The 91,442-nt window shown below is 45.0% G+C and carries 87 protein-coding genes and 1 riboswitch (1 of these 88 cut by a window edge); of the genes, 30 read left to right on the top strand and 57 right to left on the bottom strand.

Annotated features, from left to right (window positions below; translation table 11 throughout):
- From WH96_RS21770 to WH96_RS11300, 3 genes are all read left to right on the top strand, one after another.
- A partial coding sequence (locus WH96_RS21770; protein WP_281175850.1) for an RHS repeat-associated core domain-containing protein occupies positions 1–933 on the top strand: 933 nt, incomplete at its 5' end.
- Positions 934–960: 27 nt separating this feature from the next.
- Positions 961–1,458, top strand: a complete 498-nt coding sequence (locus WH96_RS11305; RefSeq protein WP_047764212.1) for a hypothetical protein — start codon at positions 961–963, stop codon at positions 1,456–1,458.
- Positions 1,459–1,558: 100 nt separating this feature from the next.
- Positions 1,559–2,110, top strand: a complete 552-nt coding sequence (locus tag WH96_RS11300) for a GspE/PulE/PilB domain-containing protein (RefSeq protein WP_047764211.1) — start codon at positions 1,559–1,561, stop codon at positions 2,108–2,110.
- A 23-nt stretch (positions 2,111–2,133) separates the two neighbouring features.
- Here the strand turns inward: WH96_RS11300 and WH96_RS11295 are convergent, their stop codons facing one another.
- Positions 2,134–2,676, bottom strand: coding sequence for a hypothetical protein (locus WH96_RS11295; protein WP_156176781.1), 543 nt, complete (start codon positions 2,674–2,676; stop codon positions 2,134–2,136).
- Between the two features lie 326 nt (positions 2,677–3,002).
- On the opposite strand from WH96_RS11295, the gene WH96_RS11290 reads away from it, so the two are divergent.
- Together WH96_RS11290 and WH96_RS11285 are read left to right on the top strand one after the other, a co-directional pair.
- On the top strand, positions 3,003–3,851 hold the full coding sequence (locus WH96_RS11290; RefSeq protein WP_053005851.1) for a prepilin peptidase: 849 nt from the start codon (positions 3,003–3,005) through the stop codon (positions 3,849–3,851).
- A gap of 330 nt (positions 3,852–4,181) precedes the next feature.
- The gene (locus WH96_RS11285) at positions 4,182–4,529 is read left to right on the top strand and encodes a hypothetical protein (RefSeq protein ID WP_047764209.1); all 348 of its coding nucleotides are present in this window, start codon (positions 4,182–4,184) and stop codon (positions 4,527–4,529) included.
- A gap of 52 nt (positions 4,530–4,581) precedes the next feature.
- Here WH96_RS11285 and WH96_RS11280 read toward each other — a convergent pair whose 3' ends face one another.
- From WH96_RS11280 to WH96_RS11255, 4 genes are all read right to left on the bottom strand, one after another.
- Positions 4,582–4,779 carry a hypothetical protein gene (locus WH96_RS11280; protein WP_047764208.1) on the bottom strand — a complete coding sequence of 66 codons (198 nt, stop codon included), beginning with the start codon at positions 4,777–4,779 and terminating at the stop codon, positions 4,582–4,584.
- 68 nt (positions 4,780–4,847) lie between these two features.
- Positions 4,848–5,297 (bottom strand): P-loop NTPase family protein, encoded by a 450-nt coding sequence (locus tag WH96_RS11275; RefSeq protein WP_047764207.1) that lies wholly within the window; start codon positions 5,295–5,297, stop codon positions 4,848–4,850.
- Positions 5,298–5,322: 25 nt separating this feature from the next.
- On the bottom strand, positions 5,323–6,276 hold the full coding sequence (locus tag WH96_RS11270; RefSeq protein ID WP_082130437.1) for a replication protein RepA: 954 nt from the start codon (positions 6,274–6,276) through the stop codon (positions 5,323–5,325).
- Between the two features lie 380 nt (positions 6,277–6,656).
- Positions 6,657–7,742 (bottom strand): hypothetical protein, encoded by a 1,086-nt coding sequence (locus WH96_RS11255; RefSeq protein ID WP_047764203.1) that lies wholly within the window; start codon positions 7,740–7,742, stop codon positions 6,657–6,659.
- A gap of 772 nt (positions 7,743–8,514) precedes the next feature.
- Between WH96_RS11255 and WH96_RS21365 the strand changes: the two genes are divergently transcribed.
- Genes WH96_RS21365 through WH96_RS11230 form a run of 4 tightly spaced genes read left to right on the top strand, consistent with a single transcriptional unit; the run spans position 8,515 to position 15,205 of the window.
- Positions 8,515–10,803: an EAL domain-containing protein gene (locus tag WH96_RS21365; protein WP_053005850.1), complete on the top strand. Its 2,289-nt coding sequence runs from the start codon at positions 8,515–8,517 to the stop codon at positions 10,801–10,803.
- A 60-nt stretch (positions 10,804–10,863) separates the two neighbouring features.
- A complete protein-coding gene (locus WH96_RS11240) occupies positions 10,864–13,167 on the top strand; it encodes a PAS domain S-box protein (RefSeq protein WP_082130436.1) in 2,304 nt (767 codons plus the stop codon).
- The gene (locus WH96_RS11235) at positions 13,167–13,622 is read left to right on the top strand and encodes a response regulator (protein WP_047764201.1); all 456 of its coding nucleotides are present in this window, start codon (positions 13,167–13,169) and stop codon (positions 13,620–13,622) included. The genes WH96_RS11240 and WH96_RS11235 overlap by 1 nt, the downstream gene beginning before the upstream one ends.
- A 2-nt stretch (positions 13,623–13,624) precedes the next feature.
- The gene (locus tag WH96_RS11230; protein ID WP_053005849.1) at positions 13,625–15,205 is read left to right on the top strand and encodes a response regulator; all 1,581 of its coding nucleotides are present in this window, start codon (positions 13,625–13,627) and stop codon (positions 15,203–15,205) included.
- Between the two features lie 61 nt (positions 15,206–15,266).
- Here the strand turns inward: WH96_RS11230 and WH96_RS11225 are convergent, their stop codons facing one another.
- Complete coding sequence (locus tag WH96_RS11225; protein WP_047764200.1) at positions 15,267–16,529, bottom strand: MFS transporter; 1,263 nt, start codon at positions 16,527–16,529, stop codon at positions 15,267–15,269.
- 129 nt (positions 16,530–16,658) lie between these two features.
- Here WH96_RS11225 and WH96_RS11220 point away from each other — a divergent pair, with 129 nt between their 5' ends.
- From WH96_RS11220 to WH96_RS11205, 4 genes are all read left to right on the top strand, one after another.
- Positions 16,659–17,060: a helix-turn-helix domain-containing protein gene (locus WH96_RS11220; protein WP_047764199.1), complete on the top strand. Its 402-nt coding sequence runs from the start codon at positions 16,659–16,661 to the stop codon at positions 17,058–17,060.
- A gap of 158 nt (positions 17,061–17,218) precedes the next feature.
- A complete protein-coding gene (locus tag WH96_RS11215; RefSeq protein WP_047764198.1) occupies positions 17,219–17,437 on the top strand; it encodes a hypothetical protein in 219 nt (72 codons plus the stop codon).
- 469 nt (positions 17,438–17,906) lie between these two features.
- Positions 17,907–18,677, top strand: a complete 771-nt coding sequence (locus WH96_RS11210) for an isocitrate lyase/PEP mutase family protein (protein ID WP_047764197.1) — start codon at positions 17,907–17,909, stop codon at positions 18,675–18,677.
- Between the two features lie 182 nt (positions 18,678–18,859).
- Positions 18,860–19,549, top strand: a complete 690-nt coding sequence (locus WH96_RS11205; RefSeq protein WP_047764196.1) for an adenylate/guanylate cyclase domain-containing protein — start codon at positions 18,860–18,862, stop codon at positions 19,547–19,549.
- Here WH96_RS11205 and WH96_RS21360 read toward each other — a convergent pair.
- Positions 19,546–20,727 (bottom strand): JmjC domain-containing protein, encoded by a 1,182-nt coding sequence (locus tag WH96_RS21360; RefSeq protein ID WP_053005848.1) that lies wholly within the window; start codon positions 20,725–20,727, stop codon positions 19,546–19,548. The two genes, WH96_RS11205 and WH96_RS21360, sit on opposite strands and share 4 nt — an antisense overlap.
- A 225-nt stretch (positions 20,728–20,952) precedes the next feature.
- Between WH96_RS21360 and WH96_RS21355 the strand changes: the two genes are divergently transcribed.
- A complete protein-coding gene (locus WH96_RS21355) occupies positions 20,953–21,819 on the top strand; it encodes an AraC family transcriptional regulator (protein WP_053005847.1) in 867 nt (288 codons plus the stop codon).
- Here the strand turns inward: WH96_RS21355 and WH96_RS11190 are convergent.
- The gene (locus tag WH96_RS11190) at positions 21,808–22,734 is read right to left on the bottom strand and encodes a hydrogen peroxide-inducible genes activator (RefSeq protein WP_047764195.1); all 927 of its coding nucleotides are present in this window, start codon (positions 22,732–22,734) and stop codon (positions 21,808–21,810) included. The two genes, WH96_RS21355 and WH96_RS11190, sit on opposite strands and share 12 nt — an antisense overlap.
- A gap of 127 nt (positions 22,735–22,861) precedes the next feature.
- On the opposite strand from WH96_RS11190, the gene nhaA reads away from it, so the two are divergent.
- The 6 genes from nhaA (at position 22,862) to WH96_RS11160 (ending at position 29,515) form a co-directional block, all read left to right on the top strand.
- A complete protein-coding gene (gene nhaA / locus WH96_RS11185; protein WP_047764194.1) occupies positions 22,862–24,052 on the top strand; it encodes a Na+/H+ antiporter NhaA in 1,191 nt (396 codons plus the stop codon).
- A 145-nt stretch (positions 24,053–24,197) separates the two neighbouring features.
- A riboswitch (TPP riboswitch) is annotated at positions 24,198–24,306 on the top strand.
- A gap of 113 nt (positions 24,307–24,419) precedes the next feature.
- Positions 24,420–25,442, top strand: a complete 1,023-nt coding sequence (gene thiB / locus WH96_RS11180; RefSeq protein ID WP_082130435.1) for a thiamine ABC transporter substrate binding subunit — start codon at positions 24,420–24,422, stop codon at positions 25,440–25,442.
- Positions 25,443–25,492: 50 nt separating this feature from the next.
- Entirely contained in the window at positions 25,493–27,175 is a 1,683-nt protein-coding gene (gene thiP / locus WH96_RS11175) for a thiamine/thiamine pyrophosphate ABC transporter permease (protein WP_047764193.1), read from the top strand.
- Positions 27,168–27,845: a thiamine ABC transporter ATP-binding protein gene (gene thiQ / locus WH96_RS11170; RefSeq protein ID WP_047764192.1), complete on the top strand. Its 678-nt coding sequence runs from the start codon at positions 27,168–27,170 to the stop codon at positions 27,843–27,845. The genes thiP and thiQ overlap by 8 nt, the downstream gene beginning before the upstream one ends.
- A 152-nt stretch (positions 27,846–27,997) precedes the next feature.
- Entirely contained in the window at positions 27,998–28,786 is a 789-nt protein-coding gene (locus tag WH96_RS11165; RefSeq protein ID WP_047764191.1) for a transporter substrate-binding domain-containing protein, read from the top strand.
- Positions 28,787–28,867: 81 nt separating this feature from the next.
- Entirely contained in the window at positions 28,868–29,515 is a 648-nt protein-coding gene (locus WH96_RS11160) for a glutathione S-transferase family protein (RefSeq protein ID WP_047764190.1), read from the top strand.
- A gap of 358 nt (positions 29,516–29,873) precedes the next feature.
- Here the strand turns inward: WH96_RS11160 and WH96_RS11155 are convergent, their stop codons facing one another.
- Complete coding sequence (locus WH96_RS11155) at positions 29,874–30,860, bottom strand: 2-hydroxyacid dehydrogenase (RefSeq protein ID WP_047764189.1); 987 nt, start codon at positions 30,858–30,860, stop codon at positions 29,874–29,876.
- Positions 30,861–31,111: 251 nt separating this feature from the next.
- On the opposite strand from WH96_RS11155, the gene WH96_RS11150 reads away from it, so the two are divergent.
- On the top strand, positions 31,112–31,687 hold the full coding sequence (locus WH96_RS11150) for an SH3 domain-containing protein (RefSeq protein ID WP_245629478.1): 576 nt from the start codon (positions 31,112–31,114) through the stop codon (positions 31,685–31,687).
- A gap of 149 nt (positions 31,688–31,836) precedes the next feature.
- Here WH96_RS11150 and irrA read toward each other — a convergent pair whose 3' ends face one another.
- Complete coding sequence (gene irrA, locus WH96_RS11145) at positions 31,837–32,274, bottom strand: iron response transcriptional regulator IrrA (RefSeq protein ID WP_047764188.1); 438 nt, start codon at positions 32,272–32,274, stop codon at positions 31,837–31,839.
- Between the two features lie 393 nt (positions 32,275–32,667).
- Between irrA and fabA the strand changes: the two genes are divergently transcribed.
- From fabA to WH96_RS11120, 5 genes are all read left to right on the top strand, one after another.
- A complete protein-coding gene (gene fabA, locus WH96_RS11140) occupies positions 32,668–33,180 on the top strand; it encodes a 3-hydroxyacyl-[acyl-carrier-protein] dehydratase FabA (RefSeq protein WP_047764300.1) in 513 nt (170 codons plus the stop codon).
- A gap of 66 nt (positions 33,181–33,246) precedes the next feature.
- Positions 33,247–34,470: a beta-ketoacyl-ACP synthase I gene (gene fabB / locus WH96_RS11135; RefSeq protein ID WP_047764187.1), complete on the top strand. Its 1,224-nt coding sequence runs from the start codon at positions 33,247–33,249 to the stop codon at positions 34,468–34,470.
- Between the two features lie 96 nt (positions 34,471–34,566).
- A complete protein-coding gene (locus WH96_RS11130; protein WP_204248183.1) occupies positions 34,567–35,343 on the top strand; it encodes an enoyl-ACP reductase FabI in 777 nt (258 codons plus the stop codon).
- A gap of 86 nt (positions 35,344–35,429) precedes the next feature.
- On the top strand, positions 35,430–35,846 hold the full coding sequence (locus WH96_RS11125; RefSeq protein WP_047764185.1) for a YqaA family protein: 417 nt from the start codon (positions 35,430–35,432) through the stop codon (positions 35,844–35,846).
- 136 nt (positions 35,847–35,982) lie between these two features.
- Positions 35,983–36,582 (top strand): LysE family translocator, encoded by a 600-nt coding sequence (locus WH96_RS11120; RefSeq protein WP_047764184.1) that lies wholly within the window; start codon positions 35,983–35,985, stop codon positions 36,580–36,582.
- Positions 36,583–36,725: 143 nt separating this feature from the next.
- Here the strand turns inward: WH96_RS11120 and WH96_RS11115 are convergent, their stop codons facing one another.
- The 5 genes from WH96_RS11115 to gstA form a co-directional block, all read right to left on the bottom strand.
- Positions 36,726–37,124: a GFA family protein gene (locus tag WH96_RS11115; RefSeq protein WP_053005858.1), complete on the bottom strand. Its 399-nt coding sequence runs from the start codon at positions 37,122–37,124 to the stop codon at positions 36,726–36,728.
- Between the two features lie 26 nt (positions 37,125–37,150).
- Entirely contained in the window at positions 37,151–37,768 is a 618-nt protein-coding gene (locus WH96_RS11110) for a pyridoxamine 5'-phosphate oxidase family protein (RefSeq protein ID WP_047764182.1), read from the bottom strand.
- A 226-nt stretch (positions 37,769–37,994) separates the two neighbouring features.
- Positions 37,995–38,216, bottom strand: a complete 222-nt coding sequence (locus WH96_RS11105; protein WP_047764181.1) for a tautomerase family protein — start codon at positions 38,214–38,216, stop codon at positions 37,995–37,997.
- Positions 38,217–38,618: a nuclear transport factor 2 family protein gene (locus WH96_RS11100; protein ID WP_047764180.1), complete on the bottom strand. Its 402-nt coding sequence runs from the start codon at positions 38,616–38,618 to the stop codon at positions 38,217–38,219. It abuts the gene before it with no gap.
- On the bottom strand, positions 38,618–39,229 hold the full coding sequence (gene gstA, locus WH96_RS11095) for a glutathione transferase GstA (protein ID WP_047764179.1): 612 nt from the start codon (positions 39,227–39,229) through the stop codon (positions 38,618–38,620). The genes WH96_RS11100 and gstA overlap by 1 nt, the downstream gene beginning before the upstream one ends.
- Positions 39,230–39,364: 135 nt before the next feature.
- On the opposite strand from gstA, the gene WH96_RS11090 reads away from it, so the two are divergent.
- Complete coding sequence (locus WH96_RS11090; RefSeq protein ID WP_047764178.1) at positions 39,365–40,240, top strand: LysR family transcriptional regulator; 876 nt, start codon at positions 39,365–39,367, stop codon at positions 40,238–40,240.
- 41 nt (positions 40,241–40,281) lie between these two features.
- Here the strand turns inward: WH96_RS11090 and WH96_RS11085 are convergent, their stop codons facing one another.
- The 23 genes from WH96_RS11085 to tsaB all read right to left on the bottom strand — a co-directional run bounded on the left by WH96_RS11085 (position 40,282) and on the right by tsaB (position 63,636).
- Positions 40,282–41,034: a glycerophosphodiester phosphodiesterase family protein gene (locus WH96_RS11085; RefSeq protein WP_047764177.1), complete on the bottom strand. Its 753-nt coding sequence runs from the start codon at positions 41,032–41,034 to the stop codon at positions 40,282–40,284.
- Positions 41,035–41,200: 166 nt separating this feature from the next.
- Positions 41,201–43,318: a polyribonucleotide nucleotidyltransferase gene (pnp, locus tag WH96_RS11080; protein ID WP_047764176.1), complete on the bottom strand. Its 2,118-nt coding sequence runs from the start codon at positions 43,316–43,318 to the stop codon at positions 41,201–41,203.
- Positions 43,319–43,594: 276 nt separating this feature from the next.
- Positions 43,595–43,864, bottom strand: coding sequence for a 30S ribosomal protein S15 (gene rpsO / locus WH96_RS11075; protein WP_047764175.1), 270 nt, complete (start codon positions 43,862–43,864; stop codon positions 43,595–43,597).
- Between the two features lie 36 nt (positions 43,865–43,900).
- Positions 43,901–44,830, bottom strand: coding sequence for a tRNA pseudouridine(55) synthase TruB (gene truB / locus WH96_RS11070; RefSeq protein ID WP_047764174.1), 930 nt, complete (start codon positions 44,828–44,830; stop codon positions 43,901–43,903).
- Complete coding sequence (gene rbfA / locus WH96_RS11065; RefSeq protein WP_047764173.1) at positions 44,830–45,282, bottom strand: 30S ribosome-binding factor RbfA; 453 nt, start codon at positions 45,280–45,282, stop codon at positions 44,830–44,832. The genes truB and rbfA overlap by 1 nt, the downstream gene beginning before the upstream one ends.
- Before the next feature lie 28 nt (positions 45,283–45,310).
- Complete coding sequence (gene infB, locus WH96_RS11060; protein ID WP_047764172.1) at positions 45,311–47,989, bottom strand: translation initiation factor IF-2; 2,679 nt, start codon at positions 47,987–47,989, stop codon at positions 45,311–45,313.
- Positions 47,986–48,666: an RNA-binding protein gene (locus WH96_RS11055; protein ID WP_053005845.1), complete on the bottom strand. Its 681-nt coding sequence runs from the start codon at positions 48,664–48,666 to the stop codon at positions 47,986–47,988. The genes infB and WH96_RS11055 overlap by 4 nt, the downstream gene beginning before the upstream one ends.
- A 23-nt stretch (positions 48,667–48,689) precedes the next feature.
- Positions 48,690–50,234 carry a transcription termination factor NusA gene (nusA, locus tag WH96_RS11050; RefSeq protein WP_047764171.1) on the bottom strand — a complete coding sequence of 515 codons (1,545 nt, stop codon included), beginning with the start codon at positions 50,232–50,234 and terminating at the stop codon, positions 48,690–48,692.
- A gap of 124 nt (positions 50,235–50,358) precedes the next feature.
- Entirely contained in the window at positions 50,359–50,904 is a 546-nt protein-coding gene (gene rimP / locus WH96_RS11045) for a ribosome maturation factor RimP (protein ID WP_245629477.1), read from the bottom strand.
- Positions 50,905–51,158: 254 nt separating this feature from the next.
- Positions 51,159–51,866, bottom strand: a complete 708-nt coding sequence (trmB, locus tag WH96_RS11040) for a tRNA (guanosine(46)-N7)-methyltransferase TrmB (protein WP_047764170.1) — start codon at positions 51,864–51,866, stop codon at positions 51,159–51,161.
- A gap of 28 nt (positions 51,867–51,894) precedes the next feature.
- Positions 51,895–53,067, bottom strand: coding sequence for a methionine adenosyltransferase (metK, locus tag WH96_RS11035; RefSeq protein ID WP_047764169.1), 1,173 nt, complete (start codon positions 53,065–53,067; stop codon positions 51,895–51,897).
- Between the two features lie 222 nt (positions 53,068–53,289).
- Positions 53,290–53,772 (bottom strand): helix-turn-helix domain-containing protein, encoded by a 483-nt coding sequence (locus WH96_RS11030; RefSeq protein WP_047764168.1) that lies wholly within the window; start codon positions 53,770–53,772, stop codon positions 53,290–53,292.
- 104 nt (positions 53,773–53,876) lie between these two features.
- Positions 53,877–55,487 (bottom strand): apolipoprotein N-acyltransferase, encoded by a 1,611-nt coding sequence (gene lnt / locus WH96_RS11025; RefSeq protein ID WP_047764167.1) that lies wholly within the window; start codon positions 55,485–55,487, stop codon positions 53,877–53,879.
- 5 nt (positions 55,488–55,492) lie between these two features.
- Entirely contained in the window at positions 55,493–56,434 is a 942-nt protein-coding gene (locus tag WH96_RS11020) for a hemolysin family protein (protein ID WP_047764166.1), read from the bottom strand.
- Positions 56,427–57,053, bottom strand: a complete 627-nt coding sequence (gene ybeY / locus WH96_RS11015) for an rRNA maturation RNase YbeY (RefSeq protein WP_053005844.1) — start codon at positions 57,051–57,053, stop codon at positions 56,427–56,429. Before ybeY ends, WH96_RS11020 begins: the two co-directional genes overlap by 8 nt.
- Positions 57,054–57,091: 38 nt before the next feature.
- Positions 57,092–58,048 (bottom strand): PhoH family protein, encoded by a 957-nt coding sequence (locus WH96_RS11010; RefSeq protein ID WP_047764296.1) that lies wholly within the window; start codon positions 58,046–58,048, stop codon positions 57,092–57,094.
- A gap of 83 nt (positions 58,049–58,131) precedes the next feature.
- Positions 58,132–59,538, bottom strand: a complete 1,407-nt coding sequence (gene miaB / locus WH96_RS11005; protein ID WP_218045036.1) for a tRNA (N6-isopentenyl adenosine(37)-C2)-methylthiotransferase MiaB — start codon at positions 59,536–59,538, stop codon at positions 58,132–58,134.
- 72 nt (positions 59,539–59,610) lie between these two features.
- Positions 59,611–60,447, bottom strand: coding sequence for a lysophospholipid acyltransferase family protein (locus WH96_RS11000; RefSeq protein WP_047764165.1), 837 nt, complete (start codon positions 60,445–60,447; stop codon positions 59,611–59,613).
- A 1-nt stretch (position 60,448) separates the two neighbouring features.
- Positions 60,449–61,267, bottom strand: coding sequence for a GNAT family N-acetyltransferase (locus WH96_RS10995; protein ID WP_047764164.1), 819 nt, complete (start codon positions 61,265–61,267; stop codon positions 60,449–60,451).
- 70 nt (positions 61,268–61,337) lie between these two features.
- Positions 61,338–61,760 carry a Fur family transcriptional regulator gene (locus WH96_RS10990; RefSeq protein ID WP_047764163.1) on the bottom strand — a complete coding sequence of 141 codons (423 nt, stop codon included), beginning with the start codon at positions 61,758–61,760 and terminating at the stop codon, positions 61,338–61,340.
- Positions 61,761–61,887: 127 nt separating this feature from the next.
- Positions 61,888–62,301, bottom strand: coding sequence for a MucR family transcriptional regulator (locus WH96_RS10985; RefSeq protein ID WP_047764162.1), 414 nt, complete (start codon positions 62,299–62,301; stop codon positions 61,888–61,890).
- A 166-nt stretch (positions 62,302–62,467) separates the two neighbouring features.
- Positions 62,468–62,926, bottom strand: coding sequence for a ribosomal protein S18-alanine N-acetyltransferase (gene rimI, locus WH96_RS21350; protein WP_053005843.1), 459 nt, complete (start codon positions 62,924–62,926; stop codon positions 62,468–62,470).
- An 8-nt stretch (positions 62,927–62,934) separates the two neighbouring features.
- Complete coding sequence (gene tsaB / locus WH96_RS10975; protein ID WP_047764161.1) at positions 62,935–63,636, bottom strand: tRNA (adenosine(37)-N6)-threonylcarbamoyltransferase complex dimerization subunit type 1 TsaB; 702 nt, start codon at positions 63,634–63,636, stop codon at positions 62,935–62,937.
- Between the two features lie 195 nt (positions 63,637–63,831).
- Here tsaB and WH96_RS10970 point away from each other — a divergent pair, with 195 nt between their 5' ends.
- Complete coding sequence (locus WH96_RS10970) at positions 63,832–64,914, top strand: polysaccharide deacetylase family protein (RefSeq protein ID WP_047764160.1); 1,083 nt, start codon at positions 63,832–63,834, stop codon at positions 64,912–64,914.
- Positions 64,915–65,056: 142 nt separating this feature from the next.
- On the opposite strand, the gene WH96_RS10965 is transcribed toward WH96_RS10970, so the two are convergent.
- The 14 genes from WH96_RS10965 to WH96_RS10900 all read right to left on the bottom strand — a co-directional run bounded on the left by WH96_RS10965 (position 65,057) and on the right by WH96_RS10900 (position 79,724).
- Positions 65,057–65,620, bottom strand: coding sequence for a NifU family protein (locus WH96_RS10965; RefSeq protein WP_047764293.1), 564 nt, complete (start codon positions 65,618–65,620; stop codon positions 65,057–65,059).
- Between the two features lie 104 nt (positions 65,621–65,724).
- Positions 65,725–66,261: a universal stress protein gene (locus tag WH96_RS10960; RefSeq protein WP_082130433.1), complete on the bottom strand. Its 537-nt coding sequence runs from the start codon at positions 66,259–66,261 to the stop codon at positions 65,725–65,727.
- Between the two features lie 3 nt (positions 66,262–66,264).
- The gene (locus tag WH96_RS10955; protein ID WP_053005842.1) at positions 66,265–67,062 is read right to left on the bottom strand and encodes a TIGR02186 family protein; all 798 of its coding nucleotides are present in this window, start codon (positions 67,060–67,062) and stop codon (positions 66,265–66,267) included.
- Positions 67,059–67,976 carry a sulfite exporter TauE/SafE family protein gene (locus WH96_RS10950; RefSeq protein WP_047764159.1) on the bottom strand — a complete coding sequence of 306 codons (918 nt, stop codon included), beginning with the start codon at positions 67,974–67,976 and terminating at the stop codon, positions 67,059–67,061. Before WH96_RS10950 ends, WH96_RS10955 begins: the two co-directional genes overlap by 4 nt.
- 344 nt (positions 67,977–68,320) lie before the next feature.
- Positions 68,321–69,349: a tryptophan--tRNA ligase gene (trpS, locus tag WH96_RS10945; protein WP_047764158.1), complete on the bottom strand. Its 1,029-nt coding sequence runs from the start codon at positions 69,347–69,349 to the stop codon at positions 68,321–68,323.
- 107 nt (positions 69,350–69,456) lie between these two features.
- Positions 69,457–71,199, bottom strand: coding sequence for an amidohydrolase (locus tag WH96_RS10940; RefSeq protein WP_156176780.1), 1,743 nt, complete (start codon positions 71,197–71,199; stop codon positions 69,457–69,459).
- Between the two features lie 127 nt (positions 71,200–71,326).
- On the bottom strand, positions 71,327–73,036 hold the full coding sequence (locus tag WH96_RS10935) for an ABC transporter substrate-binding protein (protein WP_047764156.1): 1,710 nt from the start codon (positions 73,034–73,036) through the stop codon (positions 71,327–71,329).
- A 71-nt stretch (positions 73,037–73,107) separates the two neighbouring features.
- The gene (locus WH96_RS10930) at positions 73,108–73,386 is read right to left on the bottom strand and encodes a DUF2160 domain-containing protein (protein WP_156176779.1); all 279 of its coding nucleotides are present in this window, start codon (positions 73,384–73,386) and stop codon (positions 73,108–73,110) included.
- 15 nt (positions 73,387–73,401) lie between these two features.
- Complete coding sequence (locus WH96_RS10925; protein ID WP_047764155.1) at positions 73,402–74,199, bottom strand: carbohydrate ABC transporter permease; 798 nt, start codon at positions 74,197–74,199, stop codon at positions 73,402–73,404.
- A gap of 3 nt (positions 74,200–74,202) precedes the next feature.
- Positions 74,203–75,072, bottom strand: coding sequence for a carbohydrate ABC transporter permease (locus tag WH96_RS10920; RefSeq protein WP_047764154.1), 870 nt, complete (start codon positions 75,070–75,072; stop codon positions 74,203–74,205).
- A gap of 2 nt (positions 75,073–75,074) precedes the next feature.
- Complete coding sequence (locus tag WH96_RS10915) at positions 75,075–76,154, bottom strand: ABC transporter ATP-binding protein (RefSeq protein ID WP_047764153.1); 1,080 nt, start codon at positions 76,152–76,154, stop codon at positions 75,075–75,077.
- A complete protein-coding gene (locus WH96_RS10910) occupies positions 76,154–77,245 on the bottom strand; it encodes an ABC transporter ATP-binding protein (protein ID WP_047764152.1) in 1,092 nt (363 codons plus the stop codon). The genes WH96_RS10915 and WH96_RS10910 overlap by 1 nt, the downstream gene beginning before the upstream one ends.
- A 52-nt stretch (positions 77,246–77,297) precedes the next feature.
- A complete protein-coding gene (gene glpD, locus WH96_RS10905) occupies positions 77,298–78,815 on the bottom strand; it encodes a glycerol-3-phosphate dehydrogenase (protein WP_047764151.1) in 1,518 nt (505 codons plus the stop codon).
- A gap of 138 nt (positions 78,816–78,953) precedes the next feature.
- The gene (locus WH96_RS10900; protein ID WP_047764150.1) at positions 78,954–79,724 is read right to left on the bottom strand and encodes a DeoR/GlpR family DNA-binding transcription regulator; all 771 of its coding nucleotides are present in this window, start codon (positions 79,722–79,724) and stop codon (positions 78,954–78,956) included.
- A 240-nt stretch (positions 79,725–79,964) separates the two neighbouring features.
- Here WH96_RS10900 and WH96_RS10895 point away from each other — a divergent pair, with 240 nt between their 5' ends.
- Entirely contained in the window at positions 79,965–80,561 is a 597-nt protein-coding gene (locus WH96_RS10895; RefSeq protein WP_047764149.1) for a 2-hydroxychromene-2-carboxylate isomerase, read from the top strand.
- Between the two features lie 94 nt (positions 80,562–80,655).
- On the opposite strand, the gene murJ is transcribed toward WH96_RS10895, so the two are convergent.
- The 5 genes from murJ to WH96_RS21345 form a co-directional block, all read right to left on the bottom strand.
- Positions 80,656–82,284 carry a murein biosynthesis integral membrane protein MurJ gene (gene murJ, locus WH96_RS10890; protein WP_047764148.1) on the bottom strand — a complete coding sequence of 543 codons (1,629 nt, stop codon included), beginning with the start codon at positions 82,282–82,284 and terminating at the stop codon, positions 80,656–80,658.
- A 185-nt stretch (positions 82,285–82,469) separates the two neighbouring features.
- Entirely contained in the window at positions 82,470–83,021 is a 552-nt protein-coding gene (locus tag WH96_RS10885) for a PAS domain-containing protein (RefSeq protein ID WP_162200146.1), read from the bottom strand.
- A 58-nt stretch (positions 83,022–83,079) separates the two neighbouring features.
- Positions 83,080–85,848 (bottom strand): [protein-PII] uridylyltransferase, encoded by a 2,769-nt coding sequence (locus tag WH96_RS10880; protein WP_047764146.1) that lies wholly within the window; start codon positions 85,846–85,848, stop codon positions 83,080–83,082.
- A gap of 49 nt (positions 85,849–85,897) precedes the next feature.
- A complete protein-coding gene (mutS, locus tag WH96_RS10875; RefSeq protein WP_047764289.1) occupies positions 85,898–88,543 on the bottom strand; it encodes a DNA mismatch repair protein MutS in 2,646 nt (881 codons plus the stop codon).
- A gap of 283 nt (positions 88,544–88,826) precedes the next feature.
- On the bottom strand, positions 88,827–90,257 hold the full coding sequence (locus tag WH96_RS21345; RefSeq protein WP_053005841.1) for a sensor histidine kinase: 1,431 nt from the start codon (positions 90,255–90,257) through the stop codon (positions 88,827–88,829).
- A 522-nt stretch (positions 90,258–90,779) separates the two neighbouring features.
- Here WH96_RS21345 and WH96_RS10860 point away from each other — a divergent pair.
- Positions 90,780–91,442, top strand: the 5' portion of a protein-coding gene (locus WH96_RS10860; protein WP_047764144.1) for an NADP-dependent malic enzyme. Its footprint extends 1,629 nt past the window's final position; 663 of the gene's 2,292 nt are visible here — the first part of the coding sequence; the start codon lies at positions 90,780–90,782; its stop codon lies beyond the right edge, outside the window.

Here is a 91,442-nt window from a genome sequence, read left to right as displayed (position 1 = left end):
GAACTCGGAAGGTTTTTATCAGCGGATCCGACAATACCTTATCCATTATCTACGCAGAGTTTTAATCGTTATTCCTACGTCCGAAATAATCCACTTTCCTATACCGATCCATCAGGTTTTTCTGATGGTGATGGGCAAGAAGATACTTCTAATCCTCGTTCTGACCCTCCAAAACCAGGACGCAATCCCAGAGGTGATCCTGGTTTTGGAGGGGACCCTGATAATGATAACGATCCGCCCGGGGATAATCTTGGTAATCCTGGTGGTAACCCCGATAGCAATGATGATCGGCCTTCTCCGTCGCCAAATCCTAGAGAAGATTTTGGGTATCGAGACCGCTTTGGAGGAGGTTTCGATAGTCAGAGGAATAGTCGTGATGGCGGAGAAGGCCAAAATCTTCAAGATGGATATTTAGTTTACCAAGGCGAACCGGACTTGCCTTTAGGCAATGTATATCTTTTAGAATCTATAATCATACCTGTTTCTAGGCCAGTCATGTGGGCAGGTAGAGCTCTGAAACCTATAGCAAAGCCTGTTTTAGATGGCTTCAGTAAAGGAGTGCAAGCTGCTCAACCTTTGGTGAAGCAAGGTTTGGATAAATTTGGATCTTTGGTTGTTAATTTAACTGATCAAGCCAGTAAACGCCTCATTGATCGTACTTTTACTGTCCGTTCTCTTCCAGAGCCACTTGGCCTTTATACTAAACGTGTCCTAAAAAGGCAACTTGATGACCCCAGATATCATGGCTTTCCATATTCATTCGACAATTTGATTCTAAAAACAACACCAATAATGAAGCCCAAAGGATATCGATTGTATCAATATCCAGGCTACGCATTGGGTGACAATAAACTCAATAAAGGAGTATATGAATTAGGAGTTAGAATTGACGGGGTGATAAATCATAGGGTATTCAGACCCAATGGTAGTTAATACATCCCAAAGTTGAGAAGTAAACGAATGGACGCGACTATATTAAAAAATAAGCCAATGTCAGGAGAATACAGAGAACATTTCTTTAATTCTCCAAAAGGAGAAACAACCACTGTTCTTTTCGAAGATAATAATTATGAAGAATATTGTGGAATCTTTTCAGGAGGAGATATACAGGAATCAAAGGTAGTAGTTAATGAAGGAATCGCATTCGTACTAGCTAAAGGAAAAGGTTATATATTTGATGTCAATAAAAGAGCAATAATATACCACACAGAACATAGCTATCTTACTGATGTTCTTTCTGGAAATACGCCCAATGTCTTTGTAGCTAGTACATTTACAGAACTTATAGTATATCAAAATGAAGAATCTTGGATTAGCAAAAGAATATCTTCAGACGGAATAAATTTAAGAGAAGTAGCCAATAATATTTTATACGGTCAAGTTTTTAATTTCTTTGATTGGGTACCATTTACCCTGAACCTTGAAACCTATGAATATGATTGTGAATGGGAGTTTTAAATGAAAATACCAGTAATTCAAACAACTTGAATTATTAGCCTTTATAAATTGTTTCATATCTCATTATAATCCGATTAGCTTCACGGGGAGTAGATTTTTTGTGTCGTCTTTACCGATTTCAGATATCGCTGCTTTTGAGAATGCCTTGGGTGACCAGTTGGTTGCTGCGGGTAAGCTGGATCTCGCCAGTTTACAGCGGGCAAAGACGGTACAACTTGAGACCGGAGAGTGTCTGAACACGCTGGTTTCAAAATTGGGCCTTGTGGCTGAGCGCGATCTGGCGGAGGTTCTGGCTCATTTGTTGGATTGCCCGCTGGTGGGAAAAGAGGACTTCCTCACCGAGGCACTCTATCCCGAACGTTTTAACCCCAGTTTCCTCAAAGGCGCGGGGGCGCTTATTCTCGGTGAAGATGCCGACAGTATCTTTGTTGCCCTTTGTGATCCGACACAGGATTTTGTGATCAATGCCCTGCAGCTTGCGACGGGAAAAGCTGCCAGGGTTTCCATTACCGTTCCGACGGAATTGGAAGCAGCAATTGATCGCCTGTTTGTGGCCCCGACTGATCCCGACTTGGATTGTGGGGTTATTACGAGGCCATTTGACAAATTGAACAGGAACGTCCCCCCGTCAATTAATTTCATGAGACATTAAAAGAGCGAGATCAACACCAAGTTCTATTTCTCTGGCACTTCTTCCCCAAGTATCTGAAACGGCTTTTGCCTTGGGCCGGTGAGTCTGACCTTTATTGTTTTGCGTCTCATATTGCTTTCATCAATATTTTCAACCGAAAGTTCTATGCGTGCGATGGCACGCTGGGATAGTTTGAGGCCGTTTCCGATACTCAGGCGTTCGATGCGAAGATCTTTTGTCGCCTGCCAGATATTGCTCTCTGGTTCGGACAGTCTTTTGTTGAACTGTTTACTGGTATCAGCGGGAGGAGTATTTTCAGTTTCATCAGGGCGAAGCGCCTGATCACTAATGATTGCTATGATCTCGAACTGTTGTTCCCGCCATTGATAGCGAGAGCCATCCGCCCGCCAGAAACCCGACGCTTTATCCTGCATCAGACCGTCAATCACGCGAAGCAAGGCACTATCAACCATGGCGTCAATCTTCGCTGTTTCGCCCATATTACGAACGACCTTGACATCGGTGCTGGCCAGGGTGCCAAAACGCGCCGCAACAAGACCCAGAAGAACCAGACCAAACAATACCATCAACAGCGCGTACCCGCGTTGCTGATTGCGGTTGGCCTTGGAACTTTTTGCGTGACGCAAAAATTGAAGGTGTAAAAATCGATTGGGCATAGGCGGCAGATTTTGTGTGGTCAAAAGGCAAGACGGATAAGGTTAGTTGTAGAAGCTCTGTTCATGAAGTAAAGAATTATTCCGTTTACGTTGCATCAGGTTATGCGACGGGCGCGGAACATTCTGTACGCAAAGACACAGGAACCTGCCAATGGTTGTATCAATCTTTATTATCCCGGACTGTTTTAGAGGGCTTGGTTCAGTAATGACATATTCACGTGTTGTGATGAGGGAGTGTGCAGATTTTGCAACCTGACTTTGAAGCCGGTTCTTTGATTTTTTTGCTGATTGCCAGTCCTTTTGTCGGAAGCTTCCTTGCCCTGGTTGCCGAGCGTTTACCTCTGGATAAATCGGTCTTCTTTGGACGGTCTTATTGTAAAAGTTGTGAGCGCGCTTTGGGGCCAGCGGATATGGTTCCCTTGATCTCTGCGTTAGTGCTGAAGTGGCGATGCCGAACCTGCGGCGCGGCATTTGGCAAGCGGGACAGTCTTGTTGAATTATTATGTTTGGGGATCGCAATCTGGTGCGTTCTCGTTTTACCCGTGCCTGTTGTTTTTGTTGGTTTCATACTGGGATCTGTTCTGCTGGTGCTATCCGCGATAGATATAGAGCATATGTATCTACCGGATGTTCTGCTTTACCCCCTGACTCTAGGCGGTCTTGGCTTTGTCTGGTGGTGGCAGCCTGAAGCGTTCATTCATCACATCATCGGTGCGGTTATTGGTGGTTTAAGTTTTTTCCTTATTAGATGGAGTTATACCCGGCTTCGTGGATGCGAAGGGCTGGGGCTTGGCGATGTCAAATTTGCCTGTGCTATTGGCGCCTGGGTTGGCTGGATGGGGCTTGCCAGTGTGATCCTGATCGCAGCTGTTTCTGCACTTCTGTTTTACTTGATCCGTAAGAGGTTCAAGAAGAGATCGCCCCTCCTTATCGATAAAATCGAATTATCATCAGAGGAACAGGCAGGAAAAGAGTCCAATCTGGAAACCAGCAAAGAACTTGATAGCAGCCTCCTGCCCTTTGGCCCCTTCCTCGCTCTCGGCCTCTGGATCACCTGGCTCTATGGCCCGATTATCGTGGGGTAAATAGTGAACGGTGAAATAGGAAAGCTCTGCAAAAAAGTAAAGCTATCAATTTAAGGGAAGTTGCTTTCAACATATCATCTATACGCACATCCAAGAAAAATCGTTGAGCAAGAAATGCGAATAAAAACTCTGTCCAAGGGTAGCATGGAGGAAAGTGGTCCCACTTTCCATGTCCTGCCCCCGTATAAAAATGTGAAAATCGTTTATTTTCATTTATCGTTTTCCCGACAACTCCCATGAAAAATTATACGTACTTTGATGTCGATTTTCCTTCTAACCTAATGGATTCAAAGATAAAATCTTAAGATCTATTTGAAGAGGGGATTTATAATGTCACGATGGGGTCTAGCGAATATAGAAGTCCTTGCCAGCAAGCCGTACATTACGGATGAGCTAAGACGTGGCGTTCCCATGCAACAGCTTTACGACGATCTTTATACTAGGAAGTGGATAACCGTTAGCTATAACAGCTTTCGTTTAAGGGCACGTGCTATCAAACAAGAGATTACCGCAATAGCAAATGAAAGTACTCCAAATGCTCCTTCTGCCAGACACCAACCAAAACTGACAAAGTCTCAATCAAAAATAGAAACGGAAAGTAAGCCAATCCCTTCAAGTAGAAAGTTTGTACTAAGCTCAGTTAGTGATTTGACAGAATTCACTCGGGAAAAAGATTGAGCTCAAAAGCCACGCCTTTGAGCCCAACATAAAATCAATAAGTAATACAGCTTTACAGGTTCACTTGATCAAGCTTTGTATTCAAATCACGCCAAGCCATATTTAGCCTGCTCTTGGTTAGAATATAGTAATCCGATGTGGTGATAGCTTCTTGGTAGGTTAGGTAATCACACAGCATTCGATTGATATCATAGGCCATCGGGCCATCTTTCTCTGGTCCCAAAGGAATGATGCCATCTATGTGATCCATATAATGAGCATAAAACTTTGTATCTTCGAACTTTTGCCCATCAATTCGTACCTCTCCGAAATACTTGTTTAGCCAAACAATCGTCCGACTGTCAGGAAAAGCGATTTGTAACTATTAAGCGTCTCAACACAAGACGGCCCGCCAATTATTATTGAATGTAGCAAGATCCTTTTTCCAAAGGACTGCGCCTCATCCAGAAAGCCTTTCGCTTTTAATGCCTGGCATATGCTTAAATAAGATGTACTCCCACAATCCACGATAACTTCAGCGTCATCATCCATCTGTAAAATCTGCTTAAAGAGGTTATCGATAGATTTAGGATTAGAAGAATCCTCACAATAAATATCAAACCATTTCGTGTTGAAAGCTTCATATCGTCGTAAGTTCCCTCCGCAAGGCTCTGTACTCACGCAAAGAACCCTTTTATTTCTGGCAATATAATGTTGAGCCAAAATAGACGCAGCATAGGAGGTACCAACACCCCCTTTGCCATTTAGGAAAAAATGAGTTGTCCCCATAATTATTCTCCAACTACAGGTTATTTTAAATATAGGTGATATAGGTTTGCGCGACCAAATGACCGTGAAAATGATGTAATAACGCGACCATTTGACCGTAAAAGCGCGACTTAACGTCTGTGGATAGTTTCGTGTTATAGGGAATTGGTGGAGGACTATGTTTCAAGATAATCCCACGGCTCTTCCCTTTGGCATCAAGGCTCTCACTCACCCTTGCATTGGGGTAAATCAGCTTCACGGTAGAGAGGGTTATCATGAATTTCCGGCGAAAATCCCTTAGCCGAGCATATCCACGTCCAAATTGCTTCCATAACAAAGGCCAATAGACTGTGTATGGTTTCTTAAGCCGGTGCAGACGCTGTGTCAGCCAAAGATAAATATCCATGGCCAAGGCGGAATGAGACACGGCCGTTATGGCCTTGAGATCTATCGGAATAGCCTGATTTTGCAGTGTGGCCCAGAACTCACGGGAAAGCACAAACTCTTTCGGCCAAAGTACCCGCGTTCTTGCCAGTGATAACCACATCAGATCAAAATCAGAAACAATATGGCCCTGGCTTTGCCGCCCGTTTGAGGCCATACGAATAGTTGCGGTTCCCAAAGCGGATAGTTGATATTTGAACTCGGAAACATCTTGGCCATTTGGCTCTCTACTCAATACTTTTTTCAAAAAGGCTGTCATAGACCGATTGGGTTTTATGACAGGGGATTGTTGCCTGATAGCCTCTGTACTCAAATGGATTAATGCCAATCTTGCTCGGCTACCACAAGGTAAAGGCATCTCTCGCCACTGCTCAGCTTTGGTATCAAAGGTCCTTCCGGCCTCGATCTGTAGGGCTGTACTTCCATTGGTAGTTTCCCAAACACGCGTCTCTTCAGGCACCCGGCGTGTAGGCAAAAAGTTTTGGCACAGAGTAGTATGTAAAAAGCCAATATTTTCACTTGGACCAGCCTGTAAATCATTGGCGGCTTGAGCCACTCTGCGTAGCCGAGGATCAAGAAGCTCTTCGGCACGGTCTTACCCTCAAGAAAGATCCTGACATTCCTACTCCTCATTGTCGTTTGCTCCCCCAGAAGCCTTCCGACAACGTCCTCTTTTTCGCGGGCGACCTCGTTTGCCTTTCCCAGGATCAATTACTTGATCTTCCAGCCAAGCCTCAATATCGTCCACACGATAAACCGCGCTCTTCCCAATAATGGCATAAGCAGGCCCCGCTCCCCGACAAGCGAGCTGCGCAAGAGTAGTAAATTTTACGGGATACTGGTTAGGGACTTCACTTCTAGTAAGAAATTTTTTCATATAACTCTCCAAATCTCGTTAGTTGAGTTGATATGAACTGACTTGAATTGATATGGAAGTTACTTAGCTGAGAAAAATAGGTACATAAACTTAAGTAACCATTTGATATCAAATATATTTGAAAGAAATTGCTTTTTATAAAATTGATACATTCTATTCTTCCTCTCCCTACTATTAGGCAGCCTCCTAGCTTGAGTTAGAGTTATCATTATCTTCCTTTTAAACCATTCTAGTGAGCCAAACCGAGCATTCCCGATACAATATATGGTTGTCTTCGCCCCTCCTTCCCACTTCTTTACAGGCACCTTTTTCTCAATAATTTCCCGAATTATCTTTCTCTCGCTCTCAAGACTTGGCTTGAGCATAAGTGGTTGCGTTTCATCTATCTTTGAATAGAAATTTGCATAAAGAGCAGCATTGAGTTGCTCTAAATAGCTATAAAATATCGTCCTATTTTCCATTGGTTTAATTCCAGCACCCAACCAATGAAGATCTACTTGTTCAATAATTTTTCTCAGCCCAAAGTTTTTTGGTCTTCCGTAACGGAGTCCGGGATCTGATGGGATCGCGTCTAATACCGCATTTGCAAAATCAATAGCTTCTAATTGTGTGAAGTTTTGATCACTCTCAAAATCCCCCCAAAGAGAATTCAGAACCCTCTTAGGACGCAAATAAGACAAAAGCCAACAATTCCAACTATAAAAATCTTCAGAAACGTTCCACAAATCTGAATATTTATAATTAAGAACTTCAGCAGTTTTGGATATTAATTGAGGATGTTTTTCAGAAATTTTTAAAAAGATGTAAACATCATCCGTGAATTCTTTTAAGAAAGGAGGCTCATTATATGTTTTTGCAAAACCAATAATGTAGAAAATTTCAAGCACTAAACTTCTATTTAATATATCATTTTGTAATTTTGAATATATTTTGTTTTTTTGAATTTCCTCAATCAAAGATTGAATAGAAGAGATTATTTCTTCCATTTCTTTTGTGCGAGGTAGGCTTCCATGATGGAAGCTTAATATTGACGCACTATAGGGGCGAATTTTCTTGAGCAACTTTTCCCCTGGCGATATGAGGACTTGTTTCCTTTTTTTGCAGCTCTTTTTAACTATTTTATTTTCTCTATAGGAATTATTCATTTGGGACAATTCTGGGACAGTGAATTTAGATTCGAGTGAATTCAACTAAATTTCACAAAACAGGATTACATTGAATATCAATAAGTTATATATATTCAATACTATTATCAATAGGTTAATAAAGCCCTCCGAAGGCGAAGGTCACAGGTTCGAATCCTGTCGGGTGCGCCAATTCTCAGACAAAATGATTTCTTAAGCCTTGAAACAATTATCCTGTTGCCATCCCAAGAACTTTGGGTGCGGGCATCATGAAGGGTTCTCAGATGGAAATGCTCTTCCGCTGGAATTCAACAGATGTTCAATTTGTGTGGGATCGTTTACATGCCTTCGTTCAAAGGATCAGGTTCAACTGCCTCAATCTTGGCTATCGCGTTGTAACCAAACCTGCCACCACCTCCGCGGGGTTCATAATAAAGAACCTAATTATTTTCAAAACACTTCGCACGTTACAAATAGCGTTTGGGGAACTGATATTTTTCTTCCGTAAAATCAACGTATTTTAATCCTGCACGACGGATAAAAACGCCCTTTGCCATGACTAACACTTATTGATTGAATAAATTACCAAACATCACTTTGGGTTGAGATAATCAACACTGTAATTAATATTCCCATACAATAATTTCACAGTTCAAAACGCGAAAAATACTGCACAACCCATGATTGTTCATTTCTTATTCATAAATTCACGTAATAATTGATTGTCGGAATTTATTTAAGCTTGAGGGTGGTTTTTACGAGTATATCAGACATTTCCCCAAGGGACATCAAGATGGAGCAGACACCACAGGATTCAAAAACAAAAATCCTAATTGTTGATGATAACGAAGGTGATAGACTGCTTATAGAAGCATTACTATCACATTCCACTAATCAATTTGATTTTCAATGGACTAGATCCGTTGCCGAAGCAAAGATAGCATTAGAAGGTAATACTGTCATTCAGGCTGCGCTGGTTGATTACAACCTTAATGATGGAAAAGGGATCGAGCTTTTACAGCATCAATCCAATCAAAACGACCAATGCCCCTGTATCGTTATGACGGGGCTGGAAAGCACAGAAATCGATCTTGCAGCCATGGAAGCAGGGGCTGCTGATTTTCTTCCCAAGAATGAAATGACCGGCGTGTTGCTGGAACGCACCATCCGCTATGCCATTGAGCAGGATCAGATACGCCAAGTGCTCCGGCAAAAAAATACCGAATTGAAACGTGCCCAAATGCGGCTGGAAGCACAAAACCTAAGCATTGCGAAGCTTGCAGAGCATTTAACAGAAACTGCTCTTGAAAAAATTGACAAACTCCACGAACATACGTCTCTGTCCTGTAGCGATTTACACGATCTGCAAAAAGAAGATCGACTGGCCATTTGGCAAGTGTCACTGACTGGCCAAACCCTCTTTATGAATAATGCCATGACCAAGTGGTTTTATCCCTTCGCCGGCGGTGCAATTTCAGGCAGAAACTTTTCAACTCTCAGTGACTTTAACAACATCTCATTTGCTTCCTTTTCTCAATATTTTATCAAGGAAGACAGAGATCTGGTCATGCAAGAACTGGCCAAATGGCAACTGGGGCAAGTGACAAGTTTCGAAGCAACACTCAGGCTGAAAGACAAAAGCTCAACAAAACTGATTTCCCAAGACAGGCATGTAATTGTTTCTGCAGCAACAACGGCCTCTCAGGAAAATATGGAAGAAACCCTCTTGGTAACCATGGTCGATATTACGAAGCGGCGTGTTATCGAACGAAGTATGCAGGAGTTGTTACACAGGGACGATTTAACAGGTCTCTATAATCGCCTTGCCTTTAACGAGTTTTTGCCGACAGCCATCGCCAATGCTGATCGGAATGATTACATGGTGGGTGTGCTCTATCTGGATATTAATGATTTTAAAAAAATAAATGATACCTATGGTCATCAGGTTGGGGATCAGATCTTACAACAAACAGCAGAAAAACTAGAATTTCACACTCGGACCTCTGATATAACGGCACGTTTGAGCGGAGATGAATTTGGCATTATTTTAAATAATCTTCATAGTGAAAATGATGCGGCTCAGGTCGCGCTTAATATTCTTGAAGGGTTTGAAAATACTTTTATCATTGATCAACAGACCATTCTTGTTGATATCAGTTTAGGTATTTCACTCTATCCTCTTAATGGAAAAGAAGCCGAGATCTTAATTCGTAATGCTGACTTGGCACTCTATCGAGCCAAGAAAATATCTGGATCGAGCTATGGTTTTTTTGATCCCGAGATGCTTAAAAAGATTTCTAATCGTCGGGATGTTGAACATAGTCTTCGTGCGGCTACGCTTTCTTTTGTACAATTTGAAACCCACTATCAACCGCAAGTTTGCGCCCCTGACGGGCGATGTTACGGTGTAGAAGCACTCTTACGATGGAATCATCCTGAACGTGGTCTTTTATTGCCGAAAGACTTCCTTGAAGTCGCAGAGCAAACAGGTCTTATTCTACCCATTGGCAACTGGATTTTTGATCAGGGCTGTAAACAATTGAGGAAGTGGCAGCTTGCCAAACACCCAATTACATCCCTTGCTATCAACCTGTCAGCGATACAACTTTTTCAGGAAGATATCATCGATAGTGTCAAGAGGACGGTTGCGCAAACCGGTTGCGATCCGGAAGGGCTTGTTCTGGAGTTGACTGAAAATATTGTGCTGAAAGATTTGATGACAGCACAAAAGGTTATTAATGAATTGCGAGAATTGGGTATTAAAATAGCACTGGACGATTTTGGAACCGGGCATTCATCGCTTTCATTACTAAAAGAACTCTCTGTCGATATTCTGAAAATTGATCGCTCATTTGTGAAGGATATTCATACTAATACCCGAAATAGAATTATTGTTAAAAATATAACGCAAATGGCCAAAGAACTGGGTGTTTCAGTAACCGCCGAAGGTGTTGAGAAGGCAGAAGAACATTCTGCAATTCTGGAATGCGGATGTGATCATATTCAGGGATATCTTTTCGGGAAGCCGCTTGATCTGTCTTCTCTGGAGAATTGGGTTCATCAATATGCGGCTAGCGCTTAAAGAGAAAGTTGTTTATGGTAGTTTAATTATCCCCCTTAAATTGTAAGATTAAAGAGAAATATGATCAAATCAAATGTGGGACAAGGATATAATCATGAAACATTTTTCACCTGGATAATTTCCGGCTTTCTTGGAATTTCAAGCTTTTTGTATGATTGGTATACACCACTGGGTATTGCAGGTGGTTTGATTTATATAATCTTTGTGTTGAGCGGTATTCAACTTAAATCCAGTAGAATAATTTTCCTGTTTGCGGGTATTTCCACAGGGTTGATAATTTTTGGGTATTTTTTCATTACTTCGAGCTCTGTAGAGAGCCAGCTTATCATTATTTTAAACCGCGTTATGTCTATTCTGGTTTTGTGGGTTGTGGCTTTTCTTGCGCATTTGATGCAACGTTCTTTGTATCAAGCCAAGGTCGCAGAAAACCAGTCAAGAGCTGTTATTGATAACGCTGTTGACAGTATGATCCTGATTGACGGGAAAGGCCTGATACAGGAATTTAATCCAGCATCAGTCAAATTGTTTGGTTATGAGGTCTCCGAAGTCATTGGCAAAAATGTAAAAATGCTGATGCCGGAGAGCTATGCCAAAGAACACGATCAATATCTTGAAAACTACCAAACAACAGGCAAAGCCAAAATAATTGGAACGGGGCGTCAGGTTACTGGTAAACGTAAAGACGGCAGCAAATTTCCGATGGATTTAAGCGTTGGTAAAATGGAAACAGAGGGTGGTAATCATTTTATCGGCGTTGTGCGCGATATCAGCGAGCGGGTCGAGATGGAAAAAGCCCGAAGTCAAATGATTGGCGAATTAACTCAAAGCAACCTAGCCGCAAAAATTGCAGAAGCAAGAACGAAAGCAGTTATTGATAACGCCGTTGACAGTATGATCTTGATTGATGGGAAAGGCCTGATACAGGAATTTAATCCAGCATCAGTCAAACTGTTTGGTTATGAGGTGTCTGAAGTCATTAACAAAAATGTAAAAATGCTGATGCCAGACAACTATGCTAGAGAACACGACCAGTATCTCGAAAATTATCAGACAACCGGAACAGCAAAAATCATTGGAATTGGTCGCCAAGTCATAGGTAAACGTAAAGACGACAGTGAATTCCCAATGGAGTTGAGTGTCGGTAAAGTGGAAACTGAAAGCGGAATTCATTTTATCGGAATTGTGCGTGATATCAGCGAGCGTGTAGAATCTGAAAAAATTCGTGACAAAATGATTGCAGAACTCAGCAATAGCCATTTGGCAACAAAGAATGCCGAGACACGCTCGAAAGCAATTATTAATAACGCCGTTGATAGTATGATCCTGATTGACTCGAAAGGCTTAATACAGGAATTCAATCCAGCATCAGTCAAACTGTTCGGTTATGAGGTATCTGAAGTCATTGGCAAAAATGTAAAAATGCTGATGCCGGACAGCTACGCGAGAGAACACGACCAGTATCTGCACGATTATAAGACAACCGGAAAAGCAAAAATCATTGGAATTGGCCGTCAAGTCATAGGTAGGCGTAAAGACGGCAGTGAATTTCCAATGGACTTGAGTGTCGGTAAAGTGGAAGGCGATAATGATAATCTTTTTGTCGGAATTGTGCGTGATATTACACAACGTGTAGAGTTAGAGAGAGTTCGAGACAAAAACATCCGTGACCTAACCAAAAGCAATCAGGCTTTGGATGATTTTGCCTATATTGCCTCTCATGATTTGAAAGAACCCTTAAGAGGTTTGGCAAATAATGCCATGTTCTTTGCCGAAGATTATAGCGATAGTCTGGATGAAGGTGGCACTAAACGCATTGATCGGATGTGCACGCTGACAAAGCGTATGGAAAAGCTGATTGACAATCTGTTGTATTTTTCAAGGCTTGGTCGACAGGATCTTGCTATTCAATCCACTAATATCAACGATGTTGTTCACGAAATTACAGCAATGATTGATACTTTGATTGAAGAAGAGCATGTGACAATTAACGTTCTCAAGCCTCTGCCTAATATCGTTTGTGATAAGCACAGAGTTTCTGAAGTTTTCAGAAATTTGATAACAAATGCGATTAAATACAATGATAAAGATACGAAAACAGTTGAATTGGATTTTTATAAGGTCAAGGATGGACGTCATGATGTTTTTTCGATCAGCGATAATGGTATCGGTATTGCCGAAGAATTTCATCAGGACATTTTCAAAATCTTTAAGCGGCTTAATATCGAAGACGACAATGTTCGTGGTACCGGTGTTGGCTTGACTTTTGTTCAAAAAATCATTGAACGGCATGGGGGCGAAATCTGGCTGGAATCAATACCAAATGCCGGAACGACCTTTTATTTCACATTAAACGGGGAAGTATAATGGTTAATGAAAAAATTGGACTGGAAACCATTTTAATTGTCGAAGACAACATTGACGATTACGAAGCAACGCGGCGGAGTTTTAAGAAATCGCGATTGGAAAACCCTGTTCAGTGGTGTCAGAATGGACAAGATGCAATTCATTACCTTACGAAAACAGGGCCTTATGAAAATGACGATAGTGTAGTAACGCCCTGTCTGATACTATTGGATTTGAATATGCCGGGACTGGATGGCCGGAAAGTTCTAAAGCAAATGAAATCGGATAAAAAGACACTTGATATTCCGGTAATTGTTTTGACCACATCATCTGATGAAATTGATGTGAATAAGTGTTACGAGCTTGGTGCCGCGACCTACATACAAAAGCCCGTCGGCTTTGATGGATTATTAAAGGCGGCTGAACAGATTAAAGATTACTGGTTTGGCTTGGCCTTGTTACCCCAGAGGAGATAAGTGTGGTAAGTGTGGTAGAAACAACGACAGTATTGGTTATTGATGACAGCATGGATGATCGGGAGCTTTGCTTACGATCATTAAAGCGAATTACTGATACGAACTACCGCACGGTTGAATCTTCGGATGGGGATGAAGGTATTGAATTTATAAATCAATTTCCGCCGGATTGTGTCCTTCTTGACTATTCAATGCCAAAAAGAAATGGCCTTGAAATTCTAAAAATTATTCATGATAAACATCCGCACCTACCTGTTATTATGTTAACGGGTCAGGGGGATGAAATCGTCGCTGTTGAGGTCATGAAAAATGGAGCTCAGGATTACCTAACCAAAGATACAATCAACGCAGAAGTTCTTAATCGGGTAATCAAACATGCGATCGAACGCGCTTCTCTGGCCAAAGAAGTTGCCCTGCAACGTGATTCCCTGACGACTTTTAGCCATGCGCTTGCGCACGATTTGAAAGAACCTGTTCGAATGATCCGTTCATTCCTTCAGCTTATTGATACAACGCAAGATTTAACCAGTCAAAATCAGGAGTATTTCTCGCACGTTATTACAGCGACAAACAATATGGATCACCTGATCGATATGGTGCGCTGTTATACAAAATTGGATGCACCTGATGATTATTACGAAAAAGAGCCAATTTCTCTGGCCAATGTTATCAAACGTGCACAAAGCAACCTTAAGCGCATTCTCAAGGATGATACAATTACCATTGTGAACGAAGAGAATCTTTCAGTAAATGGTAACGAAACACAATTAATGCAATTGTTTCAAAACCTGCTGATGAATGCCATCGTTCATAATGATAAAAAAAGCCCAAAAATTACAATTTCGATAAAAGAAGAATTTGAGTTTGCTACCGTTTTTGTAACCGATAATGGTCCTGGAATTCCACTAGAATATGCCGAACGTATTTTTGAACCGTTTGCACGGTTTAGTGAAGAAAAAAAAGGAACAGGTCTCGGTCTTGCTATTTGTAAAAAGACCATAGAACGCCACGGTGGGCTATTGTGGTACGAGCAATCTGACAAGGGCGGTAGTGTATTCAAATTCACATTGCAAATGAACGGCCGTTCAAAAGATAAAACGTTGGTAAATAAACATAATAAACTTATATCAACTGAAAAAAATCTGGATGAAACTGCACTGGCAAACGTCCTGCTTGTTGAAGATGATGATCTTGATATCAGGTTAACGCAGGCACTTCTCTTTGAGCGCGATGGCCTTAGCTGTCAACTCCATTTGGCCAGAAATGGAGCAGAAGCTCTAACGTTTTTAAAGTCATCAGAAAACCCCGCGATTGATCTCATTCTTCTTGATATCAACATGCCAATTATGGATGGCTTTGAGTTTTTACAGAACCTACGCAAAGATGAGCAAATCAAATCATTGCCGATTATTATGTGCACAACATCAAATGATGATCGTGATATTCGTAAGGCAAAAAGTTTTGATGTGCTGGATTATCTCAACAAGCCCATTACACTGGATAAAATGCGTCCTTGTCTAAACAGTTATACCAAACTTGATCTGGAAGAAAAAGACGGCCAAACACATCTGTGGCGGCATTAACATCTGTTGATTTTATCTGGCCGTAATCTTTCAATCAGTATATGCCTTCGATCAATAAAGACTAAATCTCTTTCATGCGTAGTTTCAAAACTTCCACCCCCCGTTTCAGGGCAGCCATAAGCGCGACAGTTCCCAGCAATAGTGCTGCCCCCTGATAAGTTATGTTATAGCCGAACGACGTAATCGACGGGATGCTCAGGAAAGGAGAACAGAACTGGCCGAGAAAAACGGCGGTTGTCAGAACACCGCCCGCCATGCCACGTCGGCTTGAGGGGGCAATTTGCAAGGCAATACCTACAAAGTTTGGAACCGCAAGCGCAAAACCAATGCCCACGGCAACAGAACCAGCAAAGATCGCAATGACATCTGTGCCAAGAGGAAGAATGGCAAAACCCAATGCCATAAAGCCATACCCCAACGCGTAAGTTCCGGCGTAGTTTAGCACCCGTTTGATCCGGCTATAGAATAACGCGGCGCAGCCTCCGGCGAGGGATAAAGCCCCAAGTGCCGCCCCGGTCATCACGGCACTGTCATATCCCAAACTATCGAGGAAAAAGGGTAGTTGCGTTGGCATCAGGAAAAAGATCATGTTGGTCATTAACTGCAGCACCGCCAAGGCGGCTATCCACCCCTTCCATGATAGATGTCCATCAGCTTCGCTTGCCTCTGTTTTTATAACGGATTCAATAACTCTATTTTTTGCTGTGTTTTTGATGGTTTCTTTAGCGGGCGTGCCAGATGTCTCACGGATAACCATCCACATAAAGGGGAGGTAAAGAACAGCCAGTCCATAGATCACAAAGGGCAAGCGCGGCGAACTAACGGCAAACCAGCCCGCGAGCGTCAAAAATACAAAGCCTCCAAAATTTCGCGCAGAGATCTGCAACCCTGTCAAAGCACTTCGTTTCTCGCCTGTAAAATAATCCCCGATCAAGGCTGTTTGTGACGTCATAATCATCGCCACAGCAATGCCCAGTGCCAAACGACTGGTAAAGATCATTTCGAGATTGGGTAGATAAAAACCAGCACTGCCCGTAATCACAAACAAAACAACACCAAATAACAACATCACACGCCTGCCATAACGGTCCACAAAATAACCAGCAAGCGGGGCAAAAATTACAACTGTCAACGAAGGTGCCGGCACCAACAACCTGATTAAAAAATCTGCGTTGGTCTGCCCCATAAAGGCACGTTCTAACCCAGCCAGTGCAGGGCTGATCGTCGCATTTGCCATCACCATAAGGGTGGCAGCCATCATCAAGGCAATGGCTCTACCATCCTGCCAAACGGGGCCATCTTTCGTCTTGAGAGACTGTGTCATAGGTTCTTTCCTCTTGTATGAATCGTCTGTTGAGAGCATCATAAAAATTCAAGTTAACTTGAGGTCAAGTCAGAAAATTTGAGTCCAAAATCCAACCTCAAAATTCACCATTCCTGATCAGAGAAAAGTATGCGTGTTTTAGATATTTCCGAAGTTGTCGAGCAAACAGGTTTACGCCCTTCGACCTTGCGATATTACGAAGAAATCGGGTTAATAAAATCCATTGGCAGACACGGGCTTCGACGACAGTTTGCCCCACAAACGTTGATGCAAATATCTTTAATTACACTTGGAAAATCAGCAGGTTTCACACTTGATGAAATCGCAGGTATGTTTGGCGAAGATGGGCAACCCGATCTGCCGAGAGAAGACTTACAGGCACGCGCTGATGACTTGGACAAACAGATCCATGATCTCACGATTCTCAGTAAAGCTCTGCGTCATGTTGCCAACTGTTCCGCGCCATCTCACATGGAATGCCCTAAATTTCAAAAGCTATTGCGCGTGGTGAAGCGACATAAACGAGGCTAACATTCCAAAAGAAAAAGCCTTCCCGGTGCAATATTCGTGATATATATGCCTTCGTTTAAGCGACCCAGCTCAATTGGATCTCCTAAAGTTTAGTTTACAAACAAGCAAGAAAATGCTCTTCAATATAGTATAAAACATATAACAGAGAAGATGGTGCAATGGGATCAGGATCAACACGACCAAACACTGCTGATGACAAGATGATCGCTGCTATCGGGCGCGGTGATAACAGTGAGTTTAGAGATCGAAGCCCAGGTAAAAATATCGACACCAAGCTCATCAAAGAAAAAGAAGCCCGAGAGAAGAAAATTCAAGACAAAACCGATCGGCTCAGAGCGTTGAGATTGGCTGCTGAAAAAGAAGCGAAGTCAAAATAACGAGTCCTAAAAAGAGTTCCTTTTAAAGGTACCTCAGTAAAATTCAAATTTCTACTGGAGTATCTTCAAAAGGTTTATGGAAAGACAAACTGTTCTTTCCATATGGATGTTGGTGAGTGTCCATAGAATAGAAAAACACAGGACTAAAATATCGCTAACTGTTAAAGCTGGCAGTAAAAGCGATTTCCATAATAGACACATTACTATCATTCATTAGACGTTTACCCGTTGCACGTGACAGATTTCAACGATCTGTTACGAAGAAGCGCCGAAGCGTTTCTTAAAGAGGCGTTTTAGTTGACGCAATCCTATACCCTGTCTTCAATAAGCTTCAAAGTACTTTGCAATAAGAGAAAATATGATCAGGTCCGATTTCGACCAGCTTTACTAAAAAGATAAAGCTATAGCTTGGGGAGAAATCCAACAGACCTTATATTTTTAAAGCATATTTTTTACAGGAGTTCTTCCCATGTCTTCGCTTCAAGAAAAAGCTACAACCTTTCGCAATCTGCACAAAAAAGGGGACCCACTGGTTCTCTATAATATCTGGGATCCCGGAACGGCCAAAGTCGCCGCGAGCGCTGGTGCCCCGGCCATTGCCACAGGCAGTTGGTCAGTTGCAGAGGCCTTTGGCTTTCCTGATGGTGAAAAGCTTCCCCGTGATCTGGCCATGGAAAACATTAATCGTATTAGTAAAAGCGTTGACGTTCCTGTCTCGCTCGACCTCGAAGCCGGCTATGGCACAACACCTGAACAGGTTGCACAATCTATAACACTCGCCGGACAAAACGGTGCCGTCGGGGTTAACTTTGAAGACCAAATGATTGATGGCGATGGACTTTATAGTATCGAAGATCAGGCTGCACGAGTTGCGGCAGGCAGAAAAGCTTCGGACGCGCTGGATGTGCCTCTTTTCATTAATGCACGGACAGATATCTTTCTGAAAGCAACCCCATCGGATGATAAAAAGAAACTCTTGGAAGAAGCCATCGCACGCGGCCAGGCCTATGCCGACGCTGGCGCAGACGGCTTTTTTGTTCCAGCCCTGACAGATGCCGTCCTTATCAAAGAACTCTGTGAAAAATGCTCCCTACCCGTAAATATCATGATGATGCCTGGTTGCCCATCAGTCAGTGAACTGGCTGATCTCGGGGTTGCTCGCATCAGCCACGGCCCCGGTCCCTTCAGGGCGGCGATGGCGATGATCGAAAAGGATTGCTCTACTCTTTATGATAAGTAAATTCTAAACCACAGTATTTAACGGAAAGGGCAGGCTTACGACCCTGTCCTTTCTTTTTTTGATCAGAATTTTGTGACCACAGGTTTTTACCTTGTTTCTTCTGGTCTCTTTCTCTCTATTATGACGCGCATAATTATCGCGCAAAGAACGCGATTACAAGTAACGTCGATTAGGGGAATATAATGGCCGTTGATAAGGAGCTCTACGAGTTCCATTTTGGCTCTCTTAAAGGGTGGGAAAACTTTGATGAAAAGTTGGATCAACCCATTGAAAACTGCTGCGTTATGGCAATGGACTTTTGTTCCTACAGTGCCTTTGTACGCGAGACTAGTAACATTTCCCTCGCCCACAGAATGCTGAGTGCTTTTTGTGATGGCGCCCGGGATATCTTGATAGAAAGCGGTGCACTGGTTGATCGCGTTCAGGGTGACGGCCTACTTGCGGTTTGGGGCGTGCATGAAAAGGTAGATGCAGCCAATGTGCTCAACGTTGCAGCAAAAATTCACAAACTTGCCAAGGAAACCGCCAAGATCTGGCAAGACTCTATTGACCGTGTTATTGAAACTCAAGGGGCGCGCATTGGTCTGTCTTATGGTCCTGTTACGCTGCTTTCCCTGCCCTCGGCCTATCCCGGTTTTAGTCTGTTGAGTGAGATTGTTAATTTGGCTGCTCGGCTCGAAGCTCGGGCTGATCCCGGTACTGTTTTTATGACGAACCGTTTTGAAAACTTGCTTCCCTTTGCCTTGCAAAAAGACTGTACCAGCCTATCAGATGAAGATAACCAAAGAGGCTTGAAACTTAAAAACGTCGGACGTGTTCAAGCCTTTAAATGGTCACCAAAAGAAGAGTCTGAGGATAGGAAAGAGTCCTAATCAAGAAACTCAAGCGCTTGGTGGTTATATAGCTCTAAAAGGAACTCCAGATAGGCTGGTTCTGCAAAGAGGTCCGGATAGGTTTTCGAATTAACAACTTCTTCTTTCATAAAGATCAGAACAAGAGGGAACATACGTTCGTCCAATGTGAAACTCTGGCTGTCAAAGCCAAGGCAAAACCCACCAGTTGGTGATGCCGTAATGGCGAACTTCACATATTCCGGTTTAATCAGGCTCGCACCTTCCTGTAACTCGTTCTCGAATTCATCATCGTACAGCATTTCTTCACGTTCATTGTAGATGCCAAAATCTTCGTGCGAGGATTCAGTAAAAAATTCAACGAGCCACTGTGTAAAGTTTGTAGAAGAGAGTTGCTGCTCAAAACAGGCTTTGATATCAACAACTGCCTGTTCGCCTAGCGTAAACCCAGACGACGCTTCCGAGAGATTTTGGCCGATGTAACGTTGATCCAGCTCCTCAAATTCGGAAATGTATTGCGCATAACCACTGAAAAGTTCAGATGTTTTAGGCCCGAGGAAACCCACAGAATATGTTAATGCAGCCTCAAGCGTTGTTCCTTCATGACCGAAGCGCGGCGGCACGTAGAGAACATCGCCACTTGTGACCTCTACGTCGTCTCCCTCAAAACCATCAGCAAGAACCTTTAGATCAATACCTTCGATATATACTTCTTCCTCAATGGCTTCCCGCCCGATTTTCCAACGCCGCTTTCCCTCTCCCTGCACCAAAAAGACATGATAACTGTCAATATGCGGGCCAACAGACCCACCCACAGCAGAAAAGCTAACCATGACATCGTCCATCAACCAACGAGGTGCAAAATCAAAACAAGGGAGGAGGGTTGCCGTATCAGGGTGGAACTGCTCAACGTTCTGGACGAGAAGACTCCATTCTTTGTCACCAGCCTTATCAAATGCTGATTCATCAAACGGACCAAAAGCACAGGTCCAGTTTCTTTCTTCACCAGCAGTCTTGACCATCCGTGATCTTGCGGTTTCTTCCATAGAAAGTCCGGCAAGTTCATCTGACTTGATCAACAGATCCAACGTATCTTTGGGAATTGCGTTACGAACCAGGAAAGGTTTTCGATTCCAGAATTCACCGTAGAACTCATGGGCCGAAGGCATTTGATCAAGAACAATAAGCGGGCTGGTCATTGCGACATCCTGAGGGCAAAAGAAAAATAGATGTTATAAGGTTCTTATTACACCCTTCTCATGCATATTAAAGTATCAATTATTTCCACGATCCTCTTTTACAGAACGCCAAAAGATAAGCGGATGGGTTGAGAAATAACAAAACGAGCTTATTCATGAAAAAAAGCAATCTTGATCAAGATAGACAGCAAGATTGTGTCTATTCTCTCTCACGCAGGAGAAACTATGCCTATAAAAAAAGCTATTTCCTTTATAGAACAAAATCTTGACCAACAAATTACCTTCAGAGAAATAGCCGATGAATCAGGCCTTTCTCCCTATTATTTTGCCCGATTATTTCGCTCTGCCACCGGAAAAACGGCAATGGGATATCTCCGTCACCGCCGCTTGACAGAAGTTGCAAAAATCCTTGAAACAGGTCGAGATACATCGCTGATTCATCTGGCATTAGATTATGGATTTGACAGTCAGGAAGCTTTTACGCGTGCATTTAAAAAATGTTTCGGCTTACCGCCAGGTCAATATCGATCCAATGGATTTTCGATACCTGCCAAGTACCAGCTTTCTCTACTGCATTCGACCACATCAAGTTCAGGAGTTCTTCCTATGGAACCTAGTATTCTTAAAAAAGAAGCTTTTCATATTATTGGTATCAGCGATAATTTTGGTTCTGATAATGACAAAAGTGTCCCCGGTCTTTGGAAAAAAATTAGCTGCCGTTATCCAGAAATCAATCATAGTAAAAATGGCCGCGCATACGGTCTCTGCCTAAAAGGATCTCCCGAAAGTTTTACCTATATGGCAGCCTTCGAAGTTGACGACCTATACAATATTCCTTCTGGCATGGAAGGCCTTGTTATTGATGAAGCAGAGTATGCCGTTTTCACTTTCACAATTGACAACCAATCCCCCATTGGTGATCAGTTCTCAAAAATTTATCAGGCTATATGGGGCAATTGGTTGCCGAACTCGGACTACGAATATGCAAACACGCCGGATTTTGAGTTATATGATAATCGCTTTGACGGTAATAGTGCGACGGGTGAAGTCGATATCTGGATCCCCGTGATCAAGCAAACTCTATCCGCTTAACATTACCTCGTGAGAAATTTTCTGTTTAAGCGCTACCAGAATATCTTCTTTGAACTGCAGAAACTCTTTAATCCGGGGAGAATTTCCACGCCAGGCCAACCCAACCTGCCTTTTCACAGCCTTCGATGCTATTGGCTTGGCACAAACTTCTGGATCTTTGGTGATTTCAGATCGGACATAGAGGCTGGGAAAAAACGAGACCCCCATGCCCATACCCACCATTTGTCTTAGGGTATCAAGGCTTGTGCCTTCATAATCATCTTGAAGATCAGCCCCAAATTCCCGGCATAGATCCTGTGCCTGCTCGTATAAACGATGCCCTGCCCCCAAAGAGAGTACGGCTTCTCCTTTTAAACTCTGTGGGGCAATTTTGTCAGTCACCGTCAAACGATGGTCTTTGGGAAGACCAACCATGAGCGGTTCATTGAAAAGTATTTCCGTTCGCAAGCTTTCATCTTCCAACGGCAAAGCCGTTAAAATAAGATCGTGTTGGCCTGTCCTGAGGGCCTGCTCTAAAGACGATGATCTGTCTTCTCGTATATAAAGCTTCAAGTCAGGATAGGCGCGATGTAAATCAGGCAAAACATAGGGCAACAAATAAGGACCAACAGTTGGCGCGACCCCTAAACGCAGAGTACCACCCAACATTGATTTTGCCGTTTTCGCATGATCACAGAGATCATTAAGATCACGAAGTAGAAATTTCGTTCGATCAAGAATTTCCCGCCCTACAGGTGTCAATTCGACAGTATGACGAGTACGATCCAGAAGAACGATGCCGAGACGGTATTCCAACTCTTTGATCTGATCACTGAGCGTCGGCTGTGAAACGTGAAGCTGCTCTGCTGCCTTGCGAAAGTGCAGGGTTTCCGCAACGACGCTAAAGTATTCCAGTTGCCTGATAGTTGGTTTCATTATATTGAAAAGCCATTAATAGTTTTTTTCTATTACAAATCGAACATAAAACGATTACACTTATCAGGCAATAGTCCCCATTTCTCTCACGGGTAACTATGTAATCGGCAACCTGGAGATCCTTGCAATGCCAAAAAGAATGATCACGAACTTCCTGCAGCTGGAATCATCAGGGGGCATCATCTTGATGATCGCGGCCCTTCTGGCGTTGGTTGTATCAAATTCTCCACTGGCATCATTTTATACAAGTGCACTGGACGTTCCCTTCACCATTGCGTTGGGTGATTTTGCAATTTCGAAGGCTATTCTGCTTTGGATTAACGATGGCATGATGGCGATCTTTTTCCTATTGATTGGTCTGGAGTTAAAAAGAGAGATCCTGGAAGGACAATTGTCTTCTGCCGATCAAATTGTTTTACCTGCGATCGCTGCTGTTGGTGGCATGCTCATTCCAGCGCTGGTTTTCACCAGCATTAACTGGGGTGTCGGGTCGAATATGAACGGTTGGGCAATTCCAACCGCAACAGATATTGCCTTCGCTCTTGGTATCATGGCTCTTTTAGGCAACCGAGTTCCCCTGGCTCTCAAAGTTCTTTTGACTGCTATTGCTATTTTTGACGATCTCGGTGCGATTATTATCATCGCCCTTTTTTACACAGCTGAACTCTCTCTGATCTCACTGGCTCTGGCTGCAGTTGCTCTGATCGGTCTCCTAATTCTCAACAGGTCCGGCGTCACGGCAAAAACACCTTATATCCTTGTTGGCATTGTGCTTTGGGTTTGTGTGCTCAAATCCGGCGTTCACGCCACACTGGCAGGTGTTGCACTCGGCTTTGCCATTCCCCTGCAAGGAAAAACAAAAGACAGCGCCAGCCCGCTAAAAAATCTGGAACACAATCTCCATCCTTGGGTTGCCTATATGATCCTGCCTGTTTTTGCCTTTGCCAATGCAGGTGTTTCACTGGTCGGCATTACGATGGAAACAGTTCTTGCCCCGCTTACCCTTGGTATTGCTGGTGGTTTGTTTATCGGGAAACAAATCGGTGTGTTTAGCTTTACCTGGGTAGCGGTAAAAACAAAAGTTTGTCGCCTTCCTCAAGGAATCAATTGGGTCCAAATTTACGCCTTGTCACTCTTAACCGGTATTGGTTTTACAATGAGTCTGTTTATTGGTGGCTTGGCCTTTGACGACCCGGAAATAGCTAGTCAGGTAAGAATTGGTGTTCTAAGTGGATCAATTCTATCCGCAATCATTGGCTATCTGTTGCTGAAATTCTCACCTGCACCTGAAAACATCTTGGCATCAGAAAAAACCTAAGCATACAAAGATTAACGCACGACAAAGATCCCGGAAATCTGGACTATTTCCGGGATCCTTTTATTTTCTGGGCTTTTTTTATAGAACTTAAACTCATTGATGGGATAACCCTTGCTGGCTTTAGGGGAAGTGTCTAAGGTCGATATCGGTCTCAACGGGGTGCCCTTTTCGGGCTGAGAATTTTCAGTAGTGAAATAGACCCGTGGAACCTGAACCGGTTAATACCGGCGGAGGGAATTGAAGACTGGATGCTGTTTATGATGCAAAAACTCCCGCCTTAGCAGACATGAGTCTTTGAATCAGAAACACATAGTTATTTCCAGATTTTTCAGGTCCTTGCCCGCCCCACTCTTTTATGGAGCGTCGCATGATCCTGCGCACAACAATGGCTGCCCTGACAGCTACAACACTCGCCCTTGGTTTGAGCCTTAACGCTCAAGCTCAAGAACAGGATAAAAAAATCCTGACTGTATACACCTATGATTCCTTTGCTGCTGACTGGGGAGCTGGCCCAAAGGTAGAAAAAGCTTTTGAAGCCAGTTGTAATTGTGATCTGAAGTTTGTCGCCCTTGATTCTTCCGTTGGTATTCTCAGCCGCCTGAAGTTAGAGGGCAAAGACAGCACGGCAGATGTTGTATTGGGTCTTGATACCAATTTGATCGCTGAGGCCGCTGCCACAGGCCTCTTTGCTAAAAGCAATGTCGATTTATCTAACGTCGACCTGCCCATTGATTGGAAAGACGAGCAGTTTATTCCTTTTGACTATGGCTATTTTGCCTTTGTTTATGACAGTGAAAAGCTGGCCAATCCCCCTTCAAGCCTTGATAACCTCATTAACGGCAATCCGGATCTAAAAATCATCATTCAGGATCCGCGTAGTTCAACGCCAGGCCTTGGTTTGATGATGTGGATGCAAAATGTATACGGCGATAAATCGGCAGATGCGTGGAAAAAGCTTTCTCCGAAAATTGTTACCGTGACCAAAGGGTGGAGCGAAGCTTACGGCCTCTTCCTCGACGGCGAAGCAGATATGGTGTTGAGCTATACAACGTCCCCCGCCTATCACATCATCGCCGAAGAAAAGAAGCAGTATAAAGCTGCTATTTTCTCGGAAGGTCACTACATGCAGGTCGAAGTTGCTGCTCAGCTAAAGACAGCAAAAGAACCTGAATTAGCTCAGGAATTTCTAAATTTCATTGCGACATCAGGCTTCCAGAGTGAGATTCCTACTGGCAACTGGATGTATCCGGTTATTGATCTGGGGAAAGACCTTCCAGGGACATTTGCCGAGTTACCACGTCCAGATAAATCACTGCTTTTTGCACCTGAAGAAGCAAAAAACAATCGGCAGGCATGGGTTGATAACTGGTTAAATTCCATCAATCACTAAGTCGAAAAGTACCCCGTGATGTTAAAGTCCCGATATCAAGGCATTTTATAATGCAAAGGCCATTACAATCTGTACAAAAATGGCTGATGTATTTGTGGCCAGGCTTTTTGAGCCTCAGCTTTATCGCTTTGATATTGGGCTTTGCCTTTAGCGGCCTTTTCTCTGAGATCAGAAACATAGATCTCGCTCGTATATTTCAAAATAACTATCTATTTCGGGTTATTGGCTTTACCTTCTTTCAAGCTGGTTTGAGCACACTTTTGGCAACACTTGTGGCTATTCCTGTTGCCCGCGCCCTTGCCAGACGACCGACTTTACCAGGGCGACAAATCTTCCTGCAACTCGCCTCACTCTCACTTATCATTCCAACAATTGTTGGCGTCTTTGGCATCGTCGCCATGCATGGTCGTAACGGATGGCTTAATCAGTTCCTTTCCCTGTTCGATATCAGTGCCGGAAACTATCTCTACGGCCTCACAGGCATTCTGATCGCCCACGTATTCTTTAACGCGCCGCTTCTCTCGCGGATCTTTTTACAAAGCCTCGAAGCTTTACCGCCGGAATACTGGCGGACAACAGCGCAACTTGGCATGACAGGAAAAGATATTTTCCGGCTTGTTGAATGGCCGCTTCTTCGACGCATAATTCCGGCATCGTGTGGACTTGTCTTTTTACTTTGTTTTACGTCTTTTGCCGTTGTTCTTGCCCTTGGCGGCGGCCCCTCAACAAACACTCTGGAAGTTGCTATTTATCAAGCCATACGTTTTGACTTTGATATTCCCAAAGCTGTCATCCTGTCTCTTGCCCAGTTAAGCCTTTGTCTTATCCTACTCATCATTGGCAGCAAGTTTGCCCGTCACGTCGTACTGCAAAAAACAGAGGAGCGTTCTGTTCAACGGTTTGATGCGCGGCATACCATCGCGAAAATAACCGATGGGTTAGCCCTACTGGCCATGGTGTTTTTGGTTATCCCCCCTTTGATTGCCACCGTCTGGAAAGCTGTTTCTCCTCGTCTGATAGCCGTCTTAACAGATGAAAAATTATGGACTGCTTCGTTTAACAGCCTACTCATTTCATTAGCTGCGGGGTGCATTGCACTGATACTTGCCATCGGCATTGCGCTAATGCTACGGAGCCTACAATCACCATACCGGTTGGGCAGGCACAGCTTTGCCTCGTCTTTCGCGACAATGACCGATTTATCGGGAAGTATTATTCTGCTTCTTCCCCCTTTTGTCCTTGCGACCGGGTTATTTATTACCTTCAGAACGGCTGCCAGTCTGACAGTATTGGCACCCTTTCTTGTAGTCATTGTTAACGCCTTGATGACATTACCGTTTATCCTGAGAATTCTTGTTCCCGCTTTTGAAACCTCTGCACAAAAAAGCGATCATCTATGTGATAACCTTGGTATCAAAGGATTAAATCGCATACGTATTATTGACTGGCCACAAAACAGGAAGGCCCTCGGACTGGCCCTGGGGCTGTCCGTCGCCCTATCAACGGGAGATTTAAGTGTGATCGCCCTCTTCGGAACGCAAGACTTTACAACCTTACCGCTTTTAATGTTCCAGAAAATGGGCAGTTACCGTCTGGATGACGCCGCAATCACGGCTCTATTTCTCTGCCTTCAGAGCTTGATCCTTTTTATTCTAATAGAGCGTACAATAGCGGGAAAACGTTTCTCTTTCTCAACCACAAAAGCCAATAAGAGGGTTTCAACCAGTGCCTGACGATCAAGAAGCACCGACCCCAAAAGAAAATCACCAAGCATCATTCCAGGGGCTAAGTATTGAGAAACTGTCCTATCAACATCACGGTAGTGAAGAGGTTCTGGATTTCGATTTAAGGGTAGAGCCAAATGAGCTCGTCGCCATCCTTGGTCCTTCCGGGATTGGAAAATCAACGCTTCTGAGCTTAATCGCGGGGTTTGAAAATTCGATTTCCGGGGCGATCAAGTTTGAAGGTAAAGAGCTTAACAACTTGTCACCATCGGAACGTCCCATCACAAGTCTCTTTCAGGAACATAATCTTTTTGCCCACCTGAGCGCAGAAGAAAACATAGGTCTGGGTATTCATCCCGGTTTACGCCTGACAAGCCAAGACAAGGCGCAAATAACACAAGCCCTTAATGATGTCGGCCTCACGGGACTGGAAAAGCGTCTTCCCGCCGAGCTCTCAGGCGGCCAACGGCAACGCGTAGCGCTTGCCAGGTGCTTAGTCCGGCGGCGTCCCATCTTATTACTTGATGAACCTTTCAGCGCTCTTGATCAGGATTTGCGCAAAGAAATGTTGAAACTTGTAAAAGATCTGCATCAGAATCACGGGCTCCTAACATTAATGGTGACGCACCTGAAAGAAGATGCCGATGCTATCGCGGATCGGATTGTCCACCTTACCTGATCAAAAATAGCGGTCCTTAACTGGAGTTCTGTTCACAAAACTTTGAAGCAAGCCTGTATCCCTCTTTAGTCTTTGAACTGGTACAAAATATTCAACTGTTCTACACTTGCTTCTGAGCCCATCTTTGAAATAGCCGTAAAACCGGAATTCTCATGCTTAAAATTCAGACACTACTCGCCACAGTTACACTTTTAACTGTTGGACTTTTTACATCTGCGCATGCCGCCGATGAATCGCGCCTGAACAAAATTCTCAGCTCTGGAGAGCTAAGAGTTGGTACCACCGGGGATTGGAACCCCATGACCGTCAAAAACACGACAACAGGTAACTACGAAGGCTTTGATATCGACGTGGTCACGGAATTGGCCAAGGACATGGGTGTAAAACTGACATTTGTTCCAACCGACTGGAAAACCCTGATCAACGGAGTTGTTGCGAATAAATACGATATGACAACGTCCGCATCACTCAACCCCAAACGCATGGCCGTTGCCGGCTATACTCAAAGTTATTACAACGTCGGAACCGTGCCGCTAACACTGAAAAAGCACCTTGATAAGTTCAATTCCTGGAATGACATCAACAAGGCAGATGTATCCGTAGCAACAACGCTTGGAACTGTTCAAGAGCAACAAGCCAAAGAGTATTTCCCCTTGGCCCAGCTAAAATCAGTCGAAGCCCCGGCACGGGACTTTCAGGAAGTTCTCTCTGGCCGCGCGATGGTGCATATTACTTCTAACGTAGAAGCTGCCACCCTTGTTCAGAAATATGAGCAAATGGCCATTGTTCCTGTGAAAGAAGCACGCTCACCGACGCCGCTTGCAATGCTAATTGCCCAAGACGATCAAGTGTGGATTAACTATCTCAACCACTGGATCGAGCTTAAAAAGACTCAAGGTTTTTTCAACAAGCTTGCTGTGAAATGGAAATTGGCTGAATAATCCTATTTCCCTATATCTATCGAATAACGGGCTGTTCATGGCCCGTTATTTTTACGATCAGCCCAAAAAGTAAAATTCGTCATGATTTTTTATGCTGTTCCGGTCAGTAATTTCTGCGCAAAAGTTGAAATTGTACTGGCCCTGAAAGACCTTTCTGCCGAAGTTCGTCTACCGCCATCAGGATATGGTTCGGCTGAATACAAATCCATTGTTCCCGCTGGTACCGTTCCTGCCTTGATTCATAATGACCTTGTTCTAAGTGAATCAGACAGCATCTGTGAGTATCTGGAAGAAAAACACACACAGCAAAAATTGCTACCCAGCACAATAGAAAACCGTGCCAAAGTACGTATGCTGGCGCGCCTGCACGACTTGAAGGTCGAACCACTGATAAGATCCCTTTTTAAACACATGGCGCCAACACAAAGGGATATGGAATTCATTGAAACAGTAAAAGAATCTCTTTCCCAGCGGCTAGAACTTTTGATCCAGCTTGGCAATTTCAATCCCTATATCGCCGGAGAAGACATAACCCTGGCTGATTGTGGCTATGCACCCAGTCTGCTATTGGCACAAAAGATGTTCCATGAAAGCAATGTGAGTTTCCTTTTGCCAGACGAATTTATCACTTGGCAAAACAGGCTAAATAAGCACGGCAAAGTTGGTCCTGTTTTAAAAAAATACGGTCACGCTGTAGATCAGTGGATAGACCTTAAAAGAACGCAATAGATCGACGTCCTCGCATAAGTTTGTTACTGAAATTAAATCCAATAAAGAAAAAGGCAGAGTTGAAAAATCAACTCTGCCTTCTGTTCCAGGTGCGTCTGATTTGGAGATCGAACGATTTAACCCAGACTTTGACTCTACTATGAACTCGGAGTCCCCTGCAAATAAGCAAGATTACTAATGTATTTTTCGAGACATTAAATTAGTTAACTGAATCTTAAATCAGGAAAGCGAATCGGACAAGCCCATTTCACTCAATTCAGTCATGCAAAAAGCACACGTCTTTAAATTTTATGATCTATTTGCGCATTCATCCTATACAAGATCATACATAAAAGGAGCCCGAGAGCTCCTTTTATGTTTAGAACATGGCCTCAACAACACGGTCGGGCGGTGTGTGTCCATCGACAAAAGTTTTGATGTTGATGATGACTTTTTCGCCCATATCATGTCGGCCTTCAATTGTAGCCGACCCCATATGAGGCAACAGAACGACGTTCTCGCTGGCCTGCAATTTCGGATTAACAGCAGGTTCTTGTTCAAATACATCAAGCCCCGCACCCGCGATATCCCCTGATTTGATCAGACGGGCAAGCGCATTTTCATCAATGACCTCGCCGCGACTGGTATTCACAATAATCGCGCGATCATTCAAAAGCTTAAGACGTCGACTGGATAACAGGTGAAACGTGGCAGGCGTGTGGGGACAGTTCACAGAAATCACATCCATACGAGAGAGCATCTGATCCAGACTTTCCCAGTAGGTTGCTTCCAGTTCGTTTTCAATATCCGGATGCACCTTTCGTCTATTATGGTAATGAATGGAAAGACCAAACCCCTTTGCACGACGGGCAACGGCCTGGCCAATACGTCCCATACCTATGATGCCAAGCCGCTTTCCCCACATACGATGCCCAAGCATCCCTGTCGGGCTCCATCCATTCCATTCGCCAGATTTGATTAGTTTAACACCCTCGGTGATACGGCGGGACACAGCCAAAATAAGTGCCATTGTCATATCAGCAGTATCTTCGGTCAAAACACCCGGCGTATTTGTGACGGTAATGCCCCGTTGGCGACATGTTTTGAGATCAATGTGATCCACACCAGTTCCAAAAGAAGCTATCAGTCGTAGATTCGGTCCAGCCTGGGCAAGAACCCCAGCATCAACCCGATCTGTAACTGTCGGCACCAGAACATCGGCTTCTTTAACAGCTGCAATCAATTCCTTTTGAGAGAAAGGCTTGTCATCAAGATTAAGACGACAATCAAATAGTTCCATCATCCGTGTTTCGATCGCGTCCGGAAGTCGCCGCGTAACAATTACAAGAGGTTTTTTCTGTGTCATGTGCCTCTGGGATCCCCGTCGCTGGTCCTTACCACAATCCGTTATTATTAATTTAACGGTCTTGTTTCTTTACCCTAGTCTATGCTGCGAACAAGGTCTTTGCCAAGAGAGAGAAACAGTTGTTTCGATAAATTCTAGCCAGCACAGAATTAGGAAGGTAATCTCTCAAACAATTCGCGAGTTATTTGGATATTATTGAAATTTGATATGAAAAAAGTTTGCTGCGTCTACCTTTTTCGGGGGACAAAAAAATGACGCTCTGGCTTGTACAGTCTTTCTTAAAGGCACGTATCTTTAGCACTTTAGGTCTGATGGCGATGGTATGCTGTTTTCTATTGATCGCCCCGAATGTCAAAGCACAAACCGTCGGCACCAGCACGGACGATCAGTTACAAAGAAAAATCGGACCGAGCGGATTACCCCTTCCCCGGTTTGTGAGCTTTCGATCCAGTAAGGTCAATATGCGCGCGGGTCCAGGGTCCCGATACCCGATTCAGTGGATTTACCAGCGGCGTAGATTGCCCGTGGAGATTATCGATGAATTTGACACTTGGCGACAAATTCGTGATTGGCAGGGAACAATAGGTTGGGTGCATCAATCGATGCTCAAAGGTCAACGGAGTATGATGATTACCGGCACTGTTCGAACAATCTACGATGATCCCGAGGCCAATAGCCGTCCCGTTGTCCAAGCTGAAGCAGGTGTCATTGGTGAACTTGACTCCTGTAATATGGACGACTGGTGTCAGGTCGAAATCAACGATATTTCAGGCTGGCTTCAGCGAAGCTCCCTCTATGGTTCATACCAAGGCGAAGTTTTCGACTGACTCAGACTAATTAATGAGTCCAAAATTTAGGAAAGGCCTGACAAAAGGCTCGGCACAAGCGTATGAAATAGCCGACACCGATAGGCCTATAAACTGATAAAAGACAATTTAATCCCGAAGAATTTGGTTAATCCCGAAAGAGTTGTCCGTTAAACTGACTTACTCTTCTCATCAAGATCAACGACATGAACAACGACCTCAACCCTTGAAATAGCTTTACCTTCTGGCAGCTTGGGTAAGTTTTTGAACTGCACGGTCTCTTTGTCGATATCAATTAGCTCACCGGTCTCTTCATAGAAAATGTGATGATGATCACTAATATTGGTATCAAAATAGGAACGCCCGGCTTCAACCAAAACTTCTCTGAGAAGTCCGGCGTCATGAAACTGATGAAGCGTGTTGTATACGGTTGCCAGAGAAACTGATACTTTGGCATCCATCGCTTCTACATGAAGCTGCTCAGCAGAAATATGACGATCCCCGCGTGAGTACAATAACTTGGCCAAAGCCAAACGTTGCCGCGTTGGTCGCAGGCCTGCACCTTTGAGCGTATCAATCAATTCTGTATAAGGTCGTATTTTTTCCATGCTTATCAATATAAGGTAGTTTTTGCGCTATTAAAGGAAAAAATCCATATAACGCCCTGTTTCCCACACTTAAAGTTGCGTCAGAGCAAAATTATTTTTCGAATATTTAGTTTTAATTTTTATTTTCGGATTAAAAAAATAGAAAATTTTAGGTACTGCAAGCCAAATGTTTCAAATTGTTTCAATTTTTGATTGATCTTTTCCCATAGAAACCGCACATGTCAGGGCAATAGATTACTTCTCGTGACAAAGAATATAAAATTCCTTAATAAACGAGCTGTTACAACTTGAAGAACATTGCCAGGACATGGTGTGCCTGTGCTATAGTCACGCCGGATTCGGCCGATTAGAGCTGATGTTCGGATAACAACATAAAAGACGGTGGATAAACCTTTGAGCGAACGCCAGAACAGCTACTCCTATGAAGAGATTCTATCTTGTGGACGTGGTGAACTCTTTGGTCCTGGAAATGCCCAGTTACCTTTACCCCCAATGCTGATGTTTGATCGTATAACAACCATTAACGACGATGGTGGCGAACATGGCAAAGGCCAGATAATTGCAGAATACGACATTAAACCTGATCTCTGGTTTTTTGACTGCCATTTCGAAGGCGATCCGGTTATGCCAGGTTGCCTTGGTCTTGATGCCGTGTGGCAGATGACCGGCTTCTTCCTTGGATGGACAGGCGCTCTTGGTAGAGGTCGTGCATTGGGTGTTGGTGAAGTTAAGCTGAAAAGCATGATCACGCCGTCCGTAAAAAAAGTGACCTATAAAGTTGATATGAAGCGAGTCATAAATCGCCGACTGGTTATGGGTGTCTCTGACGGTATCATCATGGCTGACGATGATGTTGCGTTTGAGATCAAAGATATGAAAGTTGGTTTGTTTCAATCTGACTCTTAAACCAGTACATTAATTTTTGCCGCCGTTTATCAATCTAGGTTGGCTTGTAAAGAAGGGATACGACAGATGCGTCGCGTAGTCGTCACCGGACTTGGAATTGTTTCCAGCATTGGCAATAACAAAGAAGAAGTGATCGATTCTTTGAAAGAAGGACGATCAGGTATTGAGTATTGCGAAACCTATGCCGAACTGGGTTTCCGCAGTCATATTCATGGATCAATCAACATTGATCTGGATTCTTTGGTTGATCGCAAGCTCCGCCGTTTTATGGGTGATGGTTCTGCCTATAACTATGTTGCCATGAAAGAAGCCATTGAAGACGCAGGCCTTGGCGATGATCTGGTTTCTAACATAAGAACCGGTCTTGTGATGGGCTCTGGTGGATCTTCGACATCCAACCAAGTTGCAGCAGCAGATATTACACGAGAGAAAAGCCCCAAACGCGTTGGTCCCTATATGGTGCCAAGATGTATGGGCTCTACTAACTCAGCAAATATGGGTACTGCCTTTAAAATCAAAGGCCACAGCTATTCCATTACATCAGCATGTTCCACATCAGCACACTGTGTTGGAAATGGTGCAGAACTTATTCAAATGGGCAAGCAGGATATCGTTTTTGCCGGTGGTGGCGAAGAACTGCATTGGACACTAACCGTTCTGTTTGATGCTATGGGTGCCCTTTCCAGTAAATATAATGACAATCCAACCAAAGCATCCCGGGCCTACGATGCGGATCGCGATGGCTTTGTCATTTCCGGTGGTGCCGGCGTCGTTGTGCTTGAAGAATACGAACATGCCAAAGCGCGTGGCGCGAAAATTTATGGTGAGCTCGTTGGCTATGGCGCAACATCTGATGGTGCAGATATGGTTGCACCATCTGGCGAAGGTGCTGTCCGTTGTATGCAACTTGCTCTTGCCGAAGCAGGTAATACAAAAGTCAATTATATCAATGCGCACGGTACTTCTACACCTGTAGGTGACGGCACCGAGCTAAATGCAATCAAGGAAACCTTCCAGGGACAGGATACGCCTTGGATTTCGTCAACAAAGTCCCTGACCGGACACTCTCAAGGAGCGACCGGCGTTCAAGAAATCATTTACTCACTGCTTATGATGGACAACAATTTCTTGTGTGCATCTGCAAATATCGAAAACCTCGATCCCGAAGCTCAAGGTATGCCAATTCTCCTTGAAAGAAGAGACAACGAGGAAGTCGACTGCGTTATGTCCAACAGCTTTGGCTTTGGCGGAACAAATGCATCGGTAATCTTCAAACGCCTGAGTGAATAATCCCTAATAATAAAAATCAGGGTCTCAGAAGAATAACAAAGCTTCGAATAGCAGTATTAGACGAAAGGTAGAAACGTGACGATGACAACGGCATTGATGGACGGGAAGCGCGGCTTAATAATGGGCGTCGCGAACAACCACTCCATCGCCTGGGGGATTGCTCAAGCGTTACATAACCAAGGGGCAGAACTCGCTTTCACCTACCAGGGTGACGCTTTTAAAAAGCGTGTTGAGCCTCTGGCAGAATCATTGGGATCAGATCTGGTTCTTCCTTGTGATGTTGAGGACGGCGATGCATTGGAAAATGTATTTGTAACACTCAAAGAACAATGGGGAAGCCTGGACTTTGTTGTTCATGCGATCGCTTACTCGGACAAAGAAGAGCTTAAGGGGCGTTATGTAGATACAACGCGGGAGAATTTCCGTAATACAATGTCTATATCCTGTTACTCTTTTACGGCTGTTGCCCAAAAGGCTGCACCGTTCCTCAGCGAAAACAGTAGTTTGATTACGCTCACGTATCTGGGATCAGAGCGCGTAACACCTAACTACAATGTTATGGGTGTTGCCAAAGCTGCCTTGGAATCGTCTGTACGCTATCTGGCAACAGATCTTGGCCCGACAGGAACACGTGTTAATGCGATCTCAGCAGGCCCCATGCGCACCCTTGCGGGTTCAGCTATCGCAGATGCCAAATACACCTATGGTTTTACACGTGATAACTCACCGCTTGAGCGCAATGTACTCTTGGAAGAAGTTGGTAACGCAGGCCTTTACCTTGCCTCTGATCTTTCAGCTGGCGTCACAGGTGAAGTCCATTTCGTTGATGCAGGCTTCAATGTCATTGCGATCCCAAGCCCGAAAAAAGACTAAGGTCATTCTTTCGATAGAATTGTAAAAAAGGCTGCCAAAAGGCAGCCTTTTTTACAGGCTGCTTTTCGATTTAAGACGTACTTAATATGTTCACCCTACTTAGTCTTTTTTTAGGCGCTTTTTTAGCCGCAACAATACTTCCCTTTTCCTCCGAGATCATGTTGGCTGCAGCTTTGAATTCCGGAGAGTATCCTAAATGGCTTCTTGTACTCATTGCAACTACGGGAAACACACTTGGCGCCATTGTGAACTGGTGGCTAGGAAGTTATCTATTACGCTGGTCTGATCACCGGTGGTTTCCCTTTTCGGTAAAGCAGTTAGATCAAGCTTCAGAATGGTTCCGTAAATACGGAACATTATCACTATTGCTCACCTGGATCCCTGTGATAGGTGATCCTCTAACTTTTGCCGCAGGTGTACTCAAGGTTCGGTTTATCCTCTTTTTACCCTTAGTCTTCCTTGGTAAAGGATTGCGGTACATCTTTATTGGGTGGCTATTTTAAAGGCATATTCAATGGAGAAAGTAATAGAACTATGGCCTAAACTTTAGACAAGAATTTCTCTTAGTACAAAGCAAGAAACGGATAGAACGGGGTTTCTTTGGCCATCATGATGATACTCCAAATCAGGAGATAAAACATGTTATTGATGACAATACCCCTCATCCTATTTCTCTTCCCCTTAGCCTATAGCCCCGGTCCCGGTAATATGTTCTTCGCAGCTAATGGAGCACGCTTTGGATTTAGAAGCACCCTTAAAGCCAACATGGGATATCACATTGCGACTTTTATAATAACTTATCTGTTAGGTATCGGATTTGGGTTGGGTGCATCATACGCTCCGACCTTCATGCTAATAATTCGTTATCTGGGTGTATTATATGTAGCTTATCTCGCTTGGGGTTTAATTCGCGCAGGTATCACAAAAAATAAGGCGTTAGCAAAACACGCCAGCTTCATTGATGGCGTTGTACTTCTTATTTTTAATCCCAAAGCTTACATAATTATTGCGCTGATGTTTTCACAGTTTCTACCAAATACTATTGGAGCTCAATTCTATTTCACTATCGGCTGGATAAGCACCGTTTTTACACTAAATAATATGCTCGCATTCTTCTTTTGGGCTGCAATAGGGGATAAGATAGCCGAACTTTTTCGGAATGAGGCAAAGGCTTATATTCTAAATTTCATTTTAGGTTTAATGCTATTTATCGTCGCGGTGTGGATGGCATTCAATTAAGAGTAATCATGCTATCCGGTGCCACTTTACGCGCTTTCAGACACATTTACCTACTGCAATATTTCCGCCAACTAATGCCATTGCCAAAACAAGGCTCACATAAGCTTTAAGCACAAAGCTCCCCCCGATTTATCATCTATTCTCTAGGCTTTCGGATAAGTGTTGTGCTTGGGAAGCTTGTCATCCAAATCGTAGTAATCACCCTTTTTAGAAACATAGATATGATTGGATGTCTTGATACCCGTATCTCCATCAATTGTTCCACTCATGATGCCCATTTTATCCCGACCGTCCTGATCCCAAAACAGACTCGATCCACAGTTACCGCAAAACCCCCGCCGGGCACTCTGGGATGATTGGTACCACTTCAAACCTTTATCGGCAGTGATGTTGAAGTCATCTTTGGAAACTGCTGTGGCAGAGACAAAATGACCACTGGTTTTACGACACTGGGTACAGTGGCAAGCAATAGAATCACGTAATTCACCCGTCATTTCAAATTGCACATCCCCGCAAAGACATGAACCCGTTTTTTTATCCATACCCATTTTATCCTATTGCATTTTTTCTAATACAGACTTTTCCGATAGCGTTCTTCCATCCCCGCATCGTATTCATCTGCATCCAGTCCACCAGCAATATGATCCGCGAGAATTCTGCCCATCGATGGCAGACTTTGACGATCAACCAATTTTTCAGGGTTCCAAATTTCCGAACGCATAATTGACTTTGCACAGTGGATATACGCCTCGTGAACCGTCACCACAAAAGCACAGTGGGGCTCTTTTCCATCCACCGATAAATCCTTTAACAATTCCGGATCTACAGAAATTTGTACCTCACCATTAATTCGCAAAGTTTCTTTTACGCCCGGTATCATAAAAAGAAGACCAACTTGGGGATTATCAATAAGATTAAGCAAACTATCAATGCGGTTGTTGCCAGGGCGATCCGGTATCGCCAGTTGAGTATCACTTAATACCTTAACAAACCCCGGTGTATCACCCTTGGGGGAACAGTCTGCCCCCGTTTTTGGACTACTGGTCGCCATCGTCAAAAAAGGGCAATTTGCAATAAAGGTACGGCAGTGTTTATCCAAACGGGACAAAACTTTTTTGTCTGCACGCGGGCTCCGTTCACCGTAAATTTTCTTTAAATCATCTACACTGGTAATAATGTGTGACATAAATATCCAAAACCTAATTTAAACTGCAGGACGCTAAGAAGAGAACAATAGATCAGCAAAACCCGCTCGCACTCAACGCAACTCTGCTAACCATATTTCAGGTTGATAGATACTATCTTATTTACAGAAGCTTTCAATCACCATATTTCATTGAAAAATCAACGACTAAAAAACAACCTGCGGCAAAATGCAATCACACGTTACCGCAGGCATTCAGATCAAAATCTTATGATTTCAGTTTGCGAAACTCAGGAACAGAAAGCCCCCCAATTCCCCAATCCTCAAGAGCAACTTCATCAATAACAACAAAGGTCGTTGCGGGATTTTTGTGGAGAACTTTTTCCAACAATTCTGTCACTCCCTTGATCAGTTCTGCCTTTTGTTCAGAGCTTGGTCCTGCCCCCTCTGGGCCACCTTCTTTTGTCACTTTGATATTTACATACGGCATTTAAGCCTCCTCGGATTTCGGCTGATGTTTTGGAATGTAAGAGAAAATTTTTGACATGATCTGCCAACGACCGTCGTCATAAACCAGCGTTAAAAAATCCAGGTAATCACGCCCCATCATAGTCATGGTTGCCTTCACAAAGGCCATGCGATCACCACCAAATTCGATTGAATTAATAACATCTTCACGAATTTGCCCTGTATTCGCGGGTGGCGTGCGTTGATCCACTTTGGCAAAATAATCTAACATCGAGTAGTTCATATAATCCCCGTCTTTAGCATTCACATAACGGGCATCAGGATGAAATGCTTTTGTCAGAATTTTGCTATCAGCTTGGTACAACCCCTCAAAGTAATTCTCCAGCACTCCAATAATGCTGCTGATGTCTTTCTCTCTGATCATCAGCCAAGTAACCCCTCTGCACGCATCGCAGCTTGTGATGATGGTCGTTTTGCAACACGCTCAACAAAGGCCGCAACATTTGGCCATTTCGCAAGCTCAACACCAACAAAGTTTGACCAGTTACTCACAACAAACATGTAAGCATCCGCAACAGAAAACTGATCGCCGAGAAGATAGGTTCTGCCATCACTAAAGAGATTATTCAGGTAATCGAACTTGGTCCCAACATTCACAATAGCCGCCTGCTTTTCCCCATCAGTGGAAGAAGCTAAAAACAAAGGACTAAAAGCCTTATGAAGTTCAGCACTGGTATAGTTCAAATATTCCTGCATCCGAGCTGTCGCAACTGTTCCGGCTTTGGGAACAAGACCCTTTTCCGGATATTGACCAGCAATGTATTGAAGAATAGATGCCCCTTCGGTCAGAATTTCACCGGTCTCTAATTGTAAGGCAGGCACATAGCCTTTGCTGTTGATTGCCTTATAGTTTTGGCCCGACTTCGTTAAACCTGCATCCGTATCGACTTCTTCTATCTCAAACGTTGCACCGACTTCATGTAAAATAATGTGCGAGGCAAGAGGGCAGGCGCCGGGCTTATAGAATAATTTCATAGTCTTTCCTTTTCTCAATCAATAATGAATTAACTGAAAGAAAGATAAGACCATACACAATCAAAAGATAATATTGTTTATTCAAAATAATGATCTATTATTCTAATCATTATTTATGACGCAGAAGATTTAAACATGACACACGAGCAGTTGATCGTTTTACAGGCAATCGTAACAACAGGAACGTTTCGAGCCGCTGCAGAGCGATTGAACAAGTCCCAATCCGCCATCAGTCACATGCTCAAAAAACTGGAAGAAGAAATCGATATTGTTCTTTTATCTCGAGAAGAATACCGCCCCAAGCTCACAGCTCAAGGCAAGGTGTTTTATCGTCATGCCACCCGCGTACTTCAGCAGATGCAACAACTGGGAAGCGTAGCTAAAAATCTCAAAGCCAAGCAGGAAGCAGAAGTTTTTTTAGCTGTCACAGCAACATATCCTTTAAAACCTCTATTAGACGTGATCCGTGAAGCAACCGAAGCCTACCCGGCAACACATATTCATTTATCACGCGAAAGCATGAGTGGGCCTATTGAGCGGTTACTGCAGGGCAATGCGGATATCATCGTTGCAACAACGGATGGCGCACCGATGGATCAAGTCGAAGCAATTCCCTTTGCATCGGTAAAAATTATCCCCGTTGCCCATCCAGACTATGCGCCAGCACAAAATACCGAGATGAATTCTATTAGCGAGATGCAAAGTTATATACAGGTTGTCGTTGCTGATAGTGGAAGCGGAAAACAACCACAAAGCCGTGACCTTCTTCCCGGCGGTCTTCGCTGGACTGTTTCAGATTTCGCCGCAAAAAAAGACATTATTCTGGAAGGGATGGGATGGGGAGGGCTACCCGAACACCTGATTCAAAATGAAATTGATGCAGGTAAACTCGTTCCTCTCAATGTCGAAGGCTATCCACCACGACAATCTCATCTCTTTCAAATGCGCGCCCGCAATCGAGACACTGGCATCGTCGCTCAGTTCATCTGGGAACGCTTAACTGCCGCGTAGAGATTTCAAAGCTCTGTTACCTATATCTCAGATCAAAACGGCTATTTCAACGCCTTAATCATATCACCAGGAAAATCGGTAATGATGCTTTCTACGCCCATAGCCACAAGCTCAACACCGCGTTCAACTTCATTGACTGTATAGGTCGCCGTTACGTAACCCGCCTGTTTAATTTCTTTAACCAGTTCAGGCGTATACATCTTATGCCACAAGTGAATTGCTGAACATTCCAGACGTTTTGCATTTTCTTGCCAGCCCGTCATATCATCATAGAGCAGCAGACCTCTGGGATGATCCGGTGCAAGATCTCTGACAACTTCCAGTGACTTCAGTTTAAAAGAGCTAAACAGCGGTTTCTCAAGGTGCTTCGGCCATATTTTGTTCAGAAGTTCAACCACTCTGCGTGACGTTTCTTCTTCCTCACCATCAGAAGGCTTCAGCTCGATGTTTGGGTGAAGATCGTGTTCGATATGGAACAGCAAAAACTCTTCCAAGGACGGTATTTTCTCTCCCCGGTATTGTTCATCAAACCAGGCACCTGCTTCAAACTCTTGTAACTCGTCAAAGCTATAATCTTTGACCAGTTCGTCGATACCGGACGTCCGTTTAAGATCCTGATCATGATAGATAATGGGAACACCATCCTTTGACAGCTTCACATCAAATTCAGTCCAGCGGACGCCTTGATCAAGAGCTTCACGCAGACTTGCCATTGTGTTTTCCGGTCGAATGCCTTTTGCCCCTCTGTGGGCCTGTACTTTAGGCAGTTTTACCAGCGGAGTGGCGTTTGCCATGCTCCATCTCCCATTACTTAATCATGCTTACTTGAAATAGAAAACGGACAATCTTTTTACAAGATCGTCCGTTTCTTAATACCTGCTTTTTATGACAGGTCAATTACCAGTTTACATGGCATAGTAGGTCCAGTTTATCCCCGAACTTCCTAACCAGGCAGGAGATTTATTCTTCGTCTTCCTGGCCTTCAAGATCTTCACCGGTTTCTTGATCAACGCGTTTCATGGAAAGTTTAACCTTACCACCGCGCTCAATACCGATACATTTAACCTTAACCATGTCACCTTCGTTTACAACATCGGTCACTTTGCCAACACGACGGTTTTCCAACTCAGAGATATGAACAAGACCGTCACGGGCACCCATAAAGTTAACGAAAGCACCAAAATCAACGCAGCGAACGACTTTACCATCGTAAACAACACCAACTTCTGGCTCAGCAACAATTGACTTGATCCAATCAACAGCCGCATCGCCTGCTTCTTTATCAACAGCAGCAACCTTGATTGTACCGTCATCTTCGATATCAATCTTGGCACCTGTTTCTTCAGTGATTTCACGGATAACTTTACCGCCAGTACCAATAACTTCGCGGATTTTATCTTTTGGAATGCTGAATGTTGTGATGCGTGGTGCGTGCTCGGAAACACCTTCACGACCAGATGTCAGGGCTTTTGCCATTTCACCCAGAATGTGAATACGACCATCATGAGCCTGCTCCAGAGCAACCTTCATGATTTCCTGTGTGATGGATGTAATTTTGATATCCATCTGCAGCGCAGTCACACCGTTTTCAGTACCTGCAACTTTAAAGTCCATGTCACCAAGATGATCTTCATCACCGAGAATGTCAGAAAGAACAGCAAAATCATCGCCTTCTTTAATCAGTCCCATAGCGATACCCGCAACAGGCGACCCAAGAGGAACACCAGCATCCATCAAGGCAAGCGAAGAACCACAAACTGTTGCCATTGAAGATGAACCGTTAGATTCTGTGATCTCAGAAACAACACGCATTGTGTATGGGAAATCTTCTTTTGTTGGAAGCAATGGGCGAATCGCACGCCAAGCAAGTTTACCATGACCGATTTCACGACGGCCTGGGCCACGTAGGAAGCCAGCTTCACCAACAGAGTATGGTGGGAAGTTATAGTGAAGCAAGAAGTGCTCACGATAGCTGCCATCAAGCTGATCAATAATCTGCTCGTCTTGGCCAGTACCCAATGTAGAAGTAACAAGAGCCTGTGTTTCGCCACGCGTAAAGAGCGCAGAACCGTGTGTTAGCGGAAGTTTACCAACTTCAGCAACAATCGGGCGAATCTGTTTGGTGTTACGACCATCGATACGCATGCTTGTTTTCAGGATACTGCCACGAACAACTTCAGCTTCCAGCTTTTTGAATAGACCACCGGCAATCGCAGTTTCGTCTTCTTCCAAACCTTCCAAAGCGGCTTGTTTAACCGCAGCAATATTCGCCTGACGTTGCAGTTTTTCCTGCTCGCCGTAGGCTTCCGCAAATTTATCAAGAATGCTACCAGCGATCAGTTTTTCTTTCACGGCAGCAACAGCGGGATCAACAGGTGCTAGTTCACGAGGATCTTTTGCACACTCTTCAGCCAATTCAATAATTGCATTGATCACAGGCATCATCTGTTCATGACCAAAAGCAACAGCGCCGAGCATAACTTCTTCGGACAGCTCTTTTGCTTCTGATTCAACCATCAACACACCTTCGTGCGTACCGGCCAGAACAAGATCAAGATCCATGTTCTCGTAATCTTGCATCAACGGGTTAAGAACGTATTCATCATTCTCATAACCAACGCGACAGCCACCAATTGGGCCGAGGAAGGGAAGACCAGAGATTGTCAGTGCCGCAGAAGCACCAATCATAGCAATGATGTCAGGATCATTTTCAAGATCGTGACTGACAACAGTACAGATAACCTGAGTTTCGTTTAGATATCCATCAGCAAAAAGCGGACGAAGTGGACGGTCAATCAGACGAGAAACCAAAGTTTCCTTTTCAGATGGGCGCGCTTCACGTTTGAAGAAACCACCAGGTATCTTACCTGCAGCATAGGTTTTTTCCTGATAGTTTACTGTCAGCGGGAAAAAATCCTGACCAGGTTTTACGCTACGTGCACCAACAGCTGTACAAAGTACAACAGTGTCACCGTAAGTTGCCAATACTGCACCGTCGGCCTGACGTGCAATCTGACCAGTTTCCAGCTTAAGGGTACGACCACCCCATTCAATTTCTTTAGTGTAGATGTTAAACATCAGTTTTCCTTATTATGACGGGCCGGTTTCTTTTATTTTGCCGGGCCTACGTAAACTGTCCGTATATTCGAACAGCTTACGCAGGACCGGCGCAGACCTGACATTGCCCCGCCCCCCGAAACAATATCAAATAACTATTCAGTTCATGCCCAATTCACGGCATAGCGAGAAAAATTCTCACATTCCTACACTTGGCCAGTCCTCGAATAGACGTACACCCGGTCAACAGGAATGATATTCGCTGTGGACCGGGTGTTACATGAAACTTCCTTTGCCTTAGCGGCGAAGGCCGAGACGTTTAATCAAAGCATCATAACGGCCCTGATTTTTCTTTTTGGTGTAGTCCAGCAGACGACGACGCTGACCAACCATCCCAAGAAGACCACGACGGGAATGGAAATCCTTTTTATGATCTTTCAGGTGTTCAGTCAGGTTGTTGATACGCTCAGATAGAATAGCTACCTGTACTTCTGGAGAACCAGTATCACCTTCAACAGTTGCGAACTCTTTGACGAGCTCCTGCTTACGCTCAGCCGTAATCGACATCGCTTTTTCCTTCTTTAAAAGCTATCTAGGAAAATCCTAGAGATTTAAAACACGTACTGATCTAACCTCACCTTTTTCAAATCGGGCCAGAGCAACGGGTGTTCCATTTTCTGTTGCCAGAAAAACAGCGCCGTTAACTAAGTCACCAATACGGTCAAGATCGTGTCGTGTTATCATAGATAACACCTGACCCTGACGAAGACGGGTTGCTTCAGTTTCTGATAAGGCCAACGCCGAGATGTCGTCCAGCGCGGTCTCTACCGGGAGCAAAAGCTCATCGGCAGCCGGACTATGCCCGATCTCTTCAAGAGATTCCAGTGAAATCGCATGTTCTAGAGTAAAGGGTCCTACGCGTGTACGTCGTAGCTCAATAACATGAGCACAGGTCCCCAATGCCTTGGCAAGGTCACGTCCCAGAGAACGGATATAAGTTCCCTTGCCGCAATCCACCTCAAACTCGGCCACATCGTCGCTGCGCATTTCGATTAAATCAAATCGGTCAACACGTACAATTCGAGATTTCAACTCAAACTCTTCATCGCCATCACGGGCAAGATCGTAAGCTCTTTTGCCATCAACCTTAATTGCCGAGTAACGCGGGGGAACTTGCTCCACGTCGCCAACAAAACGTGTAAGCATCTGAAGTACATCTTTTTTTAAGGGGCGAACAGGACTGGTTTCAATAACATCGCCCTCGCGATCTTCTGTAGTGGTAGCTTCTCCCCACTTGACCGCAAAGCGATAGGTTTTACGCCCATCCATCGCATAGGATACTGTTTTGGTTGCCTCTCCAAATGCCAAGGGAAGCAAACCACTCGCCAAGGGATCAAGCGTTCCGCCATGCCCGACTTTCTGAGCATTAAGAATGCGTCTCGCCTTGCCAACCAATTGTGTCGAAGAAAATCCAAGAGGCTTGTCCAAAACAAGCCATCCATGAATAGGAAGACCTTTTTTCTTACGGGCCATTAGCTGTCCGCTTCGTCATTCCCATGTTGCGACTCGGCTAAAGATTCGTCGTCGTTGTGGAGCAGGTCCTGTTGAACACTATCGCTTTGCAGCAAAGTATTAATTTTAGCAGCTTCATCAAATGATGTATCAGGCTCAAAACCGATCCGAGGACAGCTTCTCAGTCGCAGCATATGACTTAATTCACGTCGAAAAAAACCATTCGCCTTGTTCAACGATTTAGTAACTGCATCAAGATCAGCGCCACCCAAAGGCACAACAAAAGCCGTCGCATTCTTCAGATCAGGACTAATACGGACCTCTGAAATTGTGATAATCACGCCTTCCAGATTTGGATCATTAAAACTTGTCCGGTTCAGAACTTCAGACATCGCGTGGCGAATTTCTTCGCCCACGCGTAACTGTCTTTGGCTTCTAGGTGTACCACTGCGGTTTTTATTATTGGAACTCATATCATCCCTTTATCGCTGACGAGAGCTATTATAGCTCTCGTGCGATTTCTTCGATGACGTAACACTCAATCTGGTCGCCCACTTGAATGTCTGAATAGTTTTCAAAGGCCATACCACACTCGTAGCCTTCTTTGACTTCCTTCACTTCATCTTTGAAGCGACGCAAAGTCTTCAGAGAACCGTCATGGATAACCACATTATCGCGTAGCAAGCGAACTTTAGATCCGCGTTGAACTGAACCTTCGGTGATCATGCAACCAGCAATTTTACCAACCTTGGTAATATTAAAGACTTCACGGATTTGGGCATACCCGGTGAATTTCTCGCGCTGTTCAGGCTCAAGAAGGCCGCTCATCGCTGCTTTCACATCATCAACAACATTGTAGATGATGGAGTAATAACGAATGTCCACGTTTTCGCGACGTGACATTTCACGTGCCTGCGGGTTCGCACGAACGTTAAAAGCAATAACGAATGCACCCGTAGACTGAGCCAAAGTAATATCAGATTCGTTGATTGCACCAACCCCGGTATGAAGAATGTTCACCTTAACTTCGTCAGTGTTCATTTTCTGCAAGCTTGTAGCAATAGCTTCCATAGAACCGTGTACATCAGCTTTGACAATAACCGGAAGTTCTTCTGCTTTACCCTCTTTAAGCTTGGCAAGCATCTGTTCCAGAGAACCACGACCGGCCGCTGCAGCAGCAAGATCTTTTTTCTTCTGTTCACGATATTCCGCGATTTCACGAGCTTTGGCATCATTTTCAACAACAACAAAGTCATCACCAGCACTCGGTGTACCGTTTAGACCCAGCACCTCAACAGGAAGTGACGGTCCAGCAGAATTCACCTTTTGACCACGTTCGTTTGTCATGGCACGAACACGACCCCACTCGCTACCTGTTACAAAGATATCGCCAACATTCAGCGTTCCTTTTTGTACAAGTACAGTCGCGACAGAACCACGGCCTTTATCGAGCTTAGCTTCAATTACAGCGCCGATAGCTGCACGATCCGCATTTGCTTTCAATTCAAGTAATTCAGCCTGGAGCATGATCGCTTCTTCAAGCTTATCAATACCCATTTTTGTTTTTGCTGAAACTTCAACAGTCTGGATCTCACCACCCATGTCTTCGACAATAAGCTCATGTTGAAGCAGTTCCTGCTTCACACGATCAGCATTTGCTTCAGGCTTATCCATTTTGTTGATCGCGACAATGATCGGCGCATCGGAAGCTTTAGCGTGGTTAATCGCCTCAACTGTCTGCTCCATGATACCGTCATCACCAGCAACAACCAGAACAACGATATCTGTTACAGTTGCACCACGTAGGCGCATTTCAGTAAAAGCAGCGTGACCCGGTGTATCCAGGAAAGTGATTTTATTACCAGAGGCCAGGTTCACCTGATAAGCACCAATGTGCTGTGTAATACCACCAGCTTCACCACGGACAACATCCGCAGAGCGAATAGCATCCAACAACGATGTTTTACCATGATCCACGTGGCCCATGATCGTAACCACAGGTGAACGCGGCTGCTGTTCATCATCGGTTTCATCCTGGTTACCAAGGATACCCTCTTCAACATCAGCTGCTGTAACACGTTTAATTGTATGACCCAGTTCCTGAATAACCAACTCTGCTGTATCCGCATCAATCGTCTGATTGATCGTTGCCATTACACCAAGTTTCATCAGCTGCTTGATAACTTCTGTGGCCCGCTCTGCCATACGGTTGGCGAGTTCTTGGACGGTAATTGTTTCAGGCAGGATAACTTCGCGTAAGACCTTCATCGGAGCAGCACGATTTCCACCACGCTCTTGCTGAAGTTTCTTCTGACGACGACGTTTAACCGATGCCAACGAACGTTGACGACCATCATTATCCGAAGTTGCACTGGATATCGTTAGCTTGCCTTTATTACGACGATCACCAGTAGCCTCTTTTTTATCAGTAGCCTGCTTTGGAACAAAGGTAGGTTTGTTACCTTGCTTGACACGACCACCAAGCTCATTTGCGATAGCTTCCCCAACAGATGCCGGTGCAACATTAGGCTTTTTCTTTGGTCTTGGCTTTGGCTTGGCCGAACGAGGATCAGGCGCACGCTCAGCAGCTTCACGCTTCTTACGTGCTTCTGTCGTTACACGTGCAGCAGCCTTGGCTTCTTCTTCTGCTTTTTCCATAGAGCTTTTAGTGTTTTCAGCCCGAGCAACAGCCTGTTCAGCTTTTACGCGCTCAGCTTCTTCCGCAGCATAACGGGCGTCTTCTTCAGCCTGAATTGCGGCTTTGCGTTTGTTTTCTTCGTCCAAACGCTTTTGCTCTTCTTCTGCAGCCTGCTTTTTGCTCTCTTCAGCTTCACGTGCGGCCGCAAGGACCTGCATACGTTTTGCTTTTTCAGCATTCGTCAGATCATCATGCGGCGCCACAGGCTTTGCCACTTTTTTAGGTGCAGCAGGTGCTTTCTTCTCTGGCTTCGGCGCTTCGGTCAGACTAGGTTCTGGCGCAGTGACTTCTGCCATGCGTCCACTCTCACCGCGTTCAAATGTCCGGCTACGTTTGACTTCCACAGTAACGGATTTAGACCGCCCATGGCTAAAACTCTGCTTAACCTGGCCGGTTTCTACAGTTTTCTTCAACTCAAGCGTATTCGGCCGGCTTAATGTCAGCGGCTTTTTGCTCTTACTGGTGTCCTTGCTCGAGGTCATTCTTTCAGGCGTCCACTTACTTTTTTGGCGGGATGTCCCGCAATTCCTCTTACAGCTAACAACCGCGCCACATCAGCGGCGAACCTATCAGCGATTCCACTCGGTCTAAGCGCTACATGTACCCAAGTATCTCGGCCTAGCGCTTGCCCTAGCTCATGCCCGGTAAAAATTTCGTTTATCGGCAAATCAGGATCAATCGCCCTGGCCAATGCACGAATTTTACCGCGCCCATCTTCTGCCGCGTCTGCGGCTTGTACAAGTATCTTGACGTTCCCTGAAGAAAGCCAAGCTTTCGTTTTCTCAAACCCTGCTACTAAATGTCCTGCACGTTTTGCCAGACCTAGAGCATCAAGGCAACGTTTCGTTAGCTGCGCGTCAAGTTGCCCGATCAAATCATCGGGTACTTTGACTTTCGCTTTTGCCGAACGAGCGAATAATTGCTTATGACACGCTTTCTCTACCATATCCCGGCTTGGAGACAACCAGATTCCGCGTCCCGGCAGTTTTCCGAATAAATCCGGAACCACATTTCCCTCCGGCCCGATCACAAATTTCAACAGGGCCGACTGAGGAAAAAGATCACCAGAAGCGATGCAGCGTCTTTCAGGTTCGCTCTTTCGCTTTTTTCTGACCTTCTTTTTTCCCTCAGCTTTTTTCGTCGTTACAGACTTAACCAAAGTATCTAATCCTCTGGCTTTATCTATTCACTCGCCTCAGCAGGTTCAGCAGCAGTTGTCTCTTCATCTGCAAACCAGTGCGCGCGTGATGCCATGATAATTTCGTTCGCTTTATCTTCTGAAATCGCAAGCTCTTCGCCAAGCATCTCAACAAGCTCATCACCAGCCAAGTCAGCGAGATCATCCAGCGTTTTAATACCCTGCTCACCCAAATGAACCACCTGCTCAGAAGACAAACCGTCAACAGACATCAAGTCATCTTGAACGCCCAGGTTTTTACGAGACTCTTCCAACTCTTTCTCATGTGCTTCAAGATGCGTACGGGCGCGATTACGAAGTTCTTCAGCGATATCTTCGTCAAAGCCCTCGATTGCAGCAAGCTCATCAACAGGAACGTATCCCACTTGCTCAACACTTTCAAAGCCCTCTGCAACAAGAAGGTGAGAAATTACATCATCAACATCAAGTGCATCTATGAAGTTTTGTGACCGCTGCTTGATTTCTTCCTGACGGCGACGAGATTCTTCTTCGTCGGTCATAATATCAATATCCCAACCAGTCAGGATGGAGGCCAAACGAACGTTCTGACCACGTCGACCGATCGCAAGAGAAAGCTGATCATCTGGGACAACAACTTCGATACGCTTTGAGTCTTCATCCAAAACAACTTTGGAAACTTCGGCTGGAGCCAGAGCATTCACAACGAATGTCGCGACATCCGGAGACCATGGAATGATATCAATCTTCTCGCCCTGAAGTTCAGTCACGATTGCCTGAACACGGCTACCACGCAAACCAACACAAGCGCCGACAGGATCAATTGATGCATCTTCAGAAAGAACAGAGATCTTGGCACGGCTTCCCGGGTCACGGGCTACAGCTTTAATTTCGATCACACCATCATAAATTTCAGGCACTTCTTGCGAGAAAAGTTTCGCCATGAACTGTGGGTGTGAGCGGGAAACAAAAATTTGAGGCCCACGAGGTTCTTCGCGTACATCATAAATGTATGCGCGAACACGATCACCATTGCGGAAATTCTCACGCGGGAGTGTTTCGTCACGACGCATAATCGCTTCGGCTTTACCCAAATCAACAGTAACGTTACCAAACTCATTCCGCTTAACGACACCATTGATAACTTCACCAACACGGTCTTTATATTCACGGAATTGTCTGGCACGCTCGGCATCGCGAACTTTTTGGACAATAACCTGCTTCGCAGTCTGCGCAGCAATACGGCCAAGATCAATTGGTGGCAGTTCATCAAAGAAAAATTCACCAATTTCAATATCAGCCTGACGAACTCTTGCATCTTTGAGCGTTGTTTGAGTCAGTTCATTTTCAACTTCCTCAACAACCTCTGTATAACGACGCAATCTAACTTCGCCGGTTTTACGATCAATCTCAGCACGAATATCGCGCTCATGACCATATTTAGCGCGTCCAGCTTTGGAAATAGCCTGCTCCATGGCATCAAGCACTTCATCGCGCTCAATACTTTTTTCACGAGCAACAGCTTCAGCAACCTGAAGAAGTTCAGTTCTATAAAGAGCAGTCGTTTCCATTTGCCCTCAAATCCTCAATCTATCATGACAGCCCGAATTTAAATTCCGTACTATCACTTCACTTGTTTATCCTATAGCGCGACGTATCTATGCCGCTCTACAACGCATTATTCACAAGCGCGCGTTATCCACCCGCTTGTGCTGCAGCAATCAGTTCATCGGTCAAAATAAGCTTTGCGCGCGACATGTCCTGAAAAGCCAGATATACTTCGGCTTCTTCCTCTTCCAAGTCGAGATGAATAGCTTCACCTTCGACACCAAGAAGACGCCCTTTAAAACGTCTGCGACCATCAACGTTAATCAACATTTCAACCCTGGCATCAAAGCCGGCAAAGCGCTGAAAATCTGATAAGCGTGTTAATGGACGATCTATACCAGCGGAGCTTACTTCTAGACGAAAAGCACCGGAAATAGGATCTTCCACATCCAAAAGAGCCTCAATCGCGCGACTGATATCTGAACAGTTCTCAACTGTCATGATCTCAGTAAGATCACTATGTTCAGCCATCACTTGCAGCGTTTTGCGCTCATCACCACCTGTAATCATAACACGAACGATATCAAAGCCCATAGACGCTAGAGTCGGGGCTATAATCTGCTCTATCTGGGCAGCTTTACCGTCACTCGTTTTGGCAAGAAGAGGTATCGTACCTCCTTTAGCGTCCAACAATAACTCATCTCCGTTTGCATGTGCGCCAGACCTATGTCTTTGATAAAAAAAATAAAAACAATTGAAGGCGCTGAATTTAGATACAAAAAATGGGCCTTAAGGCCCGCTTTCAAAACTTCGATGTAGCGGGCTACAACAAAGTGTGTCCCGCGCGCACTGTACCCCCAGCCCCATTACAGTGCAAGCGCTTTTGTAAAACCACAAGAAAAGCACTGTTTACCATATGCTTAGCGATCAACAGTATATCAAGGACCTTATGTACGCGGTACTCTTTTGAAACGTAAATACCCTGGCTTGAGGCCTTTTTTCAGAGCCTTTTCTTCGTACCGGGTTTTAGGCCAATCATCTGTACGCTGGCTCCAGTCGTCTTTTGATTCAGCTTGCCAATCAAACAAAGGGTGAGGAACCGTTCTCTCGAGCATCCACTGCAGATACCCCATATCATCCGTTGCCATACGAAGTTCACCACCATCTACAAGCAAGTCTGCAAAAAGATCCAGCGTTTCGATCTGGACAATGCGACGCTTGTTATGGCGGGCTTTATGCCAGGGATCCGGAAAAAGAATGAAAACCTTACTCAGGGAATTCTTGGGCAAGAACGGCATCATATCGCGCACATCGCCCCGATAGATACGGACGTTCCCGGCACCATTATCATCAAGATGACCAAGTAAACTGGCCACGCCATTAATAAAGTACTCAGCCCCAATCAAATTAACATCAGGGTTGCGTTCTGCTTGCCAAGCCAAATGCTCGCCACCGCCAAAACCAATTTCAAGCCATGTTTCATGGTCGGATCGTCCGAACATATCATCCAGATTATAAGGAGTTATGTTTTCTGGATCATCCAACGTTATCTGGATTTTTGGCAGAACTGTTTCGACAAGCTCAGTCGCCTTTTTCCGCAGAGGGCGACCCTGTCGTCGGCCATAAAAAGTACTACGCTTAACAGGATCGCTCATCTTCTTTACTCTACGTCTTCTTCAGCTCTTATAGATTAAAAGCTGACTTAAGGTTATCCACAAGATCAAGACGCTCCCACGAGAAGCCTCCATCATCTTCCGGACGACGGCCAAAGTGGCCATAAGCAGCTGTACGTGCATAAACAGGCTTGTTCAAAGCCAGATGCTCACGAATACCGCGTGGAGAAAGATCCATGATATCCATAAGGATAGCTGGAAGCTTCTGCTCATCAACCTGGCCTGTGCCATGGGTGTTCACATAAAGTGAAAGCGGTTTAGACACACCAATCGCATACGAAACCTGAATTGTGCAGCGCTCGGCAAGGCCAGCACCAACAACGTTTTTCGCAAGATAGCGTGCAGCATAAGCAGCTGAACGATCAACTTTGGTCGGATCTTTACCAGAGAACGCACCACCACCATGCGGTGCTGCACCACCGTATGTATCAACGATAATCTTACGACCGGTTAGACCGGCGTCACCATCAGGTCCACCAATAACGAAGCGACCTGTCGGGTTTACGTAAAACTCATCATCAGAACACATCCAGCCTTGTGGGAGTTCTTTTTCGACATGTCGACGCACGATTTCACGAATCTGATCATTATCCATACCCTCAGCATGTTGAGTGGACACAACGACAGACGTCGCACGAACAGGTTTGCCATCGACATATTCCAGTGTTACCTGGCTTTTTGCATCTGGCCCCAAGCCTGGCTCTTCACCGGAATGACGGACATCAGCCAAGGAACGTAAAATATTGTGCGAATAAAAAATTGGCGCAGGCATATAACCTTCGGTTTCCTTACAGGCATAACCGAACATAATACCCTGGTCACCAGCACCTTCGTCTTTATTTCCAGCAGCATCAACGCCCTGGGCGATATCCACAGATTGCTCATGGATGAAATTTTGCACATCCATGTTTTTCCAGTGGAAACCGTCTTGTTCATAGCCAATATCACGAACAGCCTGACGAGCCACTTCTTCGATAACATCAGGCGTTACCGAGGCAGGACCACGAACTTCACCGGCCAAAACAATCCGGTTAGTTGTTGCAAGTGTTTCAACCGCAATACGGGACTGCGGGTCGTGAGATAGGTATAGATCTACGATAGAATCTGATACGCGATCACAAACTTTGTCAGGGTGCCCTTCAGACACGGACTCGCTTGTGAAAAGATAGCTGCCAAGTCGCACGACAACCCCTTTCTATATGATTATAAAAAAATTGATCGTTGCACCGGAAAATAACGATAATGCGACCCATGCCCGATCAAATACACTATATAACGCAAAATGCATATAATGCAAAAACGCGATCAGGAATGCCTGATCGCGCTCTATAATGCAATGCTTAATTATCGATTCATACAAAAATCAACTATTAAACAGATGTTTTCTGCAATGTCTTAACAAAACTTAAGAATTTGCGGCTTCCTCAGAAGCGGTTTCAGCAGCAGTACCCAATGCTTTTGTCATTTCAAAAAGACGCTTGCGCACATGCGGATCAACAATCTTGTAATAGGCTCTGACCAACTCAAGCGTTTCTCGTTTCGCCATTGGATCCGCTTCGTGAACAAAAGCTTCAACCTTTTCTTCGCTCATTTCACGTAAGCGAACAGGTGACTGTGAAGCAACTTCATCAGGCATGTCTGCAAAGAAATACCCGACTGGTACTTCGAGAACACGAGCCAAGTCATATAAACGACTGGCGCCGACACGGTTTGCTCCACGTTCGTACTTTTGAACTTGTTGGAAAGTCAGACCAATAGCTTCGCCAAGCTTCTCCTGGCTCATACCAAGAAGTGTCCGACGCAATCGAACTCTGCTACCAACATGAACATCAACTGGATTTGGTTTGCCTTTACCACGAACTGGTTCGTTTTCTTGTACTCGACCCATAATTCCACTCTTTCTAAACTGCACACAAGCAACCATCTATACGAGTATATTTATGCATACTATCGTATGTAGTCAACTTATTTCTTACAAACGAGTGTATTTTTTTAGGATCCAGCCTCTCTTTTTCGCCTGATTACTAGTGGTAGCAACAAAAGAACCATAAGTATCAAAACAGAAAAATTTCCAAGGATAGAAAATAACGTTCTTCTTGATACTTTTTTAGGTAACCCCGTATCAACAACACCCTTTTCCCCTAACCCAAGGCTTTTGACCACACGCCCATACGCATCAATAGAAGCCGATATACCTGTATTCGCGACACGAATCACAGGAAGCCCCTCTTCAACAGCCCTGAGTTGTGTCATGCCGAAGTGCTGATAAGGGCCACTGGTTATCCCAAACCAGCCATCGTTGGTTGAATTGAGTATCCAATCCGGCCTTTCAGAGGAATTAGCAACAGCACCTGGGAAAATAATTTCATAGCAAATTAACATACTCATCGCTGGAAGGCCCGGAACACTCATTGTCCTGACACCTTCCCCCGGGGTAAAATCAGAACTACCCGCTGTCATTTTCTTGAGAAAGGGTATCCAATCCTTCAAGGGCACATACTCACCAAAGGGCACAAGGTGAAATTTGTCGTAAGTATCAATAATATCTCCGCGACGATCCAAAACATGCATGGAATTGCGAAAACTACGTTCGATATCGCCATCTACAGACAGCTCTTCAACTCTTGGCGCACCTGTAATCAAATACCCTGAAGGAGGTACAACCCTAGAGACAACAGACCGCAGCTCTTTGTCACCAGACAACAAAAACGGCACCGCTGTTTCGGCCCAAATCACATGAGTTATGTCCTTAAAACCCTCAACCGCACTCAACTGCATTTGCGTAACAATATGCTCACCGCGCAATTCAGGCTTCCACTTATCTGCTTGTCGAATATTTGGCTGAACCAAACGCAATTTTATATTGTCGACAAAGGCTTCATCACCAGTTGATGCCGCACTTAATCGAAAAGCACCATACCCCCAAACCAGAACCGGCATGCACAAAATGAAAAACACAAAAGCAACACGGCGTTTCATCTCAGGAAACGCTAAACTTTTACCTTCGAACAATATCGAAGGCGCACTAGCAACAAGAAGAGAAAGAACGCTTAACCCCCATACACCAGCCAAACTTGCAAATTGAAGTATCTGATCAGAGAAGGTCCAGACAGAGCCAATGAGGTTCCAAGGGAATCCTGTAAAAATCCAGGATCTAAGCCATTCGATAAAGAGCCAAATTGCCGTAAAGGCAAGGATACGCTCAATTCCTTGCAACCTTAACCTTCCCATAGCATAGCCAACGAGAAGGTGGAAAAGCCCCATTCCTGCGGCTAAAGCAAGAATAGCAAAAGGCATTAACCAAGCGTGGCGGGCCGTGTTCACCAAAAAAGCGGCACCAACCCAATAGAGGCCAACAGCAAAATATCCTGTCCCAAAGGCCCATCCGATAAAAGCAGCCTTTTTCGGAGTCTCAGCCCCCTGCCATAACCAAAGCAACCCGACAAAAGCTGGAATCAAAAGAGGAATAAGAAATAAGGGTGCAAAAGCTGTCGCAGACAATCCACCTAAACCGACAGCAATCGCATACCGTTGCCACCCACGGATTGATTGCAGCTTAGCGCTCAGGCTATAGATACCTGCTAGTCCCCGCCCGATTAACATACCAGCTAGCCTTCTTTTTGTTCTTCGCTATCTGTTACCGTGTTCTTCCACACTTTCAGGCGCTTGATTCTACGAGGATCTGCCTCCAGCACTTCGAACATAACCCCGGTTTCCTCGTGTTCGATCAACTCGCCCCTTGCCGGCACACGATCTGCGAGCCAGAAAATAACGCCCCCGAGCGTATCAATGTCTTCGTCGCGTTCTTCATCTGTCAAAATGGGACCAATTTTCTCTTCCAACTCACCAATTGGACAGCGCGCATCTGCAATAAACGAACCATCCGGACGTGGATACAACCGCGGTCCTTCGTCCGTATCATGCTCGTCCTCAATTTCACCTACGATTTCTTCGACCAAATCTTCGATGGTTACGAGGCCATCAATTCCACCGAACTCATCAACAATCAAAGCCATATGGACGCGCGACATGCGCATCTCCAAAAGCAAGTCAATGGCCCGCATAGAAGGGGCAATGATCAAGACTCGGCGGACAATACTCGCAAGATTGGGGTTACGGGCACCTTTTGAATATTCCAAAACGTCCTTGATATGAACCATGCCAATGACGTCGTCCAATGTTTCACGGAAGACCGGTAGCCGAGAATGGCCTGCGCGGCTCATCATATCAATGAGATCACCAATAGATGTATCCAGATCCACAGCGATAATATCAGCGCGGGGCACCATGACATCAGAACACGTCAGATGGCGGAGCTTGAGGATATTACCGAGCATAATACGCTCGTCCTCACCGATCGGCGTAGACGACGCCGCTTCGTCTTCACTGCCTTCGATTTCCTCAATGATCTCTTCCATCGTCTCGCGAAGACTAGAATCGCCATTCTTGAACCCAAAGCTACGTGTTAACCAGTTCCATATTCCGCCGCGCGACGATGCCTCTGCATCCTGGTCACGCAGCGATTTACTATTACCTGATATTTCACTCATCTATCGCACCCTCAACACGTCGCTCGTCACCGAGTTCATAAGGGTTTTCAACGCCTAGCCTATTCAAAATCTCTACCTCAAGCCCTTCCATCTCAAGCGCATCATCGTCTTCAATATGATCATACCCCAGTAAGTGTAAAACACCATGCACCAAAAGATGTGTAAAATGATCTTCCAGTCTTTTAGATTGCTCATTCGCCTCTAAAATCAAGGTTTCCAAAGATAAAACGATGTCTCCAAGAGGCAAAACACCGCGTTGAGAGGCAAGATCCGCTTCATCCGGGTCGTCTAAAGTCGAGAAAGACAGCACATTTGTTGGCTTGTCCTTACCACGATATTCTTTGTTTAAAGCCTGAACGGAAGGATCATTTGCCAAGACAACAGATAATTCCGCTTCCGAAATTAACGTCACATCTGAGGAAGAAGGTTCAGCAGAAAATCCTGCAAGAACATAAGAGGCAATCACGGCCCGATGAATAAGCGCCTGATGGTGAGGAAGCCTATCATCCCACAGAGGTTCTCTAAGCTCGACAGCAACCTCGAATCCCGAAGACATAAAGGAAGCGCCTTCATTGCTCAAAGAGCGCTCCATAGCTTCGGTCATGATGAGATCAGACACTTCTCCGAACCTTTGAAATCAAGTTGTTCGTTGGCTTATTAGCCATCAAAGAAATCTCTTTCTTCTGCATCGCCCTTGTTATGACGATTATCATAGGCACGTACAATTTTCGTCACCAGTTCATGACGAACGATATCTGCATGCGCAAACTGAACGAAGCCAACCTCATCCAACTTCGCTAGTGTGTAAGATGCATCCCGAAGTCCGGATAATTGCCCTTTTGGCAAATCCACCTGCGACATATCACCAGTCACCACCATACGGGAACGCTCCCCAAGTCGAGTCAGAAACATCTTCATCTGCACAGGGGTCGTATTTTGCGCCTCATCAAGAATAACAAAGGCATTCGATAGTGTTCGCCCCCGCATAAAGGCAAGGGGAGCAATCTCAATCTCACCATTTTCCAACCGGCTCATCACCTGATCAGACGGCAGCATATCGTGCAAAGCGTCATAAAGCGGACGAAGATAGGGATCGACCTTATCTTTCATATCACCCGGCAAAAAACCCAGACGCTCCCCGGCCTCAACAGCAGGGCGAGAGAGGATAATCCGTTCAACATCCCCATTTAGTAGAAGAGAAACCCCATAGGCGACCGCCATATAAGTTTTCCCCGTCCCAGCGGGTCCAACACCGAACACCAACTCGTGACGTTGCATTGCTTTAATATAAGCAGCCTGTCCGGGAGACCGTGGGTTCAGCCGTCTTTTACGCGTAACAATTGCTAACTCATCACCGTGCGTTGATTCAACCGCCTTTTCGGTTTCTTCAACATCCGGTGTGATTTGCGCCATGCGAACAACGGCATCAACTTCGCCATCCCCGACATCCAGACCTTTTTGCAATCGTTCGTACAATGCTTTTAAAACAACCTTTGCTGTCGCTACAGAATCTTTATTACCGCTTATTGATACTTGATTTCCGCGCGATGCGAGATCCACATCAAGGTGCTGTTCCAATCGAACAAGATGCTGATCATGTTCCCCATAAAGCATGGGAAGAAGGCTATTATCATCAAACTCAATTAATTTATTCTGCCGTGCACCACGGGCGGCTTGTCCGTTACGAGCTCTGGCTGTCAAATGCGTCCCTCCATTCCGGCTTGTGCATGTTCTATATTATGCGCGTCAAAAACGCCAAAGTCACCTGTTACTACTGAACCTGTTAAAGAATTTGGTTTTGCTGTTTCAATTTTGACATCAACAATTTGCCCCATTAAGCGTTCTGGTGCTTGCACAAAAACAGATTGCATATAAGGACTACGTCCGCCCAACTGACCAACTTCACGGCCTTTACGCTCAACCAGAACAGAAAGTGTCTTCCCGATCATGCTCTGGTTAAATGCCATTTGTTGTGCATTCAAAAGTTCCTGCAGCATAGCCAGACGTTTTGACTTAATGTCCTCTGGAACCTGGGCATCAATCCCAGCAGCAGGCGTTCCTGGACGCGGGCTGTATTTGAAAGAATAGGCCTGGGCATAATTAATATCCGTAACCAGACGTAGCGTATCTGCAAAGTCCTGATCACTTTCGCCGGGGAAGCCAACAATAAAGTCAGAAGACAGAGCCAGTTCAGGACAAACATCGCGAAGCTTATCAATCACCCGGCGATATTCATCACCTGTGTGTTTGCGATTCATCATCTCCAAGATGCGGTCAGAACCACTTTGGATTGGCAAATGAAGATACGGCATTAATTCTGAAAGATCGCGATGGGTTGCGATAAGCTCGTCATCCATATCGTTCGGATGAGATGTTATATACCGAAGACGTTCAATACCATCGACTTCTGCGAGTTCTCTAAGTAACCTTCCCAAACGCCACGTTTTGCCGTCTGCTGCTTCGCCGTGAAAGCCGTTCACATTTTGTCCAAGAAGGGTAATCTCACGGGTTCCATTGGCAACCAAACGCTTGGCTTCATCAATAATCGCAGTTACCGGACGCGAAAATTCTGCACCACGGGTGTAGGGAACAACGCAGAAAGTACAGAATTTGTCACAACCTTCCTGAACAGAAAGGAAAGCAGAAGGACCATGCGTCTGGCTTTCTTCAGGCAGAAAATCAAATTTGGATTCTACGGGGAAATCTGTATCGGAAATTCCCCGGCCAGAGGTATTACCCAGCGCCTTGGTGACCATTTCCGGCAAACGGTGATAAGTTTGCGGACCAAACACCATATCGACCTGTTTCGCACGGCGTAAAATCTCTTCACCTTCAGCCTGCGCCACACAGCCAGCAACCCCAATGAGCATGCGATCGCCATTGGATTCGCGCTTTTCTTTGAGTCGTTTTAGCTGTCCAAGTTCAGAAAAAACCTTCTCAGAAGCTTTTTCACGAATATGACAAGTATTGAGGATAACCATGTCCGCCACATCCGGGCTATCCACAGTTTTATATCCCAGTGGAGCCAGAACATCCGTCATACGAACCGTATCATAGACGTTCATTTGACAGCCATAGGTCTTAATATAAAGCTTTTTCGCCAACGTAATTACCAATTCAGCCTAGCATCATTTTCGGTTACATTCATAAGCAAACCGTTCTGATACCTTGTTAAATTACCATGTGTTGGGATTTGAAGCTATCTCTAATCGCCGCCCGCCCAGAGCATCAGAAACACCACCGGACACTGCCTTATGACAATGACTGGCCATGTCTTTCCGATTAGCGAAGGAACTCGCCTCTACTGGCTCCAGAAATTCAACCTCTACAGTCAAAATCCCCATCGCCAGCGCATGCCATAAATGCCCGGGCAATTCCATATCACCATACCAAGCATAAAAAGGGCGCCATAATCGGCCCATCGGCATACCATCCAACCGGGTGTATGTAATAGAGATTGGCTGAACCAGCAAGGGGCTATCGTTTTCTGAGATTTGAGCAACTGAAAAGAGAGCCGATTTAAAAGGCAATACTCGCGTACCGTCGCTTGATGTTCCCTCGGGAAATAAAATCAAATCACGCCCGTTTCCAAGCCGTTTTGCCATGTTATCACGGCTTTCGCTGGATTTATGCTGACGACGCTGAATAAAAACAGTGCCAGATAACTTGGCAAGCCACCCAAAAAACGGCCAGTTACCAACCTCCGACTTTGCAACAAAATGCCCGTCAATCAAACCACCTAGGACAGAAATATCCAGATAAGACACATGATTGGATACATAGAGCGTCGGCTGACGCGTACTTTGCTGCCCCCGCGTAACGACCTTGATACCATTCAAAAAACAAGTCGCATTATGATACCACAAAGGCAACTTATAACGCCCAGGCAAACGCAAAAGCAAAAGCAAAAGCTGCAAAGGCATCAAAGCCAAGGTGAAAAGGACATACACAACCAATCGGCAAGAGGCCCTTAAATCAGATCCCAAACCAGAAGCTACAGCGATGTCCGACATATCACGCTACCTGTTGTGCTGTATTGTCCGTTTCACGACGATAGTGTTTATAATATTTGTCTGTTACTCGGCTTGTTTCAACAATCACACAAACATCCGTGGTGCCAAATTGTTCATCAATCACGGCACCATCCCCGATAACACCACCAAGCCTGAGATACCCTTTAATCAAAGGCGGTAACTCTTTAATCGCTGCCTTAGGATCAATCTGATCCGCCGGCATAAGATTCATCGAACTAAATCTTTCCGGCAGCGCTTTGGGGCGAATGTCGGTATCAGCCAAATGATTGTGATAGAGATACGACAAAGGCAGCTTCATCTGCTCTGGATCAATTCCGTGCAAACTTGCGCAACCAAACATATAGCGAATGTCATAGGTAAAGACATACTGGGCAATACCGCGCCACAAAAGCTGCATTGTCGAACCTCGTCGGTATTCCTGGTCAATACAGGACCGCCCTAGCTCGAGGATTTCACCATCAAAATTCAGTAATTTTTCCAGATTGAATTCATCAACAGAATAGAACTGTCCACGTTTTTTCGCACCTTCACGGCGCATCACGCGATAGGTGCCAACAACAGCCTCAGGTCCCGTTCCCCGATCATTATCGAAAACAAGCAAGTGATCACAGAAGGGATCAAAGCTGTCAAAGTCCCGACTCTCAGCTTCCATCTCTGGTGTTGGTTGAGCAGAGTTCTCGCGATAAAAAATATTATATCGCAGATTTTGCGCGGCCAAAACTTCCCGCTCGCTCTCGGCTAAGCGGATCGTCAGTTGTCCCGCAGTTACATCGACGGGTCGTGAAGTACCCTCATTCATGCTCAGCGTGTTCCCTGGAAATAAACATGGCGAATTTAAACATGGCGAGGACTGTGCCAGAAAATTGTGTCTATTTTATTGCACTACAGCCTTCACGAACAGCATAAAGTTCAAGACGGTGATCAATCAGGCGATAACCAAGATTTTGCGCCATTTTGCTCAGCATTTCATGAATCTCAGCATCCGTAAATTCAAGAACCTCACCAGAATTCACATCAATCAAATGATCATGAACCTGCTCCGTCGCCTCTTCGTAACGGGCGCGTCCATCGCCAAAATCATGGCGTTCCAGAATATTCGCTTCTTCAAACAGTTTTACTGTTCGATAAACTGTCGCGATAGAAATCTTCGAGTCCAATTTGGAAGCACGGTGGTAGACCTGCTCCACATCAGGGTGATCTGTAGAATCAGAAAGAACCCTTGCAATAACTCTTCGCTGTTCGGTCATCTTCAGACCTTTTTCAGCACAAAGAACTTCCAGTTTTGATGCCATAATTACCCTGAAATCGTCGTTAATGGATACGGTTACTTTTTTGAATAATTCTAATTTACACAAAATGCGCTACCGAGAAAAGCCCGATAGCGCATTTTTTAAGACATATCAGTTCAAAGAAATTTGATTACTTTGTTCTGTTTGCTTTTGTCCCCAGACCAATCTGCTTCGCCAAAGAACTACGTTGTTTCGCATAGTTTGGCGCAACCATTGGATAATCTTGTGGCAGGCCCCAACGCTCACGGTATTCTTCGGGTGTCATGTTGTAAGCTGTTTTCAAATGACGTTTAAGCATCTTGAGTTTTTTACCATCTTCAAGGCAGACGATAAATTCCGGCGTAATAGATTTTTTAATGGATACAGCTGGTGTTGGCCGTTCAGGCTCTTTTTTCTCTTCATGCCCCAGGGTAGACAGGGTGCCATATACCTCGCGAATTAATTGAGGCAAATCTGACATTGCAACAGAATTGTTGGAAACATGTGCAGAAACAAGACTAGTTGTAAGCTCTACTAATTCTAATGAGGAGTTATCTTCAGACATAGTATGACTGTTCTTTCCCAATACAAAGTTATCTTATAATCATCAAAATATTATTTAACTCATAACATACCAGTAAGTGAATTAAAGTTATTTTATGTAACTTTCAAGTTAGTTCGCATAAAATATTTATGAATACCATATCTATGCTAAGATTTTATAAGATGCTTTAAATATCCACAGACATAACAACTGCATCAACAGCTGTTCCATCAGATTTGTGGTAGTATTTGGATCTCCGCGCAATTTCATTAAAACCCATCACTCGATAAAGTGAAATCGCAATAATATTTTCCTCGGAAACTTCTAAAAATACCTTTTTTACAAATGCTTGATGAAAATATTCAAACATCTTGAAAATTATTTCTTTTGAAAACCCTAGGCCTCGAAAACTTGGATCAACACAAAAAGTCAATACTTCAGCTTCACCAACAACTTCTTGCCAAAGAATAAAACCGACCGGATTTTCATCTCGACAATAGATAAAACCACTATTCGTTTTCTGAACAAGTATTGCTGAAATATCTTTCGCCTTCCACGCAGAAGCAGGAAATGACCTCGAATGCATTTCAGCCAGCAGGTCCGCATGCTCAATACCGCACTGAATTATGTCTTCAGAACTGCTCATCACATTATCTAGAATGTTGTCTTATCTTTAGGCAAGGAAACATCTGGCGCCCGCAGATACAACGGCTCAACAGGTTGATTTTCTCTATCAAAAAGTTGCTGCTCCAAAGCGCACGATAATAAATTCCCAGCATCTGCGTTTGCAGAAGCTTTAGAGAAGCTGATTGAACGCCCCGTAACCTTCAAATCTTCAGATACCTGATCAGCACCATCCCCAACCAACAGCAAATTATCACCAGACAGTTTATCGCTCAGATTTTCAGGAAGTACAGCAAAGGGTTCCGTCAAAGGCATCAAATTTGAATCAAAGGCTTGTACAAATAAATCCGCACGCTTGGCATCAATTATAACAACAACTTGTGGCTCATCGGTCTTTTCAGCCGCAGGTACACCACGTGCCAGTACTTCAAAATTATTTACCCCCACAAGTGGCTTGTTACAAGCAAGGGCAAAACCCTGAGCCGTTGCGAGACCAATTCGAACCCCCGTAAAACCGCCCGGACCTGTTGTGACGGCAAATCCATCCATATCCATCAGGTCTTTTCCGGTTTCATCCAAAAGATCCTGCACAATCGGCAAAAGACGTTCAGACTGACCACGTCGCATGATCTCCACTCGGGAAGCAAGCACTTGCCCCTTGCTCATAATCGCAACGGAGCAAGAAGATCCGGCTGTATCCAAACCAAGTAACAGTGAATTATCAGCACGCATTATCGCGAAATCATCCCTTTGACACCCAGGTTAACTTAGCCCATAGCTTAGGCAAAACAACATTATGGCTTATATCCGCGATCCAGCTTTGTTACAATTAAAGACAATCGTTAATGATGCCTTAATGATATTGCGCCAAACCAGAGGCCAGTATTGACGCAACACTGACAGACAAAGAATTAGAAATAGCGCGCTATGTTTAAATTGAAACGCTTTCATTTATTTTTCCATATGCTTACCGTTATCATAGGCATCATCAGCTTTCAGAAAACAACTTCGGCACAGAGCATTGACACAGTTGTTGAGAGCAACCTAACAAATGGTGCCGTTGTTCTTATGTACCAGCGTTTCGGTGAAAGCCGATATCCGACAACCAGCACTTCGGCATCAATATTAGCAAATCACATCCAAGAGCTTCAAGACAGCCGCTACAATATCCTGCCTCTCTCTAATATCGTCGATGCCCTCGCACAGGATTTGCCCCTGCCAGATCGTGTAATAGCAATCACAATCGACGACGCCTACATTTCTTTCTACGAAAAGGCATGGCCTGAGTTTAAGAAGGCACAGCTTGCGGTCACGGTTTTTGTAACAACCTCTGCTATTGATCAAAATCGACCCGGCTATATGACCTGGTCCCAGATAAGAGAGCTTGCGGCAGATCCCCTTGTAACAATTGGTAGTCACGCCAACGAGCTCCGACACATTGCCCATTTATCCCTAGAAGAACAAAAGCAGACAATCGAGAAGTCAAATCAGACTTTCAGACGTGCTCTAGGAAAACAGCCCAACCTGTTTGCGTACCCTTACGGCGAAATCAGCAACAATCTGCAAAGCGCCTTGAAAGCCACTGGTTTCAAAGCAGCCTTTGGGCAACATTCCGGTGCCATAGCTCGCAGTGCTAATTTCATGTCCTTACCTCGCTACCCATTCAATGATCGTTTTGGAACAACGGAACGTTTCAAATTAGCTGTCAACAGTCTTCCGTTACCAGTCACTGCTGTTTTACCTGAAGACCTAATACTTAGCGCTGCAACGAACCCGCCACTTTTCGGCTTTACAATTGGCCCAGAAATCAAACCTCGTGAAGACGGATCCTATCGCGGACTAAACTGTTACAGTTCGCAAGGAGAGCTAACATTACAGGAGCTTGGCGGCGGACGTATCGAGGTCCGGTTAACAGAGCCTTTTAAACAAGGCAGAGCCCGTATTAACTGCACGATGCTTGGTCCAAAGGGACGTTGGCGTTGGTTTGGGCAACAATATTATATTCCCTGAATGTTGGGAATCTCGTACCCATACAAAAAGCCCGGAGCTAAATTAACCAGATCCGGGCTTTTAATTATTTCTTGGAGGCTATTTTGAGGGCTTATCTATTTGCCCTACCAGCTTCAAACAGTCAAAGCCGCAACTGGCCTATCTACGCACTGGCGCGGACTTCAGATACTTCGGGAATGTAGTGACGCAGCATGTTTTCAATACCCATTTTCAGTGTTGCGGTAGAACTTGGGCATCCCGCACATGCACCTTGCATATGCAGATAAACAATACCGTTCTCAAAACCATGAAAAACGATATCACCACCGTCCTGTGCAACAGCCGGGCGAACACGTGTATCCAGAAGCTCTTTAATCTGGGACACAATCTCATCATCATCTTCATCGCTTGCTTCAGCGTGGGAAGACATTGCCTCGGATGCATCAGTGATAACGGGGCGTCCTGCTGTAAAATGCTCCATAATTGTACCGAGAATGGATGGCTTCAGGATATACCACTCTTTGTCTTCTGCTTTGGTGATGGTAATGAAATCACCACCAAAAAACACTCCGGTCACGCCTTCGATCTCAAATAATCTGAGAGCAAGAGGAGAATTTGAAGCAGCTTCTTTTGCTTCAAAGAAAGCCGTACCACCTTCAAGCACCGGACATCCCGGTAAAAACTTTAAAGTAGCTGGATTTGGCGTTTGTTCTGTTTGGATAAACATATCTTGCTCGTTTAAAATCGGTCCATGATTGTTGTTCTTATATGTAATCTTATAGAGGCTATTCAAGCCCCTATCCATAATGAATATTCATATAGAATATTTCTTTAGCTGATCTCGTCGATTTCAGCAGGCTCCAGATTATCAGGGACAACAGTAATCGGCACACGTAATTTACCGATATGCTTCCCCATTAGAGCCGTCAAAAGTGGTCCCGGTCCGCCAGATCCCGAGCTTGCGCCCAGCACCAAGATAGAAACCTGATCATCTTCATTCACAAGCTTGACCAGCTCATCACGACGATCACCTTCGCGCATATATAGAACAGGAATTTGCCCTGAATACTCAAGCACTTCTTCACCCAGTTTATTCAGGCGCGCTTCGGCTTCTTCACGAGCTTCTTCCTGCATCAAATCCCCGACTGCCGCCCAGTGATTAAACTCGGCAGGTTCAATGACATACAAAAGCGCAACCCGTCCACCTGTATGCAGTGCACGTCGGCAAGCAAAACGCATTGCCTGCAGCATCTCATCACTATCATCGACGACGACAAGAAAGATTCGATCTGTAGATCCATGATTACGGCATTTCTTGCCATCAGTTTCTTGATCAATTTTCAGTTCTGTCGATTCTGTTTCACTCATACCTTATCCCTTGCGGAAAATTAAATGACCGATCCAGCCGGATACCAAAGCAATCACAATAGCAATAATACCATACATCGCACCATGAAGATGTGCATAGTCATAAATTTCAGCTTCGACCCCAATCTTTGATACCGTAAGGGGAGTCGTTCGCGCATCTATGATTTGACCATCGCGCAGGTGATAGACACTCACAGAGTATGTTCCCGTGGGGACATTCGCAGGCAATTCAAACTCTGTTCGGAAAAGATGTTCGCCCAAAAAAACAATTTCAGCATTTTCCAGCTGATAATTCCCGCTACGTAAAAGATTCCGAAGTAAGGCTTCTTTCCATGAATCCGCCAATTTACCAGCAGCTTTTGTCACCGGAAGCTCTAGACCGATATTATTAAACCCAATGGCATTCAGGGCGCGTGTTGCAGAAGATGATATTTCTTCAATAGGACCAGTCGAAGCGATAGAATAAAAACTGGGAACACTTTCAAAACTCATGGACGCCGTATTCATCCAGATCCCTGCAACCTGTCCTTTTCGTTGTACCTTAAAGTCCGTATCTGGACCCCTGACAACAACAATAACTTCGCCCGGAGAATTTATACTGCCAAACAAAAGAATACGATCCCCTGAAAACCCCGCCGTAATCGCGACAAGGTGGCTGGACAGATCAGCTTCGATTGCCTTGGTCTCTTTTGCCGATAAAACAAAGAGGGATGAAAAACCGACAGTAGCAAGTACTTTTAGAAAATCGATGCCGCTCACAGAAAAAAGCCGATGAACCAAAGAAACCATCAAAGATATCATTGCGTCATCTCCAGTGAATAGAGATCCGCAGGCTGAATCAAAAGATCAAGGAACAGCTTGCCACAAACCATAACAACTAAAATACCAAGCAAAAGGCGCAGCCAATCGCCCTGCATCTTGGCACCGATCCGCGTACCAACCTGTGCCCCCAATACAGAGCCAACCAAAAGCAAGAGCGCGAGAACAACATCAACAGTCTGATTCTGAGCTGCTTGTAAAAAAGTGACGTTCGCAGCAACAAAGATAATCTGGAAAAGCGATGTTCCGATAACCATCGCTGTCGGCATGCCCAGCATATAGATCATCGCTGGCACAAGAATAAACCCACCGCCAACGCCCATAATCGCAGAGAGAACACCAACAAAAAAACCGATGCCAAGGGGTAGAAGAGCAGAGATATAAAGACGCGATTTCCGGAAGCGCATTTTAAGCGGCAAGCCGTGGAACCAATTGTGCTCATGTAACTTACCACGGGAAGCACCACCTGCTTTTCGACGCCGGAACACTGCTTTGATGCCTTCAAGCATCATCAGCAACCCGATGGTTCCCAAAAAAATCACATAGGATAGATTAATAACCAGATCAATCTGCCCCAGACTCTTGAGAAAAGTAAACAGACCGACGCCAAGTGTTGACCCTATAAAGCCACCAACCAGCAGTATCCAACCCATTAGGAAATCAACATTTCCTCGCTTCCAATGGGCAAAAACACCAGAAACCGATGACGCGATCACATTATTTGCTTGTGTAGCAACGGCGACAGCCGGGGGAACACCCACAAAAATCAGAATTGGCGTCATTAAGAAGCCTCCTCCAACACCAAATATCCCCGAAAGCAGTCCGACACCGCCCCCCATTGCCAATAAGAGGATTATGTCGACAGATATCTCTGCGATCGGCAGATAGATTTGCATTGCCGTCAGACGCCTTTTTCACAGGTTTTCATTTAGCTCTACCCTGTTCTGCCATTTCAGACAGAAAATTTTCATTCATTAGGCTTTCAAGGGAGCATCCCTAAAAGAATCTATCCTGCTTCAGAAAAAAGGAAAAGGGGTCCATTGAATATTTTCTTTATTTTTCAACTTTTTGCTTAACATTTTTTTAATTTGACCAATTCCAAAAACCCAACGTTGCTTTTCTTTTCAAAAGCTTCCCAACAGGAAAAGGGCACCCGAGGTTGATCAGATGCCCTTTTATCAAAAAATTTGGTGCCAGTTATTTTTTATACTGGTGCCATATAATTTAGTCGTTTACCTGCTCATGGACGCAAAAACCCAACTGCATCAAAAACTTCCTTCATCACAGGCTCGGCCAATTTAGCTGCCCGATCAGCTCCCTGCTTGAGAACAGAATCAACGTATGATTTATCATCCATCAATCGTTTCATTTCGGATCCCATTGGTCCCAACTTGGTAACCGCAACGTCTGTCAGGGATTTTTTAAAATCGGCAAAACCTTTACCTTCGAACTCACCCAAAACATCAGAAAGCTCTTTGTCGTTCAATGCAGCATAGATAGATAGCAGGTTAAAAGCTTCCGGGCGTTCTTTGCGGGCATCGTCAAGTAACTTACCATTTTCATCCAAAACATCAGCACCGGGGATCAAATGCGGATCGCTAGTTGCCTTCTTAATTTTTTTGGCAACGGTATCCGCATCGTCCATCATCGTGATACGACTGTAATCAGACGGGTCAGACTTACTCATCTTCTTGCTACCATCACGCAAAGACATGATACGTGTCGCCGCCCCAAAAATCAGTGGCTCAGGTACAGGAAAAAGATCAACATTAAAATCATTGTTGAACTTGATAGCAATATCACGTGTTAATTCAAGGTGCTGTTTCTGATCTTCGCCAACCGGCACATGGGTTGCTTTATAGGCAAGAATATCCGCCGCCATCAGGTTTGGATAGACGTACAGACCCGTAGACGCTTTCTCACGGTTCTTCCCGGCTTTATCCTTAAATTGTGTCATCCGGTTCAACCAACCAATCCGGGACACACAGTTAAAGACCCAGCCAAGCTCTGCATGGGCTGATACTTGCGACTGATTAAAAATAATGTGCTTCTCGGGATTAACCCCTGCCGCCAGATATGACGCCGCAACTTCACGTGTATTATCAACCAACTGCTTAGGATCTTGCCAGACAGTGATGGCATGCATATCAACGACACAGAAAATGCACTCATAGTCGTCCTGTAGGCGCACAAAATTGCGAATAGCGCCGAGATAATTGCCAAGATGTAGGTTCCCTGTGGGCTGTACGCCCGAGAAGATACGCTTCATGGGAAAAGATCCATTCCAATAGCGGTTGATAAAAGATTTAAGAAAAGGCTTTATCGCCGTTCAAAACCCTGGGGTCAAGAGCTTGAACCTAGAGGCAAGATAAGCAATTACTTGAACAAACCTTTTGGATCATAAATCGACTCTCCGCCCAGAAGTGTCGCCTCTACATTCACAGCCCCGATTTCATTTACGGGTATGTCCAGAATATTTCGGTCCAGCACAACAAAGTCCGCGAGCTTGCCTTGTTCAATCGATCCCGTTTTATCCTCATGCTGCAATAGTTTTGCAACATTGAGCGTCATCATTTCGATAACGGTCTCCACGTGATCAAAGGCACCATCTTTTTGGGTAAGCACAGCTTCAACCTTCATCAAGGGGGATAGTTCTTCCGCATCCCAATCACTGCTCAGAACCATCTCAACCCCCGCCTCGTAAAGTTTACGGGCAGGCATTAAGTCTTCAGCCCGCTTCCCAATAAACCCGGCAAGGTATCGTTTCGTATCCGAATTGGTTGAGCTTGGTGCGAGCTGAAAATCGGTAATAACATCTAGCTCTTTAAATCGGGATACATCTTTTTTATCAACAAGGTACAGATGCGTTATCCGATGTTGAATATCCCTGGATATATTTTCTTTTTCTGCATGCGTTACAGCATCCAGAGCAAGCCCGACACCACGATCACCTGTGGCATGAAAATGAACCTGAAATCCTAACTTCTCCAGAGCACTGACATAGTCAAAAAGGGTCTCTTCCTCAAAATACAGAAAGCCCCTCTGCAAATCTTTTGGAAGCTCAAGACTGGCTTCATAGGGTTGATAAAGCGCCCCTGTTGCCTGAGATAAGATCCCGTCCACGTAAATTTTGGCCTGATTAAACCGCAAAAGCTTTTCAGGGTCATTACTGTACCGCTTTTGAAATTCGGCAATCTGTTCCTCAAAGGGTAAATCAGGGTATAGATAAAGCGCATTACTGGCCCGCACCGTGAGTAGATTTTCTTCTTCTGCACGGATCCAGACTTCCTGATGCCCTCTGGGCCAATAGCCACCTGCGTCACTAATGCTTGTAATGCCATTTTCAGCTAAAAGATTCAGTGCTTGAAGCAAGCCTTCATAAGCAAAATCAACATTCGCTTTGGTTGGCGGAAGGGCTGCATTACGGAGTTTCTGTTGCGCGTTTTCAAAAACAACGCCGGTCAGACGGCCCGTAAATGGGTCTCTATCGATCAATCCACCCGGAGGATTAATTCCGGGAGCCGCTTGAAAGGCCATATATCCCACGGCCTGCATCGCCTTGGTGTTGGCCCAGGCACCATGCCCAAGATTATCAAGGATAACTGCGGGTCGATCTGGAATTAGTCGATCAAGAAACGCCATGGGAGTTTCGATTGTTTCCAGCAAAGCTGGCATGGAAACACCAGCCCCCATAAACCAAGGCTTATCATGCTGCTCATCAAGGCAATAGGCTATTTCCTCACGATAGATTTCTTCCGATCCTTCAGCCGATAGAAAACAAACTGTTTCATTGATACCAGCTTCCAGGGCATGTAGATGAGGGTCCTGAAACCCCGGTAAGAGCATCCGTCCACCGAGATCTATAACCTCAACACCAACCTGCACCATATCAAGAAGTTGTTTTTCCGCGCCTACAGCAGAAATAACACCATCCTCAACCAAAACGGCTTCGGCCCACGGCATTTTTTTATCAACAGTGTAAATCTGCGCGTTTACAACTAGGTAGCGACCAGATGATGCATGACTTTGTGTTAAAAATGCACTGATCAAACCCATGCCGATGCCAACAGTTTTAACTGCCGAGATGATTTCTGATAGTGTTGTTTTCGTTTGTTTCATCAGCTTGTTAACACCTTCTGTCAAAACTTTGCGAGCCGTTATTCCAAGCTAAACATACCACCAAAAACAAAAAAGGGGCCGGAGGATTTCTCCTCCGGCCCCTTTTTTTCGCAAGGAAATGCGTTAATTAGTTCCAGCTTTTAACAAGCTCGTCATAATCAACTGTTTCACCCTGTGGTTTCTCGTTGGCCAATTTGGCTTTTGGAGAACCAGGCTGGTTCAGCCAGTAGCTGGCTTCTTTTTCTTCGTTCAGCTTAGGTCCGCATTCGCCCTGAACGCCTGCGCGTTCCAGACGACCAAGAACTTTATCCTGAGCTGCTGCAAGTGAATCCATTGCTTCCTGAGGTGTTTTTGCACCAGAGCTGGCATCACCAATGTTCTGCCACCATAGCTGTGCAAGTTTTGGATAATCAGGAACGTTGATGCCTGTAGGTGTCCACTGAAGACGTGCAGGTGAACGATAGAATTCAATCAAACCACCAAGTTTTGGAGCACGCTCTGTGAAGGATTCATGCTGGATGTCACTTTCACGTACGAAAGTTAGACCAACGTGACTTTTCTTCAGGGAAACAGTTTTGGCAACAGTGAACTGTGCGTAGAGCCATGCAGCTTTACGACGATCAACTGGTGTGGATTTCATAAGAGTCCAAGAACCAGCATCCTGATAACCAAGCTTCTGACCTTCTTCCCAGTAAGGACCGTGCGGGGAAGGTGCCATACGCCATTTCGGTGTACCGTCTTCGTTCACAACCGGAAGACCGTCTTTCACCATGTCGGCAGTAAAGGCAGTGTACCAGAAGATCTGTTGTGCAACAGCACCCTGCGCAGGAACCGGACCAGCTTCACCAAAGGTCATACCTGGTGCTGATGGTGGTGCATAAGCTTTGAGCCAGTCAACATACTTGGCGACGGAATAAACAGCAGCCGGGCCGTTTGTCGCGCCACCACGTGCTACAGAAGAACCAACCGGGCTACAGCCTTCCATACGGATGCCCCATTCATCAACAGGAATACCGTTTGGAATGTTTTTGTCGCCAGCACCAGCCATGGACAGCCATGCATCAGTGAAACGCCAGCCAAGTGATGGATCTTTTTTACCATAATCCATATGGCCGTATACCGGCTTGCCGTCGATTTCTTTCACGTCATTTGTGAAGAAGTCAGCGATATCTTCATAGGCAGACCAGTTTACCGGCACACCAAGATCATAGCCGTATTTTGCTTTAAATTTAGCTTTGATATCCGGATCAGAGAACCAGTCATAACGGAACCAGTAAAGGTTCGCGAACTGCTGGTCAGGAAGCTGATAAAGTTTGCCATCAGGACCTGTTGTGAAAGATGTACCAATGAAATCACCAAGATCAAGATCCGGGTTACTTACATCAGCACCTTCGCCAGCAATCCAATCAGAGAGCGGCACAACCTGTTGATAACGATAGTGCGTACCAATTAGATCTGAATCGTTGATGTAAGCATCATAGATGTTTTTACCGGACTGCATCTGTGTCTGCAGCTTTTCAACAACATCACCTTCACCGATCAGGTCGTGATTAACCTTGATACCTGTGATTTCATAGAAAGCTTTGGCAAGAGTTTTTGATTCGTACTCGTGCGTTGTAATGGTTTCGGAAACCACATTGATTTCCATGCCTTTGAAAGGCTCAGCGGCTTTTGTAAACCACTCCATTTCTTTCATTTGATCAGCTTTGGACAAAGTCGAAGGCTGAAATTCATTTTCTACCCAGTTCTTAGCAGCAGCTGCATCCGCATGAGCTGCGCCAGCTGAGAGAACCAAAGCGACGGCTGTAAGAGCGCCACCAATATAACGGGACTTCATTATTATATCTCCCTGTTGCTTCATTCAGTAAACGAGTTTGCCTCGTCACCCCACATTTGCCCTCTAGGTGTTTACACCCATCTAAAAACGATGAATGCGTAGACAGCGCTTACAACGAGGGCTCCCCACAATTGGATATCTGACATCAGAAGCCAACCGAGGTGAATAAAAGCACTGCCCAGTAGTGTGATAAACAATCGATCCCCACGAGTGGTTGGAATATTAAGAATTCCAACCTTTTCCCTTTCTGGAAATTTGATTGCCAATACCGTCATAACAACAAGCGTTGTTGCAATGATGATAAAGAAAGTAGCCGTTGGCCAAGTCCAGGCCATCCAGTTCAATTCCATGATACGGACTCCCTCTTAAACCCGGCCCAGGGCAAAACCCTTGGCGATGTAGTTACGAACAAAATAGATCACCAGAATACCTGGGATAATGGTCAAGATCCCCGCCGCTGCCAGCACGCCCCAATCAAGACCGGATGCAGACACTGTACGTGTCATGGTCGCGGAAATTGATTTAGCATCAACAGACGTCAACGTTCTGGCCAACAGTAATTCAACCCATGAGAACATGAAGCAGAAGAATGCAGCCACACCGATACCCGAAGAAATCATCGGCGTGAAAATACGGGTGAAGAAACGCGGGAAAGAATAACCGTCAATATAGGCGGTTTCATCAATCTCTCGCGGGACACCAGACATAAATCCTTCGAGGATCCAGACAGCCAACGGAATGTTAAACAGACAGTGCGCCAAGGCCACTGCAATATGCGTATCAAACAGTCCCACTGCAGAATAGAGCTGGAAGAACGGCAAGGCAAAAACCGCTGGTGGTGCCATTCTGTTGGTCAAAAGCCAGAAGAACAGATGTTTGTCACCCATAAAGTTATAGCGCGAGAAGGCATAAGCCGCAGGCAAAGCGACCAACAGGGTAATGATTGTGTTTAACACCACATAGATTGTCGAATTTATGTAACCGTTGTACCAACTGGGGTCTGTAAAGATCACCATATAGTTGGCAAAAGTCAGGTCCTGAGGCCAAAGGCTGAAGGTACTGAGAATTTCCTCATTCGTTTTCAAGGACATATTCAGCAACCAATAAATCGGCAACAGCAAGAAAACAATATAAAGAATAGTGACGAGAGCTTTGGTTTTCATGGCTTAAGACTCCGCTCTGTCTAAATAGCTCATCACTGTAAAGAATACCCAGCTGAAGAGCAGAATGATTAAGAAATAAACCAACGACATCGCCGCGGCAGGACCCAGATCGAACTGACCAATCGCCATTTGAACCAAATCAATGGAAAGGAACGTTGTTGCATTACCCGGTCCACCACCTGTCACCACAAATGGCTCGGTATAGATCATGAAGCTATCCATAAAGCGCAGCAGCACAGCGATCAAAAGTACGCGGTTCATCTTTGGCAATTGGATAAAGCGGAATGTCGCCCATTTGCTGGCACCGTCAATTCTCGCCGCCTGATAGTAAGCATCCGGAATTGACTGCAAACCAGCATAACAAAGCAACACAACAAGTGACGTCCAGTGCCATACATCCATGACAATCAACGTCACCCAGGCATCTAGCGCATTTTGCGTATAATTGTATTCAATACCCAATCCATCCAGAGTAGCGCCTAGAAGGCCAATATCAATGCGACCAAAGATCTGCCAGATCGTACCAACCACATTCCAGGGAATCAGGAGTGGCAGGGCCATAAGGATCAAACAGAATGGAACCCAGAGACCTTTTTTCGGCATCGCCAACGCAATGGCAATACCAAGCGGAATCTCGATAGAAAGAATAATAAAGGAAAACAGGAACTGACGTCCTAACGCCCCGTGGAAACGATCGGAACGAAGAACTTCCTGGAACCATTCGATACCTGCCCAGTAAAATTCATTATTCCCAAAGGTATCCTGAAAGGCATAGTTCACTACGGTCATCAAAGGAATAACCGCAGAAAATGCCACGATTAAAACAACGGGAAGAACAAGCCACCAAGCACGGTTATCGGACCATTTATTCATGATCAAGCCTCCTCTACCAAATGACTGTTGGCATAAAGATTCACATGCGTTGGATCGACAACTAGACGCGCACCATCAGTAGGAACGTCATCTTCTTCGTTGACCATCACTTTAAACTCGTGATCTTCGAGGCGAACACTTGCGACCTTAAATCGGCCAAGGTCTTCGACCTTTTGAATAGAAACCGTCGGCCCAGATCCTTCACGCGTTAGCGACAGGAATTCAGGACGAATGCCAACTTCCAATGAAGCACCCGCAGGAATATTACTCAGGCCCTGTTCCATGGCAAAAGCATGGCCAGCGACCATTGCCTGCTTGCCATCAATATGGCACGGCACTACGTTCATGCCCGGTGAACCAATAAAGTAACCCACAAATGTGTGCTTTGGACGCTCGAATAACTCTTCCGGCGTTCCCATCTGAACAACAGCACCATCGTACATAACAACCACTTTGTCAGCGAAGGTCAGAGCTTCCGTCTGGTCATGTGTTACGTACACCATTGTGTAGTTAAAGCGTTTGTGTAGATGTTTAAGCTGAGAGCGCAATTGCCACTTTAAATGAGGATCAATAACGGTTAATGGCTCATCAAACAGGATCGCTGATACATCAGCGCGAACCAGGCCACGCCCCAGAGAAATTTTTTGTTTGGCATCTGCCGTAAGACCGCTGGCTTTACGCTTCAGGCTATCGCTCATTTCCAGAAGTTCAGCGATTTCACGAACGCGACCGTCAACTTCACTGGCGCCGACACCGCGATTGCGAAGCGGGAAAGCCAGATTGTCATAGACAGTCATGGTGTCATAAACCACAGGGAACTGGAAAACCTGTGCAATATTACGGCCTTCAGTTGCTTTATTGGTAACAGCTTCTCCGTCAAAGAGAATTTCACCATGCGTCGGCTTTAACAAGCCAGAAATAATATTCAGAAGTGTTGTTTTACCACAGCCAGATGGGCCAAGCAGCGCATAGGCCCCGCCATCTTCCCACACATGATTAAGCTCTTTAAGCGCAAAATCCTGTGGCTCTTGGATATGCGGCATATAGGAATGCGCCAAGCCATTCAGTTCAATCTTCGCCATTATGCTTGCTCCCCAGCTGTACCCCAGGGGCCCGCAACCAGCTTGCCATTGGTATCAAAAACAAAACACTTGGACGGTTCCAGATAAACGTCGATATCACTATCGATTTCAATTTCCTGTACCCCGTGTGTAAGGCTCACCCAACGCTGGTCTGCGAAATCCACATGTACAAAACTCTCAGACCCAGTGATCTCTGTAACTGCAACCTTGGTCTTAAACGAGATCATGCTTGGATCACTATTGATATGCAGGTGATTTGGACGAAAACCCAGCGTGTAATCACCATCCCCAACTTGAGACAACACACCAGTTGCTTGCGCTGAGAATTTCTCACCGTGGCTCACCACCCCGCCCTTAACAGTGACAGGCAAGGTGTTAATCGGAGGGTCAGAGAAGACATCAGCCGTTAACAGGTCGCCCGGATTGCGATAGATATCAATAGTAGATCCGAACTGTGTAATCCGACCTTCGTGCAGCGTCGCCGTATTACCCCCCAATAACAGCGCCTCTGTCGGCTCGGTTGTCGCATAGACAAAGATTGCCCCTGTTTCCGCAAAAACCCGTGGCAACTCTTCGCGAAGCTCTTCACGCAACTTATAATCCAGGTTTGCCAGTGGCTCATCCAACAGTACAAGATCAGCGCCTTTAACCATGGCACGCGCCAAGGCTGTACGTTGTTGCTGACCACCAGAAAGCTCAAGCGGTGTTCGATCCAACATCGGCTCCAGCTTCATCATCGCTGCTGCTTCACGAACTTTACGATCAATCTCGTCAGCCGGAGCGCGGGCAATGCGTAACGGAGATGCAATGTTCTCGTATACGGTCAATGCCGGATAGTTAATGAACTGCTGATAAACCATAGCAACATTGCGATCTTGAACCCGAACGCCTGTTACATCGATACCATCAAAGGAAATACGTCCCTTGGTCGGCTTGTCCAAGCCGGCCATAAGCCGCATCAAACTGGTTTTACCCGAAAGAGTCGGTCCAAGAAGAGTGTTAAGCGTACCACGTTCCAAGCTAAGGTTTGCCCCAGCTATGTGTACTTCGTCTCCGACCGTCCTCCAGATATTCTCTAGAGATAACGTCATTTCAACCCCACGAAACTCAACTTAAAAGTTGGTTTTGTTTTTCTATTTTTGTTTAGCTGGCTTTTGCCAGTTTTTTAATATTCAGCGCCATCCATTCAGATAGTGCTTCCTTATCTGCTCCCTTGATTCTCAGTCCTAGTTTGCTTCGACGCCACAGTACATCGTCCGCTTTCTGCGCCCATTCGTGGATCATCAGATAGCGTACTTCCGCTTCATAAAGGTCAGCTCCGAAATTCTGACCTAAATCCTCTAGCGACGTTGCATTGCCAAGTAAAAGCGAATAGCGAGTTCCGTAACTCCGTATCAAACGCTCCGCATGGCTTTTTGTTATAAACGGATATTTTTTTAGTAGTTTAGAAACTTGTTCAGTTGCCTGCTCACAAGGGAAGTCGCCCCCGGGAAGGGTAGCGCCCTGAGTCCAAGCTCCTCCAATTTCAGGAAAAAATCCAGCAAGTTTTTCAATTGCGTGTTCTGCAAGACGGCGATAGGTGGTAATTTTACCACCAAAAATATTCAACGCAGGGGCGCCATCAAGCTCATCAACCTTCAGGACATAATCGCGCGTTGCTTCCTGAGCCTGGCTTGCGCCGTCATCATAAAGCGGACGAACACCAGAATAGGTATGAACAACCTGATTTGAAGAAATTGACGTTTTAAAATAGCTGTTGGACAGGCGACAAAGATATTCAATCTCGTCCTGAGAAATTTTAACGTCGGCAGGATCACCCTGAAAATCTTCATCAGTGGTTCCAATCAGCGTGAAATCTTTTTCATAAGGAATAGCGAAAACAATACGCTTGTCATCGTTCTGGAAAATATAGCAACGATCATGGTCAAACAGCTTCGGAACCACAATATGGCTGCCCTTGACCATTCTGATTGAATGATGAGAAGAACTTTCCATTCCTTCATTCAGGAACTTGGATACCCATGGACCAGAGGCATTTACCAGAACCTTACCCTTGATCACATGTTCCTTACCATCACTAGTGTTTTCACAGGTAAGATTCCAGATCCCATCTTTGACTTTGGCATCAACACAGCGGGTACGACAATGAATGTCTGCACCTTTATCTCGAGCATCAATCGCGTTAAGAGCAACCAAACGCGCATCATCAACCCAACAGTCTGAGTATTCAAAGCCCTTGGCAAAGCCCTCTTTCAACGGAGAACCAGCTTCATCTGTCTTCAAATTTAATCCGTGACTGGCAGGCAGTTTTTTACGTCCACCAAGGTTGTCATACAGGAAAAGACCAATACGAATAAGCCAACCAGGACGCTGAGACTTATTGTGCGGTAAAACAAAACGAAGCGGCCAGATAATGTGCGGCGCCATCGCCCAAAGAGTTTCGCGTTCGATCAAAGCTTCCCGAACAAGACGAAACTCATAATGTTCGAGATATCGTAATCCGCCATGGATAAGCTTGGTACTCGCAGAACTGGTTGCCTGCGCCAAATCGCTTTGCTCTACGACGCATACCGAGAGCCCACGACCTGCAGCATCTCTTGCAATACCGCATCCATTAACGCCACCACCAACGATGACCAGATCATAAGTCTGACCGCTCACAATACCTCCCCGACACAGCGTTAGCCGATAAGCTGCACTGTATTATTTCGAATCTTTCGAAATGAGTTTCCTTTTGGTTTCGTTTTGCACGCTATTCGAAGATTTCAAGGTTCGCAAGCGAAAATTTTTATTACATTTTTATGACAACTCAGATTCAATGAGACGAACACCGCTATCCCTACAGATTTTTCTCAGGTTTTCGGATTCAAGGTTGTCTGTTACAAAAGTATTGATTTGATCAAATTCTGCCACACGAACAGGGGCGGTTCGTTTTAGTTTCATTTTATCCGCACACAAAATGACGTGGTGAGCATTGTCAATTATGGCCTGCGCGACTTTCGCTTCACGTAGATCGAAGTCCAACAAAGATCCGTCTTCATCTACCGCCGAAGTCCCGATAATGGCAAAATCCACCTTGAATTGTTTAATAAAATCAACTGCGGTTTCTCCCACAACACCTCCGTCTGAACGACGAACCATTCCACCGGCAATAATAACATCAATAGAAGGCGCCGGACGTAATATATTGGCAACATTGATATTGTTGGTAATAACAAGCAAATCCTTCTTGCTTAACAAGCACTGAGCGACTTCTTCTGTCGTTGTGCCGATATTAATAAAAAGAGAACAATTATCTGGCACCAAATCAGCCGCTGCTGCACCAATACCTCTCTTTTCATCCTTCGCGATCATACGTCGAGCGTCATATCGCAAATTTTCGACACCTGCCGCAAAGACAGCCCCACCATGGATTCTTTTAAGGATGGCCCGCGCACATATTTCATTAAGATCTTTGCGTATGGTCTGAAGCGATACCTCGAAACGGGTAGCAAGTTCTTCGACTAAAACACGCCCTTCTTCCCGTGCAAGACCAACAATTTCGCGCTGTCTGGGATTGAGAGTGTCCATTTTAAATTCCCCTGAACTCATATTCTTATTTTATGTTGAGAACAGTTTAAAATGACTCTGCAAAAAACGAAAGCAGAAAGGCTTCGTTTTTCGAAAACCGAAACTATTTTATTTAAAATCCTCCTTAATTGAACCTATAACTTCCCGTTTCACAGAAAGATGATTGGACGAAAAGAGTTTTTAAACTTCTTATCTGTAGCGCCAACATACTCCGATCATTTCACTTAACAGGATAGAACAATGACCAAAGTTATCGATTACTATCATTTTCTCCTCTCACCCTGGAGTTATCTCGGCATAAAACATTTCAACAGCGTCGTTGCCAAACACGGTGCCATCGTGAATTACAAACCCATATCTGTTATGGACACCTTTGATAATATGGGTGGCACGCACCCGAGCAAACGGCATCCATCACGCATAAAGCACAGAATGATCGAATTAAAACGCTGGTCCAAACATTTGGATATCCCCATGAATTTTGAACCCGCCTTTTGGCCCGCTGATCAAACCCTTGCCGCACAAATGGTTTACGCAATTCAGGAAGCTGGTGGAAATGCCGGACCTTTCAGTGACGCAATTCTAACAGCCGTATGGGCACAGGATAGAAATATCGCTGATGAAAACACGTTGGCAGATATTGCCCGTGAATGTGGGTTTGCTTCCGACACCCTCATGGCCCAAGCAAAAAGTGATGCTATGGCTCAGACTTATAGCAAAACGACTCAAGAAGCCCATGAGAGAGATGTCTTTGGGTCTCCGACCTATATCTATAACGGTGAAAATTTCTGGGGTCAGGATCGTATAGATTTTTTGGATAAGGCCCTGTCAGAATAACAACCTTGCAGACGAACTAATTACAGGCATAACGCATTAATGGTGAAAGATAAGTATAATGTCTTTCACCATTCCACTATACACCTCTCACGCTTCAAGCTTTGCCACGCCGGAACATTGCTGAAAAATCAGCAGGACGTACCGCCCCTAGTAACAGTGATAACAACCCATAGACAATCAGTCCGGCGCCAATCAGCGCTGAAAGCGCGGCTACTTTCTCATAAAGCTCACCATCGAACCACGGACGCAACCAACGCATTCCCGACCATAAAACACCGCCCATGACCACCGATGAGGCCAGTATCTTTGGCAGCCTGGAAATAAACCGCCCATCAAGGGTCAAATGGTCCTTACGCACCAGCACAATCCAGAGCATCAAAACATTCACCCAGGATGAAATAGCCGTCGCCAAAGCAATTCCAACATATTGAATGAACTGAAAAAGTATCAAGCTAAGGGCTATATTTATAATAATAGATACCAGCGCCAAACGGAACGGTGTTACGGTGTCTTCTCGCGCATAAAAAGCAGGTTGCAAGATTTTTACAAGCACATAAGCCGGAAGCCCCGCCGCATAAGCCATAAGAGCAATCGCCGTTGCATCGCTTGTTTCACGGCTAAACAATCCACGTTCGAACAACGTCACAACAATAGGCCAAGGTATGATAATCAAGGCAATGGTTGCAGGGAGCGTTAGCAACAAAGCCATTTCCATCCCCCGGTTCATACTATTCATAGCCCCTTGCTGATCATCGGCTTTTAATTTTCGCGCCAATTCCGGCAAAAGAACGACACCAAAGGCAATGCCAATCATCCCCAATGGCAGTTGGTAAACACGCTCGGCGTAATAAAGAAAAGAAACGCCAGCTTCCTGAAAGGTCGAAATCATCGTACCGATAACAACGTTAATCTGCATTGCACCGGCAGAAAGAACACCGGGAACCATACGTCGCGTCAATGTCTTTACATCGCTCGACATCCTCGGCAACCGCATTCTCATATTCAAACCAGCCCGCTTCAGTGCAATATATAACAAAAGCATCTGACCAAACCCTGCAGTTGCCACGGTCCAAGCCATAGCTTGGCCCGGATCAGGTACCCGCGGAACAATAAGAACCAAAGTAATAATAAAAAATACATTGAGTAGAATAGGTGCAGCAGCAGCAGCAGCAAAACGACCTAACGAGTTCAACATACCTGAGAACAGTGCAACAATGACCATAAAAAACAGATAAGGAAAGGTGATCATATTAAGCTGTTCAGCGTAGGTCAGCTTTGAGATAAACTCACCGGGGATTGCAAGCGCTTGATCAAGTCCCTCTGGCTTAAGATTGATAGCTTCTTGTGTTGAAATTTTTAGTGCCCAGTCTTCAAAACCTGGTGCAAGCGCATAGGTAACCCAGGGCATTGATACCATAGCCCCAAAGGTCAACAACAACATAAATGTAAACATTACAGCGTGCGTTTGTTCAGCGAATGTCTGGGCAGCACCCTGACCTTCGGCCTCGACCTTTCCGGCATACAAAGGGACAAAAGCAGCATTAAAAGCCCCTTCTGCAAACAAGCGACGGAATAAATTCGGGAGCCTAAAGGCAACAAAGAAGGCATCAGCAATCGGTCCAGCACCCAAGAACGCGGCGACAAGAATATCGCGCACAAACCCAAGGATACGGCTCAACCCGGTAAAACCGCTTACTGTTGCTAGATTACGAACCAAAGACATTCAGATACTCCGCTTAAAACTCACAAAGGGAGTTTCTCGTCTTTACCAAAACTTCCCCCCAAGTCAGCACCCTTTGTAGAGGATGCCTATGTGTTTTGGAAGAAAATGATTTAACAAGGAAATGAACCTTTGTCCTGTAACAACTGTGAAAAGGGGGTAAGCGCAAACTTCGTTTTAATTGAACGTTAATCCAGAAGCGGCGTTCCAAAGCCAATATCAATATAATCTCGCTGTCTGACCTTATTATAATACAGTTGTTTGTCATCTCTTTGATGCCATTCAATCTTTTCAATAACATCATCAATAAAGACTAGGAAATGATAATCACCCTTATCAGACGAAAGCGGATATCCGACAGATTCAGAAACATGGACCAAACCTGATTCGTAGTACCCTTCTAAAATTACCCTCATACCACAGGGAAAAGAAGCGACTTTGTACAATTCATTATAGGCATCCGATTTTCGATCTTTCCCAACAAACTCGACATAATCGCGTCCTGTCGGGTCAAACCCCAGCCGATCCGCAATCCCCGTACCAGCAAGCCTGAGGATCGATTTTCCTGGAGTACTCAAATCATGCATTAAAATGTGTGATAAAATATTTTTAATCGCCGCTGGATTGAAATCACTTTTCCTTGGCACTGTTTGACCATTGGAATATTTCAGCTCCCACCAGTAATCATGCAAGCGCTGACAACGAGGGCTGGTAAAACTCAGTGATGAAACAGACTTCATAAACATAATCCACAGAAAAACTAACTTCTGTAACAGAGTTTACCCTACAGAGAGTTAATCAAGCATTGAGCACTTCCAGCAACTTCTTCTGGATATTTTTAACCTTTTGCTCAGAGGAAACCTTATCACCTAACGCAGATTGGACATAGAAAACATCAACAGCGCGAACGCCATACGTCGCAATTCTGGCCGAATGGACCAATAACCCCAGCTTGGTAAGTGCTTGTGTCAGAAAGTAAAGAAGTCCCGGGCGGTCCTGCCCATTGATCTCCAAAACCGTGTAGCTTTCACTCGCTTTGTTATCAACCAGAACACGCGGTTTAACCTTCAGTGCCTTGTGTACTCTGCTCGGCAATCTGGTCGGCAGGTTTTTAAGCAACTTTGCGACCTTTAATTCACCCGTCAAAGATTTTTCAATGGCTGTTTCCAGTTTTGCAAGTCGCTCAGGATCATTAATCACCGCCTTGGTCTGTGCATCGGCAATATAAAAGCTATCCAAAGCCATCCCGTTTTTCAGGGTATGAATGGTTGCCCCTTCAATCGATGCTCCCGATACAGCCAACGCGCCCGCAACCCGGCTAAATAGACCGGGGTGATCAGCCGCATAAATCGTGACTTCAGTGATCTGACGATAAGTATCAACCCGTACTTCGGATGTGTAATACGATTTATCAGTCTCGGCCTTGCGAATTAGCTCTGCACGACGCTTTTGCGTTTCTGTATCTGTTGAAATCCAATAGGAAACAGTTCCAAGTTCTAGATGTTTTGCAACATCCTGTGCGGGCCAGTGTGACAATTCTTTTGTCAGAACTTCCCAGGCAACCTGAATTCTGCGCTCTTGACCTTCGGCAGCCAGCCCCCCAGAAAGAAGCTCTTCCGTACGCCAATAGAGATCACGCAGCAAAGCAGCTTTCCATGCATTCCAGACATTAGGTCCAACCGCCCGAATATCTGCGACAGTCAAGACCAGCAACAGTCTCAAACGTTCAGGAGATTGAACAATTTCGGAAAAATCCTGAATAGTTTTGGGATCATCAATATCCCTAGAGAAAGCTGTCTCACTCATGGTCAGGTGATAGCGAATCAGCCATGAAACCGTCTCGGTTTCTTCGGGTGTTAGTCCCATACGAGGGCAAATTCTCTGTGCTATTTTAGCCCCTTCAATGGAATGATCCCCGGGTCGTCCCTTGGCTATATCGTGCAGGAACACGGCAACATACAGCACCTTGCGTGACAGAATTTTGTGAACGACCTCACTGGCAATTGGTGCTTCTTTTTTGAGTGTTCCCTTTTCAATCTGATGCAAAATACCCACGGCAAACAAAGTATGTTCATCTACGGTATAGTGATGGTACATATTGAACTGCATCAAGGCGACGACACGTCCAAAATCAGGCACAAAGCGACCTAAAACACCGGACTCATTTAATCGACGCAATGCTTTTTCCGGATCTTTGGGCGAGGTCAGAATATTCAGAAACAAACGGCTGGCAGCTTCGTCCTGACGGACTCCTCTTTTAATAAATCGCAAGGATTGGGTAATTTTGCGTAGTGCTGCGGGATGTATATCTAAATCGTGCTTTTGTGCCACATGGAATATGCGTAACATTTCCACAGGATTCACTGCGATAGAATCATCCTTGTGAAAAGTCAGGCGATCACCCTCCAAACGAAACTTTTCGATAGAACGTTTACGCTTAAGGAAAGGAAGAGGAAGACGGAAACCCGATCTACGATTGTGTTCAGCTTCCAGAGTTGCACAGAAAATACGTGTTAGACCTCCAACCTCTTTTGCGACGATAAAGTAATGCTTCATCATCCTCTCAACGCCTTTGGTTCCAGCGTGATCAGTATAGTGCATCCAGTCTGCCAAATCGCGCTGCACATCAAATGTCAAACGCTCTTCAGGTCTATTGGTCAGATAATGTAGTGCGCAACGCAAAGACCATAAGAATGCCTGTGCCTTAGCAAATTGCCGAACCTCCTGCCGCGTGAAAATCCCCCGTTCAACCAAGCTAGAGATATCATCAACCTGATAGATAAATTTGGCAATCCAGAACAGGGTGTGCAGATCTCTCAACCCGCCTTTACCTTCTTTGATATTTGGCTCCAGCGTATAACGAGATCCGCCTACCTTTTTGTGGCGCTCACTCCGTTCGTTGAGCTTTTGTTCAATAAATTCTGCCCCGTGGCCAGAACGGACAACACGGTCATAAGTTTTTCTCAGTTTGGTATAAAGTGCATCATCCCCACAGAGATAGCGAGCCTCAAGAATGGCTGTATTAATCGTTAGATCAGAGAGTGAACTCCGAATGCATTCTTTCACACTTCGAACCGAATGACCGACCTTGAAATTGAGATCCCATAGAAAATAGAGCATGGCCTCAACCACTTGCTCTGTTCTCGGCACACTTTTGTATGGCAGCAGAAACAATAAATCGACATCAGATTGGGGTGCCAGTTCTCCCCTGCCATAGCCGCCCACAGCAACAACAGTAAAGGTCTCACCTTTAGAGCGCGACCCAATAGGATACAGTTCTTCATCAACAAATTTGAAAACGAGTTTCAGAATTTGATCGACCAGAAAACAGTTCGCGCGCACAACCATTGTTCCAGAAGATTTTTTATCAAACCGCCGGCGAACTTCCGCATGTCCCTCTTGCAAAGCGTCACGTAAAAGCGCGAGCACCTTGTTGCGTTTAATCTGCCCCTTATCATCTGCGGCACAAATTTCAGCAATCGCAGCTTCAATCTTCGAAGCAGGAAAAATAGCGACCTTGTTCTTTACGTCCTGATGATATGCATAGTCGAGAGATGTTATCGGCATGCCGTCCTGCTTCTTAAAACGTGTATCGATTTTCTAGACTCGTAAAGGCTTAGTCTTCACTGGTAGCTTTGAGTTCATACAGCAAGTCCAGAGCTTGCCGCGGTGTTAGATCATCCACATTCACTTCACTTAAGCGTTGATCAACCACAGAACCACCTTGATTGATTTCAACTTCTGCAGTTGTTGTTGGTAAACTCGCAAATAATGGAAGATCTTCGGCAAGGTGAGTCAGATTCCCTGCTTGTCCATCTTTTTCCAAAGTCTCCAGAACTTGCTCGGCACGGGTTACCGCTGCAACAGGAAGACCCGCCAATTTTGCCACATGAATACCATAGGAACGATCAGCAGTCCCATTTGTAACTTCGTGCAGAAAAACCACTTCGCCCTTCCATTCCTTAACCCTCATGGAATGGCAGGAAAGCGATTTCAGCTTCGATGTTAAGCTGGTCAGTTCGTGGTAATGGGTTGCAAACAAGGCACGGGATTTATTGGTCTCGTGAAGATGTTCAACACAGGCCCACGCAATAGAAAGGCCATCATATGTCGCTGTACCGCGCCCGATCTCATCCAGAATAACCAGCGACCGTTCCGTCGATTGATTGAGAATGACGGCTGTTTCCACCATCTCGACCATAAAGGTAGATCGCCCACGAGCCAGATCATCCGCAGCTCCAACGCGACTGAACAACCTATCGATAGATCCTATATGTGCAGCTTCCGCCGGTACAAAAGATCCCATCTGAGCCAAAACGGCAATCAAGGCATTCTGCCGAAGGAAGGTGGATTTACCAGCCATGTTAGGTCCGGTAATTAACCACAAACGTTGTTGATCTTCCAGCGTACAGTTATTCGCGACAAAGGGGCCTTCGGATGTTTTAGACAAGGCAGCTTCCACAACAGGATGGCGTCCGCCAATAACGTCAAACGCCAAGCTTCCGTCAACTTTGGGACGGTTCCAGCGTTCGCTAACCGCCAGTTCTGCCAAGGCCGCGTTGACGTCCAATTCCGCAAGGGTGCGCGCCGCCAAAGCAATCTCATCAGCTTGTTGTACAACCTTGGCAACCAGATCACCATAGAGTTCCAACTCTATAGCCAAAGCCTTGCCCGCTGCCCCTGAAATTTTTTGCTCAAGATCAGAAAGTTCGACTGTCGTAAAGCGCATGGCAGAAGCAAGGGTCTGACGATGAATAAATTCTGATTCAACATCGGTATTAACTTTAGATGCGTTTGTCGGACTGACTTCGATGAAATAACCAAGAACGTTGTTGTGTTTGACCTTCAGGCTATTAACACCGGTAACCTCAGCATACCGTGCCTGAAGACCGGCAATAAGTTTACGACTGTCATCACGCAGTTGCTTGTACTCATCCAAATCAGGCGAAAAACCTGAAGCGATAAAGCCGCCATCTCGTGCGAGCAAAGGTAAATCGTCCAACAAAGCACGTTGGAGCACATCACAAAGTTCTTGGTGATCGCCCAAATTCTCAATACAATTTTTAATACCTTCTGGAAGGCTATCCCGTTGTATGCCCCCCAGCATTGCCTTTAATTTTCTGGCTTCATACAACGCATCCCGGATACCGGCGACATCACGTGGACCCCCACGTCCAACGGTTAGGCGGGACAAACCGCGTTCAATATCCGGACACTGGCGCAAGCTTGCGCGCAAATCTTGGCGAAGTCCGTCTTCCTCAACAAACCATGACACCATGTTCAGGCGATGATAAATAGCTTCGGGCTGCGTTAAAGGTGCCGCAATTCGGGATCCCAGCAATCTAGCACCAGCACCTGTGACCGTTCGATCAATAGTTGCAAGCAGACTGCCCTTGCGTCCCCCCGTCAAAGCCTGGGTTAATTCCAGATTACGTCGGGTTGCCGCATCAATTTCCATAACCGCATCGCTGCGAACCCGCTTCGGAGACGACAAACGGGGAAGTTTTCCCTTTTGAGTGAGTTCTACATAATCAAGCAAAGAGCCTGAAGCAGCTACTTCAGCACGAGAAAACTCTCCAAAAGCATCAAGTGCCTTGATCGAGAATACATTTTCCAAACGACGGCGCGCATTTTCACTGTCAAATCTCGATGATGGCAGCGGTGATAAAACAGACCGCCATTCACTAACCACATCAGCAAGCTCTTCTCGCAAGAACAACCGCTCTGGCAATAAAAGTTCACCGGGATTAAGCCGTGCCAAAGCCGCTAGAAGAACACCGTTTATGTTCTTTTCAGAAACTTCCAACGGTTGAGTATAGAAATCGCCAGTGGACATATCCAACCAGGAAAGACCATAATCGCCAGCTGCATCGGTTAGAGCTGCTAGATAGTTATGACTCCGCGCATCAAGCAGTTCATCTTCCGTAATCGTTCCCGGTGTGACCAAGCGGACAACACCCCGTTTCACAACAGATTTTGCACCGCGCTTTTTTGCTTCAGCCGGATTTTCCATTTGCTCGCAAATCGCAACCTTAAAGCCCTTGCGAATCAAACGTGATAAATAACCCTCTGCCGCATGAAAAGGAACACCACACATGGGGATATCATCTCCCTTGTGGTGACCTCTCTTGGTCAGAGTAATATCCAGAGCTTCTGAAGCTTGTACTGCATCGTCAAAGAAAAGTTCGTAAAAATCACCCATACGGTAAAACAACAAAGAATCCGGATGATCTTCTTTAATCTCAAGATATTGCGCCATCATTGGCGTCACTTTGTCAGCAGGTTTGGCTTTTGATGCAACTTTTCCTGATGATATTGGTTGATCCGGTGTCGATTGATCCGTTTTTTTGCTTTCTGCACGACCAGTGGGCACAGAGTTTGAAGTTTCTTCGTTTTGGTCGCAATGTGTGGTCGTTGTTATTTCAGTCACAGAAAAGCAATACTCTAAAAAAGTGAAACAGGGTGGGGAAAGTAGCACACTCACCTTGCAGAGCAAAGAATGCTTACCTTATTTTAACGTTTAAAATTTCAGAGCCGTTAATACGTTAGTTTGCTTGCTTCTTAATACTTAGATCAGTGCGCTTTGGAGGGAAGATCAAGGTTACTTTTGTCCCCTTATCAAACTTACTTTCCAGAATAAGCTCGCCTTCGTGCAATTCCATCAAGGTTTTAGAGAGAGGAAGTCCCAGCCCTGTACCTTCATGTTGCCTTGTCAGATGACTGTCCACCTGGATAAACGGCTTAAGAACTTCCTGAACTTTTTCTTCTGGAATACCAATACCGTTATCTTCGACAGAAATGACAATTTGTGTTTTCTCATTCAACCAAGCCGAAAGCAAAATCTCCCCGCCCTCAGGGGTAAATTTCACTGCATTACTAAGTAGATTCAATAACAACTGGCGTAATCGGGTATTATCCCCAAGCAGATAGGGGCAATCAGGACTAATATCGGATTTAAGCGTTATATGGTTTCGCTCTGCACGATTATTTACGATCTTCAGACAAGCCGATGCCGCTTCGTTGATATCGACAACCTCTTCTACCAGGTTTAATTCACCCGCTTCGATTTTTGACATGTCGAGAATGTCATTGATAATTTCCAATAATAGCGAACCACTACTGTAGATATCTTCTGCGTAAGCCTTATAGCGGGGCTCATGAATCTTTCCCAGCATCTCGTACTTGATCATTTCCGAAAAACCGATAATCGCATTCAAAGGCGTCCGAAGTTCATGGCTCATGTTCGCCAAGAAATATGTCTTTGCCCGGTTTGCAGCTTCCAGACCCTGCACATAAATAAGCTGCTGTTTTTCATGCTGTTCCAGCTTATCAATCATTCGGTTATACCCTTCGATGAGATCACCAACCTCATCTTCGGATTTAACCGGAATTTTGTGGCGAAGCTCTTTTTTATCAAAGGAAGAAAAACCCTGTCCCAAATCCTGAATTGGTTTGATCAGGTAGCGTCGGGTTGCAAAGAAAAGAACACCGGAAAGGCCAAAAACCAGCAAGATACCTTCGGGAATTTCTTCTACGAAACTATCCCAAAGTTTGGTGGATATATCCGTGTAGGCAACAACAAGGATAAATTTGCCAATTTTACGATTAACGAAAGGATCCTCGTAGACAATATCCAACGTATAACTTCTGTGAGATTGAAGAATTTTATCCGCGACTTCTTTCTTCGCAATCAGGTTGTCTTTTTCATCGTAAACTTCGGCACTGTAAACTTCAGAAAACTCGACAAGGCTACCAAGGTGGGATTCAATTGCTTCCAGATCAAAGTTCCAAAGATACCCTGAAACAACGTTTGCTTGTGTTTTAGCCAGATTCTCCCATTGTGCGGAGACCATAGTCTGTTCTTCTTCAAAATCCAGATAGCTATCCACAAAGGATTCAACCATCGAAGCTATAAAGACAGCAGGTACAATAAAATAGAGTAATTTAGCATTAATTGATTTCGCAGATTTAAACATAGACAAAACCCGCCAAACAACCCCGTTTTCCGGTTAAATTTCCAGATAAACGATCACATAGATTTAATGTAACATATTCTGTTACTTCTGTTATTTCTATTACTGGGGCTTTATGCCGCCGTGTCAGAGTCTGCATAGATATCCCGCGCCAACGCTAAGTAATATATCAACAAAGATTAAAAACATTCTTCTACACACACTCAACAGAAGATCTTCTTAACCATAAGACAGAATTACTTAACTCTCTCTTATCGAATAAGCGATTTCATTAGTTCTTTTACCCTTAATTCGCGTCAGAGAAAACAATTCCCCTGCATGTTGCGTAATTAACCTGCATATCGCTAATTTAATTAGTTCAAAGGTGATATTTTTGGACATTTTTGAACAATTCCTCTTCCCATTGGCTTTTTTGCAATGCAGTATAACCTCAAGAACTGCCAAACAGGTTTGTTTCATATCAAAAGAAGACCAAAATCACCCTGACGACGACACTTATTTATTTTAATAGCGGAGAGCAGACTCGTGCCTAAGCACAATTCCCGAACCACCGACGCAGATGCGCTGGACTTTCATGCCTCGGGACGTCCCGGAAAACTAGAAATCAAAGCAACGAAACCCCTGACAACACAACGAGATCTGTCCCTCGCTTATTCTCCTGGTGTTGCTGTGCCCTGCCTGGAAATTGCGAAAGATCCTGCCGCGGCCTACGACTACACAGCCAAAGGAAACCTTGTTGCGGTTATATCAAACGGTACAGCCGTTTTAGGCCTTGGTAACCTCGGTGCACTTGGCTCAAAGCCAGTGATGGAAGGGAAGGCGGTTCTCTTCAAACGTTTCGCAGATGTTGATGGTATTGATCTGGAAGTTGATACAGAAAACGTTGACGAATTCGTCAACTGCGTTCGTTTTTTAGGAAAAACTTTTGGCGGGATTAATTTAGAAGATATCAAAGCCCCGGAATGTTTTATCATTGAACAACGGCTTCAGGAACTCTTGGACATCCCCGTTTTCCATGACGATCAGCACGGCACAGCTATCATTGCCGCTGCAGGTTTGCTAAGTGCTATTGATATCACCGGGAAAGATCTGAAGAAAATCAAAATGGTGGTGAATGGTGCCGGATCCGCAGGTATTGCCTGTACCGAGCTCGTCAAAGCGCTCGGCGTTCCCCACGAAAATATCCTG

The organism is Kiloniella spongiae (assembly GCF_001026905.1).
GTDB lineage: Bacteria > Pseudomonadota > Alphaproteobacteria > Kiloniellales > Kiloniellaceae > Kiloniella > Kiloniella spongiae.
Note: the sequence above shows the minus strand (reverse complement) of the source record. Positions and strands in the feature narration are given on the sequence as shown.

Excerpts from the sequence above, each read along its gene's own strand:
- WH96_RS21360 (WP_053005848.1), bottom strand. The coding sequence starts at position 20,727 with ATGACCAGCCCGCTTATTGTTCTTGATCAAATGCCTTCGGCCCATGAG.
- WH96_RS11100 (WP_047764180.1), bottom strand. The coding sequence starts at position 38,618 with ATGATCAGAGAGAAAGACATCAGCAGCATTATTGGAGTGCTGGAGAAT.
- truB (WP_047764174.1), bottom strand. The coding sequence starts at position 44,830 with ATGGCCCGTAAGAAAAAAGGTCTTCCTATTCATGGATGGCTTGTTTTG.
- WH96_RS11090 (WP_047764178.1), top strand. The coding sequence starts at position 39,365 with ATGACACACGAGCAGTTGATCGTTTTACAGGCAATCGTAACAACAGGA.
- lnt (WP_047764167.1), bottom strand. The coding sequence starts at position 55,487 with ATGTTAATCGGGCGGGGACTAGCAGGTATCTATAGCCTGAGCGCTAAG.
- nhaA (WP_047764194.1), top strand. The coding sequence starts at position 22,862 with ATGCCAAAAAGAATGATCACGAACTTCCTGCAGCTGGAATCATCAGGG.
- WH96_RS10985 (WP_047764162.1), bottom strand. The coding sequence starts at position 62,301 with ATGTCTGAAGATAACTCCTCATTAGAATTAGTAGAGCTTACAACTAGT.
- WH96_RS11120 (WP_047764184.1), top strand. The coding sequence starts at position 35,983 with ATGTTATTGATGACAATACCCCTCATCCTATTTCTCTTCCCCTTAGCC.
- WH96_RS10965 (WP_047764293.1), bottom strand. The coding sequence starts at position 65,620 with ATGTTTATCCAAACAGAACAAACGCCAAATCCAGCTACTTTAAAGTTT.
- thiB (WP_082130435.1), top strand. The coding sequence starts at position 24,420 with ATGATCCTGCGCACAACAATGGCTGCCCTGACAGCTACAACACTCGCC.
- gstA (WP_047764179.1), bottom strand. The coding sequence starts at position 39,229 with ATGAAATTATTCTATAAGCCCGGCGCCTGCCCTCTTGCCTCGCACATT.
- WH96_RS11215 (WP_047764198.1), top strand. The coding sequence starts at position 17,219 with ATGGGATCAGGATCAACACGACCAAACACTGCTGATGACAAGATGATC.
- WH96_RS11235 (WP_047764201.1), top strand. The coding sequence starts at position 13,167 with ATGGTTAATGAAAAAATTGGACTGGAAACCATTTTAATTGTCGAAGAC.
- WH96_RS10940 (WP_156176780.1), bottom strand. The coding sequence starts at position 71,199 with ATGAAACAAACGAAAACAACACTATCAGAAATCATCTCGGCAGTTAAA.
- WH96_RS11150 (WP_245629478.1), top strand. The coding sequence starts at position 31,112 with ATGACGCTCTGGCTTGTACAGTCTTTCTTAAAGGCACGTATCTTTAGC.
- WH96_RS11240 (WP_082130436.1), top strand. The coding sequence starts at position 10,864 with ATGATCAAATCAAATGTGGGACAAGGATATAATCATGAAACATTTTTC.
- infB (WP_047764172.1), bottom strand. The coding sequence starts at position 47,989 with ATGACCTCGAGCAAGGACACCAGTAAGAGCAAAAAGCCGCTGACATTA.
- WH96_RS11160 (WP_047764190.1), top strand. The coding sequence starts at position 28,868 with ATGATTTTTTATGCTGTTCCGGTCAGTAATTTCTGCGCAAAAGTTGAA.
- WH96_RS10955 (WP_053005842.1), bottom strand. The coding sequence starts at position 67,062 with ATGATATCTTTGATGGTTTCTTTGGTTCATCGGCTTTTTTCTGTGAGC.
- irrA (WP_047764188.1), bottom strand. The coding sequence starts at position 32,274 with ATGGAAAAAATACGACCTTATACAGAATTGATTGATACGCTCAAAGGT.
- WH96_RS10910 (WP_047764152.1), bottom strand. The coding sequence starts at position 77,245 with ATGACGTTATCTCTAGAGAATATCTGGAGGACGGTCGGAGACGAAGTA.
- WH96_RS10885 (WP_162200146.1), bottom strand. The coding sequence starts at position 83,021 with ATGAAGTCTGTTTCATCACTGAGTTTTACCAGCCCTCGTTGTCAGCGC.
- WH96_RS11165 (WP_047764191.1), top strand. The coding sequence starts at position 27,998 with ATGCTTAAAATTCAGACACTACTCGCCACAGTTACACTTTTAACTGTT.
- WH96_RS10900 (WP_047764150.1), bottom strand. The coding sequence starts at position 79,724 with ATGGACACTCTCAATCCCAGACAGCGCGAAATTGTTGGTCTTGCACGG.
- rbfA (WP_047764173.1), bottom strand. The coding sequence starts at position 45,282 with ATGAGTTCCAATAATAAAAACCGCAGTGGTACACCTAGAAGCCAAAGA.
- WH96_RS11010 (WP_047764296.1), bottom strand. The coding sequence starts at position 58,048 with ATGCTTTATGGGGAACATGATCAGCATCTTGTTCGATTGGAACAGCAC.
- WH96_RS11275 (WP_047764207.1), bottom strand. The coding sequence starts at position 5,297 with ATGGGGACAACTCATTTTTTCCTAAATGGCAAAGGGGGTGTTGGTACC.
- thiP (WP_047764193.1), top strand. The coding sequence starts at position 25,493 with ATGCAAAGGCCATTACAATCTGTACAAAAATGGCTGATGTATTTGTGG.
- nusA (WP_047764171.1), bottom strand. The coding sequence starts at position 50,234 with ATGGAAACGACTGCTCTTTATAGAACTGAACTTCTTCAGGTTGCTGAA.
- WH96_RS11205 (WP_047764196.1), top strand. The coding sequence starts at position 18,860 with ATGGCCGTTGATAAGGAGCTCTACGAGTTCCATTTTGGCTCTCTTAAA.
- rimI (WP_053005843.1), bottom strand. The coding sequence starts at position 62,926 with ATGAGCAGTTCTGAAGACATAATTCAGTGCGGTATTGAGCATGCGGAC.
- WH96_RS11210 (WP_047764197.1), top strand. The coding sequence starts at position 17,907 with ATGTCTTCGCTTCAAGAAAAAGCTACAACCTTTCGCAATCTGCACAAA.
- WH96_RS10925 (WP_047764155.1), bottom strand. The coding sequence starts at position 74,199 with ATGAAAACCAAAGCTCTCGTCACTATTCTTTATATTGTTTTCTTGCTG.
- tsaB (WP_047764161.1), bottom strand. The coding sequence starts at position 63,636 with ATGCGTGCTGATAATTCACTGTTACTTGGTTTGGATACAGCCGGATCT.
- WH96_RS11305 (WP_047764212.1), top strand. The coding sequence starts at position 961 with ATGGACGCGACTATATTAAAAAATAAGCCAATGTCAGGAGAATACAGA.
- WH96_RS11155 (WP_047764189.1), bottom strand. The coding sequence starts at position 30,860 with ATGACACAGAAAAAACCTCTTGTAATTGTTACGCGGCGACTTCCGGAC.
- WH96_RS11225 (WP_047764200.1), bottom strand. The coding sequence starts at position 16,529 with ATGACACAGTCTCTCAAGACGAAAGATGGCCCCGTTTGGCAGGATGGT.
- WH96_RS10915 (WP_047764153.1), bottom strand. The coding sequence starts at position 76,154 with ATGGCGAAGATTGAACTGAATGGCTTGGCGCATTCCTATATGCCGCAT.
- WH96_RS11125 (WP_047764185.1), top strand. The coding sequence starts at position 35,430 with ATGTTCACCCTACTTAGTCTTTTTTTAGGCGCTTTTTTAGCCGCAACA.
- WH96_RS10995 (WP_047764164.1), bottom strand. The coding sequence starts at position 61,267 with ATGAATGAGGGTACTTCACGACCCGTCGATGTAACTGCGGGACAACTG.
- murJ (WP_047764148.1), bottom strand. The coding sequence starts at position 82,284 with ATGTCTTTGGTTCGTAATCTAGCAACAGTAAGCGGTTTTACCGGGTTG.
- WH96_RS11030 (WP_047764168.1), bottom strand. The coding sequence starts at position 53,772 with ATGGGTCGAGTACAAGAAAACGAACCAGTTCGTGGTAAAGGCAAACCA.
- WH96_RS10960 (WP_082130433.1), bottom strand. The coding sequence starts at position 66,261 with ATGAGTGAAACAGAATCGACAGAACTGAAAATTGATCAAGAAACTGAT.
- rpsO (WP_047764175.1), bottom strand. The coding sequence starts at position 43,864 with ATGTCGATTACGGCTGAGCGTAAGCAGGAGCTCGTCAAAGAGTTCGCA.
- fabB (WP_047764187.1), top strand. The coding sequence starts at position 33,247 with ATGCGTCGCGTAGTCGTCACCGGACTTGGAATTGTTTCCAGCATTGGC.
- WH96_RS21345 (WP_053005841.1), bottom strand. The coding sequence starts at position 90,257 with ATGTTTAAATCTGCGAAATCAATTAATGCTAAATTACTCTATTTTATT.
- trmB (WP_047764170.1), bottom strand. The coding sequence starts at position 51,866 with ATGAGCGATCCTGTTAAGCGTAGTACTTTTTATGGCCGACGACAGGGT.
- WH96_RS11255 (WP_047764203.1), bottom strand. The coding sequence starts at position 7,742 with ATGAATAATTCCTATAGAGAAAATAAAATAGTTAAAAAGAGCTGCAAA.
- WH96_RS10970 (WP_047764160.1), top strand. The coding sequence starts at position 63,832 with ATGTTTAAATTGAAACGCTTTCATTTATTTTTCCATATGCTTACCGTT.
- WH96_RS11115 (WP_053005858.1), bottom strand. The coding sequence starts at position 37,124 with ATGGATAAAAAAACGGGTTCATGTCTTTGCGGGGATGTGCAATTTGAA.
- mutS (WP_047764289.1), bottom strand. The coding sequence starts at position 88,543 with ATGATGGCGCAATATCTTGAGATTAAAGAAGATCATCCGGATTCTTTG.
- WH96_RS10950 (WP_047764159.1), bottom strand. The coding sequence starts at position 67,976 with ATGCAAATCTATCTGCCGATCGCAGAGATATCTGTCGACATAATCCTC.
- WH96_RS21355 (WP_053005847.1), top strand. The coding sequence starts at position 20,953 with ATGCCTATAAAAAAAGCTATTTCCTTTATAGAACAAAATCTTGACCAA.
- WH96_RS11110 (WP_047764182.1), bottom strand. The coding sequence starts at position 37,768 with ATGTCACACATTATTACCAGTGTAGATGATTTAAAGAAAATTTACGGT.
- WH96_RS11220 (WP_047764199.1), top strand. The coding sequence starts at position 16,659 with ATGCGTGTTTTAGATATTTCCGAAGTTGTCGAGCAAACAGGTTTACGC.
- WH96_RS11130 (WP_204248183.1), top strand. The coding sequence starts at position 34,567 with ATGGACGGGAAGCGCGGCTTAATAATGGGCGTCGCGAACAACCACTCC.
- WH96_RS10930 (WP_156176779.1), bottom strand. The coding sequence starts at position 73,386 with ATGGAATTGAACTGGATGGCCTGGACTTGGCCAACGGCTACTTTCTTT.
- pnp (WP_047764176.1), bottom strand. The coding sequence starts at position 43,318 with ATGTTTAACATCTACACTAAAGAAATTGAATGGGGTGGTCGTACCCTT.
- WH96_RS10895 (WP_047764149.1), top strand. The coding sequence starts at position 79,965 with ATGACCAAAGTTATCGATTACTATCATTTTCTCCTCTCACCCTGGAGT.
- WH96_RS10920 (WP_047764154.1), bottom strand. The coding sequence starts at position 75,072 with ATGAATAAATGGTCCGATAACCGTGCTTGGTGGCTTGTTCTTCCCGTT.
- WH96_RS10935 (WP_047764156.1), bottom strand. The coding sequence starts at position 73,036 with ATGAAGTCCCGTTATATTGGTGGCGCTCTTACAGCCGTCGCTTTGGTT.
- WH96_RS10880 (WP_047764146.1), bottom strand. The coding sequence starts at position 85,848 with ATGCCGATAACATCTCTCGACTATGCATATCATCAGGACGTAAAGAAC.
- WH96_RS11085 (WP_047764177.1), bottom strand. The coding sequence starts at position 41,034 with ATGGCAAACGCCACTCCGCTGGTAAAACTGCCTAAAGTACAGGCCCAC.
- WH96_RS11295 (WP_156176781.1), bottom strand. The coding sequence starts at position 2,676 with ATGGTATTGTTTGGTCTGGTTCTTCTGGGTCTTGTTGCGGCGCGTTTT.
- WH96_RS11000 (WP_047764165.1), bottom strand. The coding sequence starts at position 60,447 with ATGTCGGACATCGCTGTAGCTTCTGGTTTGGGATCTGATTTAAGGGCC.
- WH96_RS10990 (WP_047764163.1), bottom strand. The coding sequence starts at position 61,760 with ATGGCATCAAAACTGGAAGTTCTTTGTGCTGAAAAAGGTCTGAAGATG.
- WH96_RS11020 (WP_047764166.1), bottom strand. The coding sequence starts at position 56,434 with ATGAGTGAAATATCAGGTAATAGTAAATCGCTGCGTGACCAGGATGCA.
- WH96_RS11280 (WP_047764208.1), bottom strand. The coding sequence starts at position 4,779 with ATGGATCACATAGATGGCATCATTCCTTTGGGACCAGAGAAAGATGGC.
- trpS (WP_047764158.1), bottom strand. The coding sequence starts at position 69,349 with ATGAAGCGTATCTTCTCGGGCGTACAGCCCACAGGGAACCTACATCTT.
- WH96_RS11285 (WP_047764209.1), top strand. The coding sequence starts at position 4,182 with ATGTCACGATGGGGTCTAGCGAATATAGAAGTCCTTGCCAGCAAGCCG.
- WH96_RS11190 (WP_047764195.1), bottom strand. The coding sequence starts at position 22,734 with ATGAAACCAACTATCAGGCAACTGGAATACTTTAGCGTCGTTGCGGAA.
- WH96_RS21365 (WP_053005850.1), top strand. The coding sequence starts at position 8,515 with ATGGAGCAGACACCACAGGATTCAAAAACAAAAATCCTAATTGTTGAT.
- WH96_RS11105 (WP_047764181.1), bottom strand. The coding sequence starts at position 38,216 with ATGCCGTATGTAAATATCAAAGTGACAAAAGAAGGTGGCCCAGAGGGG.